Below are 115,343 nucleotides of genomic sequence, written 5' to 3' on the forward strand. Positions count from 1 at the left end.
CCTTCATCTTGGGGATGCAGTACAGCCCGTGACCACTTTCGCTAAATGACCCCGGCAGGCCCATCCTGCTTCGGGTTGCCCGGCCACGAATCAACCACTTGGTTGGACTGCAAGGCGGTTAGGAACTCCCTTCATGTCCATCCTCAAGAGCGTGGTCGTCGTGACCAGCGCAGCACTCATTGCCTCGGGCGCCTTGACCGCCGGCAGCGCACCGGCACCCGTTGCCGCCAGCACCACACCGCACCACGCAGCGGCCCCCGAGCAGCTCAATCCGGGCCCGCTGGCCACCATCGCCAAATCCATGGCAGCCACCCGGCCCTCCCCCGCGAAAACCACGGCGGCCCTTGAGAAACAGCTGGCCACCGTCCGCGCGGCTCTCCAAGACGCCGAGGCGGCAACTCTTGAGGCCACGGAGAACGCCGTGGCCGCGGAAGAAGCCGCCACGCAGGACCGGACCACGGCAGCGTCCCTGGCCGGAACCTCCCTGGCGGCCCTGGGCCGGAGCCAGGCCCAGGTCCAGCAGCTGGAGTCCGCAAAGCTCGCCCGCACCGCCCAGGGTCTCTTCGACCGGGCCGAGCTGCGACTCAATGCCAAGCACGAGGAGCTTGTCGAGGCGTCCGCCTCGCTGCACAAGACCTCTGTTGCCCGGGAAAGTGCACGGCTGGCCAAGCTGTCCGAGTCCCGCGAGGACGCCGAGCTCATGGCCGCACTGGTGGACTCCGAATCGAATGTCGCCGATCCCGTGAATGACCCGGCGTTGGATCCCGAGACCCTCGACAGCGCCCAGGTGGCCATCGGCGCGCTTGGCACCGCTTCGGTGGCCACAGCCGCCATCCAGGTTCCCACCAAGAAGCTGACGCGGACGGCCCGGATCAAGAAGTCCATCAAGTGGGCCAAGAAGGTCGCCAAGAACAATAAGTACAAGTACCGTTACGGGGCGACCGGCCCGCGGTACTTCGATTGCTCCGGATACGTGGGCAAGGCATTCGCCAAGGGTGGAAAGAAGCTCAAGCGCACCTCCAGCGCCCAATACAAGGCGGCGCCCAAGAAGGTGAAGCTCTCGAAGCTGAAGAAGGGCGACCTGGTTTTCTGGTCATCCAACCGCGGTCGGTCTTTCTACCACGTGGCAATGTATGTGGGAAACGGCAAGATCGCCCATGCCCGCAACCCCAAGGCCGGCATTTCCGTAACCAAACTGAATTATGCCGGCATGCGCAATATCTACAAGTACGCGGGCCGCTACTGATCGACCCCCGTTTGGCGGCGCCCCGGCGACACCCCGCACTGACCTTGGACGACACGGCTTCGGTGCGGGGCGCCATTCCGGAATCGCCTGCATATTAAGGTCGAATTAAGGAATAATTACACCGTTGTAATTGAAGTTATTGATGTGACTGCTGTTGCCAGTGTGAATAGGTATCCCATAGGGTGCTATAGGAAGCAGCGATCAGGCCGCACCGTTCAGGCCGTATTTCTCGCATTGGTTGCGAGACTTGCACACCGATCGCCGCGGTAAGGATCAACACGGCATGGCAATCAGGGAAACACTGGGCGTCGCCGCCTGCTCAATTGCATTGGCAGCCACGTGCTTTACGGGCGGACTGCCCGCCGCAGCGGCAACGCTGAACGCACCAAGCACCATCGGCATCGCCGCGCAGCCCAACACCTTGGGCACCGCCATGCCCACCCAAGCCCAGCTGGAAGCAGCCAAGTCGGATCCCGAGGCGCTCGGCGCCTTGGTCGATCGACTTGAATCCGAAATCGAATCCGGCCGCCAGCGCATCATCACCGCCGAGGCCGCGGCCCTGGACGCCCAAGACATCTTGTTGGATGCCGACCAGCTTCTTGCCGAACGCACCCAGGCCGCCGACGAAGCCAAGGCCGAGGCCGAGAAGGCCACCGAGTTCCTGCTTTCGAGCAAGAAAGATGTCGGAGCACTGGCCTCGGACCTGTACCGCAACGGCGGCGTCAACCCCGGCGTGGTGACCCTGTTGGAGGACACCAAGGACAACGACGTCCTGTACAAGGCCTCCACCATGGACGCCCTGAGCGCCAACCGCACCATGACGGTGAGCAATGCCGAGGACGCGGCAGCACTGTGGACGGCGTGGCAGGACTATGCCGCAGCGGCCGCGGAGGCCGCCGACGAGGCAACGTCAGCCCAGCGCACCGCGGCCGCCGAGGCCACGACCACTCTTTCCAGCTACCAGGACTCCATTGCGCCCCAGGAACAGCTCCGCGAGCAGCTCATTGGGCAGCTGGCCTTCCTGCACGAGGTCGACGCAGCCAAGGAAGCCGAGCGTATTGCCGCCAAGGAAGCGGCAACCGAAGCCAAGAGGCTCCAGGACCTGATCGACAACGCGCCACAGGCCAAGCCGCTGGAGGTCAAGCAAAGCAAGGCGCCGGAGATCAAGCCGCTGGCAGGGCTGTTGCGTTCTAGCCCAAACTTGTTTCTGACTTGGGCAAAGGGGAAAATGACGCCGGGTTGTTAATGTAGGAAATTCCTGTTAATCATGAAAGTGACTAAACAACCAAGATCAACAGGAACTCCTCATGCCATCATCCCTCGAAACCCTCATCCAGCGCCACCCGACACTCCCCGAGCTCGACCACGAAACGCTCACCGAGATCCCTTCGGGACTCCTGAAAGCCCTGGCAACGGTGCCGGACCCCCGCCGCGGCCAGGGATGCCGCTACCGCAGCGGCTGGCTGCTGGCCGTGGCCGCCTGCGCCGTCATGGCCGGACACACCGGCTACCGGCAGATGCAGGAACTCGCACGCCGCCTGGCCAACCACCGCAACCGCCCGGTCCCCGGCCCCTCGACCTTCCACCGCTTCCTCAAGCAGCTGGACCCCGTCGGCCTGGATGAGGCCCTGGCGTCCTGGGCCGCCACGCTGCACACCGCCGCCGCCCCGCTCCTGGCCGAGGCCATCGCCATCGACGGGAAGGAGCTGCGCAGCTCCAAGAACGGCAACGGGGCCAAGGTCCACCTGTTGGCCGCAACCACCCACGACTCCGGCCTGGTGCTGGGCCAGGTCGACGTCTGCGCGAAAACCAACGAGATCCCTCGCCTGCCCGAACTTTTGGAGCTCCTGGCCAGGCACCACGAGCTGGCCGGGAGGATCATCACCCTCGACGCGCTGCACACCCAGCGGAACACCGCAAAGCTGATCTGCCAGACCCACGGCGCCCACTATGTCCTGACCCTGAAAGGCAACCAGCCAACGGTGCACGCGCTGGTCCGCAACCTGCCCTGGGAGCAGGTCCCGGTCGCCGACACCACCATCGACACCGGCCACGGCCGGGTGGTGATCCGCAAACTCCAGATCGCCACGCTGACCGGAAAATTCGCACCGGACTGGCCCGGGCTGCGCCAAGTCGCCCGGCTGACCCGGGAACGCACCCACCAGGGCAAGACAAGCGTGGAAACGGTGTTCATCCTCACCAGCCTCCCGCCGCACCTCGCCGGCCCGGGCCACATCGCCGACCTCGTGCGCGGACACTGGTCCATCGAGAACAAGGTCCACCATGTCCGGGACACCGCGTATCGGGAGGACCACAACCAGGTGCGCACCGGCCACGCACCACGGAACGTCGCCGCCCTGACCAACGCGGCACTCACCGCGCTACGCGCCGCGGGCCTGACCGAGATCCGGCCGGCCACCCGCGCGCTGCATGCCCAGAACAAGCTGATCCAAGCCATCCTCACGGTGGTCTAAATCACTTTCCAGAACGCAACAGCCCTGAGCCGCTGGCCGCCCCGCCAAAGGTTCCCACCGAGCGCCCGCAGGGCCAAACCCTGGTCCCGAAGTCCTCGGCACCCAAGGCACCCCAGCTGACGGTTGCGGTTCCGCCCAAGGCCCCCGAGGCAGCCCCTGCCCCGAAGCCCGAGGTGACACAGGCGCCAAAACCGGCTCCCGAGCCTGAGGCACCCAAGGAAACGGCCAAGCCCAAGCCCGAGGTGACCCAGGCCCCGAAGCCGACCCCCAAGCCCGAGGCACCCAAGGAAACGGCCAAGCCAAAGCCCAAGCCCGAAGCACCCAAGGAGACGGCCAAGCCAAAGCCGAAGCCCCCGACAATTGCTCCGCAGGCCCCGAAGGAATCGGTCAAGCCCAAGCCCGAACCCGAACCCGAGACTTCGGCACCGCAATCGTCGCGCAACTACAACGCCGCCTTTGCCTGGGGCCGCATGATCGCCAATGACGAATCCAAGCAGTACAGGTACGGCGCCAACGGCCCGGACTTCTACGACTGCTCTTCATTCACCCAGGCGGCCTATTCCAAGTCGGGCATCAGCCTGCCCCGGAGTTCCTCCCAGCAATACGCCGCGGCCCCGACCAAGGTCCCGCTCAGCCAGCTGCGCCGGGGTGACCTGGTGTTCTCCTCGTCCAACGGCGGCAATTCGTTCTACCACGTCGCCATCTACCTGGGCGACGGACAGGTCCTGCATGCACGCAACCCCAACAGCGGCATCTCCGTGACGCCGCTGAGCTGGGTCAACAACCTGCATCCCTACGCGGGACGCTACTAGGCACGTAGCAAACCAGGCCACCATGAGTGAGGGCGCTGCAACCAATGGTTGCAGCGCCCCCACTCATGTGACGGGAAACGGCCTACAGGCCGTTGGCCCTGTCCTCGAACTCCTGGCGGGAGGCCAGACGCGGGTCGTCCCCGTCGGGAACCACCATCACCGGACCCTTGGAGTGGTGCAGCACGCCCTGGCTGGTCGATCCCAGGAGCATCCCCGCAAAGCCGCCGCGGCCGCGTGAGCCGGTCACCAGCAGACGGGCGGTCTGGGATTCGCGGATCAGCATTTCCACCGGGGCACCGTCGACCACGTCGGTCTCGATCTCCAGGCCCGGGAACAGGCTCTGCAGCCAGGCCTTGCCGATGCCCATCTGGTGGCGCACGTCGGCGGTGACAGCTTCCTGGTCGACGGTTGCCGGCATCCAGGCCAGCGCACCGCTGATCGGGGCCAGGGCACAGACCACGCGCAGCGTCAGCCCGCGGGTGGCGGCCAACTCGGCGGCCACCAGCACGGCCAAGCGGGCCCGGTCCGATCCGTCCACGCCGACAACGATGCGGTCCTGGACCTGGACATCGTTCTCATCGCGCTTGGCAATGCACAGCGGCACCACGACGGTCGGGCACTTGGCATGGGCCGGAAGTGCGCTGGAAACCGATCCGAGCAGCCTTCCGACAAATCCGCCGCGGCCCCGGGTGCCCACGACGATCAGTTCGGCCTGCCGGCTCAAGTCCAGCAGCACCCCGGCCGGATCGCCGGACTCGATGTAGGTGCGCACCGTGATGTCGGTGTCGGTGATCGTGGCACGCGCCTGGCGGACGACTTCCTCGGCGCCGTTGCGGATCAGCTGGTCGTCCAGCGTGGCGTAGCCGGCGTCCATGGAGGAGGCGGCGAAGACCGGGATGGTGTAGGCCGTCACGATGTTCAGGATGCTTCCGCGCCGCTTGGCTTCCTGTGCAGCCCATTTCAGGGCGCAGAGGCCCTGGTCCGAACCGTCGACACCGACAACGATTCCCTCGATGACCTCGGCGTCACCCTGGGGTCTGTTGTTTTCGCTCATCGTCTTCACTCCTACGCGTCACGGTCTGGGTTCTCGCGGGCTTCCCCCGTACGAGGTCCCGTGCTTCCATTGTTCACCACAGTGTGACGTGGGTCTAACTGTTGTTGAGCGTGGCGCATTTCTCCCTTGTTTTTTCGCCTAGCGGCGTAAAGCCGAACTATAATTCCCCCATGCCCTCACCGGAAAACTCCCTCCTCGAAAAGACGAAAGTTTCGCGTCTGGACCGTTATTTCAAGGTCACCGAACGCGGCTCCAACTACTCCAGAGAAATCCGTGGCGGCTTCGCCACGTTCTTTGCCATGAGCTACATCGTGGTGCTGAACCCGCTGATCCTTGCGGGCGCGGATTCCAACGGCGACTCCCTGGGTTCGGCCCGGGTCGCCGCCGCAACCGCCCTGGTTGCCGGCATCATGACGATCCTGATGGGGGCCTGGGCCAAGCACCCCTTCGCCATGGCCACCGGGTTGGGCGTGAACGCCTTCATCGCCGTGACAGTGGCAACCAACCCCGGACTCACGTGGCCCGACGTCATGGGCCTTGTCATCGTTTCGGGCCTGACCATGCTGGTGTTGGTGCTCACCGGCTTCCGCACCGCGGTGTTCAACGCCGTGCCCTCGAGCCTCAAGTCCGCCATCGTGGTGGGCATCGGCATGTTCATTGCGCTGATCGGCCTGGTCAACGCCGGCTTCGTGCGCCGCATCCCGGATGCCGCCGGAACCACCGTCCCGGTCGGCCTGGGCTTCGAGGGCACGCTGGTCGGCTGGCCCATCCTGGTGTTCATCGTGGGCCTGCTGCTCACCATCGCCCTGGTGGTGCGCAAGACCAAGGGTGCCATCCTCATCGGCATCGTCGCCTCCGCCGTCCTGGCCAACATCCTCGAGGCCGTCTTCGACATCGGCCCGTCCTTTGACGGAACCACCGCCAATCCGAAGGGCTGGTCGCTGGTGGCCCCCTCGATGCCGGACTGGGCGCTGCCCGACCTGTCGCTGATCGGGCAGGCCAACATCTTTGGCGCCTTCCAGAACCTCGGCGTGACCGCGGCCCTGCTGCTGGCCTTCGTCATCCTGCTCTCGATCTTCTTCGATGCCATGGGCACCATGGTGGGCCTGGCCAACGAGGCCGGCTCCGTCGATGAGGACGGGAACATCCCGGACGTGGACAAGGTGCTGCTGGTTGATGCTCTCGGCGCTGTAGTGGGCGGCGGAGCCTCGGCGTCCTCCAGCCAGATCTACGTGGAATCCGGAGCCGGCATCGGCGAGGGCGCCCGCACCGGCCTGGCCTCCATCGTCACCGGCGTGCTGTTCCTGGCCGCGATGTTCCTGACCCCGCTGATCCACCTGGTGCCGTTCGAGGCGGTCGCCCCGGCCCTGGTGGTCGTCGGGTTCATGATGATCTCGCACGTCTCGAAGATCGACTGGAACGACTGGGGCGTGGCCATTCCCGCGTTCCTGACCTTCGTGCTGATGCCCTTCACCTATTCGATCGCCAACGGCATCGGGGCCGGATTCGTTTCCTTCGTGTTCATCCGCGCGATCCAGGGCCGCGCCCGCGAGGTGCACCCGCTGATGTGGGCAGTTGCCGGGGCCTTCGTGCTCTTCTTCGGCATCGGCGTCATCGAGCAGGCAATGGGCGCCTAGCCCGCGGCATTGAACACCGCCGCACGTGAGCGGGCCGCGGGGAGAAATTCCTCCCTGCGGCCCGCTTCTTTTGTCTCCCTGGTGCGTTCGTGCGGCTGTCCGCTGTCCTCATCTAAGTTGGACCACGAAAAGCCCGAAATCTGGGTTTTGGTTCAACTGTAATGAGACGATTATGCCCACTTTTGACTCTTCAGTTGAATCAAATCCTTAAATCTTGCGCACGCGCTCAAACCGCATATTGCGATCTTTGGAATCCGACTGTCCCACAAGGGGAACGCTCTGCGGGACAGGTTACGAGAGCGTCCCGCATGTCCAACCTTCCAGCCAGGACACGTGATCGGGCGATTTGATGGCCGGGTGCTGGAGACTCAGACTCGAGGCATGGCGTGCGGGAACCAGAACGAGGCTTGAAAGTCCGCGACGTCCTGCTGGAGCTAGCGCATCCATCTGTCGTCGCTGGTCGTCAAGATCCTGTTCCCGCAGCGCGTCCGTCGAGTAGATTCTGCACAGTGGCATTCACGTTCTCGGCCAACCCTGCCGCAGCCTGGGCAGCAGGTTCCTCCCTGGCAGCTACGGCTTGCACCTGTTCGAGCGTGTCGTCGACGATGTTTTTAGCACCGCGGAGGCCCCACGAGATGAGCTCGCTGACGAGATCATCCTTGGTGATGGTTGCGTGCGGGTACTTCTTATTCACAGCGAGGGCCAGCTGCCCGTCCAACCCCTCGCGAAGACCGTGAGGGACAAAATCGTACGCTGGCGCCAACGCAATGTGCCCATCGGCATGATGCAGGAGACCCAAGTTCTTCGCGTGCATGTCGAGGTTTGAGATGGCGACGCCGAGGGTTGTGATGACAGCAAGCTGCCGCATATCGCTCGCCTCACCATGAGTTCGCAGCACCTCAGCGATGCGCTTCAAATTCACGATGCCGCCGTACATCTGGTACTTCTGGTTCCCGGCCGCACCGAGGACCTGGTTGAAGTCTTCTTGGTGAACCCTCCCACCGGGAACTGCGAGATCGCGGTCGAACCGTTGGATTACGAGCGCGTCGGTTCTGCCAAAGTTTGCAAGATGTGTGTCAAAGCTGGCAACGCCAAGCGCACGGGTGAATCGCGTCCCGTACTCTTCGTCGAATATTTCCGTGGGCCGGCTTGAAACCGCCGGCTTCACGATGTGCGTTGAAGGGAAGCCGCCGAAGACTTGGTGCCACCCGCCGTCCAGCTGGGCGAGAACGATCTTCGGCTGCACGCCGGCGAGCGACGTCTTGCTCTGAATGCCGGAGTTCGCGAGCGGGTTCGCGGCGCGCTCAGTAAGCAGAACCTGCACATCCTCCTCCGACACCGGTCGCGCTTCTGGGGTCTGAGGCTCCGTAGGATCGTCAGCATCCCAGATCTGAAGCGCGCCGGCGATGTCGCGCCCGAACCGAGCCAGGAACGCCAAGGTATCGCGCCTGCGCAACCCGGCCATCGCCAGCATGAACTCAAGCTGGTCACCTTCCGGAAGGAGCTCTTCAAAGAAGTTCCGCCGCCGTGACGCGTGTGCCCTGTTCGGCCGGGCGACCAATGGCACGGCGACGGATAAAGCCCGGCTACCCACCCCGAAATGATCGATCGAGGCGCGAGCCGGAGTGAAGTCAAATGTGCGCTCGTCACCGTTCAGCTCTCCAATGAACTGCCCGCTCAACTCAACGTGAAGCCTCATCGCGGTCCTCCGCTCTCAGCGCTGCGAACCGGCTCAGCACTGTCGTCCCACTCGGCAGTGATGGTCACACCGCATTCGCGCAAGAGCTTGAAAAGCCTTTCCGCGTAGAGGGTGTAGTTCTCGGACTCCAGACTGCTGATGGCGCTCTGCGTGACACCCGTCCGAGCGGAAAGCTCCCTCTGGGACATCCCTGTAGCCAGCCTCGCCTGCTGCAAAGCCATCCCCAGATCAGCCGGTGAATGGATCTTCGCTATTTGTTTCGACACGTTGAGTCTCCCTAGCACACGGGCGCTCCCGTGATACGAATATTCGAATCATAGTCTTTGATATGGTTTTTCGCATCAATTCCGGCAAAAGGGAACAAGGACATCGCGATCCACCGGATTCAGGGTCAACCAATCGGGAATCCATGGAACCAGCGCGTTGCAGGCGGGGTAACAGAGGATAAATCGTGACATCGCCGGCAATCAGCGCCATCCGACCAAGCTGGTTAGAGAGCTCCCCCTCTTATGGCTCCCCCTCTCACAGGAAGGCAAGCAGGCAATATTCCAATGCTCCCCTTCGGAGCTTCGCCAGCACCAAGCTCTCATCGGCGGTCACGGCACCCCGACCATCCTTGTGAGGCAAGGACCGTCTGGACCTGGCTGTCGACAGGATTCGGATCCAAGGGGAGGATATAAGGGGTTTCGGTACGACGCGGTGGCCAACCTGCCAATACGAAACCACCTGAGGGGTCCCGTAGGGGGAACCTTGACCGGGACACGCTACCGGGCCAACCCAGCGCGCCAAATCCCGGGTCACGAACAGTCATCTAGGGAGAACAGGGAAGGATCGGGTGTTTCTTGCTCCGGGACGTCCATGACGAATTTGGGCACGGTGAACAAGGCACCGCACATGGGATGTACTTTCCATTCCTGGCTGAGAAATGCAAGATCACTATTTCACTCCGATGCGCCCACGCTTGACATAGACCGGTAGATTTCAGTCAACGTTGCCGTTGCCGTGGCTCGGGACTTGAATTGATTCTTAGGCCCTAGCATTCGAACTTCGAATCCGTGTTCTGTCGAGAAACAAGCTGCAGGTCGATCTGACCTTTCCATGCATCTAGGTTCCAAATCCGAGGTACACGAGAGTACCGACGGCGATGATGCCGACAACGATCCAGGTGACGATGCTGAGCTTTTTCTTCTTCAAGCGCAGGTTTCCTTTACAAGTGATGCGGGATTGCTCATGCCGGGTGGTTGGGTGTTGAGTGACAGCGTCTCTATTCGAGTGAGGCCTGTCGTGCGCCGATGTCGCGCCGGAGTAGCACGACGGTGGCGGCGATGATCGCGACGATGCACCAGGCGGCAAGGGTTGCTCCGGCGACGGGCACGGTGATGTCGGGTGGGTTGAGCCAGTCGGAGGTTTGGTTTTCGCGATCGATGAACATGAGCACGCCCGCGTTCGTGGGGAGGTACTGGAAGATCGGGAGGGCCATCATCAGTGGTGTGCCGCCGAAGGTGAGCACGATCATGCCTGCGAGTGCGACGGTCTGCGAGCGGATGATGAACGCTATACAGGTGCTGAGGATGCCGACCGCCGTCCACGAGCAGATAGCCAGGGCGAGGCTGGATAGGAGTGTGCTGGCGGTGTTGGTTGCGTAGACGGACTGGTCGCCGAGCGGGAACTGGTGGACCGTCGCGATGAATGCTGCCAGAATCAGGCCCTGCGCGGTGGTGATGATGGCTGACAGAGTGAGTTTCGCGGTGAGGGTCCTGCCGCGGCGAGGCACGGCCAGCGCCGTGGTGGTGAGTTGGCCGCCCCCGTACTCGGAGGAGGCTATAAGCACGCCCGCTATCGCGGCGAAGAAGGAGAAGTTTGCCATCGCGTAGACGCCAGCGGTTTGCGGGGTACTGAGGCCGAGCTCTGGCCCCGCGTCGATAAGGCAGAATGCAAGGGAGAGCGCGGCGGTGGCCAGGATGGTCAGCCGCAACGAGCGGAGCGTCCACGCCTTGACCACCTCGCCGCGGAGCACGTCGATGAAGCTCATCGGGCGTCTCCCGTGTCGGATCCTTGCTGTCGGGAGAGTTCGAGGCGCTCGAAGAACGCCTTTTCGAGACTTCCGTGTGCGTGTACAAGGTCTTTGACGTCGCCTTCACCGATCACGCGGCTGCGATCCATCAGTACGACCCGATCGGCGATCATCTCGGTTTCACTCATCAGATGTGAACTGAGCAGTACCGTCTTCCCGTCGCGAGCGAGGCCGGTGAGCAAACCGCGCAACCACTGGATACCGAGAGGGTCGAGACCATTGGCAGGCTCATCGAAGATCACCACCTGCGGATCGCCCAACAGTGCCGAGGCGATCCCGAGCCGCTGCTGCATCCCGAGGGAATACTCCCTAACCCGGCGCTTCCAGTCACGGGGTTGAAGGTCAACTAGTTCGAGTACCTCGATGACTCGGGCATCCGAGAGCCGGTTCGTGCGGGCAATCCATCGCAGATGGTCGATCGCGCGGCGGGAGGGGTGCGCACCGGAACCCTCGAACTGTGCCCCGGCAACCCGCATCGGGATGGGGTGCTCGCGGTAGCGGCGTCCGCACACGGTCGCTTGACCTGCGTCGGCGCGGTCGAGGTCACAGATGATCCGCATGACGGAAGATTTGCCTGCCCCGTTGGGGCCGAGGAGCCCGGTGACAACTCCCGCTTCCGCGATGAAGCTCACCTGGTCTGCCGAGGTGATCTGACCGTGTGTCTTGGTCACGTTTGTGACTTCGATCATGAGTAGTTCCTTTCGATGAAAACGGGAATCGCCCGGTCATTCGGGCGGCTATCTGACGTCGCGCCGCACGTACAGCACGACACCGAGAACGAGGGCAGCCGCCACCTGGATGGCTGATGCGATCAGGGCTGTCGTCGGAGGGACGGCACCGCCTTGGAGGTAGGCGTACTTGAACGCCTGATCAAGCGCACCCGACAGCGCAGGAATTTGAGCAGCCAGCAGGTCGGAGAGTCCAATCGTCCAGACGAGGATCGGGACGACCGTGAAGGTGATGCTGCGGGTCGCGGCGACGAGCGAGGCTGTGACGACGGCGATCGCGACCCAGTACCCGATCAGCCACCAGTACGGGGCGAGCGAAATGATGTCAGTCGAGTCGCCACCGGCAACTGCCAATGGCGCGAGGCTCGCGAGCACGCACACGATCCCGGCGAACAATGCCACGACCGCGGTGGTAGCGAGCTTGACCGCGAACAGTGTGCCGCGCCTTGGCGTGGCGAGGAACGCGGTTTGGCGCGGCCCGACCGGGATATCTTGGCCGACCACCCACGCGCCGAGCAGAATCGGGATGATCTGCCCGTAGTGCAACAAGATGAGCACCACATCTGCTGTCGTCAGCCCGCCGAGCTCTTCCCCTCGCCCTTGCGCCAGGAACTGCCCGGCCTGACTCATCACGAACACCGCGGCTACGAGCAGAGCGATCACTCCGAACAGGAGGGTGCGCGGGATCGCGGGGAAGGATCGCGCTTTCCGCATTTCGGCGGAGAAGGCACCCACGATTTTGGACGAGGCGGAGAACGTGGCTGTGGACATGCCTTAATCCCACCGCAGGAACAGACTGGTCGGATCACCCCCAGCGGTGAACTTCACGCCGCACTGCTCGCCACTCTCACCCGAGGGGGTGAGGCGTCTCCCGTCTTCGCCGCATAGTCTTGATGGTATGGAGATGATCGAGCGCCCCACCTGGGAGCGTTCGCGCGCCTGGATCGTGGTCGCGTGCCTCGCCCCGGTGCCCATCATCGCCACCTTAATCCTCGACTCAAGTAGAACAGGGCTGCTGCTGGCTCCGATCATCTCTGGGCTGATCATGGTCGTCGCGGCACTCGTCTGGGCGATCCAGCGTGCGAGACGGCAGCGTCGCAATTTCGAGGAACGCCTCGAATCCTGGGCCGCCGAGCGAGCCGTGGCGCAGGAACGGTTACGCATCGCCCGTGACCTGCATGACCTCAGCTCTCACGGCTTAGGGCTGATCACCGTCCGCGCCGCAGCCACCGGATACCTTGACGGCCCCGACGCCGACGCCGAACGGCGACAGGCAATGCTCGACATCGAGCGCATCGGACGCTCCACCACCACCGAACTTCGCCGGATGCTGACACTGCTGCGCAGCCCGAGCGACGACCCCGCCCCGCTGCACCCCGCCGACACCCTGGCAGCTCTTCCTGACATCATCCAAAACGCCGAACGGGGCGGACTCATCATCCAATCGACCATCGAGCACCTGAGCGATGAGCGCGACGAATACGGTGGGATCGCATCGAGTGCGCAACTCGCGATTTGTGCCATCGTTAGGGAAGCGCTCACGAACGTGCTCCGGCACGCCGGTCCCACCACAGTACGACTTGCTGTCATACGCAATGACGACGTCGTGAGCATCACCGTGGATGACGACGGGAAACATCCCGGTTGGCGACCCGAGCCCGGTGCCGGACACGGGCTCACCGGGCTGCGTGAACGGGCCAAGGCGCACGGCGGCACACTCGCCACGTCACCGACTCGGCAAGGCTTTCGGCTGCACGCTGCTCTCCCTGTCGGAGCGAGCGCATGAGCGACCAGCCTCATTCATCGACGCAGCCGATCAGTGTGCTCCTCGCCGACGACGAACCCCTGATACGGCAGAGTCTGCGCATCGTTATCGACAGCCAACCAGACCTCCACGTCGTCGGCGAGGCGAGCAATGGCGACGAGACGGTGCAAGCGGCACGACGGCTCAAGCCGGACGTGATCTTGATGGATATACGGATGCCCGGGTCAGACGGCATCCACGCGACACAAGCCATCACTGCCGACCCCGCACTACGCGGGGTTCGGGTGCTCGTGCTGAGCATGTACGAACTCGATGAATACGTCTACGGGGCTCTCCGCGCTGGCGCAAGCGGATTCCTCCTGAAAGACGCACACCCCGCCACGCTGCTCGACGCCATCCGCCGCGTATGCGGTGGCGAAGCGTTGTTCGCGCCCTCGATTCTCACCAAGCTGGTCGACCACTATGTATCCGACTCCAACGCAGCGCGGACCGCCGCAGGCAGCCAAACGCTTGCTCGCCTCACCCCACGCGAGACTGAGGTGCTGGTACTCGTCGCGCAGGGGCTCTCTAACGATGAAATCACTGCAGAGCTGCACGTCTCGAACAACACGGTCAAAACACACATCAGCAACCTGCTCGCCAAGCTACACGCCCGTGACCGAGCCCAGCTCGTCATCGCCGCGTACGAACACGGAATGGCCGCCGTCAAGCACCGCCGCTGACACACCGCCCAGCTTTACCCTGAGCCCTTCGCTACCCCTTCAGGCTCACCGCCATCCTTCACTTCTCTTCCGAGCGGACGAAGTGCAGGAGTTCGTACATGTGGCGTAAATGAGGTCGGCCAGACTGACGTGCACGCATCGGGGTATACTTTCCATTGGGTGCTGAGGCACACACGATGACTACTGCACCCCGTGTAACAGGCACCGCATGAAGTGGCACTTGCGAGAAGTGACTGTCCTACGACCGGCCGACCCTGTTCGTTTATATTCGCCACGACGATGAGCGGCGCTTTGACCTCGCAGTTGCCGCTAGAACGAGCATGCAGAACGCAGCTATCCCTAGCATTCCGAGGACGATCAGGCCCCAGGCTGGCAAGCCCCATAGCGTCGCGGAAGATAGCAGGCCAAAGATGCCTGAAATCAGAATGTACGCTCCTCCGCTGGCCAGAATCACTGACGAAACGATCAAAGCCCAAAACCAGGTCATTCGCGATCTGGGTGCAAAATTGATTGCATACTCACTTGGGGGACCAAACGCGATTACCGGATCCTCACCAGAATCAACGACGTGACTCTCGACCTCACGGACTATCTGCTCGATCGCTTCCACAGGAACATCTCGAAATTCTAGTGCTTCCCGTAGCTCGTCAGAGTATTCCTCATCGCGTGGTTCAGTCACTGTCCTGCCTTCTTTCCTGAAATGATCGACGTTGCGTTGCCAGAAAAAATCTGCCAATCCGTCCGTAGTAGATTGAGCCGTTGTTGACCTGCAGGCGTTATTGCGTAGTATTTTCGTCCCGGACCGCCGTCACCATCGCGCCAGGATGCAACGACATCCCCGTCTTGTTCGAGGCGGGTTAGCAGTGGGTAGAGCGTGCCGCCCTTAACAACTCCGAGCCCGCCTTCAGCTAATCGCTGCCCGATGAGATATCCATAGGTTTCTTCGTTGCTGACGATGGACAGGACTGCTGCGGCGAGGACACCCCTGAGCCACTCGGATGGCCACTGCGATATTTCCATAACTAGATAATGGCACCATCTAGTTGGTAAGGCAATCTAGTGTGCAATTGTTTTGTTCTGCAACATGTTTTTCGGAGTATCTTCACGCCACATAACAACGGAGCGGCGGTAGTCCCTCGGAAGAACTCTCTGATGATGTCCCGAAAGGCATGTCCCGCTTAGAAGTCACCGAAGTCCCGTAAGACGGTCCCCAAACGGGCAAATCTTCCGTTGACCTGCATCGTTGAAATCACGGAAAAGGGGTATCCATTTAGATGCCAATGCTCCACTTACGTGAACCGGTAGGCTGATGTGAACCAAGGACCTCCGCGCTGCGTCAACAGCCGGGGGCACGGACTACACCGCGAAGGGGTGTGCGTCGTGTTCGAGCCTACCGCTGACTCCGGGGCCGTCGAGCCCGTTGCCGGCAGGGACTATCCGGTTGATATCGCCCAGCTGCGTGCCTGGTTTCCCGGTGACGATGCGTGCCTGGATTACCTGGATTGGCTGCGTTGGCCGCAAGGGTTCATTTGTCCTCGCTGCGGCTCGCCGTCGGCCGGGCGGGATGAGATTGGCCGGTACCGTTGCCACGGGTGCCGGCGACGGGTCTCGGTGACCGCGGGGACGATCTTTGACAAGACACGCATCCCAATGACGGTCTGGTTCGAAGCCATCTGGCTGTTCACGGCCGGCAAGAGCGGCATTTCGGCCATGTACCTGCATCGCGTGCTGCCCATCGGGTCTTACCAAACAGCCTGGACCATGTTGTCCCGGCTCCGGCAGGTGATGAGCAGTGCCGAAAGCGAGCCGCTGCGCGGAACCGTGGAGATGGACGAGACGTTCCTGGGCGGTCCCCGCCATGGCAAGTTCGGGCGGGGCGCTGCGGGAAAGACGCTGGTGGCAGGCGCCCTGGAGATCCTGCCCGACGGCTGGGGGCGTGCACGATTGGGGGTCATTCCCGATGCCTCGGCCGCGTCGCTCAAGGCGTTTGTCCGGGCCAACATCGCGTCCGGATCCACCGTCATCACCGACGCGTGGAGGTCATACCCATCGGCCCTTGCGGGCTACGTGCACGAGCCGGTCAACGTGGCCGCGTCAGGCAAACCCGCCCACGAGTCCTTGCCCGCGGTTCACCGGCTGTTCGCACTGGTCAAAAGATCCATGGAAGGGACCTACCAGGGTTCCTGGAGCGTTGAGCACCTGCCGCAGTACCTTGATGAGTTCGTGTTCCGGTTCAATCGGCGACACAGCCGCAGCAGAGGTCTGGTCTTCATGCGGCTGCTGCAGCGCGCGGCCGCATCGCAACGCGTGACCTACCGCGACCTTGCCCTGGTCTCGAAACCCAAACCGGTGCATCCCGCCGGGGTCCATGGCGCGCGGGCATGGCCCGGCACCCTGGATATCGACTCCCCGCCGCTGCCTTGGCGCAAAAACACCTGAGCCAAAAGGCGTGCGTTCACGGCTTGCAGGGCCTCACGTGGCCATTGGCACCTAAATGGATACCCCTTTCACGGAATTCTTGCTGACTCTTCTATGTCTGTCAAGTGGCTTCCTGCACCTCTTTTGCCTGGGCCGCGGCAGCCAGGATCCTGAAGATGCGCCGGGCCAGGTAGCGCTTGACGCAGCGCCGGATTTCCTTGTCGGTCTTGCCTTGAGCGCGGCGTTTTTCGACGTAACCCCGGGTTTCGGCATCATAGGTCATCCTGGTGATTGCGGCCATGTGCAGGGCGCTGTTGAGCCGCCTGTCGCCTCCGCGGTTCAGCCGGTGGCGCACCGTGTTTCCCGAGGACGCGGGGATGGGGCTCACGCCCGCCAGGCACGCGAAGGCTGCCTCGCTGCGAACCCGTCCCTCGTGCGACCACGCAACCAAGCATTTCGCCGCGGCCACCGCCCGGAAGCCCGTCTCCTCAAGCAAAGGCGCGGCCTCGCTGACCTTGACCAGCCCGTCCAGCTTCTGCTCGTTGGACTTCAGCTGCCCATCCAGGTCCAGGATGTGCTTGGCGAGGCGGACCGCCTCGGCACGGGCGATGCCCGGGGCCAGTTCTTCCTCGCGCTCGCGCCACCGGGAGGTCTCCTCGATCTGGACCGGGGTGAGCTTCCTGCGGGCATCGATGCCGAGGTCGTTGCTGCGCACCAGGGCGTTCAAGGCATTGACCGAGCGGGTCCGGTCCTTGGTCATGGATTCCCGGGCGGTCACCAGGATCCGCAGGCCCTGGCGGATCCCCTCGTTCAGGCGGGGACGGCGCAGTTTTTCCACCGGCAAGGGCAGCACGGCCATGGCCATCCGGTGGGAGTCCAGGGCGTCGGTTTTGCCGACGCCGCGGTTCTTCTTGGCGTCCATGCGAGGGGCCTCGGCAACGGGGAATCCGTGGGTGGCCACGGTGCCGGCGAGGATCGCACCGTAGGACGCTGCTCCCTCGATCACCCAGAGGGTGTCGGCATCCGCGCTGGTGCGTCGTGCGACCCATGCGATGGCGCGGTTGATGCCGGCCGAGGTAGCCGGGAATGACTGCGTATCCAGCAGTGCGCCATTGGCGGCGTCGAGGATGGCGTAGACATGGTTGCGTGCGTGAGTGTCGACACCCACGACAAATGGGTGGCAATGCGAGACGATAGACAGAGCGGTCACCGTGCTTTTCCTCTTGTGATGGACGTGGTTGGTGGCCGTTAGCGGCCGGTGCCAGTCCGGGTAGGAATCACGACGGAACAGAACTGTGAGGGGTCACGCCCGCGAGGGTGGACAATCTTCTAATCACTCTGTCGGGTATTGCATCCGATGAACGTCGTTTGTGTGGATTCGGGGCAAATGGGGGTAGGGAATAGCTCCTGCGGCCATCTCTGATTCCAAAAATGACTTGGGATTCTACGGATCAAACGCATCCAATGCATGATACGTTCACTGGATGAATGCATATTTTGGTGTTGGTGGTCCGGGTGGCCCGCGGTGATTTGGCTGGTTCCGCGCACTTGGAGCTGGTCTCCGGGGTGGCTCAGCTGCGCCCCGAGGACGCGATGGTCGACGCGATGCTCTCGGGCTGGCGTGCCCAGCAATCCGCCCGTGGGCTGCAGGAACGGACGATGGCGTCCCGGGAGTCGCAGGTGCGGCGCTTCGCGGACTTCACGAATGAGTATCCGTGGCACTGGACCCCGGCGGACGTCGATGAATGGTCGCAGTGGCTGACCAGCGAGCGTCACTTGGCGCCGTCCTCGATCCGCGGCCAGCAGGCGCATCTGCGGTTGTTCAGTGAATACATCACCGATACCCGCTACGGATGGGCGCAAACCTGCGAGGAAGCCTTCGGCACGTTTCCGGTGCCGATCACCCATGAGTGGAATACGATCGCCCACCTCAACGAGTATGAGGGCACCCCCGAGGCCCGGCCGTTCACCCGCCAGGAGGTGCAGCGGTTCTTGGATTACGCCGATGACCAGGTGGATCGGGCCGTGCGTTCCAAGCGCAAGGGGGCACTGGCTGCCTACCGCGATGCGACGTTGTTCAAGGTGATCTATGGGTGGGGGCTGCGCCGCACCGAAACCGCGAAGCTGGACCTGAACGATTGGGGACGGAACCCGGCGGCCGCCGAGTTCGGCAGGTACGGGATGCTGCACGTACGTTATGGTAAATCGGTGCGCGGGCAAACTCCGCGTCGTCGCAATGTCCCCTCCATCATGGGGTGGGCGGTGGAGGCCGTGACTGACTATGTCGAGAACATCCGACCCCGCTTCGGCGGTGCCGAGCATCCCGCATTATGGCTCACCGAACGAGGCGGCAGAATCAAGCCCGTCGAGATCAACGCCCGGTTTGTCGCCTATCGCGAGGCCTTGGAGCTGCCCAGTGAGCTCACGCCCCATTCCTTGAGGCATTCCTATGTCACCCATTTGACCGAGGACGGGGTGGACCGCAGGTTCATCCAAGAGGCCGTCGGGCACCGCAGCGATTCCTCGACCGCGATCTATACGCATGTGAGCTCGGATTTCATGAACACCGCCCTGCGCAAGGCACTCACCCCGGCCTTCGACCCCGCCCCACCCGAACCACCCAAGGAGCCCTGAGATGACACGCCAACTCGACTATCGCTGGCATTTGCGCCAGCTGATGGCCGGTCGGTCCCTGTTCGCTACCACCGACCTGGTCCCGCTGCTGGCCGATCGCGGAATCAAGCTGTCCTCCAGCCAGGTCTATCGCCTGGTCGCCGAGCGTCCCGAACGACTCAGCCTCAAGACCCTGGTCGCCCTGCTGGACATCCTGGAATGCTCGATGGAGGAACTGATCGAGCCGGTGGCGGCGGAACCGGCACTCAAGGCCAAGGTCGCCGGCTCCGGCACGAACGCGGTCGGAGACCTGCGGCCCAAACGCGCCCGCATCACCGGCCCCGGCACCTAACCGATGGAACCCACCGCGGCCACCGCCGATCCCCGCTCCGCCGCGCGTGGGGTGCTGGCGGATCCCGTCGGGTTCATCGTTGACATGGTCGCCGCCCTTGAGTCGGGTCTGGATCGGGAGACGATCCTCTCGGTGGTGGCAGGCGTTGCCGGGGGCCGGCCCAAAGCCCGCAGATTGGCCCGGGCATTGTCCCAACGCCCGGAGCTGCTGACCGATGGGCGCTCACCGGCCCCGCGGGCCCTGGGTGACCTGCTCATCTCCCTGGGCGAGGCCGGCGCGGTGAGGATTTCGGCCCCAGTCTGCACCGAATGCCGCAAGCCCCTGAAGGCCCTGCAACGCAAGGGCGAGAACTGGTACTGCGGTGGCTGCGGCCCCACGCCCGAGCCCTGCACCGGCTGCGGGAACCTCCGCTTGGTGGCCAGCCGCACCCGTGACGGCGGGGCGCGCTGCATGGGGTGCCCGATCCGTAACGAACCCGACCCCGTCGGCGTCGTCGTGCAGGTCGTTGCCGCTATCGACCCTGGCATCGGAGCCGAGACCGTCAGGTCGGCAATCCTGGCCGCCGCCCCGCAACCCGGGCAGCGCCGTCGGCTGGCCTGGGCCCTGGAGGACCATCCCGGCCTGCTCACCGGGGACGGGGCCCAGGCACCGGTTCCCACCGTGCTGCGCCTGATCGAGTTGCTCTGCCAGTCCGGTGCCGAACGCATCGTTCGCCCGCCATGTCCGCATTGCGGCAGGCTCCTGGCCTTGATCCAACCCCGTAACGGGCTGAGGCTTTGCCGCAACTGCGTCGCCAAGTCCCGCCGCCAACCCTGCGCCCAATGCCCGGCCATAGCCGAACCAGCTTCCCGCAACGAGCAAGGCCAACCCCTCTGCAGCCATTGCTCGAGCAACCCGGCCGATCACGAGACCTGCCATCGGTGCGGTCGCCGGCGACAGGTCAGCACACGCACCGCCGACGGACCGGTATGCAAGTCATGCCATCCACACAAAATCCTCACCTGCAGCGTCTGCCAAGCCACCGGTCCTGCCCGGATCTCCCAGACCACCGGCAAACCAAGGTGCCTGGCCTGTTCCGCGTCCCGGGACGGAGGCGCCGTGCAACGCCGCCTCCAAGAGGTGCTCGGTGACGGGCACGGCAATATCCGTCCCGGACTACACAACCTCTACCAGGAGCTGGCAGCCACCGAGCGAATCGTGACCGTCACGAGTTGGCTCAACAAAAGCGGAGCCCCCACCATCTTGGGCACCCTCGACTCCAGGACGCCGCTGACCCATCAGGTCCTTGACGATCTGGCCGGTGAGACAACACTGGCCGGCGACAAGACCACCGAACACCTGCGCGCCCTTTTGGTGGCCACCAAAACGTTGCCGGTCAGGGACGAGCAGATCGCCCGGCTGGAACGCTGGATCACCCATCGCCTCGCCGAGCAATCCGATCCCGCCCAGCGCCAACTCATTCACCGCTACGCGATCTGGCACCAGCTGCGCAGGCTGCGCGGCAGGCTCCGCGGTGCCGATGCCACCTACGGCCAGATCAGGGTTATCGAGCAAAACACCAAGGGTGCCACCAGATTCCTTCATTGGCTCACCGGTCGTGGTCTCACCCTGGAAACCGCAGGCCAAGGCGACCTTGAAGCCTGGTACATCAGCAAAGACGCCACGCTGCGTGCCCCAACCGGGAACTTCATCCGCTGGGCCAACGCCCACAAGCTGACCAGTCTGCACTTCCGGGCAGAGCAATGGGGTGGACCGACCACGCCGCTGGACACCGAAGAACGCTGGGCAGATGCCCGCCGGCTCCTCCACGACACGACGCTCAAACCCGAAGACCGGGTAGCGGGCCTCCTGGTCATCCTCTATGCCCAACGACCCTCATCCATCAGCCGCATGGGACTCGACGATGTCCACATCGAGACTGAACAGGTTTTGCTGCACCTCGGCCCTGAACCCATTCTCCTGCCCGAACCCTTGGGCATCCTGATCCGCCAGGTCATTGCCGACCGGCAGAACCACACGATGATCGGAACAAGAGAAGCCTCCCCCTGGCTGTTCCCCGGCGGCAGACCAGGTCAAGCGATCACCCCCGCCCATCTGGGCGTCCGGCTCAAGAAAATTGGCATTCAGCCCGGGCAGGCGCGATCCACGGCATTGTTCCAACTCGCCATCGATCTTCCGGCGGCATTGATGGCCCGCATGCTCGGAATCCATGTCGGCGTCGCGGTCCAATGGCAACGCGCCAGCAGCGGAGATTGGGCCAGCTACGCAGCCGACGTCAGCCGCAGGAACCAACCCTGAGATGGGAGGCATTCAGACAGTTCCAATATCCGACGTCGCCATAAAGCTACCGTGGTGGGCCGGACGGGTGCCGGCCGCCCACACTCTTGAATGGACAGGTCACTTCAATGACACCCTGAGGGTCAGTCCCGTATTGAGCCACATTCGAGGGGTGGAACGGCCGGTTCCTATCCTGCCAGCCGGTCCCGGACCAGCTAAAACAAGTCTCACAGTCCCGTATACCCAGCCCGCAAAATTGCCCGGTGAAGGTACCTTATGCGGGACACTAAATCCCGGGCAGACGAAGCCTCGCATTGCGGAGATTCCGCCCGCTCTTCTTGGGCGGAAGAATGATGTCGCTACCGGCCTTTGCTGACGCGGCGCTGGTTTCCATCCAGTGACGCAGGGCGTCGGATCCGTCCTGTGGCATCCAGCCATCGGTGTTGTCCTGACAGAGCCACCCCAAAGGAAACCTCGGGCTGCAATGAGCGGGCTATGTGTAACCAGCGAGCTGGTCGTGTTCGCACCAGGACCTAAGGCAAGCATGGCGGAAATTCGTTGCGCACAACCAGAGGCCAACAAACCTGCGCTCCCATGAACGCCGAAAGCTTGAGGATCGGCAGGGTACCCTCGAACGGGGTCATCCAGAAGTTTGCGAGCGGTCCAGTAGTGGCGACATACGAGAAGTGCGCGCTGTAGCTCGGAGTGCCCTCGACAACAGATTGCTCGACAACTACTTCGGATAGAGCCTGTTGGTGACCCATTCTTCAACTTGGATGACAGGACAGCGGCTACCTGGCCTCGAGCTTCCACAGCGAGGTGACTTCCGCCGAGCGTTCGGCGTGGAACGGGTCGGTGGGATCGGCGGCCCGGCCGTGCGACGGGACGGTGTCATCGCGCCCGCACACCACCAGCCCGGCTTCCTCGATCCACCCCAGCAGCTGCTCGCGGGTGCGCAGCCCCAGGCGCTCGGCCAAGTCGGAAATGACCAGCCAGCCCTGCCCTCCCTCGGAAAGGTGCGCCGGCAGGCCCTTGAGGAACGCGCGGAGCATGGCCGACTTCGGGTCGTAGACCGCGTAGTCCAGCAGCGTCTGCGGGGTTCCGGGCAGCCACGGCGGGTTGCACACCACCACGTCCGCCCTCCCGGCCGGGAACATGTCCTGCACGATGGCCCGCGCGCCGCCGGAAAGGCCCAGCTCTTCGAGGGTGGCGTTGGCGCAGTCCACGGCCCGGGACTGCGAGTCGGTGCCGATGACCTGCCCGACGCCGCGTTGGGCCAGGATCGCTGCAAGCACCCCGGTGCCGGTGCCGATGTCGAAGGCCCGAGAGGTGCCCGGAAGTTCCGCGCGTGCCACCAGGTCCAGGTATTCCCCGCGCACCGGGGCGAAGGTGCCGTAGTGCGGGTGGATCTTCGCGCCGAGGGCCGGAACGTGCAGCCCGGTGGCCCGCCACTGCTGGGCGCCGATGGCCCCGAGCAGTTCCTGCAGGGACACCACGGTGGGTTCGGCGACCGGGCCGAAGGCGTTGAGCCAGGCCTTGGAGACGTCGGGGGCGCGGCGCAGCGCGACGAGAGGTCCCGGCTCCACCGGGACCAGCAGCATCGCCAGCACCCGCGCGCGCTGCGTGCGCGCCTGGCGGTACTTGTAGAAGCGCTCGGCGGTGGTGGGCACCGCGGCGTTGCGCTTGGGCTTGGCCTTCGAACCGTCGGGGATGCGCCGGGCGATCGCCCCGAGCAACTGGCGGGCGTTGTGGTAGTCCCCGGTGAAGAGCATGCCGGTGCCCGCGGCGGCCAGCCGGTACGCCTCGTCCGCGCCCAGCGCGTCATCGACCGTGACAATGCGCGGGGGCGGGGGCACGTCGTTGGCCGAGGACCAGCGAGCGCTGCGCTCCCGCCCCTGGAGGGTGAAGGAAATCGTTGCCGGGTTATTCATCGCGGTGCGTGGCACTCCTGCTCAAGTTGGGTGGGTCGTGCGGTGAAACCGGTTCCGCTGCGGTTCCGTCGCGGAACCCAAGCCTATAGCGGCCGGCGGGCGGGCACCGGTTTCCGGGCCCGCAGGCGGTGCCGTCCTAGACCGCGGCGGAGTGCCGCGCGAAGTTGCGCACCGTGGCATCGTCCCAGTGCTGGGCCGGGACCCCGCCACCGAGCAGTTCGCGGATGAAACCGGCCCCGGCGGGGATCGGCGCGTTGGAGCCGGCGATGATGACGTTTCCGTGGCGCCGGCCCTTGAGCATGGTCGGGTCCGCGACGATGGCCACGTGCTTGAAGACAGCACCGATCGTGGCGGCCTCCCGCCTGGCGTTTTCCAGTGCCGGGGTGTCCCCGCAATTGACGATGTACAGCCCGTCGGCATCGAGCACGCGGGCCGCGTGCGCGGTGAAGGCCAGGGTGGTCAGGTCCTTGGGCGTCTGGTCCCCGGCGAAGACGTCGCGGATGAGCAGGTCGCGGGTGGCGTCGGTGAGCGTGGCCAGCACTGCCCCGGCTTCCCCCACGCGGATCCGCAGCAACGGGGCGCGCGGAAGGTCGAACCAGGCGCGCACCAGGGCGGCAAGCTTCCCGTCGAGTTCAACGACGACCTGGCGGGCATTGGGGTAGGTGTCCGAGGCCCAGCGGGCCATCGAGCAGGCGCCGCCGCCCAGGTGCAGGACCCTGAGCTTGTGCCCCGCCGCCTCGATCTCCGAGGGGACAAAGCGCGAACGGATCAGGGCCGCGATCCAGCGCATGTACTCGAAGTCCAGGTGCCCGGGGTCGGCCAGGTCCACGTGCGAGGAGGGGACGTCGTTGATGCGCAGCAGCCAGCCGGTGGGCGAGTACGGGTCCCGTTCCAGTTCCGCGGTTCCGGTGTCGATGGGGTAGATGCCCTCGAGCGGGCCGTCCTGCGGTGCGGCAAGGGTGGTTGGTGCCATCGGCGCGTTGTTCCGCCCGCCCTTGCTCCTGCCCTTAGCCACGGTTGGCACCACGGCGAACCATGCGCACCTCGTTGAGTCCTGCCCAGTCCTCGACCAATGCCTCGACGCGGCCATCGGCGACGAAGCCGTGCTTCTCGTAGAACCCGCGGGCACGCGGGTTGTGCTCAAGCACCCAAAGCACCGCGTCGCGGTCCCCCAGCACCTGGAACATCAGGCGCTCGCCAAGTGAGGTGCCGTGGTGCGACGCCAGGACGTAGAGGACCTGCAATTCGATGTCGACCTGCGTGTCAGCGTCGTCGTCCGCCGCGGGGCCGCCGCCGGCCACGCCAACGATCTCGCCGGATGCGCTGGTGGCGATCCACAGCTCGGCGCCCTGGGCCAGGCCGCGGGTCCACCAGTCGGCCTGCTGTTCCAGGGAGGCGCGGGCGTTGGCGAAGAAGGAGGCGGGCCGTTGGCTGCCATAGGCTTCTTCCCAGGATGCGAGCTTCATTTCGAGGGCTGCGGGGATGTCTTCGGGCACGGCAAGTCGGATGGTGCAGGGATCGGTAGTCACAGGGGCAAGCTTATGCGCTTGGCGGCCGCCGCGACGAAAGGAGCGGGCACCCCGAATCAGCCCCTTCCCGGGGGCGGTTGTTGGCCGGGCTTCCTAGCGGACGACGGCCAGGGCAAAGCCGTCCCAGCCCTTGGCACCGACGGTCTGCAGCGCCGTGGCGTCGAGCCGCGGGTTGGAGCCGAGCACATCGATCCCCTGCCGCACGCCGTTGACCATGCGCCCGGCCTCGGAGAGCGGATCCCCGGGCCGAAGCACCGCGCCCTCGCGCACCACGTTGTCCACCACGATGACGCTTCCGCTGCGGCCCAGTGCGATGGCCAGGTCGATGTAGTGGCCGTTGTTTTCCTTGTCAGCGTCGATGAAGACCAGGTCAAAGGGTTCCCCGCCCTCGGCCAGCAGGGCATCGAGGGTGTCCAGGGCCGCGCCGATGCGGATATCCACCCGGTCCTCGACCCCGCACGCGGCAAGGTTGTCCGCGGCCACCCGGGCGTGCAACGGCTCGTACTCGCAGGTGGTCACGTGCCCGTCGGGGCCGACCCCGCGGGCCAGCCAGGTCGTCGAGTATCCGCCCAGGGTGCCGATTTCCAGCACCCGCCTGGCGCCGGCGATCTGGGCCAGCAGCATCAGGAACTTGCCCTGCACCTCGCTGACCTCGATGTGCGGCAACCCGGCGGCGTGGGCGCGTTCGCGCGCCTTCGCCATTTCCGGTTCCGGGGCGAGCAGTTTTTCCACCAGGTACTTGTCGACGTCGGCCGGGTCGGGCACGGCAGCTGGGGTGTCCATGTTTGCTACTCCTGTGAGTTGATGGCCTTTTCCAGTCGCTCGATCTTTCCTGTCAACTCGCCGGTGTAGCCGGGGCGGATGTCTGCCTTGAGCACCAGGGATACCCGGGAGCCGTAGGCGGCAACGGCGTCGGTGGCCCGCTTGACGACGTCCATGACCTCATCCCATTCGCCTTCGAGTTCCGTGAACATCGATGAGGTGGAGTTGGGCAGGCCGGAGTCCCGGACGACCTTGACGGCGGCGGCCACGGCTTCGTGGACCGATCCGTCGGTGTTGTCGGTGCTGGGGGCGACAGAGAAGGCAACAATCATGCTTCCACTGTGCCACCGCGGCACCGACATGTCACTTGCCGGTGCCGGAAACACGACATACAAGAAGATCCGCTGGTGTTTTCCTTGCCAAGTGCCGAGGGCTCTGCAAGGCTCAAGCCCAACCGGCAAATACTTGGGAGACGGTGGACGTGGGGGCATTGCTGAGGATCGGCGCGGCCGCGGTGCTGCTCTGTGCGCTGGGCGGCTGCTCCGCCGGGCCCCTTGCCTCGTCGCGGGCGTCCCCGTCCGATGCACTGGAGAACCTCATGGATCTGGTTCCCGGCGAGGCCCAGGTGCTGATGGGCATGGGATCGGAGGACCGGGCCAAGGTCAAGGCAACCGCCAAGCTGGGGCGCTACGAGGGAACCCGGCTGACGCTGATGGCCGTGTGCGCCGGGTCCGGGACGCTCCAGCTGGAACTGGAGCACAGCAACGTGTTGGCGGTTCCATGCGACCGGAAGGTTGCCACGGTGGACGTCTTCGTCACCGGCACGGCTCGTCCCGGCTTCGTGTCAATCGCCTTGGAGCCGGGCAACACCTATTCGACGCTGGTTTTTGCCAGCGCCCCGGGGCAACGTTCCTAGCCCCAACCCAGGTATCGCGCCAGGGCAGCGGCCCCGGCGCCGACGATGACCACCACGAGGAACGGTGCGCGCAGCAGCAGTGCGACGCCGGCGGCAACCAGGGCCGCCACCCGTGCATCGAATGCCACCGTGGTTCCGCTGGCCACCGTGTTGACGATGGTCAGCGACGCCAGCAGGCCAATGGTCAAGGTTCCCGCGGCACGGGTCATCTTCTCGTTTTCAAGGATCTTTTCCGGGACCAGGTAGCCCAGGAGCTTGAAGCCGTAGGCTGCCGCGCAGCCGGCCAGGATCCACCACCACATTTCGCTCATTCGGAATTCTCTCGTGTTGTGCGCGGCTCGACATCCGGTTCAAGCCCCTCCGTTGCAGGTCCGCGCCCGAAGTAGCCCCAGACGCCCGCGACGAGGGCCGCCACCAGGATCGGGACACCCGGCGGGACCAGCGGGATCGCCAGGACGGTGGCCAACGCGCACACCGTGGCAATGGCAACCGGTTCGGCCGACTTCAGGCGGGGCCACAGCAGCCCGAGGAACGCCGCCACCGCGGCGCCGTCAAGGCCCCAGGCCTTGGGGTCGCCCAGTGCGTCGCCAAGCAGGGCCCCGGCGACGGTGAAGATATTCCACAAGACGTATACGCCTATCCCCGCGACCCAGAAACCGCGTTTCTGTTCGGCGGGGTCGCTCTGCCCGGCGGCGGTGGCCGTGGATTCATCGATGGTCACCTGCGCGGCCAGCAGTTTTTTCAGTCCGTGCGGCCTGAGCATGGCCTTGATCTGCATGCCGTAGACGGCATTTCTCACGCCCAGGAGCGTCGCCGCGCCAAAGGCCGCCCCCGGGGAACCGCCGCCGGCGATCACGCCGATGAAGGCGAATTGCGAGCCCCCGGTGAACATCAACAGGCTCAGCGCCATGACCTGCCACAGGTTCAACCCGGCGGCAACGCCAAGCGCGCCGTAGGAAATCGCGTAAAGCCCCGTGGCAACCGCAATGGATGCACCGATCTTGGTTGCTGGAGTCATGAGGGGTGGCACGGCATCAAGCTTAGCCATCGCCGATGCCGCCGTGTGCATCGCGGCCTGCGGCCGTCTCGGGCCCGGGCTTAGGCGTGTGTTGCCTCGTAGCGCACCTTCAGTGCCCCGCGTTTGATCTTGGCATCCAGGATCCGGGCATCCTTCAAGGCCCCCAGGTCGCTGACATGGGTTCCGCCGCACGGCTCCGCGTTGACTCCGGCGATGGCCACGGTGCGGATTCCGTGCGCGTCGATGCTGCTGGTGACCGGCGCCTTGGTGTCGACCAGGTCCTGCATCCGCGCCTGGAGCCGTGAGACGACCGCGGCACGGGTGTCCGGGTCGCCGAGGTCCTCGGTGACCGATTCGGGGTGGAAGTCCAGGCGGGCCTGGCCGGGGAAGTGGCTGTGCCCGCTGTGCCGCCAGCCCCGCTCCTCGCCCAGGAATCCGACCAGGTGGCCGGCGGTGTGCAGGGCCGCATGCAGCAGGCGTGTTTGCGGATCCACGGCGGCGTGCACCGTGGTCCCGAGCCCGGGAAGTCCCGCGCCGGTCAGGACCACCAGGCCGTTCTCGTGGCGGGCAACCGTGACTTCACGGCCATCGACCGTGCCGGCGTCCTCCATCTGCCCGCCGCCGCGCGGATGGAAGATGTTCGGGTTCAGGGCAACCCACGGATCTCCCGCCTCGGTGAGGCCGACGGCAATGACGGTGGCGTCGGTCTCGAAGAGGTAGGTGTCCGAAAAATACGAGTTTGCTTGTGGCTCCACGATGGCGAGTCTACGCCCCGGCTCCCTGCCGCCCGCCCAGTCCGAGATGTTCCTTGATGGCCGCCGGAACGTTGCTGGTGAGTTGGGCGACCCCGCGGCCCACGAGGTAGCTGGCGTCCTGCGGGTCATCGACGGTCCACACGCGGAATACCGCTCCGCGGGCCAGCCACGCATCGGTCAGCTGCGGGTATTTGCGCATGTAGGCCACGCCCGGGCCGGCCAGCTGCGGCACCCCGGAGCTGAGCAGGTCGACGCCCGCGGTCATGGCCTGGGCCAGCACCGCCGCGACACCTGCCCTGTCGGTTTCCCCGGCCTTGACCAGTTCATCGATCCATTCCTCGTCAACCTCGGTGACCAGTTGGCAGACGTGTTCAGGGGACACCCGTTCCATCAGGTACCGCACCGAATTCGGGTCGAAGCTCATGAATGAGACATGGATGTCGCCCAGCATGGAGGTCCCCGCGTCCCAGCCCAGGGCCGACAGCTCCTCAAACATCGTTTCCTCCAGCCGTCTGCCGAAGGGGCTTGGATGCTTGACCTCCACGGCCAGTCCGATGGGACGGCCGGCGTCCCGCAGGAGCCCGACGAGTTCGCCCAGTGTCACCAATTGCTCGTGCAGGCCCCCGAAGGCCGCCGGGATCGCCGGGTTCTTCCAGGACGAGAAATCCAGGGCCTTCAGTTCGGCCAGGGTCTTCTCGCCGACCCGCCCGCTGGAGTCCGAGGTCCTATCGACGGTCGGGTCGTGGTGGCACACCACAAAGCCGTCGGAGCTCAGGTGGATGTCGCATTCGATGCCGTCGGCCCCGTCGGCCAGGGCCTGCATGTAGGCGGCGCGCGTGTTTTCCGCGTAGGCCTTTGACGAACCGCGGTGGGCGTAGACGAGGGTTCTCATGCCTTTCACGCTACCTCCGGGCACGGCATCCGTGCCGCTTCCCGCGCCTGTGGCTTCGTGAACTATCGTTGGAACCCTGTCCCACCCGCACGCCCAGGCCAAGGGAGCCGCCCCATGACATCGACAGGATTCGGCCTTGCCGCAGCAAGCGATGCCGCCAAGGCGGTCGCGCTGCGCAAGATGAAACGCCTGGCCACGTCCTTGCTGGTGGTCTTTGCCGTGGTCTTTGCCGTGGCCTTCGCGCTGCAGCACAGCTACCCGTGGCTGGAGTATGTGCGGGCGGCGGCCGAGGGCGGGATGGTTGGCGCATTGGCCGACTGGTTCGCTGTCACCGCCCTGTTCAAGCACCCCATGGGGCTCAAGATCCCGCACACCGCGATCATCCCGCGCAAGAAAGACCAGATCGGCGAGAGCCTGGGCCAGTTCGTGCAGGAAAACTTCCTCTCCCGGGAGGTCGTGGACGCCAAGCTGCAGCAATTCGATGTCTCGCGCAGCGTCGGGACATGGCTGGCCAAGGACGAGGCGGCCACCCGGGTAGCCCAGGAGGTTTCCACGGTGGCCCGGGCGGTGCTGGAGGTCCTGGACGACCGCGACGTGCTGGCCCTGTTGGAATCCCTGGCCAAGAAACACATGCTCGAACCCGTTTGGTCCTCGACCCTGGGGCGGATCATGGCGCGCGTGGTTGCCGACGGGCACCACAAGCCCGCGGTGGATCTGCTGGCCGAACGTGCCGAGCAGTGGGTGACAGGCAACCGGGTCATGATCGTGTCCCTGGTCGCCGAGCGTTCCCCCTCCTGGGTCCCGGCGGTGGTCGACACCTTGCTGGGCGAGAAACTTCACCGCGAACTGCACAAGTTCGTCCGTGCCGTGCGCGAGAATCCGCACCACCCGATGCGGCTGAGCATCGATGCGTGGCTGGAGAAATTCGCCACCGACATGCAGGACGACGACGAAATGATCGCCAAGGTCGAGGCCCTGAAGCATTCGGTGCTGGGGGATGCGCAATTGCGTGATCTTGCGGCCACCAGCTGGTCCTCGATCAAGGCCGGCCTGATCGACGCCATGGAAAACCCGGAATCGGAGTTGCGCCGGTCAATGATCGCGGCGATCCGCGACCTCGGCGCCAGGCTGCGCGACGACGCGCAGCTCGCGGCGAAGGTCAACGGGTGGGTGGGCAACGCCGTGGGCTACATCGTGGAAAACTACCGCGGGCAGATCACGTCGCTGATCACCGAGACCGTGGCCCGCTGGGACGGGCGGGAAACCAGCGAAAAGATCGAGTTGCAGGTGGGCAGGGACCTGCAGTTCATTCGCATCAACGGCACGGTCGTGGGTTCCCTGGCGGGACTGGCCATCTTCACGGTGGCCAACGCGCTGCTGCGTTAGGGCGTCTCGCCGGCTTCCAGGCTTGTTCCGCGTCGCTGGCGTTCGGCCTCGATGCCGGCCTCGACCTCGGCCATGGCTTCGCGCCGTTCGCCCTCGCTGACCAGCTGCCCGGGAATGGTGGTCGGCAGGGTGCCGAAGGCCAGGGCCGCCGCCTCGATGACCTTCTTGCCCAGGAATCGGTTGCCGAATCCGCCGACCGCCGCCCCGATGCCGAAGGGGACCATCCGCCCGAGCATCGAAGCGCCCTGGGTGGCGAACATCTTCTTCAGGAAGGTCCGCTGCATGGTTCCCTGCAGCGTCGAGACCAGGCTGGAGGGTTTGTTGGTGCCGAACATTGCCGCCCAGCCCTTGACGGGTCCCGCGCCGTGTCCTGCGGCCTGGTGGGTCAGGGCCGAAATCATCGAGCTGCCCTCGTCGCCAAGCAGGATCGCCATGACCAGGAGCCGTGCCTTGTCCGGGTCCTCGGTGGTGATGCCGTGAAGTTCGGCCAGTGATTGGGCGTAGAGGGCGCTGGCCTCGAGGAAGGCCACGGTTGCGGCGGCCGAGAACCCCAGGGCCGCGACGGTTCCCACGCCGGGGATCGCGGCGGTGGCACCCACCGCGGCACCGGAGCCGGTGATGGTGAGCAGGTAGTCGCGCTCGACCAGCTTGGCCAGTTCCGCCGCGCTGCGGCCCGGATTCTTGCGCCGCATCCGCCGCAGGTAGGCCAGGACCAGCGGGCGCTGCACGCCGACGGCCTTCATGATGGCGCCCTGCACCCCCGGCTTGGGCTTGCCGTCGGGGCCGATGACAGTGGAGGTAATGGGGTTCTTTTTCATCCTGCCCCCACTCTATGGGCACCGGGCCGGTCGCCGTAAACGTATTTTCGCTGGGCATATGCTGGCAACCGCACCGCCCGCCCGGCGGGAAGCCCGGGGAGCGGCGAGTTTCCGCGGCGGAAGGTGCCGCGCCGCGGGCGCAACCGGACTGGTCTCCCCCTCAGCGACCGCCGAGCGCCGGCGCAACCGGGCCGAGCGTGTCGGCCTTCATCAGTGCCGTCCGCAGGGAAACAAACAGCACGACCACGGCAACGGTCAGGGAAATGTGTCCCAGGCCGGCAATCCCGGCGAAGGCCGCGGAGCTTGCGTCGGTGCCCAGCACCACCAGCGTGCCCTTGACGAGCATCATGCCTCCGGTCACCGCGACGCCAACGGTCCAGAGCCAGTAGAACCAGGTGAAGGCGCGCGGGGCGGCGGCGGAGATTCCAAAGATCTTCTCCAGCGCCAGCACGATGAGCAGGAACACGAAGCCAAGCACCAGCAGGTGGGTGTGGACCAGCGGCAGCTGGGACGCCGAGCGGTCCATGAAGTCGTTGGCCTTGGTCAGCTCCCGGTAGTACAGGCCCGAGAGGACCCCGGTGATTCCAAAGGCAAAGGCGGTGTACAGCAGGCGCATCATGAGAGTGTTCCTTCTTTCGGCGGTGCCCGGGCAGGCGATGGTTGTGCCGGCAGGGCCGAAGGGCCGGGGCCTTGCCGCATCCCACCACCAACCCTGCCCGGAAACGTTCCCGCCCGGATCAACCATCCGGTTGATCCTGCTTGATTCCCGCGCCAGGCGCCTGCCCGCTCAGGGCGCCAGGTAGTGCTTGAGGAAGTTGCGCACGTCGCGGCGTTCGTCCGCTCCGAACCCGTGCCCCATCTCCGGGTAGGTGCGAGCGGTCAGCGCCGTGTTTTGGTCCAGCCACCGGTCCGTGTGGTCGATGGCATCCGGGTTGATCACCACATCATGCGGGTCCCGCCCCCAGAAGCACGGGATCGCCTTCCCGGGTTCGGGGACCGCGTCGGTGAGGTTCAGCAGCTCGTTGGAAAGCACGAAGCCGCTCAGTCCCACGAGGGCCTTGTAGGTTCCGGGCCGCAACCGGTGCAGCGTGGTGGCCATGGCCATGCCCTGGGAATGCCCGAGCAGGCTGATCGAGCGGTAACCACGGGCATGGCGGTCCTGCCAGTCGAAGACCCGCTGGGCGGCGGCGACGACCTGGGCAAAGTCGTTGGCCAGGAAGTAGTCCAGCAGGAACCAGCCGCGGTCCCCGCCCACATCCATCGGGCCGCGCAGTGCCACCCCGGTGGCGTGGGGCGGTAGTTCGTCGAACCAGCCCGTCATCCGCTCGGGGTTGGAGCCGTACCCGTGCAGCACCACAACCAGGTCGGTGCCTTCACGCTGCGGTGCCGGGCGCGAATAGATTCCCTCATCCATTCCCCCACCTTAACGGCCCGGTCCGCGGGACGCCGGGAGCTGTACGGTATTTGTTGTAGATTGAGACCATCGGACAGTGACACGCGTCACGCCGCAAGTCGCCGCAGTGTTCCAGGAGCCGCCACGTGCCAACCACCCCTGATGCACCACCCGCCCGCCACGCCGGTGACCGCGAACGCTTTACGTCCTATTCCCGGGCGCTGGAACAAGCCGGCCTGGATTCAAGACCCGTGGGAATCCTTGACCTTGACGACTTCGACGCGAATGCCGCGGAATTGTCCCGGCGCGCCGGGTCCAAACCCATCCGCGTGGCCTCCAAGTCCCTGCGCATCCGCTTTGCGGTGCAACGCGCGCTGGCACGCCGCGGCTACGCGGGGGTGCTGGCCTTCAGCCTCCACGAGGCCATCTGGCTTGCCGAATCGGGAATCCGGGACATCGTCGTGGGATACCCATGCACCGATACGGCAGCACTTGCGGCACTGGCCGCCAGCGAAGTGGCCCTGGAACAGGTGACCCTGATGGTCGATGACACGGCCCAGCTCGACGCCCTGGCAGCAGCGGCCCCGAACCACCCGCCCGTGCAGGTCGCGATCGAGCTGGATGCCTCCTACCGGCCGGTGCGCTGGGTGGGCATCGGCGCGGCGCGCTCCCCGCTGCGCACCGCGGCCGACGTTGCGGCACTGGGGGCAGCGATCATGCACCGCAGGAACCTGGCTCTGGTGGGGATGATGGCCTACGAGGGGCAGATCGCCGGGGTCCCGAATGCCGTACCGGGACCGCGCGGGATGATCGTGCGCCGCATGCAGCGGGCCTCGGCCGCCGACATCGGCGATCGCCGCGCGCAGGCGGTGGCTGCACTTTCCTCGATGGCCGAGCTGCGCTTCGTCAACGGCGGGGGCACCGGATCGCTGGAATCCACGGCGGCCGAGGCGGCCGTGAGCGAGGTTGCCGCCGGTTCCGGGCTCATCGGACCCGGGCTCTTTGACGGGTACCGGGGATTCAAGCCGCGCCCGGCCCTGCACTTCGGGCTGCAGGTGGTGCGCCGCCCCGGCCCGGGGATCGTGACCGTGCACGGCGGGGGCTGGATCGCCTCGGGCCCGCCGGGCACCGACAGGCAGCCGACCATCGCCTGGCCCAGGGGGCTGAAGTACCGCGGCACCGAGGGCGCCGGCGAGGTGCAGACCCCGCTGGCGGGCGCCGCCGCGAACACCCTGGCATTGGGCGACACCGTGTATTTCCGCCACGCCAAGGCCGGGGAGCTGGCCGAGCACCTTAACGAGGTGGCGGTGTATTCCGCCGGGCGCATCATCGAATGCCAACCCACCTATCGCGGGGAAGGGAAGGCATTCCTGTGAGGACGGCACGGCTCGAGGGCCTGGACCGGAACGGGACCTGGCGCAACTGGGCGGCAAGCGTCGTGGCCCGCCCCTCCGGAACGGCCGCCCCGGGCAGCGAGGACGAGATCTCCACCCTGCTGGCCGGGGCCAACGATTCCGGCACTCGGCTGAAGGTGGTCGGCGGCGGGCATTCCTTCACACCGATCGCCGCCAGCGACGGGCTGCTGCTGAGCCTCGATGCGCTGACCGGGATCGTGCACGTCGATGCGGCCACGGCCCGGGTGCGTTTCCGCGCCGGGACGCGGCTGCGGGACGTGGCGCGCCTGCTGGAACCCCACGGTCTGGCGCTGGCCAACATGGGCGACATCGACCACCAGTCGCTGGCCGGGGCGATCAGTACCTCCACGCACGGGACCGGGCTGGGCTTCACCGGTTTCTCCGGAATGGTCACCGCGCTGCGCCTGGTGCTGCCCGACGGCAGCGCGCGCGAGTGCTCACCAACGTCCAACCCGGATTTGTTCCAGGCCGCCCGAGTGGGCCTCGGCGCGCTGGGAGTGCTCACCGAGGTCACCCTCCAATGCGTCCCGCGCTTCAAGTTGCGCGCGCTCGAGGCCCCCGAACCGCTGGAGGGCATGCTCGAATCCTTCGTGGAACGCTGCGCGGGCACCGACCATTTGGAGTTCTACTGGTTCCCGCACACCGAGGTGGCCCTGGCCAAGACCAATAAGCGGTTGCCCGACAACACGGCCAGCGACCCGGTGCCGCTGCGCTCGCGGCTCATCGACGACGAGCTGCTGGGCAACGGGGCCTTCGCACTGACCTGCAGGCTGGGGGCTGCCCTGCCCTGGATGGTGCCGAGGCTGAACCGCTTTGCCGCCAGGGCGCTGGCGGTGCGCGAATACACCGACCAGTCCGAGCGCGTGTTCGTGGCCCCGCGCAGGGTCCGCTTCCGCGAAATGGAGTACGCCATCCCGCTCGGAGCCCTTCCCGCGGCCTTCAACCAGGTGCGCCGGGTCGTGGAGGCCTACCCGCAGAAGATCTCCTTCCCGCTGGAGGTCAGGTCGGCCGCGGCGGACGACACCTGGCTGGGCACCGCGACGGGCCGGGAGACGGCATACATTGCCGTGCATCGCTACGCGCGGGAACCGGCCGGGGACTTCCTGGCAAGCGTGGAAAAGGTTTTCACGGAATTCGACGGGCGCCCGCACTGGGGAAAGCTGCACACCCGCGACGGCGCATTCTTCGAGGCCGCCTACCCGCGCTTCGGCGACTTCCTGGCCCAACGCGATGCCGTCGACCCGCACGGGACGCTGCTGAACGAGCACCTGCGCCACATCCTGGGAAGGTGAGCCGGCACCCGGCCGATTCGCTTCGATGGCGAGCCGCGTCGCATACTGGGGCGCATGAGAATCGATTCGTTGGACGTGTCGCTGATCGAGCTGTTCACCGACGTCCCGGGCATCGGGGTCATGGAGTGCTCCAAGCGCCTGGGCGTTGCCCGCGGCACGGTGCAGAACAGGCTGAACCGGCTGCACGAATCCGGGGTCATCACCCGCATTGCCCCGCACATCGATGCCGCGGCCATGGGATACCCGGTCGCCGCGTTCTGCTCGCTGCAGATCCAGCAGAACCTGGGCCAGGACGGCATGGCCGAGAAGCTCGCCCAGATCCCCGAGATCCTTGAGCTGCACACCGTCTCGGGCTCCAGCGACTTCCTGGTGAAGATCGTCGCCCGCTCGACCGCGGACCTGCAGCGGGTGCTCGATGCGATTTCCTCCACCGAGGGCATGGGCCGCTCCTCCTCGTCCATCGTGCTGGAAACGCACTTCGAGAACCGGGTCATCCCGTTGGCGCGGGATGCCGCCGCGCAGAATCCCGAGGCCCCGCCGGAGCCCGGCCGGCGCTCGCGAAACGGCGTGCAGCGCAATGGCGGTACGCTGAATGCGGCTAGAAAAAACATTGGGCACAATGTCCAGTGATTCACGACACGCAGTGACCCTTGTGTACATGTTGTGCGGTGTTTTGCCGGTCGGTTGACCCGCCGGAGCTTATTTTCGTAGCTTTTGTGAGTCACGTCACCGGCGACGTGCGAACGGCTTGTTTTTCGAAAGGCACCCCCCACCATGAGCATTGTCCAGCGCACTTCCCTGCACGCGATCCCCGCCTACAAGCAGGGCGCAACCCCGGGTGCCGGGGAGCAGGCCTTCAAGCTGTCCTCGAACGAGAATCCCTATCCGCCGCTGGGCTCGGTCATCGCCGGCCTTTCATCCGAGCTGGGCACCATCAACCAGTACCCCAACGCCGCGGCCCCCGAGCTGGTCGGCGCCCTGACCGCACGCCTCGGCGTGGAGCCGGAGACCATCGCCCTGGGCGCCGGATCCGTGGAGGTTGCCGGACAGCTGATCCACGCGACCACCAACCCGGGCGACGAGGTCCTCTTCGCCTGGCGCTCCTTCGAGGCCTACCCGATCCTGGCCCACGTGGCCGGGGCAACCCCGGTGATGGTGCCGCTGGACGGGCACGGGGCCCACGACCTTCCCGCCATGGCCGCGGCGATCACCGAGCGCACCGCGCTGGTGTTCATCTGCAACCCCAACAACCCGACCGGCACCGTCGTTGACACCGCCGCGGTGGATGCCTTCATGGCCCAGGTCCCGGCCCGCGTGCTGGTGGTCATCGACGAGGCCTACGTCCACTTCAACACCGACCCGGACTCGGCCATCGGCCTGGACTTCTTCCACCGCTACCCCAACGTCGCGGTGCTGCACACCTTCTCCAAGGCCTATGGTCTGGCCGGGCTGCGCATCGGCTACGCCGTGGCACCACCGGAGGTCGCCGCGAACCTGCGCAAGACCGCCATCCCGTTCGGCGTCACCGCGCTGGCCCAGCGCGCCGCGGTGCTTTCCCTGGAACACGAGGACGAGCTGCAGGTGCGCATCGACGAGCTGGTCGCCGCCCGCGAGTCCCTGCTCGCCGAACTGCGCACCGCCGGAATCAATGCCACCGATTCCCAGGCCAACTTCATCTGGCTTTCCACCGGGGACGCCACCGAAGCCGTGGATGCGGTGCTGCGCGCCGCAGGCGTCTGGGCGCGAGCCTTCCCCGGGGACGGGATCCGGATCTCCATCGGGTCCCCCGAGGCCAACAAGGCCATTGCCAAGACCGTCATCTCGGCGCTGGCCGAAGCCCCCGCGAATGCCTAGGACCGCCATGAACCCCAAGACCGCGAGCCTTAACACCCGCCAGATCACCATGATGGGCCTTGGCGGTGCCATCGGCGCCGGCCTGTTCATCGGTTCCGGGCAGGCCGTTGCGGTGGCCGGCCCGGGCATCATCCTGGCGTTCGCCCTGGCCGGGCTCCTGGTCATCCTGATCATGAACATGCTCGGCGAAATGGCCGCGGCAAACCCCTCCTCCGGCTCCTTCTCCGTATATGCCACCAAGGCCATGGGCCCGAATGCCGGGGCCATCATCGGCTGGCTCTACTGGATCCAGGGCGTCATCGTCATCGCCGCGGAGGCAACGGGCGCCGCGGCGATCATCGGGGGCTGGTTCCCCGGGGTGTCCCAGGGAACCTGGTCGCTTTTCTTCGTGGCGCTGCTGACCGCGGTCAACCTGGCCAATGTGGCACGCTTCGGCCAGTTCGAGTACTGGTTCTCCTTCCTGAAGGTCGCCGCGATCGTGGCGTTCCTGGCCATCGGCGTCGCCATCATCGCCGGGCTGGTGCCCGGGGTGGCGGCCACCGGGCTTTCCAACCTGGTGGCCCACGACGGCTTCCTGCCCAATGGCGTGGTCGGCCTGTGCGCCGGGCTGTTGATGGTCATCTTCGCCTTCGGCGGCATCGAGATCGTGGCCATTGCCGCGGCCGAAAGCGACGACCCGCGCACCTCCATCCGCAAGGCCGTGCGAGGGGTGCTGTTCCGCGTGCTGGTCTTCTATGTGGGCTCGGCCCTGGTGATGGTCTCGGTGCTGCCCTGGTACTCGCCGGAGCTGGCCGCTTCGCCTTTCGTCGCGGTCCTCACCTTCGCGCACATCCCGTGGATCGACTCGATCATGGCCCTGGTGGTGGTGATTGCCCTGCTCTCGGCCATGAACGCGAACATCTATGCCGCCTCGCGCATGTTGCTTTCGCTCTCCGAGCGCAAGATCGCCCCTCGGGTCATCCAGGTGCGCAACCGCAGCAACACCCCGTACGTCGCGGTGACCGCCTCGGTGATCCTGTGCTCGGTCGCGGTGGTCATGAACTACCTGGCCCCTGACTTGGTCATGCCGATGCTGCTCAACGCCGTGGGTTCAACGCTGCTGGTCACCTGGGGATTCATTGCGCTCTCGCAGGTCATCCTGCGCGTGCGTGCCGACAGGGACCCGTCCATCCACCTGCCGGTGCGGATGCCGCTCTTCCCGTACCTGTCCATCCTGGCGCTGGTGATGCTCGCGGGCATCGTGGTGCTGGCGCTCTTCGACCCCGCCAGCCGCACACAGCTGATTGCCACGCTGGGGCTCACCGTGGCGATCGGGGTGCTCAACGCCCTGGCCCAGCGCCGTGCCCTGCGCTTGGCGGCTCCCGGGGCCCCCGGAGCCGAGGTTCGGCACGCCGATGCGGCGGATGCGGAGCGTGGGGACCACCGGGTTTCCTGAGCCGCTGGTCGTCCCGGACGCCGGACGGCCACCACCTCCCCTTGGGGAGGTGGCGGCCGTTCGTCGTTGCCCGGGATGCCGCGCCTAGTTCCCCAGTGAGACCTCGACCCAGACCAGCCGGTGGTCGCTGCTGGCCGGCGGCCATCCGGATACCAGGTCTGCACCGTCTTGCCCGGCTGCGGGCCAATAGACCCCCGAGCCGCGCACCGGCAGTGTCGCCGAGGGCAGCACGTAGTCCACCCGCAGCACCCCGGCGCTTCCCTGCCCGAAGTCGGCGGTGCCCGTCACGTTGCGCGTGATCCCGGCAAGCCCCCGCATCGGGTCTCCCGCGGCCTGGGGCACGGCGGGCAGCGGATCAACCAGCAGCGGGTTGCCCAGCAGCGCGCGGATGGCCTCCGGGCTGGATTCCCCGGAGCGGGGATCTGCGTTCAGGTCCCCGAGCACCACGAAGTTGCTGCCCGGGGCCAGCGGGCCGCGATTGCCCGCATCGTCGTAGATGTAGTCCCCTGCCCCGCGGAGGTAGTCGTTGATCATCCTGATCTCGTCGTGGTTGCGTGCCTGGTTGCGCTTTTCGGGACCGTCGAAGACCGGCGGGGTGGGGTGGGCGGCAATCACGTGGACCGTTTGCCCGCCGACCCGAACCGGCACGTCCCACATGGACTTGCTGGGCAGGCGCAGCACGCCGCGGACCAGTTCGTCGTAATGCCGGGTCGGCAGCCGGGAACCGGGCATGTCCTTCCACAGGAACTTCTGGAAGGTGCGCACGTTGGCGGTGTCGATGGGGTACTTCGAATACAGCACCATGCCGTACTGCCCCTCGAAGTCGCCGTAGCCCAGCGCGTCGGCCGGGCCGCCTACGACGCCGTCCCCGTCGAGGTCGGCGCCGCTGGGGATGCCCGTGTTGGAGGGCGCCAGGTACATGTACGGGTAGTCAATGGGTGCCTGTCCGCGCTGGGAACGGGCCAGGTAGTTGTCCCTGAAGCCTTCCGCGGCGGCGCCCTCGGCGTCGTGGTCGAATTCGTTGAGCAGCAGCACGTCCGGGGCGTTGCGCTGCACGATCTCGGCCACGGCCCGCGCATGGGGGTCAACCGGCGTGCCGAGGTCCCTGGCCAGCTGCCCGGGCGCCGGCCGGTTGAGCGAGGCGTTGAAGGTTGCCACCCGCAGCCTTGGCCCCACGGTGTCGAAACCTTCGGGGTAGGGCGCGGTGGCCGCACTGTCGGGGTGCACGATGCTCGTCCTCACTTCGGTCACGGGCCGGGCCTGCGCCGGGACGGCTCCACCGAGGGCCAACGCGGCCACTGCTGCTGCGGCCATGGCCGTACGGATCAGGTAATGCACCATCCCACCCTAGGGGCGGAACCTACCTTGCGGTAGGTCAATAATTTATCCACTCAATGATTTTTCTTCCGGCGGAACCCGGCGGCCCCGCGGGGAGCCGCCCGCAGCGGGCTCAGCGGCGCACGGCCGCGGACCGCCGGTTGGCCTCGAGGACCTCTTCCATGTAGGGGGCGCGCACGGCCGGGGAGATGCGGCAGTCCACCACAAAGACCCCGCTGGCACCGGCAGCGACCCAGTCCCGCAGGCCCGAAAGGTCTTCGAGGGTGCGGACCTTGGTGGCGTTGGCGCCGAGCCCGCGGGCCACGGCGGCGAAGTCGACCTCGGGAATCAGCATGGGCCCCTCGTGCAGCCCGATCGAGCCGTACTGGTGGATTTCGGCCCCGTAGCCGGCATCGTTGTAGATGACGATGATGCCGCTGCGCACCGAGCGGATGACCGATTCCAGGTCCGCCAGGCCCATCAGGAAGCCGCCGTCCCCGCTGGCCAACACGATCGTGGAATCCGGCGCGGCGGCCCCGGCCCCCACTGCGGAGGCCAGGCCCAGGCCGATGCTCTGGTAAGCGGTGCCCACCAGGTGAAGCGCGTGCGGGCCCGGCACCTTCCAGTACATGGGGCCCCAGCCGATGAAGTGTCCGCCGTCCTGCACCACCACGCGATCCGCCGGCATGATCGAATCCAGCGCCCGGGCGACCGAGCGGGGGTCCAGCAGCCCGTCCGGAGCCGTTGCGTCCCCCCGGGCGTGCTCGCCGGTGCGGGCCAGGCGGTCCCCCGCCAGATCCACCCAGCGCGCACCGGGCTCGCGACGGGCCACCAGCGGCAGCAAGGCCGTCGCAACCGCCGCGGCGTCGGCCCTGATGAATGCATCCACCCGCGCGCTGGTCGCTGCCTGCGCGACATCGACCTGGATCACCTGGGCGCCGTCGTTGAACAGCTCCCCGAAGCGGGTGGTGAATTGGTTCAGGCCCGCCCCGAGCACCAGCACCACGTCTGACTCGTGGATCAGCGCGGCGGTCTCCGCCGAGGAGAAGCCGCCGGTGATCCCCAGGTCGCCGTGGCGCCCGGCCAGCAGGTTCGGTGCCAGGACGGTGCTGGAACTCAGCGCTCCCAGGGAATCGGCGAGCGCGGTGACGGCGTTCGCGGCGTTCGCCAGGCGCGCCCCGCGCCCGTAGAGCACCAGCGGGCGCTTGGAGTCGTTCAGGGCCGAGGCGGCCTGGGCGAGCAGCTGCGGTGCGGCCGCCGGGTGGCCGGGATCAAGGTTGAAGTCCGACAGGGTCGGGGCCTGCTCCCCGGCAGCCTCGTCGGAGACGATGTCGTAGGGAATCGAGATGACCACCGCGGTGCGCTCGCGCAGGGCGTGGGCCACTGCCTCGAGGGCAATGGCCATGGGGCGCCGGGCATCGACCACGAAGGTCTTGGCTCCCACGGCGTCGCTGACGGCCTTCTGGTCGATGTCCCACGGACGGGCGCCGGTGGTTGGCTGGTCGCCGGTGAGAAGCACCATCGGGATCCGGGCCTTGGCTGCCTCGGCCAGCGGGGTGATCGCGTTGCTGAAGCCCGCGCCGTAGGTGGTCGTGGCAACGGCGGGCTTCCCGGTGACACGGAAGTAGGCGTCGGCGGCGGTGACCGCGGCCGATTCGTGGCGCACGGCGGTGAAGCGGAACCCGGTGCGCAATGCGGCGTCAAGGAAATGGGCGTTGCCGTTGCCCATGACCCCGAAGATCTCGGAGGTGCAGGTTAAAAGGGCGCGGGAAACGGCAGCGGAAACTGTAGGCATTTAAGGTGACTTTCGAATGCAGCAAAAAAATAATGGCCATATTCGTCTTCGGGCATCGCGCCCGGATTTCGCCCATTTTTAGAGCGACGGCCAGAACTGCAGAATCGTTCCGCCTGACGATGCCACAATATCCGGGGCGCTGTGTCCTGCGCAACATTGCTACCCCGAGGGACGGGGACGACGATACTCCCCTGGCCGACCCCGGCAGGGTGCGGAGGCATAGCGCCATCTCCGGGAGTCTTGGTGTCACGGATCTTCCCGATCTCCGCCCCCTTCTTCCCCGTGCCGGCCGGGCTGCCGCACCGGGCCCCTCCACGTCCCACACTTCGCATGGCACGACAAAGCGGCGTTGGCTTGTGAGGACACAAGCCAACGCCGCTTTGTCGCGTGACGTTCACGGTGGCGGCCCAGCTGCGGGCCCCGCCGGCTCAGCGGATCTTGCGGCGGTATTTGGCGATCGCGAACCCGTAGGAAACGACCAGGATGCCAAGCAGCCAGGCCAGGGCGATCCAGATGTCGTTGCCGACCGGCTCCTGGGCGAACAGGGCCCGGATGGTGTCCACGATGGAGGTCACCGGCTGGTTCTCGGCGAACCACGCGACGGGGCCGGGCATCGAACCGGTGGGCACGAAGGCCGAGGAGATGAATGGCAGGAAGATCAACGGGTAGCTGAATGCGCTCGCCCCGTCGACCGTCTTTGCCGAGAGTCCGGCGATCACGGCGATCCAGGTCAGCGCGAGAGTGAACAGGACCAGGATTCCGGCGACCGCGAGCCAGGCGCCCACCGAGGCCCCGGTGCGGAACCCCATGAGCAGCGCGACGCCGACGACGGCCGCAACGGAGACAAGGTTCGCGGCCAGGGACGTGAACACGTGGGCCCAGAGCACGGACGAGCGGGCGATCGGCATGGAGGCGAAGCGTTCGAAGATGCCGCCCTGCATGTCCAGGAACAGGCGGTAGGCGGTGTACGCGACGCCGGAGGCGATGGTGATCAGCAGGATGCCCGGGAGCATGTAGTTGACGTATGACTGCCCGGAGCCGGTGTTGATCGCGCCTCCCAGCACGTACACGAACAGCAGCATCAGGGCGATCGGGGTGATCACGGTGGTGATGATGGTGTCGGGGCTGCGCAGGATGTGGCGCAGCGAGCGGCCGGTCAGGACGCCGGTGTCCGCCAGGACGTGGGTGCTCATTGGATTTCCTTTCCCGCTTGGACCGTGCCGTCGGCGCGGCCGCCCGTGGCGCTGTCGATCCCGCCGCCTTCCACGAGGGCCAGGAAGACTTCTTCGAGAGAAGGCTGCTTCTCGACGTATTCGAGCTTGGCGGGCGGGAGCAGTGCCTTGAGTTCGGCGAGGGTGCCGTTTTGGATGATGGTGCCCTTGTGCAGGATCGCGATGCGGTCCGCGAGGGTCTCTGCCTCGTCAAGGTATTGCGTCGTGAGCAGCACGGTCGTGCCGCCGGCGGCAAGGCCCCTGACGGTCTGCCACACCTCGAGTCGGGCCTGCGGATCCAGTCCGGTGGTGGGCTCGTCGAGGAAGATGACCGGCGGGTTGCCGATCAGGCTCATCGCAATGTCGAGCCGGCGGCGCATGCCGCCGGAGTACGTCGAGGCCTTGCGGTTTCCCGCCTCGGTAAGCGTGAAGCGGGCCAGCAGGTCGTCGGCGATCGCGCCGGGGTCCTTCAGGTGGCGCAGCCTGGCGATGAGCACAAGGTTCTCCCGTCCGGTGAGCACCTCGTCGACCGCGGCGAATTGGCCTGTCAGGCTGATCGACTCGCGTACCCGCCCCGGCTGGGCGGCGACGTCGAAGCCGTTGACCGATGCGGTGCCCGCGTCGGCCTTCAGCAGCGTCGAGAGGATCCGCACCAGCGTGGTCTTGCCGGCGCCATTGGAGCCGAGCAGCGCGAAGACGCTGCCCGACCGCACGTCGAATTCGACGCCCCGCAGCACCTGCAGGTCCTTGAAGGACTTCTCGATGCCCCGCACCCGGATCGCGGGCCCGGGGGCTTGGCTTGTTTCCATGGGGGTTTCTCCGTTTCCGGTGGGGTCAGGCTTCGTCAACGGACTGGTCGATGGCATCGTTCAGGCGCTTGCGTTCCTTGTTGATCCATTGGCCATCCGCGTAGTTTGCGATGAAGGCATCGGCGAACTCGACCGGGTCTTCACCGACAATGTCCCGGATCGGGGTGCCGTCCGTGGCCGCACGCTCGATCAGGTCGGCGAGGTCCTCGAGCATCTGCATGAAGACATCGCCCTTGACGATCGACCCGGCATACATGAAGTAGCGTTCGATCCCTTCGATTGTCGTTCGGTAGCTCGTGGGGAGCTGTTCCTTGCGGGCCTTGTATCGGCGCCAGCGCTTCTTGTCCTCGAACGATCCGGTGACCAGTTCGATCCATTTTGCTGCCATGTCTACTCTCCTGTTTCCTGCGTGTTTTCAATGTGCTGTTTCAGCTGCGCGATCCGTTCCGCAAGGAAGCTCCAGGTCCCCCAAAACTCCTCGAGGTACTCGCCGCCCTGTGCGTTCAGCGAGTAGACCTTGCGCGGCGGCCCCTTTTCGGACGGGACCTTTTCGACGTCGACGAGGTCGCGCTTCTCGATCCTGATCAACACGGCGTAAACGGTGCCCTCGACGATGTCGGAGAAGCCCTCGTCGCGCAGCCGCGCCGTGATCTCGTAGCCGTATGCCGGCCGCACGGCCAGGATCGCGAGGATCATGCCCTCGAGCGTGCCCTTGAGCATCTCGGTCATTTGCTTGCCCATGGAACTCCCCTCCCTGACTACTCTGTAGTGCTAACTACCACTAAATAGTATCACTGAATAGCGGTCGCGCAAGAGGGAAAGTTCACGAATTTTGGTCGTTCGATTTCGGCAGCGGGGCGCCGCCATTCACGTGCCCAAGGTATCCCGGGCCACCCAGGCCGGTCGCCGTCACTTGCCGATTGGCCATGGGGGCTTCGTTGCTCGCGGGGGCTGCCGTCGGCGACCGAATGGAACAGGGAGCGCGGGCAATGCCGATGCAGGTCGGGGCAAGGCCATCAAATGACTCGGGCCAAAAACACACACCCGCACCTTGGCGTGACGCGGGTCGGTTGAGGGTCCGGGCTGCCGCTTGCCAAGCCATCCGGAAAACAGAAGGTCCCCGCTCTCTCAAGGAGAACGGGGACCGATCTGTGCGCCCTGCGGGGCTCGAACCCGCGACCAATGGATTAAAAGTCCAGTGCTCTACCAACTGAGCTAAAGGCGCGTTGGCACTTAGCCATCACCCATATTAGCGGATAACCCGGCATCTTCCGGACATCCTTGCCAGATTCAACCGACACTTGGAACCCAGGGGTTTGCAGTGGTCACCCTCGTCATGGCCCCATTGGCCACCGGCTTCTTGGCACGGGCAGGCAGCGGCCCAATTCCAATTGGTGGTCCTCGCCGGCCTGGCCCCGGGCGGGGCAGTGACCGCATTGGTCGCCGCGCATGGTGCCTTCGGTTCGGCCCGCCCACCCGCCGATGGGTAACTATCCAGCAGGGCAGAGTATCCTCTAGCCCATGAAGGGCCACCCAGCATTGACTCCACCGGCAACCACGTTCCGCCACCACAAGCCCAAACCGTTTGCACCCATGGACTTCGATCCTTTCGAGGGCGGCGCCGATCCTGCACGCATTTCCGAGGCCGCACATCTTTCCGCCCATGCCCTGGTGCAGGCTGGAAAACTCAATGACGACCCCGAGGTCCGCGAGCGCCTGGTGCGCCTTGCCGAGGACGAGGGCCTGGAGGTCATTGCCGAGCTCTGGTCCAAGGCCCCGGCCCGCTCTCTTCCCGGGGCACTGTGGCGCCTGTACGCGATCCGTGCCGCAACGGTCAGCAACCCCGAGGCCATGGCCTCCTTCTTTGCCGCCGGCGCCCACCTGGCCCAGGTCGAACGCGTCGTTGCCGGCGCCGCGGAGCCCCCGGGCGCCGAGGAACTGTGCGCCATGACCAGTTCCATCCTCACCGGTGCCTTTGACGGCGAGTTCGACGTCGCTTTGGAGCGCACCGCCGCCTACTGCCGGGTCATTGCCCTGGGCCAGGCCGAACAGGCCGACGCGGCCGAACACTCGCACCCGGAGCGCGCCACCTTGATGACCACCCGTGCGCACGCCCTGGTGAAGACCGCCGAGGACCTGGAATCGGCCGCGGCGTCATGGCGGGCCGGGGAGCTGGACTGAGAGTTCCTTCACGCTGCGCGCGAATATGTGGCATCCCATGTTGACAGGAAGCCCTGTTTCCTAGAAAACTGTATTCACGGTGCCGGACCGCGGCAGCCCCGGGCTCCAACTTTCAGCCGCTACGAGCGGCCTTCCGCCGAGAGGCGCTCCCGGTTCGGCACCGCCAACTTCCCCCCGCGATCGACGGGGGATGCACTTCTACAAGGCCACCGGCGAGCTTGTTAACCTTCGTTGGCTAAACTGGGCAACGACCTGCTTTCCCCTTTGCATCCGGTGGTATCTTCGTGAAGTTTAGATTGTTCCCTTCGGACACGCGCGGCCTTGAGCTGCTGCGCGATTTGTCCACCGAGGTCCACCACTGCGTCGGGGTGCTTTCCGAGATGCTCGGCTCCGACGAGGACCGCGAACTGCACCTCGAGGCGCTCAACGCCTCCGAGGTCAAGACCACCGACCTGCACTACGCGGTGCTCACCCACCTGCGCACCAGCTACGTCAACCCGTTGCCGCGCGAGGACGTCTACACCTTCTCCCGCTTGCTCCACGAGGCCGTCGAACAGCTCAGCGGCGCCGGCGACCTCATCTCCCACCTGGGCAAGCGCCAGCTTTCGCACCGGGCCGCCGAGCAGCTCGAACTCATTGGCCGGCAGGCCGAGCTAACCACCCAGGCCCTGGGCCAGCTGACGCGCCTGGACGACCTCGAGGACCTGTGGCTGGAACTGGTGCGCATCTCCAAGCGGGCGCACCGCACCCACCTGACCTGGGTCGGGGAAATCGGGGAACTGAGCAAGGCCGGAACCATCATCCGCCACCGCTCGGTCGCCGAGCAGTTCCTGGCCTCCGCGCAATCCCTGCGCGCCGTGGCCGACCACCTCGGACGCGTCCTGGTCAAGGAATCCTGAGCCGCCCGTGGTGACCGGCCAATCCTTCATGATGTTCGTGGTGCTGTTGTGCACCTGCGCCTTCGCGTTCCTCAACGGCTTCCGCGACGCCTCGAACTCGGTCGCCGTCGCGGTGCGCAACCGGGCGCTGACCCCCACCTACGCGGTCCTGGTCGCGGCGCTCTTCACCTTCGCGGGCACCATGCTTTCGACCAGTTTCGGGGTCTATCTGGTCTCCGCGGTGGAGCTGAACGTCCCGACCGGGATCCCGGGCCTGGCCCTGCTGCTTTCCGCGTTGCTGGCGAGCGGCGCCTGGGCGCTGCTGTGCTGGTGGCGCGGGTTGCCGGTGTCCTCCACGCATTCGCTGATCGCGGCGCTTGCCGGGGCCTCCGGCGCCTCCGCGCTGTTGGGCAACGACGGCGTGCATGACGCCTGGCGGATGCTGGCCGGCGGGGTGCTGCTGCCGCTGGTCTTCACCCCGGTCTTCGCCTTTGCCGTCTCCTACGCCCTGGTCATCCCCGTCACCTGGCTGGTGCGCCACTCCACGGCCTCCGACGTCAACGGCGTGTCCCGTGCCGGCCAGGCCATTGCGGCGTGCGCGGTGGCCCTGGGCAACGGGCTGCAGGACGGCCAGCGCACCGGAGCCTTCCTGACCCTGGCCCTGGTGACCGCCGGCGCGGCCGAACCCGGGTCCATCATGCTCGGCCCGCAGCTGCTCGGTGCCAGCTGCCTGGCCGCGGGCGTCCTCTTTGGCGGCTGGCGGATCGCCCACACCCTTGCCTACCGTCTGGTCAACATGGACCCGCTGCGCGGAATGGTCGCCCAGTCGGTCTCCGCCGCCATGCTCTTCCTCGGCGCCATGCTGATCCACCTGCCGATCTCCACCACCCAGGCGGTCACCAGCTCGATCGTCGGGGCCGGCACCAACCAGCGCTTCGAGTCCGTGACCTGGCGGCACGTGAACCGCATCCTGCGGCACTGGGTCGCCACCCCGATGGTCTGCGCCCTGGTGGGCGGGATCCTGTACCTGGCCATGCACCCGCTGGTGAGCTGACCGGCAAGCGCACGGCGCACTGTGGGCAACGGCCCTTGGGCCGTTGCACTTGGTTGTTGACGTTGGTTGTCAGTGCCCCTGGACGGCCCCGGGCATCGCCAGCTTCAGTTCCCGGGCGATCCGCCCCAGTTCAGACCAGGTCCTGGCATTGACCTCCACCGGGTGGCCGGCGGGGTAGCTGTCCCCCACCGAGGGGCCTTCGCCCGGCACCCGGATGGGTCCGTTGCCGTCCTCCGGCTCGCCGGATTTCACATGGGCAATGAACTCCTCGACCTGCGCGGTGAATTCGTGCAGCTCGCGCAATTGCGCCACGTCTATCGCGATGACCAGGGTGCCCTGGTGGTCCGCCGTCTTCCGCTCCGAGACGGTCTCGGAACCCGTCAGCGCGCCGCCCAGGGCCTCGACCAGCAGCGCCAGCCCGAAGCCCTTGAACCCGCCGAAGGGCTTGAGCAGCCCCTCGGGGGTCACCCACTGCCCGGACAGCTCCGTGCCGCGGTCGCGTTCCTCGGCCAGCCGGCCGCCGGCCACCGTGCTGGTGGCAAAGTCGATGACCAGGTGCGGAGCACTGCTGCGCGGGACCCCGGCGGCAATCGGGTTGGTGGACAGCCGCGCCCGGGTGCCGCCCGGCGGCACCACGACCTGCCCGGCCCCGTTGTTGTTCCCGAACAGCAGGGTCGCCACCCCGGCGTTGGCCGCTTCCTCGCAGAAGGGCGCAAACCGCCCCGCATACTCGCTGTTGCGCACCGCGACCGCGGCGATCCCGTGGGCCTTGGCACGGGCCACGGCCAGCGCCGTGGCATCGCGCAGCGCAAAGTGCCCGTAGGTGCCGTTGCCGTTCATGCGCACCAGGGAGCCGGTGTCCAGCTCGATCGAGGCCCGCGCCCCGGGCTGCGCGAATCCCTTCAGCGCCCGGTCGACGTACTCGGGAAGCCTGCGCATGCCGTGCGAGGGGTGGTTGGCCAGCTCCGAGGCGATCAACTGGTCCGCCATGTAGGCGGCGTCCGTCCCGGATGCCCCGACCGCGGCCATGGCCTGCACGACGAATCCGTGCAGGTCTCCCGCCCGGCTTCTCTGGTGCACCGTTGCGGTTTCTTCGCTCACGTTGTTTCCTTCTGTGGGGGGGTGTGCTGGCTCCCCACCATACCGACGGCAAGCACCCTCCGTGGCCAGGCCCGCTGGCGCGGCGCACCCGCCCGGTCGTCCCCCAGGCAAAACGGGAACCGATGTTAAACGAGGCAACGGCGGAGGAATGCGCAAGACTCGTGCGCATTCCTCCGCCGTCGCGATCCCCCTCCAGGGATCCCCGGAAGATCCCCCTTCCGGTACCGCCACCACGACCTGTTCGGTCATGCCGGCGAATTCTGGTGTTGCGTGTTTTCCCTTGGGCGGGAATTATCCGAAGCGGCCCGAGACGTAGTCCTCGGTGGCCTTGACCGACGGGTTGGAGAAGATCGTGGCGGTTTCCGCGTATTCGATCAGCTTGCCCGGCTTGCCGGTTCCGGCGATGTTGAAGAACGCTGTCTTGTCGCTCACGCGCGCGGCCTGCTGCATGTTGTGCGTCACGATCACCACGGTGAACTCGCTCTTGAGCTCGTTGATCAAATCCTCGATGGCCAGGGTGGAGATCGGGTCCAGGGCCGAGCACGGCTCGTCCATCAGGATCACCTGGGGCTTCACGGCGATGGTGCGGGCGATGCACAGGCGTTGCTGCTGCCCGCCGGAGAGGCCCGATCCGGGCTTGTCCAGGCGGTCCTTGACCTCGTTCCAGAGGTTGGCCCCGCGCAGCGACTTCTCAACCAGCGAGTCCGCATCGGACCTGGAGATCTTCTTGCCGTTGAGCTTCACCCCGGCCAGCACGTTGTCCTTGATGGACATGGTCGGGAACGGGTTGGGGCGCTGGAAGACCATGCCGATCTGGCTGCGGACCGTCACCGGGTCGACGCCGGACTCGTAGAGGTTGTCCCCGTCCAGCAGCACCTCGCCCTCGACGCGGCCACCGGGGATGACCTCGTGCATGCGGTTCAGGGTGCGTAGGAAGGTGGACTTTCCGCAGCCCGAGGGGCCGATGAACGCGGTGACGGACTTGGCTTCGATTTCGATGTTGACATCTTCAACGGCCAGGAACTTGGAGTAGTAGACGTTGAGGTCTTTGACGTCGATGCGCTTTGACATGGTGGTTGTTCCTTAGAAAGTTTTTTGGTGTCGGGTCCGGAGCCTAAAGGCTCAACGGCCCTTCTTGGGGGCGAACAGGCCGGCAACCAGGCGGGCGCCGAGGTTGAGCACCATGACCATGACGATCAGCAGCAGGGCCGCGGCCCAGGCACGCTGGATCGAGGGGTCCACGTTGGTCGGCGAGGTCGGGGTGAGGATCTGGTAGTAGATGAACGTCGGCAGCGTTGCCATCCAGTTGCCAAAGACGTTCACGTTGATGTTGTTCGCCAACCCGGCGGTGACCAGGATCGGTGCGGTCTCGCCGATGACGCGGGCGATGGCCAGGGTGACACCGGAGGCGATGCCGGAGATCGCCGTGGGAATGACGACCTTGGCGATGGTGCGCCACTTGCGCACGCCCAGCGCGTAGGCGGCCTCGCGCAATTCGTTCGGCACGATCTTGAGCATTTCCTCGGTGGAGCGGACCACCGTGGGGATCATCAGCACGCTCAAGGCAACCGCGGCGACGATGCCCATCCGGGCGGTCGGGCCCAGCAGCACCGCGAACAGCGCGGTGGCGAACAGGCCGGCGACGATCGAGGGAATGCCTGTCATCACGTCCACGAAGAAGGTGATGGCGCGGGCCAGCGGCCCGTTCTTGCCGTATTCAACCAGGTAGATGGCGGTCAGCATGCCCACGGGCACCGAGATGACCGTCGACCACAGGGTGATCAGCAGCGTGCCGATGACCGCGTGGTAGGCCCCGCCGAGCACCGGGGTGCCGTTTTCGACGCTGGCGTTGTCGACCGCGCCGGTGATCCCGTTCATGGAGTGGAACAGGAAGTGCGTGTTGATGCCCGGCAGTCCCTTTTGCAGCACCGTGAACAGCACGGAAGCCAAGGGGATCAGCGCCAGCAGGAAGGCGGCGTAGACCAGGTTGGTGGCCAGTGCGTTGCGGCCCTGGCGCGGGCCCTCCACCAGCGTGGTGATGACGGTGGAGGCGATGACGAAGATGATGGCCGTGTAGATGGCCAGGGTGGCCACCGAGAAGCCGCCAAGCGTGGAGGCCGCGGCCCCCAGGATCAGCGAGGCGGCGGCGATCCCCGGCACAGCCCAGCGGGGCAGGTGGCCCTTGGCCAGGGAGTTGCGCTTGCGGGCAACCGGCGGCGGGTTCTGCAGGTTGCGCGAATCGTTCGGGGTCTTGCGCGTGGTTGTGGCACTCATCAGTTGGCTCCCGAGAATTCCTTGTGGCGGGCGATGATGGCCCGGGCGATGAGGTTGACCACCAGGGTGATCACGAACAGCACCAGGCCGGCGGCGATCAGCTCGGCCAGGCGCAGGCCGAAGGCCTCGGGGAAGTTCAGTGCGATCTCCGCGGCGATGGTCTGGTTGCCGGACTTGATCAGCGACGGGATCAACCCGCCGGTGGACAGCACCAGTGCCACGGCCATGGTCTCGCCCAGGGCGCGGCCCAGGCCAAGCATGACGGCGGAGATGATGCCGGGGCGCGCGAAGGGCAGCACCGACATGGTGATCATTTCCCAGCGCGTGGCACCCAGCGCGAGCGCGGCTTCCTCATGCAGCTTCGGGGTCTGCAGGAAGATCTCGCGGCTCAGCGAGGTGATGATCGGAAGGACCATCACCGCGAGCACGATGCCGGCGGTGAGGATGGTCTTGCCGGTCTGCGATGCGGGGCCGGCGAAGAGCGGGATGAAGCCGAGGTTCGCGGCGAGCCACTGGAAGGTGGGCACCAGGGCGGGGGCCAGGACCAGGTAGCCCCAGGCGCCGTAGATGACCGAGGGGATTGCGGCGAGCAGGTCGATGACGTAGCCCAGGCCCGCTGCCAGCTTGCGCGGGGCGTAGTGCGAGATGAACAGGGCCACCGCGATGCCCACCGGGGTGGCGATCAGCAGGGCAATGGCCGCGGCGATCACGGTGCCGACGACGATCGGGAAGATGTAGCTGGCAAATCCTTCGCCGCCGGTGATCAGCGTCGGGTCGGCGGTGAAGGTGGGCAGCGCCTGGATGAACAGGAAGATCGCCACCGCAAGCAGCGTTGCGAGGATCAGGATGCCTGCGCCGAGCGCGGCACCGGAGAATACCTTGTCTCCGGCTTGTCCCTTGGATCCGTTGCGCCGAAGCGCGTTGGTAGTCATATGGGTGAGCCTTTGGAATTCGTGCAAACGGTTTCAGGGGGATCGGGTGGCCGTCTGCGCTGGGATGTGTGGAGGGGGGTAGGTGTGATGCTACTGCGCCGGCCGGGGAATATCGATGGATCGACGTTCCCCGGCCGGCGGGGGTGAAAGCTAGGAGCCGACCTTGATGGAGTCGATCGACTTGATGGCCGCTTCGCTCATCTTGGCAGAGAGCGGTGCGTTTCCGGCGGAGGCCGCGGCTTCCTTCTGTCCGGCCTCGGAGAGCACGTACTCGCCGAAGCTCTTGACCAGGTCGACCGTGGCCTGGTCCTTGTAGCTGGAGCAGAACACGTGGTACGAGACCAGGATGATCGGGTAGGACCCGGATTCGGTGGTGTCGCGCTTCAGGTCCAGGGACATGTCCAGTGCGCCGCGGCCTTCGACCGGGGTGGCTGCCTCGACGCCCTTGGCTGCTGCCTCGGAGGAGATCTTGGTGAAGTCCTCGCCGACCTTCACGTTCACGGTGCCCAGCTTGCCCACGGCCGAGTGGTCGGCGTAGGTGATGGCGCCTTCGGTGCCGGTGGTCGTTGCCACGACACCCGAGGTGCCCTTGGCGTTTTCGCTGGCCAGGTCCTTGGGCCAGTCGCCGGAGACCTCGTAGGTCCACACGTCCTTTGCCGCGACCGCAAGGTAGTCGACGAAGTTCTCGGTGGTGCCGGACTCGTCGTTGCGGTGCACCACGGTGATGGCGGTGTCCGGGAGGGCGATGCCTTCGTTCATGGCGGCGATGGCCGGGTCGTTCCACTTGGTGATTTCGAGCTTGAAGATCTTCGCGATGGTGGCCGCGTCAAGGTTCAGCGTCTCGATGCCCGGCAGGTTGAAGGCAACCGCGATCGGGGAAACGTATGCCGGGACGTTGAAGGCGCCTTCGGGGCCGCAGACCTGCTTCGAGGATTCGATTTCCTCGGCCTTCAGGTAGGCGTCGGAGCCTGCGAACTGTGCGCCGCCGGCCAGGAATGCCTTGCGGCCCGCGCCGGAGCCGTCCGGGGAGTACTGGACCATGGTGCCGGGGTTGGCGGCTTCGAAGCCGGCCTTCCAGGCTTCCATGGCGGACTTCTGCGAGGATGCGCCGGAGCCGGTCAACGTTCCGGTTACCGCAGCGGCGGAGCCGCCGGTCGAGGCAGCCGTGCCGGCCGTTGCGGTCGGGCTGTCCGAACCGCAAGCGGTCAGGGCCAGGGCGGCGACGGTAAGAACAGCAGCCGCGCTGCCAATGCGATGAAGCTTCACGAGTTATCCTCTTTCAAATGCCTGTCAATGACGAAACGTGTCGTCCTGGTTTGTTCCCAAGGATGCGCATGCCGGCACATCGCTTCAATACGAAGTTAGGCCCCGGAGGTAACCAGCTGTTGCGATGAAGGTGAACGCAGGGTGAACAGCTACGCGCCAGGCCCGTGTTTCGGGTCACAATTGGCGCTTTGCCGCCGCGCGCGAAACACGTGACAGACTGTTCTCCATGGGTATCGGATCATCGGCGGGCGGCACGTGGACGTTCATCAAGCGCCGCTACCGCGTGGGCATGCGCCGCGCCGGCGCCTCGTTCCCCAAAATCATCCAAATGACAGTTTCGGCGGTGCTTGCCTACTGGATCGCCGAACGCCTGCTGGGCCACGACGCCCCGATCTTCGCTGCAACCAGCGGGCTGCTGGCCCTGGGTTTCGGAACCCAGACCACGGTGCGCCGCACCCTCGAGGTAGCCATTGGCTGCACCCTGGGCGTGGCGGTCGGCGACCTGCTGCTGACCCTGCTGGGAAGCGGGCTGTGGCAGGCCGGCCTGGTGCTCTTCCTGTCCCTGATGATCGCCAGGTTCCTTGATTCCGGTCCCATCTTCACCACCCAGCTGGGCCTGCAGTCGGTGCTGGTGGTGTTGCTGCCCATCGGTGCCGCCGGCCCCTTCAGCCGTTCGCTGGATGCGGTCGTCGGCTCGCTGTGCGGCCTGCTGATCCTGATGGTCTTTCCCCGTGACCCGCGCCGCACCCCGATGGCCGAGCTTGGCAAGCTCCTGGGCGAGCTCTCCGGGGTGCTGCAGGAGTGCGGGCGCGCGGTCAGCACCTCGGATTCCACGCTCGCATTCCACGCGCTGGTCCGGGCCCGCGGCACCCAGAAGCTGATGGACTCGCTGCCCGCGGCACTGAACCTGGCCCGCGAGGTCGCCACCCTGGCCCCGGCGCACCGGCGGCACCGGCAGGACCTGGAGCGGTTGAGGATCGCCGCGGACAAGACCGACCTGGCAGTGCGCAACTCCCGGGTCCTGGCCCGCCGGCTGACCACGGTGATCAACCACGGTGCACTGACCGACCGCGGGGTCGAGGCGGTGTCCGGGCTGCTCACCGAGCTTTCCGAGGCCGTCGATGCCTTCGGCTATGCCGTGCTGGAACCCAACGAATCCGGGTACCGGAGGGCCGTGGGACGCGCCAAGCGCGAGCTCGCCGAATGCGCTGCCCGGCTCGATCCCAAGTCCCTGCAGGTCAGCGGCATGCAGGGCGAGGGCATGGTGCTGCTGTTGCGTCCGCTGGTCGTCGACCTGCTCGAGGCCACCGGAACCAGCCACGAGGACGCCGTCGCCCTGATGCCGCGCCTGTAGCGAAAACAGTCCCAGGCTCAACCAAAACGTCGGTGCCGGGCACTAGCATCAAGCACATGGCTAAGAACCCCCGCTCCAGGAACACACCCGCATACCGTTGCGCGGAATGCGGGTGGAGCGCGGTGAAATGGGTGGGCCGTTGCGGCGAATGCCAGGCCTGGGGCACCGTGGAGGAAATGGGCGCTGTCTCGGCCAAGACCACCGTGGCCACCACCATCGCCACCCCTGCCCAGCCCATCGGCGAGGTCGATGCCACCGCGGCTTCCTACCGCGCCTCCGGGGTGGACGAGCTTGACCGGGTGCTCGGCGGCGGGCTGGTGCCCGGAGCCGTCATCCTGCTGGCCGGGGAGCCAGGGGTGGGCAAGTCCACGCTGCTGCTGGACGTCGCGGCGCGCGCCGCGCGCACCGGCCGCAAGGTCCTGTACATCACCGGCGAGGAATCCGCCGCCCAGGTCAAGGTGCGGGCCGAACGCATCGACGCGATGGCCGAGACCCTGTACCTGACCGCCGAGACCGACCTGGGCATCGCGCTGGGCCAGGTGGAAAAAATCGACCCGGAACTGTTGATCATCGACTCCGTGCAGACCCTGGCCTCCTCCGAGGTCGACGGGACCGCCGGGGGCATCTCCCAGGTCCGCGAGGTCGCGGCCTCCCTGATCAACGCCGCCAAGCGCCGGAACATGACAGCCATCCTGGTCGGGCACGTCACCAAGGACGGCTCCATCGCCGGGCCCCGGCTGCTGGAGCACCTGGTGGATGTGGTGTGCCAGTTCGACGGCGAGCGCCACTCCCGCCTGCGGCTGCTGCGCGCCCTGAAGAACCGTTACGGGCCCACCGACGAGGTCGGCTGCTTCGACTTGACCGAGGCGGGCATCGAGGGCCTTGCCGATCCCTCGGGGCTCTTTGTCACCCGCACCAAGGACCCTGTCCCCGGCACCTGCATCACCGTGACCCTCGAGGGCCGGCGTCCCCTGGTCGCGGAGGTGCAGACCCTGCTCTCGCGCGCGGCCAGCGCCATCCCGCGCCGGACCACCAGCGGCCTGGACGCCGCGCGCACCCAGATGATCCTGGCGGTGCTGCAGTCCCGGGCGCGCATGGAGCTGGGCGGGCTGGATTCCTACGTGGCCACGGTCGGCGGGGTCAAGCTCAGCGAACCGGCCACGGACCTGGCCACCGCCCTGGCACTGGCATCCTCCATGCACAACCACCCGCTGCCCCCGCAGTTCGTGGCCTTCGGGGAGGTCGGGCTGGCCGGGGAGGTGCGCCCGGTGCCGGAGATCGGCCGGCGGATCATCGAGGCCGAACGGCTCGGATTCCGCTACGCGATGGTCCCGGCATCCCCGCAGCCGCCAAAGAACATCCCCGACTCGATCAGGGTCTTCACGGTCTCCTCGGTGCATGAGGCCTTGGACATCGCCTTCGAGCAACGCGTCAAGACCGACTCCTGAGCGTGCCTTCGGTAACAAAGGGGTACCGAAGTGTCCCCGACCTGCCCCAAAGGGCGGGTCGGGGTCCGGCCTTGGCCATACGATAGGTAGTAGTCCCCCTGGAAGGAAATGGCCACCCATGTCGAAGAGCCCCGAAGATGCGCTGCGCGCCACGCTGGCCCGCGTTGCACCCGGAACGGAGCTGCGCGACGGGTTGGAGCGCATCCTGCGCGGACGCACCGGCGCACTGATCGTGCTGGGGCACGACCGGGTGGTCGATTCGATCTGCTCCGGCGGCTTCGACATCAGCATTGCCTTCTCCCCCACCAGGTTGCGCGAGCTGGCCAAGATGGACGGGGCGATCGTCTGCGACAAGGACGGTTCCAACATCCTGCGCGCCGGGGTGCAGCTGGTCCCGGACCACTCGATCCCCACCCAGGAATCGGGAACCCGGCACCGCACCGCCGAGCGCGTGGCCATCCAGACCGGCTTCCCGGTCGTCTCGGTCTCGCAGTCGATGCACATCATCGCCCTGTACGTGCAGGGCATCCGCTACCTGCTCGAGGGCTCCGAACCGGTGCTTGCCCGCGGCAACCAGGCCCTGGCCACCCTGGAACGCTACCGCTCGCGCCTCGACCAGGTCACCAGTGCGCTGTCCGCGGCGGAGATCGAGGCCGTCGTGACGGTCCGCGACGTCGCGGCGGTGCTGCAGCGCCAGGAAATGGTGCGCCGCATCTCCGAGGAGATCGCCCAGTACGTGCTGGAGCTCGGCGCCGATGGCCGGTTGCTCGCGCTGCAGCTCGACGAGCTTTCCGCGGGCCTTGGCCCGGGCTCGGACCTGCTGCTGAAGGACTACTCGAACCTGGGCCGCGAGGAACTGGACATCGAGGCGGCGCTGAAGAAGCTGCAGGGCCTTGATTCCACCGACCTGATCGACCTGGGCAAGTTCGCCGCCATCCTGGGCATCAGCCCCGGCATCGATTCGCTCGAGGCCGTCGTGGCACCCAAGGGACACCGGTTGCTGGCGGGCATCAAGTCGGTGCCGCGCGCGGTGGCCGACCGGCTGGTCAACAACTTCGGCGGCCTGCAGCGGCTGATGGCCGCCAACATCGAGGATTTGATGGCGGTGGACGGGATCGGCGAGCAGCGCGCCCGCACCGTGCGCGAGGGGCTCTCGCGCGTCGCCGAGTCCTCGCTGCTGGACCGCTTCCTCTAGACCGGGACGCCGGCCGGCCGCCGCGCTACTTCAGTTCGAACTTCGCGGTCTCGCTGCTCAGGTCCCCCAGTTTCGCGGTGAATCCGTACCAGCCGGGCCGCGGCTTGGCGCTGACGATTTTGCAGCCCGGTGCGCTGCGCACCCGGGTCCAGGTGAAGCGGGCGGTCTCGCTGGAGCCTGGCTTGATGGTGATTTCGGTGTCCATCGGATCCTGGACGCAGTCCGAGGTGGCGAAGATCCGGTCCGAGCCGCTCGTCACGGAAAACTCCTGCTGGCTGGTGCCCACATTGACCTTGCAGTCGAATTTCCCCTCGTTCTTGATGGTCATCACCAGCACCGGGTTCTGCGCCGGCCCGTGCGTGCCCTGGGCGGTGGAAGCACCGATCACCACGTCGCCCTCGAGGCAGTCTGTCGCTTCGTCGGAGGGTTCGGTGCCCGGCTCCTGGGAGGGCTGTGGCGAAGTGCTGCTTGTCCCGCCGGCCACCGGGTCGGTCCCGGTGGCGCCGGGATCCGCTGGCCGCAACATCGAGGCCATGCCGAATCCTGCCCACAACAAAAGCCCCGCGACAACCAGCAGGGAAATGAACACCGCGAGTCGACGACGCCGAAAAACCCGTGCGGAGGGACGGGTGGAACGGACCTGCTTTTGTGCCATGCCTCAAGGCTACGAAACCAATCGTTTTGATCCCGACTCCCACGCCGCCAGCTAGAGTGATATCGCCAGCATTCCCCTTCCAGCCAAAGGAATTCCCCTGACCGTGCCGCACCCCGACCTTCCGAGAATCCACCGTGAAATCAACGACTGGTATCTCTCCCACGCCCGCGACCTGCCGTGGCGCCGCGAGTCTGCCGGGGCGTGGGCCGTGATGGTCTCGGAGTTCATGCTGCAGCAGACCCCGGTGGTTCGGGTGCTCCCGGTGTGGGAGGCCTGGATTGAGCGCTGGCCCACCCCGGCCGCGCTGGCCGCCGAACAGGTCGCCGAGGCCGTCAAGGCCTGGGGCCGGCTGGGGTACCCGCGCCGGGCACTGCGCCTGCATGCCGCCGCCACCGTGATCGCCAACGAACATGGCGGCCAGGTCCCGGGCACCGAGGCGGAGCTGCTCGCCCTTCCCGGAATCGGCACCTACACCGCCGCGGCCATAGCGTGCTTCGCCTTCAAGGTCCCCACCGTGGTGGTGGACACCAACATCCGCCGGGTCCACGCCCGGCTGGTCAGCGGCAGGGCGTTGCCCGAGCAGAACCAGAACGCAGCCGAACTCGCACTGGCCGCACGCCTGCTTCCCGAATCCGGCCCCGGGAATCCTGAGGGCACGGCGCTGGCCAACGGCTGGAACATCGCGGTGATGGAGCTCGGCGCCCTGGTGTGCACGGCCCGTTCCCCGCGCTGCGAGGACTGCCCGGTGATCGAGAGCTGTGCCTGGATTGCCGCCGGGCGGCCCGAACCCCACTACAAGCCCAAGGGCCAGCCGTGGCACGGCACGGACCGGCAGGTGCGCGGGGCAATGATGGCGGTGCTGCGGCACTCCGCCGGCCCGGTGGACCGCTCCGAGCTGCTCGGGGTCCCCGACCTTGCGCTCGAGGGGCAGGACGCCCGACCGCTGAACCCGGCCCGCGAGGCCGAGCCCATCCACCAGGCGTGGGTCGGCCTGCACGCGCTGGAAGCCGGTGCCGAGCAACGCGAACGCGCCCTGGATTCCCTGCTGGCCGACGGCCTTGCACAGCATTCCGCCGCGGGCATCAGCCTGCCGCACTGATCCGTTCCGGGCGGCACGCTATGCGGTCGCCGTGCCGCGCAGCGACGTGAAGTCTGCATCGCGCCGACCCAGCACCGCCGCAATCCCCTCGGCTGCCTCGTCATCGCCCTGGCTGGCGACCATGGCATCGGCCTCGCGTTCCATCTGCTCCGCCAGGGTGTGCATGCGGGCGTCCCGGCACAGCCCAAGGATCCTTCCGGTGGCCCGTTCCGGCCCTGTGGCCAGCTGCCGGGCCAACTCGATCGCCTCGCCCACGGCATGCCCCTTCTCCACCAACGTCGTAACGACGCCCAGCTGGTGCATCCGCTCCGCGCCCTGGCGTTCACCCGTGAGGCACATGTGCGTCAGCGCCTGGCGCGGCATCGATTCGGCCAGCAACGCGGTGAGCCCGCCATCGGGGGTCAGCCCCGCCCTGATGTAGGAAGCGGCGAAGAACGCGTTGCGTGCGGCCACCAGCAGGTCCCCGGCGAGCGCAAGCGCCATGCCTGCACCGGTCGCCCCGCCTTCCACGGCCATGATGACGGGCTTGGGGCTTCTCCTGATGTCCAGGATTGTCTTGTGGAGCAGCTCGAGTCGCTCCCGGCGCACCTCGGGACCCCGCTCCCTGTTGGCGGCAAGTTCGTTGAGGTTGCCGCCGGAGCAGAAGAACCCGCCGGCGCCGGTGAATACGATGGCCCCCACGGTGCTGTCGGCGGCCGCCCGTGCCAGTTCCTTGCTGGCTGCACGGAAGAACTCCGGTCCTATCGCGTTGCGCAGCGAGGGGTTGTTGATGGCCAGCACCAGGACCGGGCCCTCGGTGCGGACCAGGAGAACATCGTTGTTCATGAGGCGGACTCCTGTCCAGGGTCGTTGAAGCACTTCGGGGTCGGGGACCACCCCCACGCGCGAAACGGCGCTACGGCCCCGGGCCGAGGTGATCATCATGCTAACCCACCGGGGGAAGCCAAGACCGCCACGCTTCCCCGCGCATGATCCACGGATCGCCCCCTCCCCGCCCTTGGCTTCGCACGGTGGTTGACCGGATGCTTCCTTCCCGCGATGCCAAGGATCCGGAAGGCAAGCCATGTCGTATACCCGTGATTACCACTTGGCACTGTGAACCAGGGCACGTTTTGGGCTAACGTCCAGAGCGTGAGCGTTCTTTATTTGATCCGTCACGGACAAGCATCCTTCGGGACAGACGATTACGATCGGCTGTCCCCCCGCGGCCTGGACCAGAGCCAGGTGCTGGGTACCCATTTGTTGCGCGCCGGCGCGACTCCCGCGCGCGTTGTTGCAGGCGACATGAAAAGGCAGCGCCAGACGGCGCAGGGCATCATCGATGCCGCCGACTGGTCCAACAACCTGGAAATCGATCCCGGATGGGACGAATTCAATGCCACCGAGGTGATCGACGCGTATCCCGAGGGCGACCCGAATGCCAAGAGCGATTCGCGTGCCTTCCAGCGCCTGCTCGAAAAGTCCTCCGCCCGCTGGGCCTCCGGGGAACACGACGCGGACTACCGGGAAACCTTCACCGCCTTCACCCGGCGCATCGATGAGGCGCTGGACCGCTCCATCGCGGACCTCGGCTCCGGCAAGAGCGCCGTGGTCGTCTCCAGCTCCGGGGTCGTGGCCTGGGTGGCCACCCGGCTGCTGAACGGCGGCTTCGACCAGTGGCTCGCACTGAACCGGGTCACCGTGAACTCCGGGGTCACCAAGATCGTTTTCGGTGCCTCGGGCAAGACCATGGTGACCTACAACGAGCACGGACACCTCCCCCACTCCTGGATCACCTACCGCTAGGGCGGCAAGGGCTTCGACTTCACTCCCGAGACAAGGAAACAGGTTTAACCATGACTGAAATCAAGCGCACGGCCATCGTCACCGGAGCAGGCCGCGGCATCGGCGCCGACATCGCCCGCCGCCTGGCCTCCGACGGATTCAACGTCGCGGCGATCGACCTCGACCAGAAGGGCCTCGATGCCCTCACCGCGGAGCTGACCGCGGCCGGCCACCGGGCCATCGGCATCGTCGCCGACATCTCCGACGAGGCGGCAGTCGACGCGGCCGTGGAGCGCACCGCCACCGAGCTGGGCGCACCGACCGTGGTGGTCAACAATGCGGGCATCATCCGCGACAACCTGCTGTTCAAGATGTCGGTCTCCGACTGGGACCTGGTCATGAACGTGCACCTGCGCGGCTCCTTCCTGGTCTCCCGCGCCGCCCAGAAGCACATGGTCGAAGCCAAGTGGGGCCGCATCGTGAACCTCTCGAGCACCTCGGCGCTGGGCAACCGCGGCCAGGCCAACTACTCGGCCGCCAAGGCCGGCCTGCAGGGCTTCACCAAGACCCTGGCCCTGGAGCTTGGCCCGTTCGGCGTCACCGCCAACGCCATCGCACCGGGCTTCATCGAAACCGAGATGACCGCCTCCACCGCCGAGCGCATGGGCATCACCTTCGAGGAATTCACCTCCAAGGCCGCCGCCGCGATCCCGGTGCGCCGCACCGGAAAGCCCGCTGACATCGCCAACGCCGTGTCCTTCTTCGCCTCCGAGAACGCCGGTTTCGTCTCCGGCCAGGTGCTGTACGTGGCGGGCGGGCCGAAGGCATGAGGATCTTCAACGGCATCGACGAGTTCGAAAAACACGTCGGCGAGGAACTCGGCGTCACCGCATGGCGCACCATCACCCAGGAGGACATCGACGCGTTCGCCAAGGTGACCAACGACCACCAGTGGATCCACGTCGACACCGAGCGTGCCGCCTCCGGCCCGTTCGGCACCACCCTGGTGCACGGCTACATGACCCTGGCCCTGGTCTCCGGTTTCATGTTCGACACCTACCGCGTCGACGGGCTGTCCATGGGCGTGAACTACGGATCGAACAAGGTCCGCTACCCGGCCCCGGTCCTGGTCGGCTCGCGCGTGCGCGGCCGCATCAAGCTGGTCCAACTGGACCGGCAGGACGGCTGGGCCCAGTCCACCGTCCAGGTCACCGTCGAGCAGGAGCTCAACGGGGAGGCCAAGAAGCCCGGCTGCGTCGCCGAGGTCGTTTCCCGTCTCTACGAGGCCCCGGCCCCGGCAACGGGCAACTGACACAGGCGCCCGCAAACACCACCGATCCAGTTCCAATCCAAGGAGTCCGCCATGCCCAGAGCAGCCATCGTTGCAACCGCCCGCACACCCATCGGCAAGGCGTACCGCGGGGCCTTCAACAACACCACCGCTCCCGAACTTGCGGGGCACGCGATTGCCGCGGCGCTGGCCAAGACGGGAATCGACCCGGCCCTGGTCGAGGACGTCGTCCTGGGTGCCGCGGCGCAACAGGGCACCCAAAGCTTCAACCTGGCCCGGCAGGCCGCGCTGCGTGCGGGCCTGCCGGTCACGGTTCCCGGGCAGACCATCGACAGGCAGTGCTCCTCCGGGTTGATGGCCGTCGCGACCGCGGCCAAACAGATCCTCTTCGATTCCATGGACGTGGCCATCGGCGGCGGGGTCGAATCCATTTCACTGGTGCAGAACGAGCACTACAACAAGTACCGCAGCCGCGATCCCTGGCTCGAGGCCAACTTCCCCGGCACCTACATGCCCATGCTGCGCACCGCCGAGCTCGTGGCCGAACGCTATGGCATCGGCCGCGAGGCACAGGATGCGATGGGTGCGCAATCCCAGCGGCGGGCAGCCCAGGCCCAGGCGAGCGGCAGGTTCGATGACGAGATCACCCCTATCCGGGTGACCACGCTGAAGACCGACAAGGAAAGCGGCGAGGTCACCGAGTTCGAGCAGCTGGTCTCGGCGGACGAGGGCGTGCGCGCCGGAACCACCCTCGAAACCCTGGCCAAGCTCCGCACCGTCCTGCAGCCCGGGGAATTCACGGCGAACCCTACCGTGACCGCTGGCAACGCTTCCCAGCTGTCCGACGGTGCCTCGGCCAACGTGCTGATGAACAGCGACTACGCCGCGTCCCTGGGCCTGGCTCCGCTGGGCTACTACTGCGGCATCGCCGTGACCGGGTGCGAGCCCGACGAGATGGGCGTTGGTCCGGTCACCGCGATCCCGCGGCTGCTGAAGAACCACGGGCTCACCGTGGAGGACATCGGGGTGTGGGAGCTGAACGAGGCCTTCGCCTCGCAGGCCGCCTACTGCCGCGACTTCCTGGGGATCGATCCGGAGAAAATGAACGTCAACGGCGGGGCCATCGCCCTGGGCCACCCGTACGGGATGACCGGTTCGCGGGCCGTGGGCTCCGCGCTGCTCGAGGCCCGGCGCCGCGGCGAGCAATTCGTTGTCATCTCCATGTGCGTGGGCGGCGGCCAGGGTGCCGCCGGCCTCTTCGAGGTCGCCCGCTAGAGGCCCAAGCCCCGCAAGCCAACGCATTCCAGGCGGTTCCCGTCGGCAGCATGCCGAAGGGAGCCGCCTGGCTGTTTGCCCGCCCTATTGCAGCGGGGAGAACGTTGCGGGGGCCAGGAGCTTGAGAACCGTGGACAGCGGCTCCGGTCCCCCGGCCGGCAGCGCGGCCGGCGCACGGCGCTCCCCGTCGGAGTGCGCCCAGATCTGGACGATCCCGTTGGTCTGCCCGAATTCCAGGCGCCCCGCCAGCACCAGTTCGTCACTGCCGCTGCGTTCCTCGATCGCCTTCGACCAGGCCTCGCCCGCGGCCCGCAGGTCCGAGACCCTGAAGTAGTCGTAGCGGATCTCAAAGACCGGGCCGATGGCGGCAACGCCGCGGTGCTGGACGAAATCGAACGGGACGACCAGCTCCACCATCATCCGCTCAACGAAGGGGCCAGTCGCCGGAGGCCAGTTCGGGTGTTGCGCCGCCTGTGCGCGCCGCTCGGTGCGTTCGGCCAGGTCCCGGTAGGGCCACACGTGGATAACTTCGCTCTGCGGCGCAGACGTGGTGCGCCAGAATCCCGTCAGGGGCGAGTATGCCGCGCGGTCGACGTAGCCGGCGCCGAACCGCCGTTCGAACTCCTGCACATTCGCGGAGGCCACCTGGTAGGAACGAATCTCGTAAATCATGGGCATTTCCTATCCCTGTTGGTTGGACGGCTTCCCCCGTGCCGGGGGTCCGGAAAACCTATGGCAATAGCGCTGCGGCCCCGGCGGCCGCGCATTGCTCGTCCTGCTCGCCGGTGCCGCCGCCCACCCCGCAGGCCCCGGCCAACACGCCGTCAATGAAGATCGGCACGGCGCCCTTGGCGTAGAAGATGTGCCCGCCCTCGGCCTGGGCAATGCCGAGCATGATCGGCGAGGAGGCCCGCTCGGTGAGCAGGCCGCTGGGCTTGGCGAACGCGGCGGAGGCTACGGCCTTGCCCTGCGAGCCATAACCGGCGCCCCAGTGCCCGCCGTCCATCCGCCCGAAGGCCAGCAGGCGGCCACCGGCGTCGCAGACCGAGACGCTGATCCTGATGTCCAATTCCGTGGCCTTGTCGATGGCGCTTGCGATGGCGAGGTTTGCCTGGGCGAGGGTGAGTGTCATGAGGTGTCTTTCGGTTGGCGTGAAAAATGATCCAGGGATTCCGCAGACGCCTGGCCCATGGCCCGGAACATCGACAACGCGGAGTTGGCCAGATGTGGCTTGATCTTCGCCGCCCAGTCGCCCCGGGCGGATGCGGCCTTCCATTCCGGGGTCTGCGGCAGCTCCGGGGAGTTCACCCGGTAAAGCGTTGCGTAGCGCTGCATGCCGGTACTTGACCGTTCCAGGACGTAGCGCTGGACGCCCAGGACCCCGGGGACCTGGGCAATGAACGGCACGTGTTGCGTGTCGTAGATGCGGTTGAACTCGTCCTCGAACTCCTCGGGGATATCGAGCTGGACGAGCCACAGGTACTCGGGTTCTTCCTTCACAGGCCTTGCCTTTCGAAAGACGTTCGGGCACGTTTCACGGGAATTCCAGTGAAAACACGTTGGCCGGCGCCTCGGCATGGCCGTGGTCGCGCGGCAACCGATCCGCCATGGCCAGGGCGTGGGGCGCCCCTTCCAACAGCTGCGCGAACATCCGCCCATCGAGGTCCAACCCCGCCCGGGCGGCGGCCCACTGGCATGCTGCGCGCAGCGCAGGGTCCGGGTCCCCGGTGCCGGCGGCAGCCGGCCGGGGTCCTTCCACCGGCGGGGCCACGGCGCCGGCGGGCAGTTCGGCACGGCGCCGGTGCCACCCGGTCGCCGACTGGTAGGCATGGCCGATCCGCAGGATCGCTTCCTCGCCGAAGGGCCGGCCGAGGATCTGCATGCCCAGCGGCATCCCGCCCGCGCCGAAGCCGTTGGGCAGCGCAAGGACCGGCTGGCCGGTGACGTTGGCCGCGGCGTAAGGGTTCGCGTGTTTCCAGAACCCCAGCGGGTCATGTGCGGAAAAGGGCGGCGCCTCGCCCGCACAGGTGGTGATGAAGGCGTCGAAGCGCCGGTACAGGGGCTTCATTCCGGCGATCGCCCGCCGGTGTTCCCGGCCGGCCCGCACCAGGTCGTTGGCGCTGAACAGCACGGCCGGCAGCATCCGGCCCAGGATGTCGGCGCCGAAGTCCCCGGGACGCTCGGCCAGCGCGGCCTGGTGCACGTTGAGGATCTCGGTTTCCGCGATGACCGTCTTGATGTCGTTGTAGCCTTGCAGCGGCCCCATGGTGCAGTCCTCCACGACTGCGCCCAGTTCCACCAGCACGCACAGGGCGGCCTCCATGGCCCGGCGCTCTTCGGCGCTCGCGGAGGACTCCTCCTCCCACTGGTGGCGCAGCACCCCGATGCGCACCCCGCGCAGGTCCACGGTCAGGGCACCGCGGTAGTCGGGCAGGGTGCGGGCAACGCTCGCCGGGTCGCCGGGGTCGCGTCCCGCGATCCCCTGGAGCAGGATGGCGCAATCCATCACCGTCTTGCCCATGGGGCCGACGCGGTCGAAGGTGTGGGAGTGGGGGATCGTCCCGGACCGGCCCACCAGGCCGGGGGTCGGCATCAATCCGGTGATGCCGCAGCGGGAGGCCGGCACGCGGATCGAACCACCGGTGTCGGTGCCGATGCTTGCCGGCACCAGGCCCGCGGCGATCGCCGCGGCCGAACCGCTCGAGGAGCCCCCGGTGACCCGGGAAAGGTTCCACGGATTGCGTGCCGGAGGCCAGGGCGCATCGAACGAGGGCCCGCCGTGGGCCAGTTCGTGCATGGCCACCTTGCCCATCATCACGGCCCCGGCCTGTTTCAGCTTCGCGGCCACGCCCGCGTCCCGGTCCGGCACGTTGCTTGCCAGCACCCGTGAATGCCCGGTGGTCGGGATGCCGGCGGTGTTGATGCAGTCCTTGAGCGCAAAGGGGATGCCGTGCAGCGGGCCTCGATACTCCCCCGCGGCAATCTCTGATTCCGCCGCGTGTGCAGCATCGAGCGCCTGCTCGAAGGTCCGGGTGATGAACGAGTTGACCTGCGGCTCGAGCGCCTCGGCGCGGGCGACCAGGGCGCGGGCGTACTCGAGGGGAGAGAGCGCCCGTGAGCGGATCAGCTCCCCCGCCTGGGCAATGGTCAGCTGGTGAAGCTCGGTGGCTTGGATGGATGTTTCCAACCGCGCAACTCCTTGGTGTTTGGAATTCAACGAATCCCGGGCCGGAGGGGCACGGAAAAAACGGGAAGGCCGGCGCCGGGGGTCTGCTCCCCGGTACCGGCCTCCCGCAGTGCCTGGGGGTTTTCCTAGGCGAGGGTGATGCGCAGCGGCACGGCGCCCCAGCCGCGCAGCGCGTTGTTGTGGTGGTACTCGACCGGTGCTGCCAGCTCGATGCTTTCAACCAGCGGCACCAGCTTCTCCAGCAGGCAGGCCGCCTGCAGGCGGGCGGCGTGCTGGCCGACGCACTGGTGCACGCCCATGCCGAAGGCCAGGTGGCCCGAGGGATCGCGCGAGAGGTCGAACTTGTCCGGGTTCTCCCAGCGGCGGGGGTCGCGGTTGGCTGCGGCGAAGCTCAGCATGACCCTGGTGCCGGCCTTGATGAGTGTTCCGCCGATCTCCACGTCCTGGGCGGCCTTGCGGAACAGGTGCTGCACCGGGGAGATCCAGCGCAGGGACTCGTCGAAGGCCACGCGGGCCAGGCCCGGGTTTGCCTTCAACGCGGCCCACTGGTCCGGGTTGGTGGCCAGTGCGTAGAGCAGGCCGGTGATGCCGTAGACGGTGGTGTCCACGCCCGCGGAGAGCAGCGAGCGGGTGAGCAGCGGGGCAAAGTCGTGGGTGATGTCCCCGCGGTCAGCGGCGGCCCAGATGTCGGCACCGAAGCCCTCGGGCTTCAGCGAATCGCGCTGGCACGCGGCCGTGGCCCACTCGGCCAGGGCCGGGGCCTGGCATTCGCCGCTCTTGAACAGCTCGTTCTGCGGCCCGGCCCCGTTGAAGATGTGGTCGGCATAGGGAACGAGGTTCTCGCGTCCCTCGTCGGTGATGCCGGAGGCCTCCGGGAAGAAGTTCACCGGCATGACGGCTCCGATGTCGCGGAACCCGTCGATCTCCACCTGTGCGCCGGAAGGCTTGCCGGCCAGCAGCGGGTCAAGCACCGCGTCGGCGTATGAAAGGCAGGTGTCCTTCAACGCGCGCAGGGCACGCGAGGAGAGGATCTCCTGCAGCACCTCGCGCGGGGCGTCGTGCTCGGGCGGATCCATCTGCAACAGGCCGCGGGCGCGCCAAGGCTCGTTCAGGCCCACGCCGGACCCCGAGGTCAGCTCCTGCCAGTTTTCCAGCGAGCTGGCCAGTTCCTCGTGCCGCCCGATCGCGTAGACGTGGTACTTGGAGAGGTACACCACCGGGCCCGACTCGCGCAGGAGTTCCTGGAACGGCAACGGGTCTTCAAGGATTTCCTCCGAGAACGGGTCCTCGTTGAGTACCGGGACGGTTCCGTGGGGGGCTGGGCATTTTGCCGTTGTCGACATGGGGAGTACCTCTTCTATAGATCCAGCACAAGGCGATCGGAGATCGCGCGTGAGACACATACAAACATCCGGTCGTTCTTCGCACGCTCACCGTCGTTCAGCAGGGAGTCGCGGTGCTCGGGGGTGCCCTTGAGCACGCCGACCTCGCAGGTGCCGCAGACGCCCTCCATGCAGGAGGCGAGCACCGGAACCCCGGCGCAGGCCAGTGCGGAGAGCACCGTCTCGTCCGTCCCGACGGTGACGGTCTTCTTGGAGACCGCGAGTTCGAGCTCGAACGGCTCGGTGCGTACCGGTGCCTCCAGGGCTGCCGCAACAAAGCGTTCGAAGCGAACCGCCCAGGAGGGCCATGCCGCGGCGGCACCCGCCACCGCGTTCAACAGCGGTTCGGGACCGCAGCAGTACACGCGGCCGTCCTGCACCGGTTCCTTGAGGAAGCTCAGGTCCAGGTGGCCCATTTCATCCTGCGGCCAGACGGTGACGCGGTCGCCGTACTGTTCCAACTCGTCGAGGAACGCCATGGAGGCGCGCGTGCGGCCGCCATAGTGCAGGTGCCAGTCGATGCCGAGCGTATGGGCGGCCTTGATCATGGTCATGATCGGGGTGATCCCGATGCCGCCGGCAATGAAGTTGAACTTCTTGCCCTGGGTCAGGTGGAAGTTGTTGCGGGGGGTGCCCACGGTGATCATGTCACCGACGGCAAGCTTGTCGTGGATGTAGCGCGATCCGCCGCGGGAGTTGGGCTCGTTCAGCACCGCGACCTCGTAGGCGTGCGGGTCCCAGCGGTCCCCGCACAACGAGTAGTGCCGCGAGATGTTTCCCTCGTCCGAGGTCGGCAGCACCAATTCGATGTGTGATCCGGGCGTCCAGTCCGGCACGCGCGAGTTGTGCGGCTCTTCAAGCCGCAATCGCACGACGCCGTCGGCCAGCAGGTCCTTCCGTGCAACCCGGAGGGACTGGATACCAGGGCGGCCAATGGCGGGCCTGGTAGCCGAGGAAGAGTCGGCGGTGAGCGAATCGGCTTTTATAGGCATGCCACGATCATCCACTCTAAGTGTTGCTGTAATCAATCTCACACAGCATATCAAGGCGATAGCCACGTCGTGGAGGTCTCCCCCTTGACAGCTTTCACCCGCCGCGGCACCACCGGCCCATCCCCGGCCAGGCACGGCAATGTCCCCCGCCACGTGGCGTGGCGGGGGACATTGATTCCGGCTTAGGCGTTGGCGCGGGCCTCGCGGCGGGCACGCTGGCGCTTGAGCTCGCTGCGCGCCAGGGCGTTGAGGTGCACCTCATCGGGGCCGTCGGCGAAGCGCAGGCTGCGGGTGCCGGCGAACGCACCGGCCAGGAAGGTGTCCTGCGAGAGCCCCGCGGCGCCATGCACCTGGATGGCCTTGTCGAGGATCCACTCGACGGCCGCCGGGGTGGCGATCTTGATGGCCTGGATCTCTGTGTGGGCGCCCTTGTTGCCCACGGTGTCCATGAGCCATGCGGTCTTCATGACCATCAGGCGCAATTGCTCGACACGCACCCGGGACTCGGCGATCCAGGTGCGGACCACGCCCTGGTCGCTCAGCGGCTTGCCGAACGGAGTCCGCGTATCGGCACGCTCGCACATCATCGAGATGGCGCGCTCGGCCATCCCGATGGCACGCATGCAGTGGTGGATGCGTCCCGGGCCCAGGCGGGCCTGGGCGATGGCGAAGCCCTCGCCCTCCGAGCCGATGATGTTCGATACCGGGACCCGGACGTCCTTGAACTCGATCTCGGCATGGCCGCCATCGTAATGGTCCTCGTAGCCAAAGACCCTCATGGCCCGCTTGACCGTCAGCCCCGGGGTGTCGCGCGGAACCAGGATCTGGGACTGCTGCTTGTGGCGTTCCGCCGTCGGGTCGGTCTTGCCCATCACGATGAAGATCTTGCAATACGGGTTCATTGCCCCGGTGATGAACCACTTGGTGCCGTTGATGACGTACTCGTCGCCCTCACGCACGATCGAGGTCTCGACGTTCGTGGCATCCGAGGAGGCCACCGCCGGCTCGGTCATCGCGAAGGCGGAGCGGATCTCGCCGTTCAGCAGCGGCGTCAGCCACTTTTCCTTTTGCTCCTGCGTGCCGAACTGCGCCAGCAGCTCCATGTTTCCGGTGTCGGGGGCCGCGCAGTTAAGCGCGGCCGGGGCCAGCATCCGGCTGCGTCCGGTGATCTCGGCCAGCGGTGCGTATTGGACGTTGGTCAGCCCGGCACCCTCCTCGCCCGGGAGGAACAGGTTCCACAGCCCGCGGCTGCGGGCCTCGGCACGCAGCTTCAGCAGGGTCGGGGCCTGGGACCACGCGTACGGGTCTTCAAGGGATTCGAGCTCCTTGGCGTAGGCCTCCTCATTCGGATAGACGTGGCCGTACATGAAGTCGACGAGTTCCTTCTTCAGGAGCTCCGTCCGCTCATCAAGCGAAAAGTCCATTTACTTGTACTCCTTCAGCGATTCGAACCCGAGTTCAGTCAACAACGGCACGGTGCCGCCGCTACGCCCGCGCAAATTCGGGAACCAGGGTTTCAAAGGTGATGGCGCCCTTCTTGATGCTTCCGAAGCGCTCGGCGAGCGTGGCCATGTGCTCCACGGTTTCCTTTTTTGCCTTGAACATCGGCTGGAGCTTCGGCGCCATGACGGTGGTGTAGTGCTCGATGTAGGCCTGCGCAATTTCCGGTGCTTTGCCGCCCAGCGCGCTGGTGTTGAGCAGGTCGGCGGCCTCCTTCTTGTTCTTCTGGACCCACTGGTTGGCGTCCTCCTGGGTGTCCAGCCACTGCTTGACGAGGTCCGGCTGCTCCTGGGCCATTTCCTCGCGGACGGCGATCGCCAGCACGGCCTGGTTGCGCATCGTCTCCGGGACGTTCGGTTCGGCGAAGTCCAGCAGGATTTGGCCCCCGGTCTCCTTGGCGACATAGCGCGTGGAGGTCCACTGCACGGTGACGTACGCGTCAACGCGTTCCTTCTTCACGTTGGGGATGGCTTGGGCGGTGGTGCCGATCGCCAGCGTGGTGACATCGGAATACTTCATGCCCGCAAGTTCGAGGGCGAGCTTCAGCTGCAGGTCGCTGCCGGAACCCACGGACGTGACACCGACCTTCTTGCCCTTCAGCGAAGCCATCTTCTCCTCGAAGCTGGCGTCGGGACCGGGCCAGCTGATGCCCTTGCGGCCCACGATGCCGTAGGAGGTCTCCGCGGTGCGGAAACCAACCAGCACCGGGCGCTTGCCCTTGGAGCTGTTCGCGTGGGTCGCCATCAACAGCATCGTGTCGGCCGCCAACCCGTCGAGGGCACCGGCAACCATCAGCTGGAACGACTGGACGCCGCTTTGCGGGGTCAGGTGCTTGGGGACGTCCAGGCCGTGGTTGGCGTAGTCCTTGTTGGCCAGGTTGACGGTGTCCAGGAAGAACGCGTCACCGGGGAACGACCCGATCTCGAATTTCGTCAGGCCGCCGCTGCCTTCTGCGCTGCCGCCGCAGGCCGTCAGCAACGAGGCCGAACCAAGTGCAGCCGTGCCAAGCCCGACATACTTCAACAGCGAACGACGCGAGACGCCCCGGTCCAACAGACGCGGACCTGCGAAAAGCGATCCGCCGTTTTGTGACTCAAACATTACTGCTCCTAATGTGGTTGGTTCGTACTTGGTCGCCTCGGGCGTGGACGGGGGGTTCCCGCCGGGGAACTCAGCATTGCTTGCCTTCGGCCCGCGCGGGGCCCTGTGGCACCGCCTCAACCCCCGCCGGGCTCCTCGATGCGGGCAGGCCCGTCCGGGTTCCCGCGTTCACGTGGTTCGCGTCCACGGCACCGCGCGGCTTCGCGGACCGGATCTTTTGCCCCGGCAATTGCGTGGTTGCTGCTTGTGGCTGTTTCGACTGGCAACGGGGCACCTTCACTGGGGAGCGGATCCGGAAGGGCGATCCCTCGCATCCGGTGTGACCCAAGTCTCCACAGCGGGCTTTGTCGGCGGTAGAGCGCGGGCCATTGCAGGGTGATAAGAATCCGCTATCGCGGGTTGCCTTCTACGCGGGCATGAAAAAGGTCCCGCCACCACAAGCTGTGGTGACGGGACCTTTTGGCTAAGGCTAGGCCTTGGCTGCTGCGGCCGCTGCGCGGGCCTCGCGGCGGGCGCGCTGGCGCTTGAGCTCGTTGCGGGCCATGGAGTTCTTGTGGACCTCGTCCGGGCCGTCAGCGAAGCGGATGGTGCGCGCGTAGGCGAAGGAGGACGCCAGGAAGAAGTCCTGCGACAGCCCCGCGGCACCGTGCACCTGGATGGCCTTGTCGAGGATCCACTCGACTGCTGCCGGGGTGGCGATCTTGATGGCCTGGATCTCGGTGTGGGCGGCCTTGTTGCCCACGGTGTCCATGAGCCATGCGGTCTTGAGGACCATCAGGCGAAGCTGTTCGATCTTCACGCGGGACTCGGCGATCCAGGTGCGCACCACGCCCTGGTCGGACAGCGGCTTGCCGAACGGCGTGCGGGCATCCGCGCGCTCGCACATCATCGAGATGGCGCGCTCGGCCATGCCGATGGCGCGCATGCAGTGGTGGATGCGGCCGGGGCCCAGGCGGGCCTGGGCGATGGCGAAGCCCTCGCCCTCCGCGCCGATGATGTTCGAGACCGGGACGCGGACGTCCTTGAACTCCAGCTCCGCGTGGCCACCGTTGTAGTGGTCCTCGTAGCCGAAGATGGTCATGCCGCGCTTGACGGTCACACCCGGGGTGTTGCGCGGAACCAGGATCTGGCTCTGCTGCTTGTGGCGCTCCGCGGTCGGATCGGTCTTGCCCATCACGATGAAGATCTCGGCGTTGGGGTTCATGGCACCGGTGATGAACCACTTGGTGCCGTTGATGACGTACTCGTCGCCGTCGCGCACGATCGAGGTTTCGATGTTGGTGGCATCCGAGGATGCGACCTTCGGCTCGGTCATCGCGAAGGCCGAACGGATCTCGCCGTTCAGCAGCGGCTTGAGCCACTTTTCCTTTTGCTCCTCGGTGCCGAACTCGGCCAGCAGCTCCATGTTTCCGGTGTCCGGGGCGGCGCAGTTCAGTGCGGCAGGGGCCAGCGTGCGGGCGCGCCCGGTGATCTCGGACAGGGCCGCGTACTGGACGTTGGTCAGGCCGGCACCACCCTCGCCCGGGAGGAACAGGTTCCACAGCCCGCGGCTGCGGGCCTCGGCGCGCAGCTCGTTGAGGATCTTGGACTCGGACCAGGCGTACGGGTTCTCCATGGTCTTGAGCTCATCGGCGAAGGCCTGCTCGTTCGGGTACACGTGCGAGTACATGAAGTCGACGAGTTCCTTCTTCAGGAGCTCCGTGCGTTCATCGATCGAGAATTCCAATTTACTTGTGCTCCTTCAGTGATTCGAGCCCGAGTTCAATCAACAACGGCACGGTGCTGCCGCTGTCCTCGAAGCCCTCGCCAACGGTCTGGCGGTTGATGTGTCTGTAGCGGACTCCCTCGGAGATGCCGGCGAGCTTGAAGCAGGCCAGTCCCAGGTGGAATCCAAAGCCTTCGAGCTTTCGTCCGCTCTCGGCCTCGTAAAGCGCCATGATCTCCTCGGTGGAGAGGTATCCGGGCGCCAGGGTCACGTCGTAGTTGGCCGGGTCGGTTGTTTCGTAACCGGCAACGATCTTGGCACGGCGCTGGTAGGTCAGCATCAGTGCAAGGTCCAGCAGCGGGTCCCCGAGCGTGGCCATTTCCCAGTCGATGACCGCCGCGGGCAAGTCGTCCGGGCCCATCAGCACGTTGTCCAGGCGGAAGTCGCCGTGCACGATGCCGGCGGCGGACTTGGCCGGAACCGTGGCCAGCAGCTTTGCGTGCAGTTCCTCGACGCCGGGAAGCTCGCGGGTCTTGGACGTATCAAGCTGCTGCTTCCAGCGCTTGACCTGGCGGCCCAGGAAGCCCTCGGGGCGGCCGAAGTCGCCCAGGCCCACCTGTGCGGGGTCGACGCTGTGCAGCTTGGCCAGGGTGCCTACCAGCTCGGTGGACAGGCCGCGGGTGCGTTCCTCGCCCAGTGCGCGCAGCTCGTCGGCGTAGCGGTACGGCACGCCGTCGATGCGTTCCATGATGTAGAAGTCCGCGCCCAGCACGTCCTTGTCGCCGCAGTAGGCGTACATCTTGGCGACCGGCACATCGGTGCCGCGCAGGGCGTCGGCCATGGTGTACTCGCGGCGCATGTCGTGTGCCGTGGCCATGATGGTGCCCAGCGGCGGACGGCGCACGATCCACGCGTTGGTGCCGTCGGTCAGTTCGTAGGTCAGGTTCGACTTGCCGCCGGTGATCAGCGTTGCGGACAGTTCCCCGGCGACCATGCCGGGGTGTTCGGCCGCAAGCCAGTCGGTCAGCTTGTCGAGGTCCAGACCCGTGGGGGAAACGCGCTTCGTTGCAGCGTTGGTGTTTTCGGTGTTGGTGCTCATGTTTAGGCCCTTGCAAATTCAGGTACGAGCGATTCGAAGGTGATATCGCCCTTCTTGACACTGCCGAAGCGCAGGGCCAGCTCGGCCATGTGGTCCACGGTCTCCTTGCTGGCCTTGAACATCGGGTTCAGTTTCGGTGCCACGTCGGCGGCATAGTGCTCGACGTAGGCCTTGGCGATCTCGGGTGCCTTGCCGCCAAGCCCTGTGGTGTTCAGCAGGTCCGCTGCCTTGTCCGGATTCGCGATGATCCACTTGTTGGCGTCTTCCTGCGCGGCCAGCCAGTTCTGCACGACCTCCGGCTTCTGCTCCACCAGGTCCTCGCGCACCCCAATGGCCACGACGGCCTGGTTGCGCATCAAGTCCGGAACGCCCTTCTCGGCGAAGTCGATCAGGATGGTGCCCCCGGTCTCCTTGGCCACAAAGCGCGTGGAGGTCCACTGGACCGTCACGTAGGCGTCGACGCGGTCGGCCTTCAGGTTCGGGATGGCCTGTGCGGTCGGGCCGATGGCAAGGGCCGTGACATCGGAATACTTCATGCCCGCAAGTTCCAGGGCCAGCTTCAGCTGCAGGTCGCCGCCGGCGCCAACGGAGGAGACACCGACCTTCTTGCCCTTCAGCGAAGCCATCTTTTCCTCGAAGCTCGCATCCGCGGACGGCCACTGGTGCTTCTGGCTGCCCACGATGCCGTAGGTGGTTTCCATGGTGCGGAAGCCGACCAGCAGCGGGCGCTTGCCCTTGGAGCTGTTGGCGTGGGTGGCCATGAGCAGCAGCGTGTCGGCGGCGTAGCCGTCGATGGCGCCGGCAACCAACAGCTGGAAGGCCTGGACCCCGGATTGCGGGTTCAGGTGCTTGGGGACGTTGAGGTTGTGCTTGGCATAGTCCTTGTTAGCCAGGTTGACCGCGTCAAGGAAGTAGGCGTCGCCGGGGAAGGCGGCAATGGAAAAGTCCGTGACCCCACCCTCGGAGGCGTTTTTGCCGCCGCCGCAGGCCGCCAGCAGCGGCACCGAACCGAGCGCCGCGGCACCCAGGCCGGCGTACCTCAGCAGGGAGCGGCGTGAGACGCCCCCGTCCAATCCCTGCAGTCCGCCGAAGGGCGATCCGCCGTTCCGTGATTCAAACATTCCTACTCCTGAGTGATTGGTTCGTGCCTTGTTTGAAGGCGGCAGCCGGTCCGGGCGCCTGTGCCCCGTTGGTGCTACGTGGAGCTCTGGGAGTGTTCCATGACCACGCGGCCCACGGTCTTGCCGTCGGCCAGGCGCTGCAGGCCGGCGGGCACGCCGTCGATCTCGAAGCGCTCGGACACGAAGGGCACGATGGCCCCGGAGTCGGCCAACCGGGTCAGTTCCTTGTGGCAGTCGTCGACCGCCTGCGGGTTCTTGGTGTTGTACAGGCCCCAGTGGATGCCGAGGATCGCGTAGTTCTTCACCAGTGCGTGGTTCAGCTTGGCGGACTGGATCTCCCCGCCGGCGAAGCCGACCACGATGATCCGGCCCTCGAAGGCGATGCACTTGGTGGAGCGCTGGTAGGTTTCGCCGCCGACCGGGTCGTAGATGACATCCGCGCCCCGCCCGTCGGTGAATTCGTTGACCAGTGCCACGAAGTCTTCCTCGCGGCGGTCGATGACCAGGTCCGCACCGAGCTCCTTGGCGTATGCGGCCTTCGCCGCACCGCCGACCACGCCGATGACCTTGGCCCCGGCGGCCTTGCCCAGCTGGATGGCGGCGGAACCGACGCCTCCGGCGGCGGCATGCACCAGCAGGGTTTCCCCGGGCTGGATGCGGGCCAGGCGGTGCAGGCCGAACCAGCCGGTCTGGTACCCGATGAACAGGCAAGCTGCCTGCGCATCGTCAAGCGATGCCGGCGCCGAGTGGACCGCGTGCTGGTCCATCAGCGCGTATTCGGCGAACCCGCCGTGCGGAAGCGTGGTCAACCCCAGCACCCTGTCCCCGACCTTGGCGCGGGTGACACCCGGGCCGGTGGAGATGACCTCGGCGCAAACCTCGCGACCGGGGGTGAAGGGAAGCTCCGGCTTCACCTGGTAGACGCCGCGGCACATCAACACGTCGGGGAAGTTGGCCGCGGAGGCGAGCACGCGCACCAGGACCTGGCCTTCACCGGGGGTTGGTACAGCGCGTTCGACTAGCTGCAGGGCATCGACCGGTTCACCGAGTTCGGTGACCGACCATGCCTTCAGGGTGCTGGGGATCGTCATGCTGCTACTCCGCTTCGAAACTGACCAGGGCCTGGCCCGGTGCCACCACGTCGCCCTCGGCGACGTGGAGCTCGGTCACGGTGCCGGCGTCTTCGGCCATGACGGGGATTTCCATCTTCATGGCTTCGAGGATCATGAACACGTCATCTTCCTCGACCTTGTCGCCCGGGGCGACAAGGATCTTCCATACGTTGGCACCCATGTCTGCTGCGATTGTTTCTGCCATGATCATGCACTCCTCTTGGCCAGCTTGGCCTGTTCTTTAAGTCGTTGCTGGATGCGCTCCACCAGACCGGTGTCGTAGCGTCCATCGGTGAATTCTTCGTCGTCGAGGATCTCCTCGAGGAAAGGCTGGTTCGTGACCAATCCCTCGATGACGAAATCCTCGCAGGCCTTGACCGCCCGTACAAGGGCTTCCTCGCGGGTTTCCCCGTACGCGCAGACCTTGGCGATCAGCGAGTCGAAGTGCGGGGTCACCTCGGTGCCGGCCGCGTAGCCGGAATCCACGCGGATCCCGTCTCCGGTCGGCTCGATCCAGCCGTCGATCGGGCCGGGGCGCGGGAAGAACTTCTTCGGGTCCTCGGCGCAGATCCGCAGTTCGATCGCGTGTCCGCGCTGGACCGGGTTGAAGTCCGGCGTGGTGGTGCCCGAGGCAGCAATGCTCAGCTGCTGCTCGATCAAATCGACCCCGTGGGTCATCTCGGTGATCGGGTGCTCGACCTGGATGCGGGTGTTCATCTCCAGGAAGACGAAGTCCCCGGTGCGGGTGTCGAGCAGGAACTCGACGGTGCCGGCGTTGCGGTAGCCGACCGAGCCGGCCGCGGCGATGGCGGCCTCGATGAGCTTCGCGCGGATCTCCGGGGCCAGGTTCGGCGCCGGGGATTCCTCGATGAGCTTCTGGTGGCGGCGCTGGGTGGAGCAGTCGCGTTCGCCAAAGGCCACGATGGTCCCGTTGTCCAGGCCCAGGACCTGGATCTCGATGTGCCGTGCGGACTCCACGAAACGCTCGATGAAGACGCGGTCGGAGCCGAAGCTGCGCTCGGACATCGACTTGGTGTTCTCGAACGCCTTGCGCAGTTCCTCGTCGGTGTGGGCCACGGCCATGCCGATGCCGCCGCCGCCGGCCGAGGCCTTGACCATGACCGGGTAGCCCACGGTCTTGGCTGCTTCAACCGCTTCGTCGCCGGTCTTCAGCGCCGCACCGGCGTCGCCGGAGATCGGCACGCCCGCGACGGCCACGGAGCGACGTGACTCGACCTTGTCGCCCATGACCTCGATGACCTCGGCCGAGGGGCCGATCCAGGTCAACCCGGCCTCGGCAACCTGCCGGGCGAACCCGGCGTTTTCGGCCAGGAACCCGTAACCGGGGTGGATCGCGGTGGCGCCCTGCGCCTTGGCGATCGTCACGATCTGGTCCTTGTCGAGGTACGACTGCACCGGCGTCGCACCGGTCAGCTCGATAGCGACATCGGCCTCGGAGACGTACGGCAGGCCGGCGTCCACCGCGTGGTAGACGGCCACGGTGCGCACGCCCACGCGCTTGGCGGTGCGGATGATCCTGCGGGCGATCTCGCCGCGGTTGGCGATCAGCAGGCTTTCTGGAAATGCATTCACGGTTTTCCCCTTAGAAGCTCGTCGGCCAGGTGCTCAGGTTGTGTTCGCCGATGCCGTTGGTGCGGGCACGGTAGTGGTCCTTGAGGGCGCCGATGATGTAATCGCGCGTCTCTGCCGGATCGATGACCTGCTCGAAGCCGAAGACCTGGGCCACGTCGTAGGCCGTGGTGCCCTTGGCCATCTCGGCCAGGCGCAGCTCGTACATCTCCGGATCGGTTTCCTTGTCGATGCCGTGGACCACGGCGACCGCGGAGGTCGGGTCCATGAAGCTGACCTCGGAGGACCACCAGCCGGCGGTGGAGTCGGCGGTGCCGCCGCCGCCCATGTTGATCAATGCCTGTCCGTAGTTCTTGCGCATCGTCACGGCGATCTTCGGGACGGTGACCAGCGACAGGGCGTTCATCCAGTTGATGATCTTGCCGGCAACCTTGCTGCGCTCGGCCTCCAGGCCGATCAGGAAGCCGGGCTGGTCAACCAGGTGGACGACCGGGATGTTGTAGGAGTCGCACAGCACCAGGAAGCTGGTCGCCTTGTCGCAGGCAGCCCCGTCCAGTGCGCCGCCCTTGAACTGCGGGTTGTTGGCGATGATGCCCACGGACTGGCCGTTGATGCGGGCCAGCGAGGTGACCAGGGACTTGCCGTAGCGGGCCTTGATCGGGAAGACCGAGCCGGTGTCGGCAATGATCTCGATGACCTTGCGCACGTCGTAGGTCTGCGTGCGGGACTCGGGAACGATCGCCTTGAGTTCCGCGGCGCGCTCGCCCGAGCCGGCCGGGACCGGTGCGGTCGGCGGCAGCTCGCCGTTGTGCGAGGGCAGGTAGGACAGGAAGCGGCGGATCAGTTCGATCGCTTCCTCGTCGGAGTCGGCGACCGCGTCGGCGAACCCGGTGACCTCGGCGTGCATCTTCCAGCCGCCGAGTTCCTGGGCGTCGACCTGCTGGCCGGTGGCGCGGGCCACCAGGTTGGGGCTGGACACCGCGAGCACTGCACCCTTGCGGAAGACCGCAAAGTCACTGGTCATGGTGTGCCAGGCGGCCGAACCGAAGCAGTAGCCGAAGGCCGCGGACACCCATGGGCTTTCGCGCTTGCGCAGGAAGCGGGTCTTGCCGTTGGCCGAGCCCATGCCGGTGCCGCCCATGGCGTCGGGCATGCGCACGCCGGTGGACTCGGAAAGGTAGACCAGCGGCTGGCCGGTCTTGACCACCATTTCCTTGAAGTGGGACATCTTCTTGTTGCTGATCGGGGACGAGGAGGAGCCCTTGACGGTGAAGTCGTAGGCGACCACGCTCGCGCGCCGGCCGTCGATCTCGCCGCTGCCGGTGATCTTGCCGTCGGCCGGGGTCTTGTCGCGGTCCGCCGGCACGGCCGAGGTCACGAACAGCCCGGACTCGCGGAACGTGCCCGGGTCCAGCAGCAGCGCGACGCGCTCGCGTGCGTTCAGCTCGCCCTTGTCGCGGCGGGCATCAAGCTTCCGGGCCCCGCCCATGGCCAGGGCGGCGGCGCGCTTCTGCTCGTGCTCCTGCTCGCGGGTCAACTTTGCATCCTGGGTCTTCACGGCTTCCTGCGTCATGACTGCTACCTTCCTTCCGTGCCGTTGGCACCCGTGTGGGTGGCCCGGCTCTGCTCAAGTACTGCGCGCGCGGCAAGTGCCGCGTCTTCGAATGCCGGGAACACGGGGATGCCGATCGCCCGTGCGCGCTTGGCGTAGGCCTCGATCATCTCCCCGGTTTCGGCGCTGCCGTCGGTCTTCAGGACCAACAGCTGGTGGGTGCCGGGCGCGGATGCGTCACGGGCCTCGGCGATGGAATCAATGATGTTTCCGGTGACATCCCCGTGGGTGGCCCCGAGGTTGCGCTGGATGATGCCCACGTTCAGGTGGGAGATCAACAGAGCCGGGCTGGACCCGGCCAGCACGGTCTTGAGGATGTCCCCCGCAACGGCGCCGTTCTTGACCGCGAGGGTCCCGGCCGGCACGTCGATGGGGTTGTGGAAGCCGTTGCCCGGGGGCAGTTCGAGGGACTCGAGGGCGGCGATGACCGAGTCGGGCAGCGGCGAGGTGCCGACGCCCTGGCGGTCCAGCGCGTCCGCGCCGAGCACGGAGGCGCCGCCGCCGTTGCCGAAGAGCACCGCCTCGCGCCCGTTGGTCGCAACCGACAGGTCAAGGGTGGACAGCGCGTGCAGCGCGGTGGCGAACTCGGCCAGCGAGTCGACCAGGGTCATCCCGGCCTGGCGGGCGATTGCCGGCCAGAGGCGGTGGTTGCCGGCCAGCGCACCGGTGTGGCTGGTGGCGGCGCGTGAACCCTCGGCCGTGCGGCCTCCGGCCAGCAGCACCACGGGCTTGCGGGTTTCGGAGTTCTCGAGCACGTCCAGCACCTCGCGGGCGATGCTCAGCGATTCGAGGTAGAGCCCGATCACCTGGACCTCGTCGTTGGCCAGGTGGGAGGCGACGAGCTCGGCGGCGGAAACGTCGGCGCTGTTGCCGATGCTGACCACGGAGTGGAAGTCGATGCCGCTGGAGGCGCCGACGCGCAGGATGTCAACGGAGAGCCCGCCGCTCTGCGAGACCACGGCGGTGGTGCCCGGGGTCAGCGGTGCCTGCGGGACGAAGGAGAGCTTGCCGGCCGAGGCGTGGGTGCCCAGGCAGTTCGGGCCGATCAGGCGGATGCCCGCCTCGCGCACCGTGGCAACCAAGGCCGCTTCGAGCTCGATGCCCTCTTCGACCTCGCCGAAGCCGCTGGAGACGACCTGGGCGAAACGCACCTTGCCGGCTCCGGCGCGCAGCGCATCGGCGACGCGGGCGCCGGGCAGTGCCACGAAGGCGTAGTCGATGGGTTCGGTCAGCTCGGCCAGCGAGGCGATTGCCGGCAGGCCTTCGATGACCGCGGTGGTGGGGTTCACCGGGACGATGGTCCCGTCAAAGCCGTTGGCGATCATGTTCTGGATGAAGCGGTTGGCCATGTTGGGGCGCTTGCCGCTGGCACCCAGGACCGCGATGCGGCGGGGGTGGAAGAGCGGGGTGAAGTCGCCGACCTCGGTGCGTGCCCCGGCTGCCGCGGAGCCGGAGGCTTCCACTGCGGTGCGGTTGACCACGAAGCGGGCGTCAACGGCCACGGCACGGGTGTCCGAGACGATGATCGGGTTCAGGTCGATCTCCTGGACGTCCTCGGGCAGCGAGGCCAGCAGGCCCTCGGGGCCGGCAAGGTTCGAGATCAGCGAGACAAGTGCCGGGATGTCGGCCTTGATCCCGCCGCGGGCGCCCTCAAGCACCTTCATGCCGCGCAGTTCATGCAGCATGTCAAGAATCTGGGATTCATTCAGCGGGGCCAGGCCGAAGGCCACGTCCTCGAAGACCTCGACCAGGATGCCGCCGAGACCGACCATGACGGTCCAGCCCAGTCCGGGGGCGCGGACGGCCCCGACGATGATCTCGTGGCCGGCCGGGATCATTTCCTCGACCAGCAGGCCCTCGAGTTCGTGGCCGGCAGCCGCGAGGGACTCACGCATCTGCGCGGCGACCTCGTCGATCTCGGCGCGGGTCACGCCGACCCGAACACCGCCTGCGTCGGACTTGTGCACGAGCGTCGCTGAGATCGCCTTGACGACCAACGGTTCGCGAAGGTGGTCCGGGAGTTCCTGGCCAACTTCTACTTCAACGCCTTGCGGAGTATCGATCCCAAAGGCCGAGAGCAGGGACTTGCCCTCTGCTTCGGTGAACATGGCAGATTCCCTGGTACGGGCCTGCGCTACGAGCTCGACGATGGTCGCTGAGCTACGGGGTTGGGCTGTTTCGACTAACAACTGGGGCACCTCACTGGACGGTCGGATCTGGGCGTCAAACTCTCGCGCCCGGTGTGATCTCAGTCTCGCCAGCGAATCGGGCCCTGTGAAGGGCGAGCGCGCTGGCACGGTGATATGACCGCGCTATCGGCGCCTGGTCGCGGGGGTGTTCAGTGCAGTGTCCCAACCGCTGCCCAGCCCCGCCAAATGCACCATCCACGGGGTTTGGCCCGCCGGGGAGCCGGGGATTTCGCGCCCCGTGCCGCAGCCTGGGGGCAACGTCCCGGGGTCCGTCCGAAACGTAACAAGGCGGCAGTTTCGGTGCTCCGGGTGGCCAGGGGGTCGGATCCGGCATGCGTTCCGGGGTGGGCGGGAATCATCCGGGGCCCGCCGGGCGGGCCCCCCTGGCCTGCGCGTGCGACCCGATGCGTCGGCCCCGCGGGGACCGCAACCCACCCTCGGGAGGCGCGATGGCCCGCCACTGGACAGTCCCTGTGCGGTGCCATGGCCGGGGGCCCGGGGAATGGCAGCCAAGGAACCCGGCTGCCCGCCAGGCAGGGCCCCGGAGGGCTCCTGCGTGGCGTGTGGCCCGCCGAGGCCGCTATCGGGTCAGAAGGTCTTCGCGGCTTCCCGCAGCAGACGCAGGAAGGCCTGCACGGCCGAGGACCTGGCCTCGTCCTTCCTGACGATGGCGGAGGTGCTGGCCCGCGCCCATTCGAAGGGAAGCGGCACAAGCGCAACGCCGTTTCCGCTGATGGTCGATTCGAGCAGCGTGTTGGCCATGCAAATACCCACACCGGCACGCACCATGGCTTGCGAAGCCTCCGCATTGGGCGTCGTGTAAACGATCCTGGCCTCGACACCCTCCAGCATTTTCTCGTAGGCCACTCGCAGGATGCTCGACTCCGCGGGGAAGATCAGCGCCTCCCCCTCCAGGTCCGCAGGCTCGAAGTCGTCCTTGCCGGCGAGCCGGTGGTCTTCGGGGACCGCCAGGACCAGCCGGCCGGTGATCAGGTCGACGTGGTGCAGCAAGGCGTCCTCGGCCGGGGTCAGCTCGATGCCCGGCAGGCGGGTCACCAGGCCCACGTCCAGGTGGCCGCTGAGGACACCGCGGACCACCATCTTCGACGGCCCCTCATCCACCTCGAAGCGCACATTGGGGAATTCGGTCAACAGGCGTTTGACCACCTTGGGAAGAATCGTCTGGGAACCGGCCGGCACCGTGCCGAGCCGGACCGCGCCCAGCTTCAGTCCGCCGATGGCGCTGGCCTCCTCGCGAAGCATGCGCTCGGCCTGGACCGCCGCAATCACGTGCGGCAGGATCCTTTCGGCCGCATAGGTCGGCCGCACGCCCTTCGCACCGCGGGTCACCAATATGACCCCCAGGTCCTCCTCGAGCCGTTGCACTTGGTTGGTGATTGTCGGCTGCGAGATATCTAGCTCCTTGGCAGCTTGCCGGAACGAACCGGTTCGCAATGCTGCCTCCAGGTAGCGCAACTGCGCAAATCTCATGGCGCCCTCTCTATTGCTGTCGCGGCCGAAAGCCGCTGGTGCCTACGTTACCCCGATCACAACTGTCGAACGGATTTCGTTAAGCACCCCGACCGATTCGTCCCTGCCGCTTTCAGCCACGCAACCCGTCGAGGCCAGTGGCATCCCGGGACAGCGCCCCGCCATCGACGGCGATCGTGGAGCCGGTGATGTACCCGGCCGCCGGCGACAGCAGGAACGCAATCGCGGAGGCGATTTCGTGGGGCTGGCCAAGCCGGCCGAGCAGCGGAGCCGCAGCCAGTGCCTGCGCGTCGGATTCGCTTCGTGCCTTGGCGACGTACCGTTCCGAGAGGAAAAGCCCAGGTGCCACCGCGTTGACGCGGATGCCGCGGGGGCCGTATTCGGCCGCAAGCTGCTTGACCCATACCTGCAGCGCCGCCTTGGCCGGGCCGTAGCCCGGTGCCACCAACCCGCCGCGCGAGGCAACCACCGAGGACACATGCACGATCGAACCCTCCGCAAGCAGCGGGACCAGCTTGCGTGCGGCCAGGAAGGCATGCGAGAGGTTCACCGTGAAATCGCGTTCCCAGTCCTCCAGGCCGTAGTCGGCGATCGGCTTGGCAAGCATCTGCCCGATGACATCGACGTACCCGTTGATCGTCCCGAACCCGGAGGCGGCCGCTGCAGCGATGCGCTCGATGCCTTCCTCGGTCGTGGCATCGGCGACCAGCCACGGCGCGCCCAGCGAGCCGGCCACTGCGGAAACCGCATCGGCGTTGATGTCAACGCACAGCAGCCGCCCGCCCAGCCCGGCGACCATCCTGCTCACATGCTCCCCGATCCCGCTGCCGGCGCCCAGGACGACGAATGACTTCCCGTCCAGTCTGAACAGGCCTGGGTAGTTCACGGCGCTGGCCGGGGTCGGCCGGGATGGATTGGCGATCTGCATGGAAAGGCCCTTTCGTTAAGCGATCGAGGCCGGGGCAGCGTTGGTAGCCTGCCCCGGCCTCGATCATCCTGAGTGCAATTTTTGTTCGGTCTATTGCCGACCTAGCGGGTCCACTTCGTCACGAGCTTCTGCAAGCCCGAGATGGAAAGGTCCAGGACCATCGAGAGCAGGCCCATGGCCAGCAGGATGGCGAAGGTCTCCGAGACCTGGAAGTTGTTGGTCACCACGACCAGCCGCTGCCCGAGGCCGGTGTAGGCCCCGACCATTTCCGAGACCACCGCACCAAGCACCGAATAGACAGCTCCCAGGCGCAGGCCGCCGACGATGGACGGCAGCGCCGAGGGCAGCTCGATCTTGAAGAAGCGCTGCGCCTTGGACATGCCCAGGGACTGGGTCAGCTGCTTGATGTCATGGTCCAGGGCCTGCAGGGCACCCATGGTGCTGGTCATCAGGACGAAGAACACGACGCTGAAGGCAACCAGTGCCTTCGGACCGAAGCCCAGCCCGAACCAGAGGATGAAGATCGGTGCAAGCGCCGGGCGCGGCAGCGAGTTCATCAGGGTCAGGAACGGCCTGGCGGCAACGTGGAGAACCTCGACACGGACGAAGATCACGCCGGCCAGGATGCCCAGGATCGCGCCGGAGACAAGACCCGCCATGGCGCCGCTGAACGTCGCGGCGACGTCGGTCCAGAACGTGGAGTCCGCCAGCTGCTTGACGAAGGACAATCCGACATCGCCCGGGGTGGAAACGAGCGTCGGATCCATGATCCCCTGGCCGGTCACGAAGGCCCAGCTGAAGATGAAGACGGCAAGCGCGCCGATCCTCAGGGCCCAGACACCGAACTGTCGGTTGATGCGTGATCGGCGCCGCTCGGCAACGATCGTGCTGTCGTCATAGGCATGTGCGCCCGTGGCTGCCACTGCTGCGCCGCCGGTCTTGGCTATCGTTTCCATGTCGAGCCCCTTCACTTCCGGTCTTCGGTGGTACTGAATGAATCACGCATTGCGCGGTTCCCTGACAAGCTTTGAATCCAGCGGCGATGAGGTGTGCGGCCCGCCGGTGACCTGCAGGACGGTGCCGGTGATGAAGCTTGAGGCATCCGAGCACAGGTACAGGCAGGCGTCGGCGACTTCCTCGGGAAGCCCCACGCGCCCCAGGGCCAGGAACTCGCCGAAGGACTTCTCGACATCCGCATTGGCGAAGCGCGAGGACGGAGTCAAGGTGGCGCCCGGCTCGACGCAGTTGGCCCGCACTCCGCGGTCCGCCCACTCCCAGGACATGGTCTTGGTCAGCGAGGCAAGCCCCGCCTTGGCAGCTGCGTACGCGCCGCGCATCGGGTGGGCGTAGTTCGCCGATCCGGAGCCGACGTTGATGATGTTTCCGCCACCCTGGCGCTCGAAGATCGGGAGGCAGGCCACGGAGGTGTGGAACGCGCCGGAGAGGTTGGTTCCGATGGTGGCGTTCCACGCGTTGACCGAAAGGTCTTCCAGGCGTGCGGCGAAGTTGCCGCCGGCGTTGTTGATCAGGATGTCGATGCGGCCGAATTCCTCAAGGGCGGTCCGGACCAGCAAATCGGCGGTCTCGGGCTCACGGATGTTGCCGGTCACCACCACCGCCTTGCGTCCGAGTTCGCGGATCTGCTCGGCCTTGGCCTCAAGGGCTTCGGCCTTGCGTCCGTGCAGGATCAAATCGGCGCCGGCCTGTGCGAACTTGTCGGCGAGCGCCGATCCGATGCCGCCGGAGGCGCCCGTCACGATGACGACCTGGCCGGTGAAATCGAAGATGGTCTGGCCCACCTTTTTGCTGGTGCTGCTGACTGCGTTCGTCATCTGACGTCCTCCTGGTTTTGATGCGTTCCCGGTGTGTGCGGCTGGTTCACGCACTGCGGGCCGTCATGGCAATGGTGCGTTTGAGAAAGCTTCCATCCATTCGCTCCCCAGGGCAATGAACTAACCGCTATCGTTGCGATAGCCCCGGAAAGCCCGACTTTTCCTTGACTCTGCCGCGCATGTGTTCAACGATTCATGGACAAGCAGGTGACGTGCACCACAAGCATAAGCCTCCCGGTTTCATCGTGTTCATAGCTGTTCCAGCGTGACCATCGCTGGTGCCGGCTCAGCAATCCTCAACCAACGTAGACTGCCAAACGGGTCGGCCCCGCAACCCAATGACTGGAGCGAAAATGTCTGATACAACCCTCCGTTCAACCCCCGATAGTGAGACTCCCATGACTGAAAAGACGGCCCAGTCCTCAACGGCCAGAGGGGTCTCTGTCGAGTTCGAGAACGTGAACCACAGCTTCCTGCACGGCAACCGTCCTGTGCGGGTGTTGGACAACTTCAACCTGAAGATCGAGCCATCCGAGTTCGTCAGCATCGTCGGCCCCTCGGGCTGCGGCAAGACGACGGCCCTGGGCATGGTCGGCAACCTCCTGAAGCCGCGCGCCGGCAAGGTCCTCATCGACGGCCACGAGGTGCGCCCTGGCAGCAACGACGCCGCCTTCCTCTTCGCCCGCGATGCGCTGCTTCCCTGGCGCCGGGTCCGCAGCAACGTGGAACTCGGCATGGAGATCCGCGGGGTTCCCAAGGAAGAGCGCCGCGTGCGCGCCGAGGAGTGGCTGCGCAAGGTCCGCTTGCACGAATTTGCCGATTCCGACGTCCTGCACCTGTCCCAGGGCATGCGCCAGCGCGTTGCGATTGCCCGGACCTTGGTGCAGAACCCCAAGGTCCTGCTGATGGACGAGCCCTTCGCGGCCCTTGACGCACAGACCCGCGCGATCCAGCAGGAAGAGTTCACCAGCCTCTGGGAGGCCGAGCGTCCGACTGTCATCTTCGTGACCCACGACCTCGAGGAAGCCATCCTGCTGTCCGACCGCGTCATCCTCATGGCCAGCCGCCCGGGCCGCATGGTGGTCGACATGAAGATCGAGCTCGAACGCCCGCGTCGCCAGGAGATGCGCCGGGATTCGGACATGTTCAAGTCCTACTTCCACGAAATGTCCGACCGGCTTCGCAAGGAAGTCGACCTCGCCGAAGAACGCATCAGGGAGGAAAGCAAGAATGACTAACAACATCCTTCAGAAGATCACCGCTCCCGACGGCACCACCACCGTCTACCGCCAGTACGGGCACGGCCCGCGCCTTCTCACCGTTCTGCACTCGCTTGCATTGGACGGATCCTGGTACGCACCGCTGGCCGAGGCGCTCGGCGATGACTATCGCCTGCTCGCACCCGATTTCCGCGGGCACGGCCAAAGCGCACGCGGGGACTCGACCCCCACCCTGGCCCTCGTGGCCCAGGACATCGCCGCCATGTGGGACGCCGAGAACGTGCAAAGCTCGGTCATCCTGGGCATTTCGCTCGGCGGCATGGTCGCCCAGGCCGTTACCGGCAGCTTCCCCGATCGCGTCGATGCGCAGATCCTGATGGCCACCCGCGGCGCCTACGACGACGCGGCAACCACCGGGACCCTGGCGCGCGCCGCAGAGGTCCGGGCCCCGAACGGGCTCGAGGATGTCGGAGACGTAACCATGCACCGCTGGTTCGGCGACAACTCCACCGACGCCTCCAACCCCATGGTGCTGCAGGCCCGCACCCAGTTCCTCGAGGCCGGCGGCAACACGATCGCCGAGTACTTCGAGGCCATGACCACGGTCGGCGACTTCCAGCTTGACACGCCGCCGCCAACCCTCGTGGTCGGCGGCGACGACGACCGAAGCATCCCCCGTGCGTTCGTCGAGCAGCTAGCCGCTTCGATCCCCGGCGCCGAGCTGCTCTTTGCCAAGGGCGGGCACCTGGTTGCCTTCGAGAATCCGGAAGAGGTCGCCAAGACCGTGCGCCCCTTCCTTGATGCACTGGACTGCTGGACCAACTAACGGCCCTTCGGGTCCGCCGTACACTTAAACTGCCTTACGGAGAAGAAATGAACAAGACACTGGATCGCGCCACGACGAAGGTCAGCGAAGAAGAACTCGCCGCCCACCTGGAATCCGCCCAGGTCCCCGCGCTGATCATGCTGACCGCCCACGTCACCGGCGACACCAGCGTGCTGCGCGACGACTGGCGCCCGAACCTCCGGGCCCTGCCCAGCAGCGGCCTGGACGCCGAGACCGAGGCCACGGCACGCAAGCGCTGCTTCGAGCTGCTGGCACCGCACCTGGCGACCCAGACCACCTGGGCCTCCGAGCCCAGCGAGGAACTCCGCCTGGCCATGAGCACCTGGCTGATGGGCGCGCCCGTCGAGGACGCGCTGGCCATGTCCGAGGTCTCGTTCATTCCCAACAACACCGACCCGCGCCAGCCCGAGTGGAAGCTCGCGGACATCGCCCCGGACACCGCACTGAACGCCGTGGTCATCGGCGCCGGCTTCTCCGGGCTGCTCGCCGGCCTGCGCCTGAAGCAGGCGGGCGTCCCGTTCAAGATCATCGAGAAGAGCCGCGACGTCGGCGGCACCTGGTGGGAAAACACCTACCCGGATTGCCGCACCGACGTGCGCAGCCACATCTACACCTACTCCTTCACCCAGCACGACTGGGAGACGCACTTCGGGCGCCAGGACAAGATCCACGAGTACCTTCACAACTTCGCGAAGGACAATGGCCTGCTGGAGCACATGGTCTACGGCACCGAGGTCACCGCGACCCGATGGAACGAGGAGACCAGCACCTGGTCCCTGGAAACCAAGACCGCCGAAGGAGTCGGGGAAACCTTCGAGTCCAGCATCGTGGTCAGCGCCGTGGGCCAGCTCAACCGCCCCTCGATCCCGAACCTGGAAGGCCTTGACACCTTCAAGGGCCCCATCGTGCACTCCGCGCGCTGGGACCACGAGTTGGACTTCACCGACAAGAAGGTCGTCGTCGTCGGCACCGGCGCCAGCGCCCTGCAGTTCGCCCCGGCCGTCGCCAAGGTCGCCGAACAGGTCACCATCTTCCAGCGCAGCGCCCCGTGGCTGCGTTCCACCCCGGTGCTCCGCCAGGAGATCGAGACCGGCGAGCGCTGGCTGCTGAACAACCTGAACCAGTACCGCGCGTACTACCGCTTCTCGATCTTCCTGCCGCGCGTTGTGGGCAACCTCGCGGCCGCCACTGTCGATCAGGACTTCGGGCCGACCGAGGTCTCGGTCTCCGCGGCCAACGAGGCGCTGCGCCTGGACCTGACCTCCTACCTGCTCGACCAGGCCGGTGACGACGAGGTGCTGGCCAAGCAGATCATCCCGAACTACCCGCCGGCCGCCAAGCGCATCATCTGCGACGACGGCACCTGGGTCAAGACCCTCAAGCGCGAGAACGTCCGCCTGGTTTCCCAGGGCGTGAGCCGCGTCGACGAGACCGGCGTGTGGTTGGGCGACGAGCACATCGATGCCGACATCATCCTGCTGGGCACCGGCTTCAAGGCCGCTGACTTCCTGCTTCCGATGTCCGTGGCGGGCATCGGCGGCAAGGACCTGCACGAGACCTGGGGCATCGACGCCAGCGCCTACCTGGGTTCCACGCTTCCGGGCTTCCCGAACTTCTTCTGCATGTACGGGCCGAACACCAACACCGTCATCCACGGCAACCTGGTCTTCTTCCTGGAATGCCAGGCCGTCTACATGCTTGATGCGATCAAGACCCTGGCGGAGGGCGGCTACAAGTCGCTGAACCTGCGCGACGACGTGTTCTTCGAATACGACAAGGAAATCGTTTCCGAAAGCGCCAAGCGCACCTGGGGCTGGTCCAAGACCCACTCCTGGTACATGAACGCAGAGGGCCGCTCGACCATCATGTGGCCGCTGCCGGCACGGAACTACTTCGAGCGCACCACCCACGTGCGCCCCGAGGAATACCAGCTGGGCTAATCCGCCCCCCCCGCAAACATCCAACATCCGATCCACAACACCGGAGGCTGAATTGCTCACCGAGACAACTACGATCACCGAGACGACCGCTGTCGTCGCCAACCTTGAAACCCGCTACCTCTCCGGCGGCCCGGCCACCGGCGCCCCCGTCGTCGTCTTCCTGCACGACGGTGCCTGGGGCGGCGCCGCTGACGTGACCTGGGGCGGCATCCTGCCGCTGGCCGCCGAAAACTTCCGCGTGATCGCACCGGACCTGCTCGGCTACGGCGGATCCGCCAAGTCGATCCGCCTGGACGTTTCGCCCTTCGCGTTCCGCCTGACCCACCTGTTCTCGCTGCTGGACCAGCTGGGAATCACCGAGCCGGTCCACCTGGTCGGCAACTCCTTCGGCGGCTCGCTGACCCTGCGTGCGCTGACCAACCCGGCGTTGCGCGAGCGCATCGCCTCGGTGAGCACCATTGCCGGCACCGGCGGTGCCTGGCGCGGGGCCGACCTGGCCAAGATCGGCGACTTCGACGGCACCCCCGAGCGCCTCGAGGAAATCGTCGGCTTCCTGTGCGAACCGTTCGAGGACAAGGACGCCCAGCTCGAGGCCCGCATGCGCTGGGCCGTCGCACCGGGGCACTTCGCTTCGATGAAGGCACCGCACACCGCTCCGCCCGAGGCCATGAAGGTTGAGCGTCCGGCGGATCCGTACCCGGGCAACCTGACCGGGGTCACCACCCCTGCGCTGCTGATCGAGGGCAAGAACGACACCTTGTTCGAAAGCGGCTGGAGCACCAAGCTGCAGGAGTTCCTGCCGCAGGCCAAGGCCGTGGTCATGGATTCCAAGCACAGCCCGAACATCAGCCAGCCCGCTGCAACCTGGGCCGTCATCAACGAGTTCCTCACCGACATCACCAAGGGCGGCAACGCATGAGCGCACCGGCACTGGTAATCTCCGGCGGTTCCTCGGGAATCGGCGAGGGCCTGGTCAATGACCTGCGCAATGACTGGGATGTCACCTCGGTGTCCCGCTCGCTGCCCAAGAACCCGCTGGACGGGGTCAACTACGTGGCAGGGGATGTCGCAGGCGACGCCGCGGAGAATGTCCGCGCAGCCTTGAAGGAGCAGGGACGGACCTCCATCCACTCCTTGATCCACTGCGCAGGCGTTGGCCTCTTCGGCAAGTTCCTGGACACCCCCAAGGCCGACTGGGAACGCGCGCTGATGCTGAACCTGCACGGCACGCTGAACTTCCTTCAGGGAACCGCTGACCTGGTTCAGGACGGCGGACGCATCGTGCTGTATTCCTCGGGCACCGTGTTCAAGGCCCCGGGCGGCGCTGCAGCCTACGCAGCCTCCAAGGCCGGCATCATCGGCTTTGCCCGCAGCTTCGCCATGGAAATGGGCGAACGCAACATCACGGTCAACGTGATTGCACCGGGCCTGGTCATGACCCCGTTGGCAGCCAAGCTCGCCGGCGGCGAGGACGCGAACATCGCCACCCGCGCCATCAAGCGCGCCTCGATTGTGGAGGACTACGTGGGGCCGACCCGCTTCTTCCTCTCCGAGGGTGCCGGGTTTGTCACCGGCCAGACGCTGGTCGTCGACGGCGGCTCGATCCGCCGCTGACCTCTTGGTTCCAGTCGAACAGGACTCCGCGTTCCCCTCGGGGGACGTGGAGTCCCGGCGTTTAATGGCTGCGCAGGCGAACGGGCCTCCGGCCCGGCCCGGCGCCTAGAAGTGGGTGATCATCCTGGTGTTGCCGAGCGTATTGGGCTTGACCCGGGCCAGGTCCAGGAACTCGGCCACGCCCTCATCGGTGGAACGCAAAAGCTCGGAATAGACTTCCGGGTCGACGGCGGACTGCTCGGCCATCACTGAGAACCCGTTGCGCAGGAAGAAGTCGACCTCGAAGGTCAGGCAGAAGACCCGTGAGACACCCAGCTCACGCGCCTCCAGAAGCAGCTTTTGCAGCAAGCGGTGCCCGACGCCGTGTCCGCGCCAGTCGGTATTCGTGGCCAGGGTGCGGACCTCGGCGATGTCTTCCCACATCACGTGCAGCCCGCCGCAGCCGATGACGTTGCCGTCCGAATCCTCGGCGACGAAGAATTCCTGCAGGTTCTCGTAGTAGGCGACCGCTTCCTTTTCCAGCAGCACGCGGTCCTCCGCCAGCGGCCGGACCAGGTCTCGGATGCTTCTCACATCGCTGGTCTTCGCACGCCTGATGGTAAAGGATTTCATCTTTGTATCCTATGCCCGGCACCGGTACCCGACGTGAATTGTGTAGCGGCGGCCCCGAACCGTTCCCGGCGCACGCAAAACGCCCCTGGGGTGGCTTTCCTTGCGGATGCCACCCCAGGGGCGCAGTTGCGTGCTTCGGGCTTAGCCCTCGATGGCGACCGGTGCCGGCTCGCCCTCGATCTGCGGGGTTCCGCCTTCGCCGTGGAAGGTGAACGTCGCTTCGTCGCCCTCGCCGTCGACATCGACCTTGATGTGCTGTCCGGAGACCAGCTCGCCAAAGAGGATCTTCTCCGAAAGCTGGTCCTCGATGTCGCGCTGCATGGTCCGGCGCAGCGGGCGGGCGCCCATGGCCGGATCGTAGCCGCGGGTCGCCAGCAGGACGCGTGCGGCCTGGGACAGCTCAATGGTCATGTTCCGGTCCACCAGGCGCTTGCGCAGGCGTCCGAGGAACAGGTCCACGATCTCCACGATCTCGTCCTGGGTCAGCTGCGGGAAGACCACAACGTCGTCGACACGGTTCAGGAACTCGGGACGGAAGTGCTGGCGCAGCTCTTCCTGGACCTTGGCCTGCATGCGGTTGTATCCGGTCTTGGTATCGCTGGACGACTGGAAGCCGGTCATGACGCCCTTGGAGATGTCGCGGGTGCCAAGGTTGGTGGTCATGATGATGATCGTGTTCTTGAAGTCCACGACGCGTCCCTGGGAGTCGGTCAGACGGCCGTCTTCCAGGATCTGCAGCAACGAGTTGAACAGGTCGGCGTGGGCCTTTTCGACCTCGTCGAAGAGCACCACGGAGAACGGACGGCGACGGACCTTCTCGGTCAGCTGTCCGCCTTCCTCGTAGCCGACGTAGCCCGGAGGTGCACCGAAGAGACGCGAGACCGTGTGCTTCTCCGAGTACTCGGACATGTCCAGGGTGATCAGCGCGTCTTCCTCACCGAAGAGGAATTCCGCCAGGGCCTTGGCCAGTTCGGTCTTGCCGACGCCGGTGGGGCCGGCGAAGATGAACGAGCCGCCGGGGCGGTTCGGGTCCTTCAGTCCGGCACGGGTGCGGCGGATGGCCTGCGAGATCGCCTTGATTGCCTCGTTCTGGCCGATGACCCGCTTGTGCAGCTCATCTTCCATGTTCAGCAGTCGCGTGGATTCTTCCTCGGTCAGCTTGATGACCGGGATGCCGGTCGAGTTGGCCAGGACCTCGGCGATCAGATCGGCATCGACCTCGGCGATCTCGTCGAGCTCGCCGTTCTTCCAGGCCTTTTCCTTCTCCGCGCGTGCTTCCTGGAGCTTGCCTTCCTTGTCGCGCAGCGACGCGGCACCCTCGAAGTCCTGCGCGTCGATGGCGGCTTCCTTCTCCAGGCGGACCGTGGAGATTTCCTCGTCCATGGCCTTGAGAGCCGGAGGCGCGGTCATGCGGCGGATGCGCAGGCGCGCACCGGCCTCATCGATCAGGTCGATGGCCTTGTCCGGCAGGAACCGGTCGGAAATGTAGCGGTGCGCCAGTTCGGCGGCGGCCACGAGCGCCCCATCGGTGATGGAAACGCGGTGGTGTGCCTCGTAGCGGTCGCGCAGCCCACGCAGGATCTGCGTGGTGTGCTCCACCGACGGTTCCTTGACCTGGATCGGCTGGAAGCGGCGCTCGAGGGCCGCGTCCTTCTCGATGTGCTTGCGGTACTCGTCAAGCGTGGTCGCGCCGATGGTCTGCAGCTCGCCTCGTGCCAGCATTGGCTTGAGGATCGAGGCCGCGTCGATGGCGCCTTCGGCGGCGCCGGCACCGACCAGCGTGTGGATCTCGTCAATGAAGAGGATGATGTCGCCGCGCGTGCGGATTTCCTTGAGGACCTTCTTCAGGCGTTCCTCGAAGTCACCGCGGTAGCGGGAACCGGCAACCAAGGAACCGAGGTCAAGGGTGTAGAGCTGCTTGTCCTTGATGGTTTCCGGGACGTCTCCGCGCACGATCGCCTGGGCAAGCCCTTCGACGACCGCGGTCTTTCCGACGCCGGGCTCGCCGATGAGCACAGGGTTGTTCTTGGTTCGTCGCGAGAGGACCTGCATGACGCGTTCCATCTCGAACTCGCGCCCGATGACCGGGTCGAGCTTGCCTTCGCGGGCGGCGGCGGTGAGGTTGCGTCCGAACTGGTCCAGCACAGCCGAACCTGCCGGCGTGCCTTCGGTTTGGCCGCCGGAGCTGACTCCTGCACCTGCGGTTTCCTTGCCGCCCTGGTAACCGGAGAGCAGCTGGATGACCTGCTGGCGCACCCGGGACAGGTCGGCGCCGAGCTTCACCAGGACCTGGGCGGCAACGCCCTCGCCCTCGCGAATCAGGCCGAGCAGGATGTGCTCGGTGCCGATGTAGTTGTGGCCCAGCTGCAGCGCCTCGCGCAGCGAGAGCTCGAGCACCTTCTTGGCACGGGGGGTGAAGGGAATATGACCGGACGGAGCCTGCTGGCCCTGTCCGATGATCTCTTGGACCTGCTCACGCACGGCGCCGAGAGAGATGTTCAGCGACTCAAGGGCCTTGGCCGCTACTCCCTCGCCCTCATGGATGAGGCCGAGCAATACGTGCTCGGTTCCGATGTAGTTGTGGTTGAGCATGCGCGCCTCTTCTTGGGCAAGCACGACAACGCGACGGGCACGGTCGGTAAATCTCTCAAACATGCGGCACACTCCTAGCTAACACGTATTTCGATGCTACGCATCAAATTCGGGCAAGTGTTGCATGTTCGCCCAAGGGATAACATTGTTCACCCTCGGCGTTCAACTTTGGATTAAACAACGTCGAGGGACCGGTTCCATTTCACTGGAGCCGATCCCTCGACGCTTATTCGCATTCCCCACAGCGGCCGGGGGCGCTGGGCCCGCCGGAAGTATCAGGTGCCGAAAGTGCTACTTGGACTTCGAGCGCGACTTCTTCGCCTGGGCTGCGTGGTAGGCAGCGATTACATCGGCCTGCAGACGGCCGCGTGCGTTGACCTTGACGTTGTTCTCCTTGGCCCAGGCGCGGATGGCCGGAGCTTCCTTCGGGGTGAACTGCTTCGAGGTGCGGGCAACCTTGATGTAAGGCTTAAAGGCTTCACGGAAAGCTTCTGCATTTTCCTCATTGAGGTCAATTTCATAGTGCTGTCCGCCGATGCCGAATACGATGGATTCTACTGCCTCGGAACCGTCGATATCATCAATCAATGCTATTTGGACCTGACGTGCCATTACCGTCTCCTTGCTGGGGTGGGAATTCGCATGAACCAATTAACGGTATTGGCCCACGCTCGCACTCATATCATAAACACAAGTAAGCGTCATTCAGCAAGTGGAAATACAGATAACGGGCTAATTATCAGCTTTCGGGCTTTTGTTGTCCTTGGCCTGTGCCGCCAATTTAATTTGTTCCTCGACTTCGGCTTCCGCTGCGCGCTCCGTGCGATCCACGTTGGATACAGCACGAATGGCAAACCAAAAGACGAGCGCAACAACAATGGTCGGGACAAGCGCCTCGATATACGGCATTTTAGGCCTCCGGCTTGAGCAACGGAAAGAGAATGGTTTCGCGGATCCCGGTGTCAACAAACAGCATGACGAGGCGGTCGATGCCCAGCCCGATACCGCCCATTGGCGGAGCGCCATATTCCAGCGCACGCAGGAAGTCTTCGTCCAGCTGCATGGCCTCGTCGTCGCCATCCGCTGCCATGCGGGACTGCTCGGTCAACCGCTCGCGCTGGATCACTGGGTCGATCAGCTCCGAGAACGCGGTGCCGCGCTCCATGCCGCCAATGATCAGGTCCCAGGCCTCGATGACGCCTGGCTTGCTGCGGTGCGGGCGGGCCAGCGGCTGGGCAGCCGGCGGGTAATCGTAAACGAAGGTCGGGTTGATGAGAGTTGGTTCAACGATTTCACCAAACAATTCAATGACAAGCTTTTCAGCATCCCATTTTGGATCGACTTTCACTTCATGCTTCTGGGCAATTTCGCGCAGTGTTTCCGCGGAGGTCTCGGGGGTGATTTCCTGGCCCACGCCATTTGAAAGCCCTGGGTACACACCAAGCCATGCCCATTCGCCGTCCAAGTCGATGGTTCCCTTGGGGGTCTCGAGCTGGCGGCCGGCGCCCACGGCGTCTGCCGCATTGAGGATGATTTCCTGGATGCGCTCGGCCATCACGAACTGGTCGGCGTATGCTTCGTAGCATTCGAGCATCGTGAATTCCGGGGAGTGCGTGGAGTCCACACCTTCGTTGCGGAAGATCCGACCCATTTCGAAAACGCGGTCGATTCCGCCAACGACGGCGCGCTTGAGGTACAGCTCGAGGGCAATGCGCAGGGTCATTTGCTGGTCAAAGGCATTCAAATGGGTCTCGAACGGGCGCGCGGAAGCGCCGCCGTGGACCAGCTGAAGCATTGGGGTCTCAACCTCGACATAGCCGCGGGAGTGCATGGTGTCGCGCACCGAGCGCGTGATTGCCGCACGCTTGTAGACCATTTCACGGGCTTCGTCACGCACGATCAAATCCGCATATCGTTGGCGAACGCGGGTCTCTTCGTTGAGCTCGGCGTGCAGGACAGGCAGGGGACGCAGGGCCTTGGATGCCATCTTCCAGTCGGTGGCCATGACCGAAAGCTCGCCACGGCGCGAGGCAATGACCTCACCAGTGATCAGCACATGGTCGCCCAGGTCCACCAGCGACTTCCAATCCGCCAGCTTTTCCTCGCCGATGTTGGCAAGCGAGAGCATGGCCTGGAGCCGGGTGCCGCGGCCCTCGGGCCCGCCTTCCTGCAAGGTGGCGAAGCACAGCTTGCCGGTATTGCGCATGAACACGATGCGTCCGACGATGCCAACGGTCACGCCCGTTGCGGTATCTGGTGCCAGCTCGGGGAATTGCTCCCGGATTTCATGAAGCGAGTGAGTGCGCGCGACGCCCACTGGATAAGCTTCGTCTCCGCGGGCCAACAAAGCGGCACGCTTATCCATGCGCACCTGGCGCTGGTCGTTGGTCTCGGCGGGGTTGGCTACTGGGGCAGTTTTTTCGGCAGTCACAATAGCCAATTCTAGTCCGAATAATCTGAGCGCGGGCTGAGAGGTGTTCAGCAACACCCCCATGCCATTTTCCCGTGCAGAATAGGATGGAGGAATCATGGAAGAAAACATTCTGCGAACCTCCGATGGTGGCTCACTTGCCCTGTATTCATATGGCAATCCGCAAGCTCCCGGGCACCGCCGCATCCTTGTTGTCGGCGGAGCGTTCTTGACCGCATTGATCTATCGCCCGTTTGCCGCTGCCCTCGGAGCCAGGTTGGGTGAAGACTGGACGGTGGACGTATATGACCGCCGCGGGCGCGGCAATTCAACCGAGCAGCCTGCGGACTACTCCATGGACACCGAGATCGCCGACGTGGCACTCATGCTCGAACACACCGGGGCGCAAAACCTCTTTGGGCACTCCCTGGGCGGCGCCGTGGTGCTCAATGCAGTGCGCAGCTTCCTGGACCCCGCAGCGAAGGGCAGCGGCCCGGTGCCGGCGCGTCTGGCGGTCTACGACCCGGCCATCAATCTTGATGCATCCATCGACACGACGTGGCTGAATGCTTGCTCGGACGATGTTGCGGCGGGGAGAAACAGTCGAGCGTTGGCACGGATGCAACGTGGCATGAAGTTTTCGCCCACGCTGGGGAAGGTTCCTCAACCAATCCTTGCTGCGCTACTTGCAGGGACCTCCCGAACCAAGGCCGGAAAGCTGGTCCGCACAATGCTGCCCAGCGGGGTGGGCGAGCTGAAGGCCGCCCTCGAGGAATCGCAACCCGCGAGCGGATTCTCGATCCTCCCGCAAAACACGCGTTTCATGGCAGGAGCCAAAAGTGCGGAGTACTTCCGCTCGACTGCACGGAAGCTACATGAGGTGGTCCCGGGATCCACCTACCTCGAGACCCCAAAGGGCATGCACGGATCCGTTCCGGCCGCGTTCACGTCGTTGCTCGACGACATCGGCGACTACTTCACTGGTCCGTAGCCGCCTGACCCAAGAAGGCTGCCGCCGCCCATCCCCGACGGGAACGGACGGCGGCTGCCCTGGCGGTCACCAGATCTTGACGCGATCTTCCGGATCCAGCCACATGCCGTCTCCCGGCTTGGTGCCGAAGGCCTCGTGGAAAGCATCCATGTTCTTGGGTACCTGGTTGCACCGGAACTCGCCAGGAGAGTGCGGGTCCGTGGTGATGCGGGTGATCATGGTCTCCGGACGTGACAGCGTGCGCCAGCATTCGGCCCACGAGTAGAAGAAGCGCTGGTCCCCGTTCAGCCCGTCTATGACCTCGTCGGCATCCATCCCGCGGGCCGCCAGGTCCAGCTTGTAGGCCGTGTAGGCGATGCCTAGACCGCCCAGGTCGCCGATGTTCTCCCCGAGCGTGAGCTTGCCGTTGACGTGGTGCTCCGGGGCTTCCGGGGGCACCAACGCATCGTACTGGTCAACAAGCTTGCCGGTGAGCTTTTCGAAGGCTTCCCGGTCCTCGTCGGTCCACCAGTTCTTCAATTCGCCGGTGCCGTCGAACTGGGAGCCCTGGTCGTCGAAGCCGTGCCCGATTTCGTGCCCGATGACCGCTCCGATGGCCCCGTAGTTGGATGCGGCGTCACGGTCGGCGTCAAAGAACGGTGAGCGCAGGATGGCAGCAGGGAATGCAATCTCGTTCAGCAGCGGGTGGTAGTACGCGTTCACCGTCTGCGGGTACATGAACCACAGTTCTCGATCCACGCCATCATCGATCTTTTTCAGTTCGCGCAGGAACTCGAATTCGTTGGCCGCGGCGATATTGGAAATGACGTTGTCGTCCACCGTCGAAATGCCGGAGTAGTCGATCCACTCGTTCGGGTAGCCGATCTTCGGGCGGAACATCGACAGCTTTTCCAGTGCTTTGTCCCTGGTTTCCGGGCCCATCCAGGAAAGCTCGCCGATGGACTGGCGGTAGGCGTCAATGAGGTTGGCCACCAGCGCGTCCATCTCGTCCTTGCTGCGCTGCGGGAAATGCTCAGCAACGTAGAGCTGGCCGATGTCCTCGCCGACAGCCCCTTCGGTGAATGCCACCCCGCGCTTCCAGCGATCACGCAGTTCCTGAACACCGGCGAGCTTCGCGGAGTAGAAGGAGAAATTTTCATTCACGAATGCGCTGGAGAGGTACGGTGCGTTTGAACGGATCAATTGCACGGCCAGCCAGTGCTGCCAGGAGGCGAGCGGTTCGCTGCCAAGGACCTGCTCAAGGCCCTTGAGATAGCTTGGCTGCCACACGTCGACCTCGGCGAAGTACTTTTCCTCGATTCCTGCACCTGCGAGCCAGCCGGCCAAGGACGGGATGTGCTCCAACAGCTCTGTGGCTGTCATGAGGTTGTAGCGCGCCTGGGCGTCGCGGCATTTGACCCGGTCCCAGTGGTGGGAGGCCAACGCGGATTCCAGCGTGACAACGTCCTGCGCCGCCGTCCCGGTGTCGGTAAGCTCGCCCAAGGCCAGCAGCCGGCCCAGGTGCTCCTGGTACTCGCCAAGGAGCTCCGCGAATTGCTCTTCTCGGTAGTAGGACTCGTCCGGCAGCCCCAGGCCGCCTTGGATCAGGGTCAGCAGGTTGCGTTCCGGGGATCCTGCATCCGAACTGGCCCCGGCCTGGATGAACCCGGAAACACCCCGGCGGAAAAATGATCCGCTCAGCACGAGAAGTTCTGCGATGGTGGTGGTGCCGTAGATGGCGGCCAGGTCGGCGCGGATCGGTTCGACTCCGCTCGCCTCGATGCGCTCTTCGTCCATGAAGCTGGCGTATAGGTTGGCGATGCGTTCCTTGCGCCCATCGACGGAGCCGTCGGCCGCTTGGCGGTTTTCCGCGGCTGCCTCGATGATGGCCCGGACCGCGGCCTCCGAGTCGTCTCGCAGCGCCATGAAGGAGCCGTAGCTACCTTGGTCGGCCGGGATCTGCGCACTAGAGAGCCAGGCGCCGTTGGCGTGGCGATACAAGTCGTCCTGTGGCCTGACGCTCTCGTCGCGATGGTTCTCGCTGAGTTTCGGATCCCCGGCGTTGGTTGCAAGTGACGAATCGGTGCTCATTGTGGTCCTATTCCATTCATCCATACGCATGCAGTTGCCGCCGCCGCGAATCTGCCACCTCACGAGCCAGTTGCTGGCGCTGGATCCACTGAGGCAAAGACACGGGCTGCGACGCGAAGCGTGTTCTACGTCTCAAGGATTCACTTTACGCGTCTGAAACAAGAATTTGACATAATTTTGCGTGGTTATTCCGCTGGTGAAACAGGCCGCGGGATGAGCTTATGCGGAACCGTCAATGGCGCCCATTCAATTCACCGAGCACTCTGGGGAAATTTTCTCAAGGAGCAATTGGGGCCAAGCGCTGCTCCCGGGCCAATGGTCCTGGCTTCACTCATTGGGGGACAGCTGCACGGTGGACGTTAGCAGTTATCCACAGAAGCTGTGCATAACTTTTCGTCGGGTGGCCCGGTGCCTATCGTTGCGCGTGGTGCCGGCCGCCGGGGCGGGTGGTTAACGGGGTGCGGCCCCCGGCGGGTGCCGGGGGCCGCAACGGGCGTTAAGCATCGGAACCCCCGGGCCAGGGGCCTGGGGGTTCCGGGACAAGTTGTCCGGCGGTGACCTACTCTCCCACACCCTCCCGAGTGCAGTACCATCGGCGCGGTGGGTCTTAGCTTCCGGGTTCGGTATGGGACCGGGCGTTTCCCCCACGCTATGACCGCCGTAACCTTCTCAACCGCATCCCCGGCTCCGGTGAAGGGCAGGGGTGGGTAAAATTGGGGTACGACCACAATAGTGGTTGTTGTTGTTGTGGTTCCGCGAAAACAAGGGGTTGTTGTTTCGGGACCGCATAGTGGACGCAGCGTATCTTGCCACACGCAAGGTGTGGTGTTTGTGGTTGAAGTTGTCGGCCTATTAGTACGGGTCAGCTTCACGAGTCTTTGGTCCTCGCTTCCACATCCCGCCTATCAACCCAGTGGTCTGGCTGGGGGCCTCTCGCCACACAAGGTGGCGTGGAAATCTCATCTCGAAGTGGGCTTCCCGCTTAGATGCTTTCAGCGGTTATCCCTTCCGAACGTAGCTAATCAGCGGTGCACTTGGCAGTACAACTGACACACCAGAGGTTCGTCCGTCCCGGTCCTCTCGTACTAAGGACAGCTCTTCTCAAATTTCCTGCGCGCGCAGCGGATAGGGACCGAACTGTCTCACGACGTTCTAAACCCAGCTCGCGTACCGCTTTAATGGGCGAACAGCCCAACCCTTGGGACCTACTCCAGCCCCAGGATGCGACGAGCCGACATCGAGGTGCCAAACCATGCCGTCGATATGGACTCTTGGGCAAGATCAGCCTGTTATCCCCGAGGTACCTTTTATCCGTTGAGCGACGGCCGTTCCACAACGTGCCGCCGGATCACTAGTCCCGACTTTCGTCCCTGCTCGAGCTGTCGCTCTCACAGTCAAGCTCCCTTGTGCACTTACACTCGACACCTGATTGCCAACCAGGCTGAGGGAACCTTTGGGCGCCTCCGTTACTCTTTAGGAGGCAACCGCCCCAGTTAAACTACCCATCAGGCACTGTCCCTGACCCAGATCATGGGCCGAAGTTAGGTGACCGGTACAGCCAGAGTGGTATTTCAACGATGACTCCACCCGAACTGGCGTCCTGGCTTCAACGTCTCCCACCTATCCTACACAAGCTGCACCGAACACCAATACCAAACTATAGTAAAGGTCTCGGGGTCTTTCCGTCCTGCTGCGCGTAACGAGCATCTTTACTCGTAGTGCAATTTCGCCGAGTTCATGGTTGAGACAGCGGGGAAGTCGTTACTCCATTCGTGCAGGTCGGAACTTACCCGACAAGGAATTTCGCTACCTTAGGATGGTTATAGTTACCACCGCCGTTTACTGGGGCTTAAATTCTCAGCTTCGCCCACAAGGGGCTAACCGGTCCTCTTAACCTTCCAGCACCGGGCAGGAGTCAGTCCGTATACATCGTCTTGCGACTTCGCACGGACCTGTGTTTTTAGTAAACAGTCGCTTCCCCCTGGTCTCTGCGGCCCACACCCGCTCCGGAACGCAAGGTTCCATCACGGGGCAGGCCCCCCTTCTCCCGAAGTTACGGGGGCATTTTGCCGAGTTCCTTAACCATGATTCTCTCGATCGCCTTAGTATTCTCTACCTGATCACCTGTGTCGGTTTGGGGTACGGGCGGCTAAAACCTCGCGTCGATGCTTTTCTTGGCAGCATAGGATCACCGAATCACCCCCCCAGGGGGGGCGCCTATCGGGTCTCAGGCATCATGAGTCACGGATTTGCCTATGACTCGCCCTACATCCTTGGACCAGGTCAATTCCATTGCCTGGCTCGGCTACCTTCCTGCGTCACACCTGTTAATACGCTTACCTCCCTGGTTCGGGTCCCACGCCGCACACCCGGTACCCTTCCCGAAGGAAGGATGGTGGGCACTTGGGGTGGTTAGCATCACCAGGTCAATATGGGCGGTTTTTCGCCGGTACGGGAATATCAACCCGTTGTCCATCGACTACGCCTGTCGGCCTCGCCTTAGGTCCCGACTTACCCAGGGCAGATTAGCTTGACCCTGGAACCCTTGATCATTCGGCGGACGGGTTTCTCACCCGTCATTCGCTACTCATGCCTGCATTCTCACTCGTGTGGGCTCCACCGCTGGTTTACACCGCGACTTCACTGCCCACACGACGCTCCCCTACCCATCCACACGGCTGGACCACGAAGGCCTGCCAAATATGTGAATGACGCAACTTCGGCGGTGTGCTTGAGCCCCGCTACATTGTCGGCGCGGAATCACTTGACCAGTGAGCTATTACGCACTCTTTCAAGGGTGGCTGCTTCTAAGCCAACCTCCTGGTTGTCTTCGCAACTCCACATCCTTTTCCACTTAGCACACGCTTAGGGGCCTTAGTTGGCGTTCTGGGCTGTTTCCCTCTCGACTATGAAGCTTATCCCCCACAGTCTCACTGCTGCGCTCTCACTTGCCGGCATTCGGAGTTTGGCTGACGTCAGTAACCTTGTAGGGCCCATTAGCCATCCAGTAGCTCTACCTCCGGCAAGAAACACGCAACGCTGCACCTAAATGCATTTCGGGGAGAACCAGCTATCACGAAGTTTGATTGGCCTTTCACCCCTACCCACAGCTCATCCCCTCCATTTTCAACTGAAGTGGGTTCGGTCCTCCACGCGCTCTTACACGCGCTTCAACCTGGCCATGGGTAGATCACTTCGCTTCGGGTCTAGATCACGCCACTGACTCGCCCTATTCAGACTCGCTTTCGCTACGGCTTCCCCACACGGGTTAACCTCGCGACGTAACACTAACTCGCAGGCTCATTCTTCAAAAGGCACGCTGTCACCCCAACAAGGAGGCTCCAACGGATTGTAAGCGCACGGTTTCAGGTACTATTTCACTCCCCTCCCGGGGTACTTTTCACCATTCCCTCACGGTACTTGTCCGCTATCGGTCATTGGGTAGTATTTAGGCTTACCAGGTGGTCCTGGCGGATTCAAACGGGATTTCTCGGGCCCCGTCCTACTTGGGATGCTCTCACAAAGCGGCGGAACGCATTCGCACTACGGGACTCTCACCCTCTATGGTCCGGCATTCAAGCCGATTCGCCTATGCGCCCGCACCTCACTTCACCAGTCCGGCAGAACTGGTATGTAAAAGTCCCACAACCCCGACCATGCAACGCCCGCCGGCTATCACACATGGCTCGGTTTAGCCCCATCCGCGTTCGCTCGCCACTACTAACGGAATCACTTTTGTTTTCTCTTCCTGCGGGTACTGAGATGTTTCACTTCCCCGCGTTCCCTCCACGCAGCCTATGTGTTCAGCTGCGGGTCATGCGGCATGACACCGCATGGGGTTTCCCCATTCGGAAATCCTGGTCTCAACGTCCGGTTATCGACTCCACCAGGCTTATCGCAGATTCCCACGTCCTTCTTCGGCTCCCAATGCCAAGGCATCCACCGTGCGCCCTTAAAAACTTGACCACAAACAAGGGTCAAAAATTTTACATGAGCTAAAACATTACAATCGAAAGAACCAAGGAAACACACACCCGAGGGCATGTGCACCAAGATTCATTATCATAAGAAATTGCTTTGCAAAACAAACAAACCGGCCAACAACCCAAAAGGGCATCGGCCAATCCTGTTTCACAAGATGCTCGCGTCCACTATGCAGTTCCCAAACAACAACCCCGTCACACCCACCACCGGCACCCGCACCAAACGGTGCAGCAATGCGGCTTAGGCCATGCGCGGGAACACTGAAAAAACAAAACCCGGCCCTCCGCGCACCCCGCAAAGGGGGCAGCGAAAACGCCGGGGCCTGTTGTTTCAGGACCCAACAGTGTGCCAAAAGACCATCCACCCCGCAGCCACCATCCTCTTCCAACCCGCAAGCGAGCGTACTGGAGACGGCAACCACAACATGAACAGCCGTGATTTGTTGATATTCCACCCTTGAGCACTCGCCCACCAACACAAGTGGTGGATGCGAGCAGCACTGAACACCCGCAACAAACCACTGAGGATCCATTGCCTGGTGCTAGTTGCTCCTTAGAAAGGAGGTGATCCAGCCGCACCTTCCGGTACGGCTACCTTGTTACGACTTAGTCCCAATCGCCGGTCCCACCTTCGACGGCTCCCTCCCACAAGGGGTTAGGCCACCGGCTTCGGGTGTTACCAACTTTCGTGACTTGACGGGCGGTGTGTACAAGGCCCGGGAACGTATTCACCGCAGCGTTGCTGATCTGCGATTACTAGCGACTCCGACTTCATGGGGTCGAGTTGCAGACCCCAATCCGAACTGAGACCGGCTTTTTGGGATTAGCTCCACCTCACAGTATCGCAACCCATTGTACCGGCCATTGTAGCATGCGTGAAGCCCAAGACATAAGGGGCATGATGATTTGACGTCGTCCCCACCTTCCTCCGAGTTGACCCCGGCAGTCTCCCATGAGTCCCCGGCATTATCCGCTGGCAACATGGAACGAGGGTTGCGCTCGTTGCGGGACTTAACCCAACATCTCACGACACGAGCTGACGACAACCATGCACCACCTGTGAACCAGCCCCAAAGGGGAAACCGTGTTTCCACGGCGGTCTGGCACATGTCAAGCCTTGGTAAGGTTCTTCGCGTTGCATCGAATTAATCCGCATGCTCCGCCGCTTGTGCGGGCCCCCGTCAATTCCTTTGAGTTTTAGCCTTGCGGCCGTACTCCCCAGGCGGGGCACTTAATGCGTTAGCTACGGCGCGGAAAACGTGGAATGTCCCCCACACCTAGTGCCCAACGTTTACGGCATGGACTACCAGGGTATCTAATCCTGTTCGCTCCCCATGCTTTCGCTCCTCAGCGTCAGTTAATGCCCAGAGACCTGCCTTCGCCATCGGTGTTCCTCCTGATATCTGCGCATTTCACCGCTACACCAGGAATTCCAGTCTCCCCTACATCACTCTAGTCTGCCCGTACCCACCGCAGATCCGAGGTTGAGCCTCGGACTTTCACGATAGACGCGACAAACCGCCTACGAGCTCTTTACGCCCAATAATTCCGGATAACGCTTGCGCCCTACGTATTACCGCGGCTGCTGGCACGTAGTTAGCCGGCGCTTCTTCTGCAGGTACCGTCACTTTCGCTTCTTCCCTACTGAAAGAGGTTTACAACCCGAAGGCCGTCATCCCTCACGCGGCGTCGCTGCATCAGGCTTTCGCCCATTGTGCAATATTCCCCACTGCTGCCTCCCGTAGGAGTCTGGGCCGTGTCTCAGTCCCAGTGTGGCCGGTCACCCTCTCAGGCCGGCTACCCGTCGTCGCCTTGGTGAGCCATTACCTCACCAACAAGCTGATAGGCCGCGAGTCCATCCCTGACCAACAAGTCTTTCCACCAAGGACCATGCGGTCCACGGTGCATATCCGGTATTAGACCCAGTTTCCCAGGCTTATCCCGAAGTCAGGGGCAGGTTACTCACGTGTTACTCACCCGTTCGCCACTAATCCCCCCAGCAAGCTGGGGGTCATCGTTCGACTTGCATGTGTTAAGCACGCCGCCAGCGTTCATCCTGAGCCAGGATCAAACTCTCCGTAAAAAAATACAGACACAACCAACACGACCCTGGAAAAAGGGTTGCGGGTTGCACCAAGTAAAAAAATCCCGGCAAATTGCCCCAGGCATCCACACGGGGGTGCGGACCCTGAAACCATTCACCAATAAAATAAATAAATTGGTATCAACAAATTTGGCACACTATTGAGTTCTCAAACAACAGACGCTTCCAACTTCCACGACCCGGACTGACGTTTCCTGCCGGCGCTTCGCTCTGGAGCAACTTGTCTACCTTACCCCACCGCGTGTCCCGACGCAAATCCACCGTTTCCGGCCCGATCTGGTCTAACATGCGGTTCCCGCCGTCGTTTCCGGCGCACAAGGCAACCGGGAAACATTGGGTGGGGGTTTTGGTAGAGATTTCGGTCGCCCGGCGATTCCTCCAGCGGCTTTCCCGCTGTGTCCCTCGCGGCGACTTAGAAAACTATACACACCATTTCCCACCACCGCAAATCGGCGGTTACCACCACTTACTGCTCCAAGAACCCATACAAACAAAGGGAAGGAGTCACCATCGTTGGGCCGCATGAGGCCAATTGGCGGAAACAGCAATAAGTGATCCGCGCCATGCCGCCATCCCCGTATTCAAGCGCAGGCAGACTGCACGATTCAGGACGATAGGTAGCTCAGGAGAGTTTCATTCAGCTACAGCAGGAATTCCTTGAGCAACAGACTGAACAGGGCCCAGGCAGAAAAGTCCCCCACCCTTTGTTGGGTTGTCCACGAGCTTTGGGAGCCACCCGGTACATCGGTTCCTCGAAATCAGCAACGGTCCTCCAGCTCGGATCCGAACCCCGCGCCGATCCAGCAATGCAAGCACGAGAGCATTGAAGTCGTAGATGCCTGCCAGCCTGGTCTTCACGTCGGTCGTAGACTACCGGGGATGGCGATCGGGATCCCACGAGCCTACTATTCCCAGAACATGCCACGGGCAGCCCATACCGGTTTCAAGTTCGCCCACACAGTCTTCGGTACACGCCATACGCGCATCCGGCATTTGCTCTAGGTTGTGACGGAGTTCGATTGGCTCACTGCGGGCTAACTACACCGCGTTGGCGCCGAGCTCGAGCACTTTTCCAGAGCAAGCGTTGGGCCGCCTCTCCGACGCCGAGGCGATCCCTCATACGTTCCTGGCCACGGAGTTCCGGTAATAAGGGAGTCCGACGCCAAAAGCAATGACTCCACAGCTGCTTTGCTGCAATTCTCAACCGGATTGACGGGCCGCCGCATAGATAGCGATTCGACAGCTGACGGAGAATTTACACCGAGAGTGCCCGGTAGCTACCACGCAGACATCCTGCCACCGCCAGGACTGAAGTAGAGCTTTGCCGCTCCCTGTTCCCAAGGACTCCCCCAGTGGTGACTAGGCTGTCGGGAATTCAAAGGCGAAATGGCCATGCCGACAGTCTTGGCTATGGATGCGGGCACCCGCTACGGGGCCGATCCACAATCCTCTCGGTTGTTGTCGACTGCGGCCTGAATATCTGACGTGATTGCGCTTTGCCGTGCTCTGAAACGGGCGTCACGATGATGACGACACCGACGATTGTTGCCACGTACGCGGCAGCATTGCCGACGATTGCGACACAATGACGACCAAACCCACCCAATCCTTCGGCATCCAAGGCTGCGCCGCCATCGTCAACCAACGCGCTCGGTAAAAGCAAACACTCCACGTCCAAGCAGTCACGTCATTCCGAGTGATCAGTCCCTATACGGTCTGGGTAAATCCGGGCCAGCGCGGGATGCAGAAGATCTGGAAGCAGAGTGCCGCGGCCTGACGCTGGTACGCGCAGGGTTGTCTGAATGTGGTCATCAGGAGATGCCCACATGCGGCCAAGCTGAGCCCATTTATGGCCACATGCCAGTGGTTGAATATCCGGAGGTTTGAGAGCCACCGGATATTGCCTGTCAGTGCCACCAATATCGCCGTTGAGAGCCAGTACCACCCCGGGCGGGGGGAGCCACCGGACTCCAACGGATCCTTCCAGAGCTGAACGGCACCGATCTTCTCGCGCAAGTTGTACCTTCCGGTTTCCCTTCAGATGGCGTTGTGAGTGATCCGGCTCATGTTCGCTTCGGCGTCGCCGCCGAAGCCCAGCCGATGGCGGCAGTCATTCTATGGAAACTGCCTGCAGAACATCGGCGAGGTCGAGCCGCATCAGCGTTCCCAAGACTCGATCCGCTTGCAGAGATGCTTCCCGGTAGCGCTCTTCGGCAACAGCCCGCCGATCGTCGGCAGAATGGAGTCCGCAGTGCACTTCCAGAGCTTCGCGGTGCCCAGTAGCCTGTTGTGCTGACCAGTCGGGAGAATCGGTCGAGGCCGGGCCGACTCACGTCGTGGGGCCAGCCACAAGCCGACGGCAAAGTGGTACCCCTGGAGAATATTACTGTCTTCCCGGGATGGTCCCCACACGCGATACTGACGGCTCTCAAAGGGGCTAGTGGCGGCCCTGAAGGACAATGCTCGCGTTTTGGCGGGGTGGCTCTGAACGGCAATATTGGTGGCTCTCAAAGAGTCAAATATTCCCTAATGGTCATCCGCGTGTGCACCATTCGCTGTCAACGGGTGGAATGCGTTCGGGTAAAAGGCATCCACGCACTGCGTTGAATCGTCGCCAACAAGGGTTGTGCCTGGTCAGGGCCGGGCACAAGTCAGCGCCGGCACGTGCCGGCTTGGATTCGTTGCCATTACGGGGAAGGACCGGTTTGTCGAGACGCACCGGTCATGTTGGTCTACTTCCGTGCCGATGGCCGATGGGGAACAGACTCGTAGCTGGATTCCACATGTCCCGGGCGGAAATCCACTACCCATGTGCCAGTGTCCTCGAGCGTTTGGGCAAGCCTCTGGCGGGCAACCCTCGTAGCCATGCATAGCAAATACTATGACTTGATGATTTTCGACAGAGGGCACTTTCCCATGGCCGCCAACAACTCTGTCCTGCGGTGATCGGTTTGACCTGGGCGTTCAGTCCGGTTCTGCCGAAGGTCACATCCGACCTCCGCGGATGCGAAGCATCACGGTGCCGTTGGGATGTGCTTGCGGAGGGTCAGTCTCTTGGCACAAAATCCGGCCGCGATCTGATTGCGCGTGGGGCGGTCGGGTGGCCCGGTGCCTATCGTTGCGCGTGGGGCGGTCGGGTGGCCCGGTGCCTATCGTTGCGCGTGGTGCCGGCCGCCGGGGCGGGTGGTTAACGGGGTGCGGCCCCCGGCGGGTGCCGGGGGCCGCAACGGGCGTTAAGCATCGGAACCCCCGGGCCAGGGGCCTGGGGGTTCCGGGACAAGTTGTCCGGCGGTGACCTACTCTCCCACACCCTCCCGAGTGCAGTACCATCGGCGCGGTGGGTCTTAGCTTCCGGGTTCGGTATGGGACCGGGCGTTTCCCCCACGCTATGACCGCCGTAACCTTCTCAACCGCATCCCCGGCTCCGGTGAAGGGCAGGGGGGGTGGGTAAAATTGGGGTACGACCACAATAGTGGTTGTTGTTGTTGTGGTTCCGCGAAAACAAGGGGTTGTTGTTTCGGGACCGCATAGTGGACGCAGCGTATCTTGCCACACGCAAGGTGTGGTGTTTGTGGTTGAAGTTGTCGGCCTATTAGTACGGGTCAGCTTCACGAGTCTTTGGTCCTCGCTTCCACATCCCGCCTATCAACCCAGTGGTCTGGCTGGGGGCCTCTCGCCACACAAGGTGGCGTGGAAATCTCATCTCGAAGTGGGCTTCCCGCTTAGATGCTTTCAGCGGTTATCCCTTCCGAACGTAGCTAATCAGCGGTGCACTTGGCAGTACAACTGACACACCAGAGGTTCGTCCGTCCCGGTCCTCTCGTACTAAGGACAGCTCTTCTCAAATTTCCTGCGCGCGCAGCGGATAGGGACCGAACTGTCTCACGACGTTCTAAACCCAGCTCGCGTACCGCTTTAATGGGCGAACAGCCCAACCCTTGGGACCTACTCCAGCCCCAGGATGCGACGAGCCGACATCGAGGTGCCAAACCATGCCGTCGATATGGACTCTTGGGCAAGATCAGCCTGTTATCCCCGAGGTACCTTTTATCCGTTGAGCGACGGCCGTTCCACAACGTGCCGCCGGATCACTAGTCCCGACTTTCGTCCCTGCTCGAGCTGTCGCTCTCACAGTCAAGCTCCCTTGTGCACTTACACTCGACACCTGATTGCCAACCAGGCTGAGGGAACCTTTGGGCGCCTCCGTTACTCTTTAGGAGGCAACCGCCCCAGTTAAACTACCCATCAGGCACTGTCCCTGACCCAGATCATGGGCCGAAGTTAGGTGACCGGTACAGCCAGAGTGGTATTTCAACGATGACTCCACCCGAACTGGCGTCCTGGCTTCAACGTCTCCCACCTATCCTACACAAGCTGCACCGAACACCAATACCAAACTATAGTAAAGGTCTCGGGGTCTTTCCGTCCTGCTGCGCGTAACGAGCATCTTTACTCGTAGTGCAATTTCGCCGAGTTCATGGTTGAGACAGCGGGGAAGTCGTTACTCCATTCGTGCAGGTCGGAACTTACCCGACAAGGAATTTCGCTACCTTAGGATGGTTATAGTTACCACCGCCGTTTACTGGGGCTTAAATTCTCAGCTTCGCTCCGAAGAGCTAACCGGTCCTCTTAACCTTCCAGCACCGGGCAGGAGTCAGTCCGTATACATCGTCTTGCGACTTCGCACGGACCTGTGTTTTTAGTAAACAGTCGCTTCCCCCTGGTCTCTGCGGCCCACACCCGCTCCGGAACGCAAGGTTCCATCACGGGGCAGGCCCCCCTTCTCCCGAAGTTACGGGGGCATTTTGCCGAGTTCCTTAACCATGATTCTCTCGATCGCCTTAGTATTCTCTACCTGATCACCTGTGTCGGTTTGGGGTACGGGCGGCTAAAACCTCGCGTCGATGCTTTTCTTGGCAGCATAGGATCACCGAATCACCCCCCAGGGGGGGCGCCTATCGGGTCTCAGGCATCATGAGTCACGGATTTGCCTATGACTCGCCCTACATCCTTGGACCAGGTCAATTCCATTGCCTGGCTCGGCTACCTTCCTGCGTCACACCTGTTAATACGCTTACCTCCCTGGTTCGGGTCCCACGCCGCACACCCGGTACCCTTCCCGAAGGAAGGATGGTGGGCACTTGGGGTGGTTAGCATCACCAGGTCAATATGGGCGGTTTTTCGCCGGTACGGGAATATCAACCCGTTGTCCATCGACTACGCCTGTCGGCCTCGCCTTAGGTCCCGACTTACCCAGGGCAGATTAGCTTGACCCTGGAACCCTTGATCATTCGGCGGACGGGTTTCTCACCCGTCATTCGCTACTCATGCCTGCATTCTCACTCGTGTGGGCTCCACCGCTGGTTTACACCGCGACTTCACTGCCCACACGACGCTCCCCTACCCATCCACACGGCTGGACCACGAAGGCCTGCCAAATATGTGAATGACGCAACTTCGGCGGTGTGCTTGAGCCCCGCTACATTGTCGGCGCGGAATCACTTGACCAGTGAGCTATTACGCACTCTTTCAAGGGTGGCTGCTTCTAAGCCAACCTCCTGGTTGTCTTCGCAACTCCACATCCTTTTCCACTTAGCACACGCTTAGGGGCCTTAGTTGGCGTTCTGGGCTGTTTCCCTCTCGACTATGAAGCTTATCCCCCACAGTCTCACTGCTGCGCTCTCACTTGCCGGCATTCGGAGTTTGGCTGACGTCAGTAACCTTGTAGGGCCCATTAGCCATCCAGTAGCTCTACCTCCGGCAAGAAACACGCAACGCTGCACCTAAATGCATTTCGGGGAGAACCAGCTATCACGAAGTTTGATTGGCCTTTCACCCCTACCCACAGCTCATCCCCTCCATTTTCAACTGAAGTGGGTTCGGTCCTCCACGCGCTCTTACACGCGCTTCAACCTGGCCATGGGTAGATCACTTCGCTTCGGGTCTAGATCACGCCACTGACTCGCCCTATTCAGACTCGCTTTCGCTACGGCTTCCCCACACGGGTTAACCTCGCGACGTAACACTAACTCGCAGGCTCATTCTTCAAAAGGCACGCTGTCACCCCAACAAGGAGGCTCCAACGGATTGTAAGCGCACGGTTTCAGGTACTATTTCACTCCCCTCCCGGGGTACTTTTCACCATTCCCTCACGGTACTTGTCCGCTATCGGTCATTGGGTAGTATTTAGGCTTACCAGGTGGTCCTGGCGGATTCAAACGGGATTTCTCGGGCCCCGTCCTACTTGGGATGCTCTCACAAAGCGGCGGAACGCATTCGCACTACGGGACTCTCACCCTCTATGGTCCGGCATTCAAGCCGATTCGCCTATGCGCCCGCACCTCACTTCACCAGTCCGGCAGAACTGGTATGTAAAAGTCCCACAACCCCGACCATGCAACGCCCGCCGGCTATCACACATGGCTCGGTTTAGCCCCATCCGCGTTCGCTCGCCACTACTAACGGAATCACTTTTGTTTTCTCTTCCTGCGGGTACTGAGATGTTTCACTTCCCCGCGTTCCCTCCACGCAGCCTATGTGTTCAGCTGCGGGTCATGCGGCATGACACCGCATGGGGTTTCCCCATTCGGAAATCCTGGTCTCAACGTCCGGTTATCGACTCCACCAGGCTTATCGCAGATTCCCACGTCCTTCTTCGGCTCCCAATGCCAAGGCATCCACCGTGCGCCCTTAAAAACTTGACCACAAACAAGGGTCAAAAATTTTACATGAGCTAAAACATTACAATCGAAAGAACCAAGGAAACACACACCCGAGGGCATGTGCACCAAGATTCATTATCATAAGAAATTGCTTTGCAAAACAAACAAACCGGCCAACAACCCAAAAGAGCCATCGGCCAATCCTGTTTCACAAGATGCTCGCGTCCACTATGCAGTTCCCAAACAACAACCCCGTCACACCCACCACCAACACCCGCACCAAACGGTGCAACAATGCGGCTTAGGCCATGCGCGGGAACACTGAAAAAACAAAACCCGATCCCGCAAGGGGACCGGGGCCTGTTGTTTCAGGACCCAACAGTGTGCCAAAGACCACCCGCGCTCATCAATGGTCCCCGTTCCAGCCACCGGACAAGCCGGGGGCGTACTAGAAGACCATCCACCAGCGATGGACGGCCGTGATTTGTTGATATTCCACCCTTGAGCACTCGCCCACCAACACAAGTGGTGGATGCGAGCAGCACTGAACACCCGCAACAAACCACTGAGGATCCATTGCCTGGTGCTAGTTGCTCCTTAGAAAGGAGGTGATCCAGCCGCACCTTCCGGTACGGCTACCTTGTTACGACTTAGTCCCAATCGCCGGTCCCACCTTCGACGGCTCCCTCCCACAAGGGGTTAGGCCACCGGCTTCGGGTGTTACCAACTTTCGTGACTTGACGGGCGGTGTGTACAAGGCCCGGGAACGTATTCACCGCAGCGTTGCTGATCTGCGATTACTAGCGACTCCGACTTCATGGGGTCGAGTTGCAGACCCCAATCCGAACTGAGACCGGCTTTTTGGGATTAGCTCCACCTCACAGTATCGCAACCCATTGTACCGGCCATTGTAGCATGCGTGAAGCCCAAGACATAAGGGGCATGATGATTTGACGTCGTCCCCACCTTCCTCCGAGTTGACCCCGGCAGTCTCCCATGAGTCCCCGGCATTATCCGCTGGCAACATGGAACGAGGGTTGCGCTCGTTGCGGGACTTAACCCAACATCTCACGACACGAGCTGACGACAACCATGCACCACCTGTGAACCAGCCCCAAAGGGGAAACCGTGTTTCCACGGCGGTCTGGCACATGTCAAGCCTTGGTAAGGTTCTTCGCGTTGCATCGAATTAATCCGCATGCTCCGCCGCTTGTGCGGGCCCCCGTCAATTCCTTTGAGTTTTAGCCTTGCGGCCGTACTCCCCAGGCGGGGCACTTAATGCGTTAGCTAC

General features: G+C 64.9%; 95 protein-coding genes, 1 tRNA gene and 6 rRNA genes (1 of these 102 only partly in view). 35 read left to right on the forward strand and 67 right to left on the reverse strand.

From position 1 onward, the window contains the following. Positions 1–133: 133 nt before the first annotated feature. The 4 genes from JOF46_RS01685 (at position 134) to JOF46_RS22645 (ending at position 4,532) form a co-directional block, all read left to right on the forward strand. The gene (locus JOF46_RS01685) at positions 134–1,246 is read left to right on the forward strand and encodes a C40 family peptidase (RefSeq protein ID WP_209905734.1); all 1,113 of its coding nucleotides are present in this window, start codon (positions 134–136) and stop codon (positions 1,244–1,246) included. 283 nt (positions 1,247–1,529) lie between these two features. Beyond that, the gene (locus JOF46_RS01690; RefSeq protein ID WP_209905735.1) at positions 1,530–2,492 is read left to right on the forward strand and encodes a hypothetical protein; all 963 of its coding nucleotides are present in this window, start codon (positions 1,530–1,532) and stop codon (positions 2,490–2,492) included. Positions 2,493–2,553: 61 nt separating this feature from the next. Further along, positions 2,554–3,720 (forward strand): ISAs1 family transposase, encoded by a 1,167-nt coding sequence (locus tag JOF46_RS01695; RefSeq protein ID WP_209905736.1) that lies wholly within the window; start codon positions 2,554–2,556, stop codon positions 3,718–3,720. A 173-nt stretch (positions 3,721–3,893) separates the two neighbouring features. Continuing rightward, on the forward strand, positions 3,894–4,532 hold the full coding sequence (locus JOF46_RS22645; protein WP_209905737.1) for a C40 family peptidase: 639 nt from the start codon (positions 3,894–3,896) through the stop codon (positions 4,530–4,532). Between the two features lie 82 nt (positions 4,533–4,614). Here JOF46_RS22645 and JOF46_RS01705 read toward each other — a convergent pair whose 3' ends face one another. Further along, positions 4,615–5,586 carry a universal stress protein gene (locus tag JOF46_RS01705; protein ID WP_209905738.1) on the reverse strand — a complete coding sequence of 324 codons (972 nt, stop codon included), beginning with the start codon at positions 5,584–5,586 and terminating at the stop codon, positions 4,615–4,617. 170 nt (positions 5,587–5,756) lie between these two features. Between JOF46_RS01705 and JOF46_RS01710 the strand changes: the two genes are divergently transcribed. Beyond that, the gene (locus tag JOF46_RS01710) at positions 5,757–7,223 is read left to right on the forward strand and encodes an NCS2 family permease (protein WP_209905739.1); all 1,467 of its coding nucleotides are present in this window, start codon (positions 5,757–5,759) and stop codon (positions 7,221–7,223) included. A 463-nt stretch (positions 7,224–7,686) separates the two neighbouring features. Here JOF46_RS01710 and JOF46_RS01715 read toward each other — a convergent pair whose 3' ends face one another. The 5 genes from JOF46_RS01715 to JOF46_RS01735 form a co-directional block, all read right to left on the reverse strand. Next, complete coding sequence (locus JOF46_RS01715) at positions 7,687–8,904, reverse strand: type II toxin-antitoxin system HipA family toxin (RefSeq protein ID WP_245347966.1); 1,218 nt, start codon at positions 8,902–8,904, stop codon at positions 7,687–7,689. Between the two features lie 14 nt (positions 8,905–8,918). Continuing rightward, positions 8,919–9,143 carry a helix-turn-helix domain-containing protein gene (locus tag JOF46_RS01720; RefSeq protein ID WP_209911442.1) on the reverse strand — a complete coding sequence of 75 codons (225 nt, stop codon included), beginning with the start codon at positions 9,141–9,143 and terminating at the stop codon, positions 8,919–8,921. Between the two features lie 1,043 nt (positions 9,144–10,186). Continuing rightward, positions 10,187–10,954, reverse strand: coding sequence for a hypothetical protein (locus JOF46_RS01725; protein ID WP_209905741.1), 768 nt, complete (start codon positions 10,952–10,954; stop codon positions 10,187–10,189). Continuing rightward, a complete protein-coding gene (locus JOF46_RS01730; protein ID WP_209905742.1) occupies positions 10,951–11,685 on the reverse strand; it encodes an ABC transporter ATP-binding protein in 735 nt (244 codons plus the stop codon). Before JOF46_RS01730 ends, JOF46_RS01725 begins: the two co-directional genes overlap by 4 nt. 48 nt (positions 11,686–11,733) lie before the next feature. Continuing rightward, the gene (locus JOF46_RS01735; RefSeq protein WP_209905743.1) at positions 11,734–12,495 is read right to left on the reverse strand and encodes a hypothetical protein; all 762 of its coding nucleotides are present in this window, start codon (positions 12,493–12,495) and stop codon (positions 11,734–11,736) included. Between the two features lie 127 nt (positions 12,496–12,622). Between JOF46_RS01735 and JOF46_RS01740 the strand changes: the two genes are divergently transcribed. Together JOF46_RS01740 and JOF46_RS01745 are read left to right on the forward strand one after the other, a co-directional pair. Continuing rightward, a complete protein-coding gene (locus tag JOF46_RS01740; RefSeq protein WP_209905744.1) occupies positions 12,623–13,510 on the forward strand; it encodes a sensor histidine kinase in 888 nt (295 codons plus the stop codon). Further along, positions 13,507–14,211, forward strand: coding sequence for a response regulator transcription factor (locus JOF46_RS01745; protein ID WP_209905745.1), 705 nt, complete (start codon positions 13,507–13,509; stop codon positions 14,209–14,211). Before JOF46_RS01740 ends, JOF46_RS01745 begins: the two co-directional genes overlap by 4 nt. 262 nt (positions 14,212–14,473) lie before the next feature. Here the strand turns inward: JOF46_RS01745 and JOF46_RS22805 are convergent, their stop codons facing one another. Both JOF46_RS22805 and JOF46_RS01750 read right to left on the reverse strand, forming a co-directional pair. Continuing rightward, positions 14,474–14,890 carry an HAAS signaling domain-containing protein gene (locus JOF46_RS22805; protein ID WP_425355028.1) on the reverse strand — a complete coding sequence of 139 codons (417 nt, stop codon included), beginning with the start codon at positions 14,888–14,890 and terminating at the stop codon, positions 14,474–14,476. After that, positions 14,887–15,231, reverse strand: a complete 345-nt coding sequence (locus JOF46_RS01750) for a PadR family transcriptional regulator (protein ID WP_209905746.1) — start codon at positions 15,229–15,231, stop codon at positions 14,887–14,889. Before JOF46_RS01750 ends, JOF46_RS22805 begins: the two co-directional genes overlap by 4 nt. A 360-nt stretch (positions 15,232–15,591) precedes the next feature. On the opposite strand from JOF46_RS01750, the gene JOF46_RS01755 reads away from it, so the two are divergent. Further along, entirely contained in the window at positions 15,592–16,650 is a 1,059-nt protein-coding gene (locus tag JOF46_RS01755) for an IS1595 family transposase (protein WP_209905747.1), read from the forward strand. A gap of 100 nt (positions 16,651–16,750) precedes the next feature. Here JOF46_RS01755 and JOF46_RS01760 read toward each other — a convergent pair whose 3' ends face one another. Then, positions 16,751–17,839 carry an IS110 family RNA-guided transposase gene (locus tag JOF46_RS01760; protein ID WP_209905748.1) on the reverse strand — a complete coding sequence of 363 codons (1,089 nt, stop codon included), beginning with the start codon at positions 17,837–17,839 and terminating at the stop codon, positions 16,751–16,753. Between the two features lie 278 nt (positions 17,840–18,117). Between JOF46_RS01760 and JOF46_RS01765 the strand changes: the two genes are divergently transcribed. The 3 genes from JOF46_RS01765 to JOF46_RS01775 are packed head-to-tail and all read left to right on the forward strand — an operon-like array spanning position 18,118 to position 21,892. Next, entirely contained in the window at positions 18,118–19,263 is a 1,146-nt protein-coding gene (locus JOF46_RS01765; protein ID WP_245347967.1) for a tyrosine-type recombinase/integrase, read from the forward strand. A gap of 1 nt (position 19,264) precedes the next feature. Then, the gene (locus JOF46_RS01770; protein ID WP_209905749.1) at positions 19,265–19,594 is read left to right on the forward strand and encodes a helix-turn-helix domain-containing protein; all 330 of its coding nucleotides are present in this window, start codon (positions 19,265–19,267) and stop codon (positions 19,592–19,594) included. Positions 19,595–19,597: 3 nt separating this feature from the next. Continuing rightward, complete coding sequence (locus tag JOF46_RS01775) at positions 19,598–21,892, forward strand: hypothetical protein (protein ID WP_209905750.1); 2,295 nt, start codon at positions 19,598–19,600, stop codon at positions 21,890–21,892. Positions 21,893–22,662: 770 nt separating this feature from the next. On the opposite strand, the gene JOF46_RS01780 is transcribed toward JOF46_RS01775, so the two are convergent. The 5 genes from JOF46_RS01780 to JOF46_RS01800 form a co-directional block, all read right to left on the reverse strand. Next, complete coding sequence (locus JOF46_RS01780; RefSeq protein ID WP_209905751.1) at positions 22,663–23,802, reverse strand: methyltransferase; 1,140 nt, start codon at positions 23,800–23,802, stop codon at positions 22,663–22,665. Positions 23,803–23,938: 136 nt separating this feature from the next. Then, entirely contained in the window at positions 23,939–24,775 is an 837-nt protein-coding gene (locus JOF46_RS01785) for a spermidine synthase (protein ID WP_245347968.1), read from the reverse strand. Between the two features lie 34 nt (positions 24,776–24,809). Then, positions 24,810–25,331 (reverse strand): GNAT family N-acetyltransferase, encoded by a 522-nt coding sequence (locus tag JOF46_RS01790; protein WP_209905753.1) that lies wholly within the window; start codon positions 25,329–25,331, stop codon positions 24,810–24,812. A 93-nt stretch (positions 25,332–25,424) separates the two neighbouring features. Beyond that, positions 25,425–26,114 carry an O-methyltransferase gene (locus tag JOF46_RS01795; RefSeq protein WP_209905754.1) on the reverse strand — a complete coding sequence of 230 codons (690 nt, stop codon included), beginning with the start codon at positions 26,112–26,114 and terminating at the stop codon, positions 25,425–25,427. Between the two features lie 5 nt (positions 26,115–26,119). Next, the gene (locus tag JOF46_RS01800) at positions 26,120–26,425 is read right to left on the reverse strand and encodes a thiamine-binding protein (RefSeq protein ID WP_209905755.1); all 306 of its coding nucleotides are present in this window, start codon (positions 26,423–26,425) and stop codon (positions 26,120–26,122) included. A 149-nt stretch (positions 26,426–26,574) separates the two neighbouring features. On the opposite strand from JOF46_RS01800, the gene JOF46_RS01805 reads away from it, so the two are divergent. Next, positions 26,575–27,009 (forward strand): hypothetical protein, encoded by a 435-nt coding sequence (locus JOF46_RS01805; RefSeq protein ID WP_209905756.1) that lies wholly within the window; start codon positions 26,575–26,577, stop codon positions 27,007–27,009. On the opposite strand, the gene JOF46_RS01810 is transcribed toward JOF46_RS01805, so the two are convergent. From JOF46_RS01810 to JOF46_RS01825, 4 genes are all read right to left on the reverse strand, one after another. Next, positions 27,006–27,320, reverse strand: a complete 315-nt coding sequence (locus JOF46_RS01810) for an AzlD domain-containing protein (protein WP_209905757.1) — start codon at positions 27,318–27,320, stop codon at positions 27,006–27,008. The two genes, JOF46_RS01805 and JOF46_RS01810, sit on opposite strands and share 4 nt — an antisense overlap. Continuing rightward, complete coding sequence (locus JOF46_RS01815) at positions 27,317–28,027, reverse strand: AzlC family ABC transporter permease (protein ID WP_209905758.1); 711 nt, start codon at positions 28,025–28,027, stop codon at positions 27,317–27,319. The genes JOF46_RS01810 and JOF46_RS01815 overlap by 4 nt, the downstream gene beginning before the upstream one ends. A gap of 80 nt (positions 28,028–28,107) precedes the next feature. Beyond that, positions 28,108–28,782: an alanyl-tRNA editing protein gene (locus JOF46_RS01820; RefSeq protein ID WP_209905759.1), complete on the reverse strand. Its 675-nt coding sequence runs from the start codon at positions 28,780–28,782 to the stop codon at positions 28,108–28,110. Positions 28,783–28,792: 10 nt separating this feature from the next. Further along, the gene (locus JOF46_RS01825) at positions 28,793–29,674 is read right to left on the reverse strand and encodes a glycerophosphodiester phosphodiesterase (RefSeq protein ID WP_209905760.1); all 882 of its coding nucleotides are present in this window, start codon (positions 29,672–29,674) and stop codon (positions 28,793–28,795) included. 114 nt (positions 29,675–29,788) lie between these two features. Here JOF46_RS01825 and JOF46_RS01830 point away from each other — a divergent pair, with 114 nt between their 5' ends. Then, positions 29,789–31,060: a DUF445 domain-containing protein gene (locus JOF46_RS01830; RefSeq protein ID WP_209905761.1), complete on the forward strand. Its 1,272-nt coding sequence runs from the start codon at positions 29,789–29,791 to the stop codon at positions 31,058–31,060. On the opposite strand, the gene JOF46_RS01835 is transcribed toward JOF46_RS01830, so the two are convergent. The 3 genes from JOF46_RS01835 to JOF46_RS01845 all read right to left on the reverse strand — a co-directional run bounded on the left by JOF46_RS01835 (position 31,057) and on the right by JOF46_RS01845 (position 33,292). Further along, complete coding sequence (locus JOF46_RS01835; RefSeq protein ID WP_209905762.1) at positions 31,057–31,878, reverse strand: hypothetical protein; 822 nt, start codon at positions 31,876–31,878, stop codon at positions 31,057–31,059. The two genes, JOF46_RS01830 and JOF46_RS01835, sit on opposite strands and share 4 nt — an antisense overlap. 160 nt (positions 31,879–32,038) lie before the next feature. After that, positions 32,039–32,497 (reverse strand): DUF2871 domain-containing protein, encoded by a 459-nt coding sequence (locus tag JOF46_RS01840; RefSeq protein ID WP_209905763.1) that lies wholly within the window; start codon positions 32,495–32,497, stop codon positions 32,039–32,041. Positions 32,498–32,665: 168 nt separating this feature from the next. Beyond that, on the reverse strand, positions 32,666–33,292 hold the full coding sequence (locus tag JOF46_RS01845; protein WP_209905764.1) for an alpha/beta hydrolase: 627 nt from the start codon (positions 33,290–33,292) through the stop codon (positions 32,666–32,668). A gap of 125 nt (positions 33,293–33,417) precedes the next feature. On the opposite strand from JOF46_RS01845, the gene JOF46_RS01850 reads away from it, so the two are divergent. From JOF46_RS01850 to JOF46_RS01870, 5 genes are all read left to right on the forward strand, one after another. Next, on the forward strand, positions 33,418–34,647 hold the full coding sequence (locus tag JOF46_RS01850) for an alanine racemase (RefSeq protein ID WP_209905765.1): 1,230 nt from the start codon (positions 33,418–33,420) through the stop codon (positions 34,645–34,647). Further along, positions 34,644–35,978 (forward strand): D-arabinono-1,4-lactone oxidase, encoded by a 1,335-nt coding sequence (locus JOF46_RS01855; protein ID WP_342592332.1) that lies wholly within the window; start codon positions 34,644–34,646, stop codon positions 35,976–35,978. Before JOF46_RS01850 ends, JOF46_RS01855 begins: the two co-directional genes overlap by 4 nt. A 54-nt stretch (positions 35,979–36,032) precedes the next feature. Further along, on the forward strand, positions 36,033–36,608 hold the full coding sequence (locus tag JOF46_RS01860) for an Lrp/AsnC family transcriptional regulator (protein ID WP_209905767.1): 576 nt from the start codon (positions 36,033–36,035) through the stop codon (positions 36,606–36,608). A 144-nt stretch (positions 36,609–36,752) separates the two neighbouring features. Continuing rightward, positions 36,753–37,832, forward strand: coding sequence for a histidinol-phosphate transaminase (gene hisC, locus JOF46_RS01865; protein WP_209905768.1), 1,080 nt, complete (start codon positions 36,753–36,755; stop codon positions 37,830–37,832). A 7-nt stretch (positions 37,833–37,839) separates the two neighbouring features. Further along, positions 37,840–39,267: an amino acid permease gene (locus JOF46_RS01870; RefSeq protein ID WP_209905769.1), complete on the forward strand. Its 1,428-nt coding sequence runs from the start codon at positions 37,840–37,842 to the stop codon at positions 39,265–39,267. Positions 39,268–39,351: 84 nt separating this feature from the next. Here JOF46_RS01870 and JOF46_RS01875 read toward each other — a convergent pair whose 3' ends face one another. The 7 genes from JOF46_RS01875 to JOF46_RS01905 all read right to left on the reverse strand — a co-directional run bounded on the left by JOF46_RS01875 (position 39,352) and on the right by JOF46_RS01905 (position 45,624). Then, the gene (locus JOF46_RS01875; RefSeq protein ID WP_209905770.1) at positions 39,352–40,608 is read right to left on the reverse strand and encodes an endonuclease/exonuclease/phosphatase family protein; all 1,257 of its coding nucleotides are present in this window, start codon (positions 40,606–40,608) and stop codon (positions 39,352–39,354) included. 109 nt (positions 40,609–40,717) lie between these two features. After that, positions 40,718–42,379 (reverse strand): thiamine pyrophosphate-binding protein, encoded by a 1,662-nt coding sequence (locus JOF46_RS01880; protein ID WP_209905771.1) that lies wholly within the window; start codon positions 42,377–42,379, stop codon positions 40,718–40,720. 428 nt (positions 42,380–42,807) lie between these two features. Beyond that, the gene (locus tag JOF46_RS01885) at positions 42,808–43,572 is read right to left on the reverse strand and encodes an ABC transporter permease (RefSeq protein WP_209905772.1); all 765 of its coding nucleotides are present in this window, start codon (positions 43,570–43,572) and stop codon (positions 42,808–42,810) included. Next, positions 43,569–44,399, reverse strand: coding sequence for an ABC transporter ATP-binding protein (locus JOF46_RS01890; protein ID WP_209905773.1), 831 nt, complete (start codon positions 44,397–44,399; stop codon positions 43,569–43,571). The genes JOF46_RS01885 and JOF46_RS01890 overlap by 4 nt, the downstream gene beginning before the upstream one ends. Before the next feature lie 25 nt (positions 44,400–44,424). Then, positions 44,425–44,787 (reverse strand): DUF1048 domain-containing protein, encoded by a 363-nt coding sequence (locus JOF46_RS01895; RefSeq protein ID WP_209905774.1) that lies wholly within the window; start codon positions 44,785–44,787, stop codon positions 44,425–44,427. 2 nt (positions 44,788–44,789) lie between these two features. After that, a complete protein-coding gene (locus JOF46_RS01900) occupies positions 44,790–45,140 on the reverse strand; it encodes a PadR family transcriptional regulator (RefSeq protein WP_209905775.1) in 351 nt (116 codons plus the stop codon). A gap of 411 nt (positions 45,141–45,551) precedes the next feature. Beyond that, positions 45,552–45,624: transfer RNA gene (locus JOF46_RS01905), tRNA-Lys, on the reverse strand. A 296-nt stretch (positions 45,625–45,920) separates the two neighbouring features. Between JOF46_RS01905 and JOF46_RS01910 the strand changes: the two genes are divergently transcribed. The 3 genes from JOF46_RS01910 (at position 45,921) to JOF46_RS01920 (ending at position 48,512) form a co-directional block, all read left to right on the forward strand. Next, positions 45,921–46,580 carry a hypothetical protein gene (locus JOF46_RS01910; protein ID WP_209905776.1) on the forward strand — a complete coding sequence of 220 codons (660 nt, stop codon included), beginning with the start codon at positions 45,921–45,923 and terminating at the stop codon, positions 46,578–46,580. A gap of 284 nt (positions 46,581–46,864) precedes the next feature. Next, positions 46,865–47,479, forward strand: coding sequence for a hypothetical protein (locus tag JOF46_RS01915; protein ID WP_209905777.1), 615 nt, complete (start codon positions 46,865–46,867; stop codon positions 47,477–47,479). A 7-nt stretch (positions 47,480–47,486) separates the two neighbouring features. Then, entirely contained in the window at positions 47,487–48,512 is a 1,026-nt protein-coding gene (locus JOF46_RS01920; RefSeq protein WP_342592333.1) for an inorganic phosphate transporter, read from the forward strand. Positions 48,513–48,581: 69 nt separating this feature from the next. Here JOF46_RS01920 and JOF46_RS01925 read toward each other — a convergent pair whose 3' ends face one another. From JOF46_RS01925 to pstS, 5 genes are all read right to left on the reverse strand, one after another. After that, a complete protein-coding gene (locus tag JOF46_RS01925; protein WP_209905778.1) occupies positions 48,582–49,613 on the reverse strand; it encodes an Ldh family oxidoreductase in 1,032 nt (343 codons plus the stop codon). Between the two features lie 291 nt (positions 49,614–49,904). After that, complete coding sequence (gene pstB, locus JOF46_RS01930) at positions 49,905–50,684, reverse strand: phosphate ABC transporter ATP-binding protein PstB (RefSeq protein WP_209905779.1); 780 nt, start codon at positions 50,682–50,684, stop codon at positions 49,905–49,907. Between the two features lie 51 nt (positions 50,685–50,735). After that, positions 50,736–51,887 (reverse strand): phosphate ABC transporter permease PstA, encoded by a 1,152-nt coding sequence (gene pstA / locus JOF46_RS01935; RefSeq protein ID WP_209905780.1) that lies wholly within the window; start codon positions 51,885–51,887, stop codon positions 50,736–50,738. Further along, positions 51,887–52,819 (reverse strand): phosphate ABC transporter permease subunit PstC, encoded by a 933-nt coding sequence (gene pstC / locus JOF46_RS01940; protein WP_209905781.1) that lies wholly within the window; start codon positions 52,817–52,819, stop codon positions 51,887–51,889. The genes pstA and pstC overlap by 1 nt, the downstream gene beginning before the upstream one ends. Positions 52,820–52,969: 150 nt before the next feature. Continuing rightward, complete coding sequence (pstS, locus tag JOF46_RS01945) at positions 52,970–54,085, reverse strand: phosphate ABC transporter substrate-binding protein PstS (RefSeq protein WP_209905782.1); 1,116 nt, start codon at positions 54,083–54,085, stop codon at positions 52,970–52,972. 226 nt (positions 54,086–54,311) lie between these two features. On the opposite strand from pstS, the gene JOF46_RS01950 reads away from it, so the two are divergent. The 3 genes from JOF46_RS01950 (at position 54,312) to disA (ending at position 58,082) form a co-directional block, all read left to right on the forward strand. Beyond that, positions 54,312–55,439, forward strand: coding sequence for an FUSC family protein (locus tag JOF46_RS01950; protein ID WP_209905783.1), 1,128 nt, complete (start codon positions 54,312–54,314; stop codon positions 55,437–55,439). A 56-nt stretch (positions 55,440–55,495) separates the two neighbouring features. Further along, entirely contained in the window at positions 55,496–56,887 is a 1,392-nt protein-coding gene (radA, locus tag JOF46_RS01955) for a DNA repair protein RadA (protein ID WP_209905784.1), read from the forward strand. A gap of 118 nt (positions 56,888–57,005) precedes the next feature. After that, positions 57,006–58,082, forward strand: coding sequence for a DNA integrity scanning diadenylate cyclase DisA (disA, locus tag JOF46_RS01960; protein ID WP_209905785.1), 1,077 nt, complete (start codon positions 57,006–57,008; stop codon positions 58,080–58,082). A gap of 25 nt (positions 58,083–58,107) precedes the next feature. Here disA and JOF46_RS01965 read toward each other — a convergent pair whose 3' ends face one another. Then, positions 58,108–58,737, reverse strand: a complete 630-nt coding sequence (locus tag JOF46_RS01965; protein WP_209905786.1) for a hypothetical protein — start codon at positions 58,735–58,737, stop codon at positions 58,108–58,110. A 103-nt stretch (positions 58,738–58,840) separates the two neighbouring features. Between JOF46_RS01965 and JOF46_RS01970 the strand changes: the two genes are divergently transcribed. Beyond that, the gene (locus tag JOF46_RS01970; RefSeq protein ID WP_209905787.1) at positions 58,841–59,836 is read left to right on the forward strand and encodes an A/G-specific adenine glycosylase; all 996 of its coding nucleotides are present in this window, start codon (positions 58,841–58,843) and stop codon (positions 59,834–59,836) included. Positions 59,837–59,854: 18 nt separating this feature from the next. Here JOF46_RS01970 and JOF46_RS01975 read toward each other — a convergent pair whose 3' ends face one another. After that, positions 59,855–60,661, reverse strand: coding sequence for an oxepin-CoA hydrolase, alternative type (locus tag JOF46_RS01975; protein ID WP_209905788.1), 807 nt, complete (start codon positions 60,659–60,661; stop codon positions 59,855–59,857). Positions 60,662–60,967: 306 nt separating this feature from the next. Between JOF46_RS01975 and JOF46_RS01980 the strand changes: the two genes are divergently transcribed. From JOF46_RS01980 to JOF46_RS01995, 4 genes are read left to right on the forward strand one after another with little or no spacing between them, the layout of a single operon-like run. After that, complete coding sequence (locus JOF46_RS01980; RefSeq protein WP_209905789.1) at positions 60,968–61,621, forward strand: histidine phosphatase family protein; 654 nt, start codon at positions 60,968–60,970, stop codon at positions 61,619–61,621. 50 nt (positions 61,622–61,671) lie between these two features. Continuing rightward, positions 61,672–62,430 carry an SDR family oxidoreductase gene (locus JOF46_RS01985; RefSeq protein ID WP_209905790.1) on the forward strand — a complete coding sequence of 253 codons (759 nt, stop codon included), beginning with the start codon at positions 61,672–61,674 and terminating at the stop codon, positions 62,428–62,430. Then, positions 62,427–62,912 carry a MaoC family dehydratase gene (locus JOF46_RS01990; RefSeq protein ID WP_209905791.1) on the forward strand — a complete coding sequence of 162 codons (486 nt, stop codon included), beginning with the start codon at positions 62,427–62,429 and terminating at the stop codon, positions 62,910–62,912. Before JOF46_RS01985 ends, JOF46_RS01990 begins: the two co-directional genes overlap by 4 nt. 51 nt (positions 62,913–62,963) lie before the next feature. Next, entirely contained in the window at positions 62,964–64,166 is a 1,203-nt protein-coding gene (locus JOF46_RS01995; protein ID WP_209905792.1) for an acetyl-CoA C-acyltransferase, read from the forward strand. Positions 64,167–64,250: 84 nt separating this feature from the next. On the opposite strand, the gene JOF46_RS02000 is transcribed toward JOF46_RS01995, so the two are convergent. The 20 genes from JOF46_RS02000 to JOF46_RS02095 all read right to left on the reverse strand — a co-directional run bounded on the left by JOF46_RS02000 (position 64,251) and on the right by JOF46_RS02095 (position 87,007). Next, positions 64,251–64,838 carry an NIPSNAP family protein gene (locus JOF46_RS02000; RefSeq protein ID WP_209905793.1) on the reverse strand — a complete coding sequence of 196 codons (588 nt, stop codon included), beginning with the start codon at positions 64,836–64,838 and terminating at the stop codon, positions 64,251–64,253. Between the two features lie 58 nt (positions 64,839–64,896). Next, positions 64,897–65,298 carry a GlcG/HbpS family heme-binding protein gene (locus JOF46_RS02005; protein ID WP_209905794.1) on the reverse strand — a complete coding sequence of 134 codons (402 nt, stop codon included), beginning with the start codon at positions 65,296–65,298 and terminating at the stop codon, positions 64,897–64,899. After that, entirely contained in the window at positions 65,295–65,666 is a 372-nt protein-coding gene (locus JOF46_RS02010) for a DUF4286 family protein (protein WP_209905795.1), read from the reverse strand. The genes JOF46_RS02005 and JOF46_RS02010 overlap by 4 nt, the downstream gene beginning before the upstream one ends. A 34-nt stretch (positions 65,667–65,700) precedes the next feature. Next, positions 65,701–67,353, reverse strand: coding sequence for an amidase (locus JOF46_RS02015; protein WP_209905796.1), 1,653 nt, complete (start codon positions 67,351–67,353; stop codon positions 65,701–65,703). 125 nt (positions 67,354–67,478) lie between these two features. Beyond that, a complete protein-coding gene (locus JOF46_RS02020; protein ID WP_209905797.1) occupies positions 67,479–68,696 on the reverse strand; it encodes a cytochrome P450 in 1,218 nt (405 codons plus the stop codon). 14 nt (positions 68,697–68,710) lie between these two features. Next, positions 68,711–69,727, reverse strand: coding sequence for a PDR/VanB family oxidoreductase (locus JOF46_RS02025; RefSeq protein ID WP_209905798.1), 1,017 nt, complete (start codon positions 69,725–69,727; stop codon positions 68,711–68,713). 182 nt (positions 69,728–69,909) lie between these two features. Continuing rightward, complete coding sequence (locus JOF46_RS02030) at positions 69,910–71,151, reverse strand: acyl-CoA dehydrogenase family protein (RefSeq protein ID WP_209905799.1); 1,242 nt, start codon at positions 71,149–71,151, stop codon at positions 69,910–69,912. A 61-nt stretch (positions 71,152–71,212) separates the two neighbouring features. Then, entirely contained in the window at positions 71,213–72,328 is a 1,116-nt protein-coding gene (locus tag JOF46_RS02035; protein ID WP_209905800.1) for an ABC transporter substrate-binding protein, read from the reverse strand. 469 nt (positions 72,329–72,797) lie between these two features. Continuing rightward, complete coding sequence (locus tag JOF46_RS02040) at positions 72,798–74,054, reverse strand: acyl-CoA dehydrogenase family protein (RefSeq protein ID WP_209905801.1); 1,257 nt, start codon at positions 74,052–74,054, stop codon at positions 72,798–72,800. A 1-nt stretch (position 74,055) separates the two neighbouring features. Next, positions 74,056–75,132 (reverse strand): phosphotransferase family protein, encoded by a 1,077-nt coding sequence (locus JOF46_RS02045; protein WP_209905802.1) that lies wholly within the window; start codon positions 75,130–75,132, stop codon positions 74,056–74,058. Between the two features lie 2 nt (positions 75,133–75,134). After that, positions 75,135–76,253 carry an ABC transporter substrate-binding protein gene (locus tag JOF46_RS02050; protein ID WP_209905803.1) on the reverse strand — a complete coding sequence of 373 codons (1,119 nt, stop codon included), beginning with the start codon at positions 76,251–76,253 and terminating at the stop codon, positions 75,135–75,137. 74 nt (positions 76,254–76,327) lie between these two features. Then, on the reverse strand, positions 76,328–77,344 hold the full coding sequence (locus JOF46_RS02055; protein ID WP_209905804.1) for an NADPH:quinone oxidoreductase family protein: 1,017 nt from the start codon (positions 77,342–77,344) through the stop codon (positions 76,328–76,330). 4 nt (positions 77,345–77,348) lie between these two features. Further along, positions 77,349–77,570, reverse strand: a complete 222-nt coding sequence (locus tag JOF46_RS02060) for a biotin/lipoyl-binding carrier protein (RefSeq protein ID WP_209905805.1) — start codon at positions 77,568–77,570, stop codon at positions 77,349–77,351. Between the two features lie 2 nt (positions 77,571–77,572). Further along, entirely contained in the window at positions 77,573–78,958 is a 1,386-nt protein-coding gene (locus tag JOF46_RS02065; protein WP_209905806.1) for an acetyl-CoA carboxylase biotin carboxylase subunit, read from the reverse strand. A gap of 10 nt (positions 78,959–78,968) precedes the next feature. After that, a complete protein-coding gene (locus JOF46_RS02070) occupies positions 78,969–80,528 on the reverse strand; it encodes an acyl-CoA carboxylase subunit beta (protein ID WP_209905807.1) in 1,560 nt (519 codons plus the stop codon). Positions 80,529–80,533: 5 nt separating this feature from the next. Continuing rightward, a complete protein-coding gene (locus tag JOF46_RS02075; protein ID WP_342592335.1) occupies positions 80,534–82,864 on the reverse strand; it encodes an acetate--CoA ligase family protein in 2,331 nt (776 codons plus the stop codon). A 480-nt stretch (positions 82,865–83,344) separates the two neighbouring features. After that, complete coding sequence (locus JOF46_RS02080) at positions 83,345–84,247, reverse strand: LysR family transcriptional regulator (protein WP_209905809.1); 903 nt, start codon at positions 84,245–84,247, stop codon at positions 83,345–83,347. A 112-nt stretch (positions 84,248–84,359) separates the two neighbouring features. Continuing rightward, entirely contained in the window at positions 84,360–85,175 is an 816-nt protein-coding gene (locus tag JOF46_RS02085) for an SDR family NAD(P)-dependent oxidoreductase (protein WP_209905810.1), read from the reverse strand. Positions 85,176–85,276: 101 nt separating this feature from the next. Next, complete coding sequence (locus JOF46_RS02090) at positions 85,277–86,131, reverse strand: ABC transporter permease (protein ID WP_209905811.1); 855 nt, start codon at positions 86,129–86,131, stop codon at positions 85,277–85,279. 42 nt (positions 86,132–86,173) lie between these two features. Continuing rightward, complete coding sequence (locus JOF46_RS02095) at positions 86,174–87,007, reverse strand: SDR family NAD(P)-dependent oxidoreductase (RefSeq protein WP_209905812.1); 834 nt, start codon at positions 87,005–87,007, stop codon at positions 86,174–86,176. Positions 87,008–87,405: 398 nt separating this feature from the next. Between JOF46_RS02095 and JOF46_RS02100 the strand changes: the two genes are divergently transcribed. Genes JOF46_RS02100 through JOF46_RS02120 form a run of 5 tightly spaced genes read left to right on the forward strand, consistent with a single transcriptional unit; the run spans position 87,406 to position 92,628 of the window. Then, complete coding sequence (locus JOF46_RS02100; protein WP_209905813.1) at positions 87,406–88,245, forward strand: ABC transporter ATP-binding protein; 840 nt, start codon at positions 87,406–87,408, stop codon at positions 88,243–88,245. Beyond that, a complete protein-coding gene (locus JOF46_RS02105; protein ID WP_209905814.1) occupies positions 88,238–89,053 on the forward strand; it encodes an alpha/beta fold hydrolase in 816 nt (271 codons plus the stop codon). Before JOF46_RS02100 ends, JOF46_RS02105 begins: the two co-directional genes overlap by 8 nt. Before the next feature lie 47 nt (positions 89,054–89,100). Continuing rightward, the gene (locus JOF46_RS02110; protein ID WP_209905815.1) at positions 89,101–91,014 is read left to right on the forward strand and encodes a flavin-containing monooxygenase; all 1,914 of its coding nucleotides are present in this window, start codon (positions 89,101–89,103) and stop codon (positions 91,012–91,014) included. Positions 91,015–91,066: 52 nt separating this feature from the next. Beyond that, positions 91,067–91,933: an alpha/beta fold hydrolase gene (locus tag JOF46_RS02115; RefSeq protein WP_209905816.1), complete on the forward strand. Its 867-nt coding sequence runs from the start codon at positions 91,067–91,069 to the stop codon at positions 91,931–91,933. Next, on the forward strand, positions 91,930–92,628 hold the full coding sequence (locus tag JOF46_RS02120) for an SDR family NAD(P)-dependent oxidoreductase (protein WP_209905817.1): 699 nt from the start codon (positions 91,930–91,932) through the stop codon (positions 92,626–92,628). Before JOF46_RS02115 ends, JOF46_RS02120 begins: the two co-directional genes overlap by 4 nt. A gap of 105 nt (positions 92,629–92,733) precedes the next feature. Here the strand turns inward: JOF46_RS02120 and JOF46_RS02125 are convergent, their stop codons facing one another. The 5 genes from JOF46_RS02125 to lysS form a co-directional block, all read right to left on the reverse strand. After that, entirely contained in the window at positions 92,734–93,240 is a 507-nt protein-coding gene (locus tag JOF46_RS02125) for an amino-acid N-acetyltransferase (RefSeq protein ID WP_209905818.1), read from the reverse strand. A gap of 141 nt (positions 93,241–93,381) precedes the next feature. Beyond that, positions 93,382–95,895, reverse strand: a complete 2,514-nt coding sequence (locus tag JOF46_RS02130) for an ATP-dependent Clp protease ATP-binding subunit (protein ID WP_113762907.1) — start codon at positions 95,893–95,895, stop codon at positions 93,382–93,384. A 228-nt stretch (positions 95,896–96,123) separates the two neighbouring features. Then, on the reverse strand, positions 96,124–96,444 hold the full coding sequence (locus JOF46_RS02135; RefSeq protein WP_071214548.1) for a histone-like nucleoid-structuring protein Lsr2: 321 nt from the start codon (positions 96,442–96,444) through the stop codon (positions 96,124–96,126). A 120-nt stretch (positions 96,445–96,564) separates the two neighbouring features. Next, entirely contained in the window at positions 96,565–96,741 is a 177-nt protein-coding gene (locus tag JOF46_RS02140) for a hypothetical protein (protein ID WP_209905819.1), read from the reverse strand. A gap of 1 nt (position 96,742) precedes the next feature. Further along, positions 96,743–98,326, reverse strand: a complete 1,584-nt coding sequence (gene lysS, locus JOF46_RS02145) for a lysine--tRNA ligase (RefSeq protein WP_425355074.1) — start codon at positions 98,324–98,326, stop codon at positions 96,743–96,745. A gap of 34 nt (positions 98,327–98,360) precedes the next feature. Here lysS and JOF46_RS02150 point away from each other — a divergent pair, with 34 nt between their 5' ends. Further along, on the forward strand, positions 98,361–99,233 hold the full coding sequence (locus tag JOF46_RS02150; RefSeq protein WP_209905820.1) for an alpha/beta fold hydrolase: 873 nt from the start codon (positions 98,361–98,363) through the stop codon (positions 99,231–99,233). A 66-nt stretch (positions 99,234–99,299) separates the two neighbouring features. Here the strand turns inward: JOF46_RS02150 and JOF46_RS02155 are convergent, their stop codons facing one another. The 7 genes from JOF46_RS02155 to JOF46_RS02185 form a co-directional block, all read right to left on the reverse strand. After that, positions 99,300–101,303 (reverse strand): M13 family metallopeptidase, encoded by a 2,004-nt coding sequence (locus JOF46_RS02155; RefSeq protein WP_209905821.1) that lies wholly within the window; start codon positions 101,301–101,303, stop codon positions 99,300–99,302. A gap of 546 nt (positions 101,304–101,849) precedes the next feature. Beyond that, positions 101,850–101,966, reverse strand: a 5S ribosomal RNA gene (gene rrf, locus JOF46_RS02160). A gap of 169 nt (positions 101,967–102,135) precedes the next feature. Continuing rightward, positions 102,136–105,269, reverse strand: a 23S ribosomal RNA gene (locus JOF46_RS02165). A gap of 574 nt (positions 105,270–105,843) precedes the next feature. Further along, positions 105,844–107,369, reverse strand: a 16S ribosomal RNA gene (locus JOF46_RS02170). Together the 16S, 23S and 5S rRNA genes form the textbook arrangement of a ribosomal RNA operon. A gap of 3,304 nt (positions 107,370–110,673) precedes the next feature. After that, a 5S ribosomal RNA gene (gene rrf / locus JOF46_RS02175) occupies positions 110,674–110,790 on the reverse strand. A 172-nt stretch (positions 110,791–110,962) separates the two neighbouring features. After that, a 23S ribosomal RNA gene (locus JOF46_RS02180) occupies positions 110,963–114,094 on the reverse strand. A gap of 559 nt (positions 114,095–114,653) precedes the next feature. Beyond that, positions 114,654–115,343, reverse strand: a 16S ribosomal RNA gene (locus JOF46_RS02185); it runs 836 nt beyond the window's last position.

It is taken from the genome of Paeniglutamicibacter psychrophenolicus, assembly GCF_017876575.1.
Lineage (GTDB): Bacteria > Actinomycetota > Actinomycetes > Actinomycetales > Micrococcaceae > Paeniglutamicibacter > Paeniglutamicibacter psychrophenolicus.

Excerpts from the sequence above, each read along its gene's own strand:
- JOF46_RS01685 (WP_209905734.1), top strand. The coding sequence starts at position 134 with ATGTCCATCCTCAAGAGCGTGGTCGTCGTGACCAGCGCAGCACTCATT.
- JOF46_RS01690 (WP_209905735.1), top strand. The coding sequence starts at position 1,530 with ATGGCAATCAGGGAAACACTGGGCGTCGCCGCCTGCTCAATTGCATTG.
- JOF46_RS01695 (WP_209905736.1), top strand. The coding sequence starts at position 2,554 with ATGCCATCATCCCTCGAAACCCTCATCCAGCGCCACCCGACACTCCCC.
- JOF46_RS01705 (WP_209905738.1), bottom strand. The coding sequence starts at position 5,586 with ATGAGCGAAAACAACAGACCCCAGGGTGACGCCGAGGTCATCGAGGGA.
- JOF46_RS01710 (WP_209905739.1), top strand. The coding sequence starts at position 5,757 with ATGCCCTCACCGGAAAACTCCCTCCTCGAAAAGACGAAAGTTTCGCGT.
- JOF46_RS01720 (WP_209911442.1), bottom strand. The coding sequence starts at position 9,143 with ATGGCTTTGCAGCAGGCGAGGCTGGCTACAGGGATGTCCCAGAGGGAG.
- JOF46_RS01725 (WP_209905741.1), bottom strand. The coding sequence starts at position 10,954 with ATGAGCTTCATCGACGTGCTCCGCGGCGAGGTGGTCAAGGCGTGGACG.
- JOF46_RS01730 (WP_209905742.1), bottom strand. The coding sequence starts at position 11,685 with ATGATCGAAGTCACAAACGTGACCAAGACACACGGTCAGATCACCTCG.
- JOF46_RS01735 (WP_209905743.1), bottom strand. The coding sequence starts at position 12,495 with ATGTCCACAGCCACGTTCTCCGCCTCGTCCAAAATCGTGGGTGCCTTC.
- JOF46_RS01740 (WP_209905744.1), top strand. The coding sequence starts at position 12,623 with ATGGAGATGATCGAGCGCCCCACCTGGGAGCGTTCGCGCGCCTGGATC.
- JOF46_RS01745 (WP_209905745.1), top strand. The coding sequence starts at position 13,507 with ATGAGCGACCAGCCTCATTCATCGACGCAGCCGATCAGTGTGCTCCTC.
- JOF46_RS01750 (WP_209905746.1), bottom strand. The coding sequence starts at position 15,231 with ATGGAAATATCGCAGTGGCCATCCGAGTGGCTCAGGGGTGTCCTCGCC.
- JOF46_RS01765 (WP_245347967.1), top strand. The coding sequence starts at position 18,118 with ATGCATATTTTGGTGTTGGTGGTCCGGGTGGCCCGCGGTGATTTGGCT.
- JOF46_RS01770 (WP_209905749.1), top strand. The coding sequence starts at position 19,265 with ATGACACGCCAACTCGACTATCGCTGGCATTTGCGCCAGCTGATGGCC.
- JOF46_RS01775 (WP_209905750.1), top strand. The coding sequence starts at position 19,598 with ATGGAACCCACCGCGGCCACCGCCGATCCCCGCTCCGCCGCGCGTGGG.
- JOF46_RS01780 (WP_209905751.1), bottom strand. The coding sequence starts at position 23,802 with ATGAATAACCCGGCAACGATTTCCTTCACCCTCCAGGGGCGGGAGCGC.
- JOF46_RS01785 (WP_245347968.1), bottom strand. The coding sequence starts at position 24,775 with ATGGCACCAACCACCCTTGCCGCACCGCAGGACGGCCCGCTCGAGGGC.
- JOF46_RS01795 (WP_209905754.1), bottom strand. The coding sequence starts at position 26,114 with ATGGACACCCCAGCTGCCGTGCCCGACCCGGCCGACGTCGACAAGTAC.
- JOF46_RS01800 (WP_209905755.1), bottom strand. The coding sequence starts at position 26,425 with ATGATTGTTGCCTTCTCTGTCGCCCCCAGCACCGACAACACCGACGGA.
- JOF46_RS01810 (WP_209905757.1), bottom strand. The coding sequence starts at position 27,320 with ATGAGCGAAATGTGGTGGTGGATCCTGGCCGGCTGCGCGGCAGCCTAC.
- JOF46_RS01815 (WP_209905758.1), bottom strand. The coding sequence starts at position 28,027 with ATGACTCCAGCAACCAAGATCGGTGCATCCATTGCGGTTGCCACGGGG.
- JOF46_RS01825 (WP_209905760.1), bottom strand. The coding sequence starts at position 29,674 with ATGAGAACCCTCGTCTACGCCCACCGCGGTTCGTCAAAGGCCTACGCG.
- JOF46_RS01830 (WP_209905761.1), top strand. The coding sequence starts at position 29,789 with ATGACATCGACAGGATTCGGCCTTGCCGCAGCAAGCGATGCCGCCAAG.
- JOF46_RS01835 (WP_209905762.1), bottom strand. The coding sequence starts at position 31,878 with ATGAAAAAGAACCCCATTACCTCCACTGTCATCGGCCCCGACGGCAAG.
- JOF46_RS01840 (WP_209905763.1), bottom strand. The coding sequence starts at position 32,497 with ATGATGCGCCTGCTGTACACCGCCTTTGCCTTTGGAATCACCGGGGTC.
- JOF46_RS01845 (WP_209905764.1), bottom strand. The coding sequence starts at position 33,292 with ATGGATGAGGGAATCTATTCGCGCCCGGCACCGCAGCGTGAAGGCACC.
- JOF46_RS01860 (WP_209905767.1), top strand. The coding sequence starts at position 36,033 with ATGAGAATCGATTCGTTGGACGTGTCGCTGATCGAGCTGTTCACCGAC.
- hisC (WP_209905768.1), top strand. The coding sequence starts at position 36,753 with ATGAGCATTGTCCAGCGCACTTCCCTGCACGCGATCCCCGCCTACAAG.
- JOF46_RS01870 (WP_209905769.1), top strand. The coding sequence starts at position 37,840 with ATGAACCCCAAGACCGCGAGCCTTAACACCCGCCAGATCACCATGATG.
- JOF46_RS01875 (WP_209905770.1), bottom strand. The coding sequence starts at position 40,608 with ATGGTGCATTACCTGATCCGTACGGCCATGGCCGCAGCAGCAGTGGCC.
- JOF46_RS01880 (WP_209905771.1), bottom strand. The coding sequence starts at position 42,379 with ATGCCTACAGTTTCCGCTGCCGTTTCCCGCGCCCTTTTAACCTGCACC.
- JOF46_RS01885 (WP_209905772.1), bottom strand. The coding sequence starts at position 43,572 with ATGAGCACCCACGTCCTGGCGGACACCGGCGTCCTGACCGGCCGCTCG.
- JOF46_RS01890 (WP_209905773.1), bottom strand. The coding sequence starts at position 44,399 with ATGGAAACAAGCCAAGCCCCCGGGCCCGCGATCCGGGTGCGGGGCATC.
- JOF46_RS01895 (WP_209905774.1), bottom strand. The coding sequence starts at position 44,787 with ATGGCAGCAAAATGGATCGAACTGGTCACCGGATCGTTCGAGGACAAG.
- JOF46_RS01900 (WP_209905775.1), bottom strand. The coding sequence starts at position 45,140 with ATGGGCAAGCAAATGACCGAGATGCTCAAGGGCACGCTCGAGGGCATG.
- JOF46_RS01910 (WP_209905776.1), top strand. The coding sequence starts at position 45,921 with ATGAAGGGCCACCCAGCATTGACTCCACCGGCAACCACGTTCCGCCAC.
- pstB (WP_209905779.1), bottom strand. The coding sequence starts at position 50,684 with ATGTCAAAGCGCATCGACGTCAAAGACCTCAACGTCTACTACTCCAAG.
- pstA (WP_209905780.1), bottom strand. The coding sequence starts at position 51,887 with ATGAGTGCCACAACCACGCGCAAGACCCCGAACGATTCGCGCAACCTG.
- pstC (WP_209905781.1), bottom strand. The coding sequence starts at position 52,819 with ATGACTACCAACGCGCTTCGGCGCAACGGATCCAAGGGACAAGCCGGA.
- JOF46_RS01950 (WP_209905783.1), top strand. The coding sequence starts at position 54,312 with ATGGGTATCGGATCATCGGCGGGCGGCACGTGGACGTTCATCAAGCGC.
- radA (WP_209905784.1), top strand. The coding sequence starts at position 55,496 with ATGGCTAAGAACCCCCGCTCCAGGAACACACCCGCATACCGTTGCGCG.
- disA (WP_209905785.1), top strand. The coding sequence starts at position 57,006 with ATGTCGAAGAGCCCCGAAGATGCGCTGCGCGCCACGCTGGCCCGCGTT.
- JOF46_RS01965 (WP_209905786.1), bottom strand. The coding sequence starts at position 58,737 with ATGGCACAAAAGCAGGTCCGTTCCACCCGTCCCTCCGCACGGGTTTTT.
- JOF46_RS01975 (WP_209905788.1), bottom strand. The coding sequence starts at position 60,661 with ATGAACAACGATGTTCTCCTGGTCCGCACCGAGGGCCCGGTCCTGGTG.
- JOF46_RS01985 (WP_209905790.1), top strand. The coding sequence starts at position 61,672 with ATGACTGAAATCAAGCGCACGGCCATCGTCACCGGAGCAGGCCGCGGC.
- JOF46_RS01990 (WP_209905791.1), top strand. The coding sequence starts at position 62,427 with ATGAGGATCTTCAACGGCATCGACGAGTTCGAAAAACACGTCGGCGAG.
- JOF46_RS01995 (WP_209905792.1), top strand. The coding sequence starts at position 62,964 with ATGCCCAGAGCAGCCATCGTTGCAACCGCCCGCACACCCATCGGCAAG.
- JOF46_RS02000 (WP_209905793.1), bottom strand. The coding sequence starts at position 64,838 with ATGATTTACGAGATTCGTTCCTACCAGGTGGCCTCCGCGAATGTGCAG.
- JOF46_RS02005 (WP_209905794.1), bottom strand. The coding sequence starts at position 65,298 with ATGACACTCACCCTCGCCCAGGCAAACCTCGCCATCGCAAGCGCCATC.
- JOF46_RS02020 (WP_209905797.1), bottom strand. The coding sequence starts at position 68,696 with ATGTCGACAACGGCAAAATGCCCAGCCCCCCACGGAACCGTCCCGGTA.
- JOF46_RS02025 (WP_209905798.1), bottom strand. The coding sequence starts at position 69,727 with ATGCCTATAAAAGCCGATTCGCTCACCGCCGACTCTTCCTCGGCTACC.
- JOF46_RS02030 (WP_209905799.1), bottom strand. The coding sequence starts at position 71,151 with ATGGACTTTTCGCTTGATGAGCGGACGGAGCTCCTGAAGAAGGAACTC.
- JOF46_RS02035 (WP_209905800.1), bottom strand. The coding sequence starts at position 72,328 with ATGTTTGAGTCACAAAACGGCGGATCGCTTTTCGCAGGTCCGCGTCTG.
- JOF46_RS02045 (WP_209905802.1), bottom strand. The coding sequence starts at position 75,132 with ATGAGCACCAACACCGAAAACACCAACGCTGCAACGAAGCGCGTTTCC.
- JOF46_RS02050 (WP_209905803.1), bottom strand. The coding sequence starts at position 76,253 with ATGTTTGAATCACGGAACGGCGGATCGCCCTTCGGCGGACTGCAGGGA.
- JOF46_RS02055 (WP_209905804.1), bottom strand. The coding sequence starts at position 77,344 with ATGACGATCCCCAGCACCCTGAAGGCATGGTCGGTCACCGAACTCGGT.
- JOF46_RS02060 (WP_209905805.1), bottom strand. The coding sequence starts at position 77,570 with ATGGCAGAAACAATCGCAGCAGACATGGGTGCCAACGTATGGAAGATC.
- JOF46_RS02070 (WP_209905807.1), bottom strand. The coding sequence starts at position 80,528 with ATGACGCAGGAAGCCGTGAAGACCCAGGATGCAAAGTTGACCCGCGAG.
- JOF46_RS02080 (WP_209905809.1), bottom strand. The coding sequence starts at position 84,247 with ATGAGATTTGCGCAGTTGCGCTACCTGGAGGCAGCATTGCGAACCGGT.
- JOF46_RS02085 (WP_209905810.1), bottom strand. The coding sequence starts at position 85,175 with ATGCAGATCGCCAATCCATCCCGGCCGACCCCGGCCAGCGCCGTGAAC.
- JOF46_RS02090 (WP_209905811.1), bottom strand. The coding sequence starts at position 86,131 with ATGGAAACGATAGCCAAGACCGGCGGCGCAGCAGTGGCAGCCACGGGC.
- JOF46_RS02095 (WP_209905812.1), bottom strand. The coding sequence starts at position 87,007 with ATGACGAACGCAGTCAGCAGCACCAGCAAAAAGGTGGGCCAGACCATC.
- JOF46_RS02100 (WP_209905813.1), top strand. The coding sequence starts at position 87,406 with ATGACTGAAAAGACGGCCCAGTCCTCAACGGCCAGAGGGGTCTCTGTC.
- JOF46_RS02105 (WP_209905814.1), top strand. The coding sequence starts at position 88,238 with ATGACTAACAACATCCTTCAGAAGATCACCGCTCCCGACGGCACCACC.
- JOF46_RS02110 (WP_209905815.1), top strand. The coding sequence starts at position 89,101 with ATGAACAAGACACTGGATCGCGCCACGACGAAGGTCAGCGAAGAAGAA.
- JOF46_RS02120 (WP_209905817.1), top strand. The coding sequence starts at position 91,930 with ATGAGCGCACCGGCACTGGTAATCTCCGGCGGTTCCTCGGGAATCGGC.
- JOF46_RS02125 (WP_209905818.1), bottom strand. The coding sequence starts at position 93,240 with ATGAAATCCTTTACCATCAGGCGTGCGAAGACCAGCGATGTGAGAAGC.
- JOF46_RS02130 (WP_113762907.1), bottom strand. The coding sequence starts at position 95,895 with ATGTTTGAGAGATTTACCGACCGTGCCCGTCGCGTTGTCGTGCTTGCC.
- JOF46_RS02135 (WP_071214548.1), bottom strand. The coding sequence starts at position 96,444 with ATGGCACGTCAGGTCCAAATAGCATTGATTGATGATATCGACGGTTCC.
- JOF46_RS02140 (WP_209905819.1), bottom strand. The coding sequence starts at position 96,741 with ATGCCGTATATCGAGGCGCTTGTCCCGACCATTGTTGTTGCGCTCGTC.
- lysS (WP_425355074.1), bottom strand. The coding sequence starts at position 98,326 with ATGGGGGTGTTGCTGAACACCTCTCAGCCCGCGCTCAGATTATTCGGA.
- JOF46_RS02150 (WP_209905820.1), top strand. The coding sequence starts at position 98,361 with ATGGAAGAAAACATTCTGCGAACCTCCGATGGTGGCTCACTTGCCCTG.
- JOF46_RS02155 (WP_209905821.1), bottom strand. The coding sequence starts at position 101,303 with ATGAGCACCGATTCGTCACTTGCAACCAACGCCGGGGATCCGAAACTC.